The sequence below is a fragment of the Foetidibacter luteolus genome (assembly GCF_009650435.1).
Taxonomy (GTDB): domain Bacteria; phylum Bacteroidota; class Bacteroidia; order Chitinophagales; family Chitinophagaceae; genus Foetidibacter; species Foetidibacter luteolus.
Genome location: NZ_VVIP01000094.1, coordinates 1 through 115,343 on the forward strand (window position 1 = coordinate 1; position 115,343 = coordinate 115,343).

The 115,343-nt window shown below is 44.8% G+C and carries 105 protein-coding genes (1 of these 105 running past the window's edge); 56 read left to right on the forward strand and 49 right to left on the reverse strand.

Translation table 11 applies throughout. The features are described 5' to 3' along the window. Positions 1 to 151: 151 nt before the first annotated feature. Complete coding sequence (locus tag F0364_RS27675) at positions 152 to 496, forward strand: hypothetical protein (RefSeq protein WP_153801072.1); 345 nt, start codon at positions 152 to 154, stop codon at positions 494 to 496. A gap of 69 nt (positions 497 to 565) precedes the next feature. After that, positions 566 to 1,885, forward strand: coding sequence for a serine hydrolase domain-containing protein (locus F0364_RS27680; protein WP_153801073.1), 1,320 nt, complete (start codon positions 566 to 568; stop codon positions 1,883 to 1,885). 476 nt (positions 1,886 to 2,361) lie between these two features. Here F0364_RS27680 and F0364_RS27685 read toward each other — a convergent pair whose 3' ends face one another. Then, positions 2,362 to 4,173 (reverse strand): thiol-activated cytolysin C-terminal domain-containing protein, encoded by a 1,812-nt coding sequence (locus F0364_RS27685; RefSeq protein ID WP_153801074.1) that lies wholly within the window; start codon positions 4,171 to 4,173, stop codon positions 2,362 to 2,364. Positions 4,174 to 5,165: 992 nt separating this feature from the next. Between F0364_RS27685 and F0364_RS27690 the strand changes: the two genes are divergently transcribed. After that, positions 5,166 to 6,680 carry a DUF4394 domain-containing protein gene (locus tag F0364_RS27690; protein WP_153801075.1) on the forward strand — a complete coding sequence of 505 codons (1,515 nt, stop codon included), beginning with the start codon at positions 5,166 to 5,168 and terminating at the stop codon, positions 6,678 to 6,680. A 148-nt stretch (positions 6,681 to 6,828) separates the two neighbouring features. Here the strand turns inward: F0364_RS27690 and F0364_RS27695 are convergent, their stop codons facing one another. After that, the gene (locus tag F0364_RS27695; RefSeq protein WP_153801076.1) at positions 6,829 to 7,218 is read right to left on the reverse strand and encodes a DUF1398 domain-containing protein; all 390 of its coding nucleotides are present in this window, start codon (positions 7,216 to 7,218) and stop codon (positions 6,829 to 6,831) included. Positions 7,219 to 7,402: 184 nt separating this feature from the next. After that, the gene (locus F0364_RS27700) at positions 7,403 to 10,198 is read right to left on the reverse strand and encodes a S8 family peptidase (RefSeq protein WP_153801077.1); all 2,796 of its coding nucleotides are present in this window, start codon (positions 10,196 to 10,198) and stop codon (positions 7,403 to 7,405) included. A 316-nt stretch (positions 10,199 to 10,514) separates the two neighbouring features. Here F0364_RS27700 and F0364_RS27705 point away from each other — a divergent pair, with 316 nt between their 5' ends. Further along, a complete protein-coding gene (locus F0364_RS27705) occupies positions 10,515 to 11,315 on the forward strand; it encodes a M57 family metalloprotease (protein ID WP_153801078.1) in 801 nt (266 codons plus the stop codon). A gap of 371 nt (positions 11,316 to 11,686) precedes the next feature. On the opposite strand, the gene F0364_RS27710 is transcribed toward F0364_RS27705, so the two are convergent. Continuing rightward, positions 11,687 to 12,088, reverse strand: a complete 402-nt coding sequence (locus F0364_RS27710) for a hypothetical protein (protein ID WP_153801079.1) — start codon at positions 12,086 to 12,088, stop codon at positions 11,687 to 11,689. A 180-nt stretch (positions 12,089 to 12,268) separates the two neighbouring features. Between F0364_RS27710 and trhO the strand changes: the two genes are divergently transcribed. Then, positions 12,269 to 13,330: an oxygen-dependent tRNA uridine(34) hydroxylase TrhO gene (gene trhO, locus F0364_RS27715; protein ID WP_235921333.1), complete on the forward strand. Its 1,062-nt coding sequence runs from the start codon at positions 12,269 to 12,271 to the stop codon at positions 13,328 to 13,330. Between the two features lie 275 nt (positions 13,331 to 13,605). Here trhO and F0364_RS27720 read toward each other — a convergent pair whose 3' ends face one another. After that, complete coding sequence (locus F0364_RS27720) at positions 13,606 to 14,016, reverse strand: OsmC family protein (RefSeq protein WP_153801080.1); 411 nt, start codon at positions 14,014 to 14,016, stop codon at positions 13,606 to 13,608. 45 nt (positions 14,017 to 14,061) lie between these two features. On the opposite strand from F0364_RS27720, the gene F0364_RS27725 reads away from it, so the two are divergent. From F0364_RS27725 to F0364_RS27740, 4 genes are all read left to right on the forward strand, one after another. Beyond that, positions 14,062 to 14,871, forward strand: a complete 810-nt coding sequence (locus tag F0364_RS27725; RefSeq protein WP_153801081.1) for a hypothetical protein — start codon at positions 14,062 to 14,064, stop codon at positions 14,869 to 14,871. A gap of 110 nt (positions 14,872 to 14,981) precedes the next feature. Continuing rightward, positions 14,982 to 15,920 (forward strand): lipoyl synthase, encoded by a 939-nt coding sequence (lipA, locus tag F0364_RS27730; RefSeq protein WP_153801082.1) that lies wholly within the window; start codon positions 14,982 to 14,984, stop codon positions 15,918 to 15,920. A gap of 391 nt (positions 15,921 to 16,311) precedes the next feature. Beyond that, on the forward strand, positions 16,312 to 16,893 hold the full coding sequence (locus tag F0364_RS27735) for an RNA polymerase sigma factor (RefSeq protein ID WP_153801083.1): 582 nt from the start codon (positions 16,312 to 16,314) through the stop codon (positions 16,891 to 16,893). Continuing rightward, positions 16,877 to 18,253 carry an outer membrane beta-barrel protein gene (locus F0364_RS27740; RefSeq protein ID WP_153801084.1) on the forward strand — a complete coding sequence of 459 codons (1,377 nt, stop codon included), beginning with the start codon at positions 16,877 to 16,879 and terminating at the stop codon, positions 18,251 to 18,253. Before F0364_RS27735 ends, F0364_RS27740 begins: the two co-directional genes overlap by 17 nt. Before the next feature lie 20 nt (positions 18,254 to 18,273). On the opposite strand, the gene F0364_RS27745 is transcribed toward F0364_RS27740, so the two are convergent. After that, positions 18,274 to 19,221, reverse strand: a complete 948-nt coding sequence (locus F0364_RS27745) for a D-2-hydroxyacid dehydrogenase (protein WP_153801085.1) — start codon at positions 19,219 to 19,221, stop codon at positions 18,274 to 18,276. 627 nt (positions 19,222 to 19,848) lie between these two features. Between F0364_RS27745 and F0364_RS27750 the strand changes: the two genes are divergently transcribed. Then, complete coding sequence (locus F0364_RS27750) at positions 19,849 to 20,730, forward strand: AraC family transcriptional regulator (protein ID WP_153801086.1); 882 nt, start codon at positions 19,849 to 19,851, stop codon at positions 20,728 to 20,730. A 25-nt stretch (positions 20,731 to 20,755) separates the two neighbouring features. On the opposite strand, the gene F0364_RS27755 is transcribed toward F0364_RS27750, so the two are convergent. Continuing rightward, positions 20,756 to 21,535 (reverse strand): response regulator transcription factor, encoded by a 780-nt coding sequence (locus tag F0364_RS27755; RefSeq protein ID WP_153801087.1) that lies wholly within the window; start codon positions 21,533 to 21,535, stop codon positions 20,756 to 20,758. A 9-nt stretch (positions 21,536 to 21,544) separates the two neighbouring features. Beyond that, the gene (locus tag F0364_RS27760; RefSeq protein WP_207632919.1) at positions 21,545 to 24,703 is read right to left on the reverse strand and encodes a ligand-binding sensor domain-containing protein; all 3,159 of its coding nucleotides are present in this window, start codon (positions 24,701 to 24,703) and stop codon (positions 21,545 to 21,547) included. A gap of 502 nt (positions 24,704 to 25,205) precedes the next feature. Between F0364_RS27760 and F0364_RS27765 the strand changes: the two genes are divergently transcribed. Next, entirely contained in the window at positions 25,206 to 26,201 is a 996-nt protein-coding gene (locus F0364_RS27765; protein WP_153801089.1) for a beta-ketoacyl-ACP synthase III, read from the forward strand. Between the two features lie 123 nt (positions 26,202 to 26,324). Here F0364_RS27765 and F0364_RS27770 read toward each other — a convergent pair whose 3' ends face one another. Continuing rightward, positions 26,325 to 26,978, reverse strand: a complete 654-nt coding sequence (locus F0364_RS27770; protein ID WP_153801090.1) for an ABC transporter ATP-binding protein — start codon at positions 26,976 to 26,978, stop codon at positions 26,325 to 26,327. 126 nt (positions 26,979 to 27,104) lie between these two features. Here F0364_RS27770 and F0364_RS27775 point away from each other — a divergent pair, with 126 nt between their 5' ends. The 12 genes from F0364_RS27775 (at position 27,105) to F0364_RS27830 (ending at position 41,346) form a co-directional block, all read left to right on the forward strand. Continuing rightward, complete coding sequence (locus F0364_RS27775) at positions 27,105 to 27,326, forward strand: DUF2795 domain-containing protein (RefSeq protein ID WP_090660403.1); 222 nt, start codon at positions 27,105 to 27,107, stop codon at positions 27,324 to 27,326. A 427-nt stretch (positions 27,327 to 27,753) separates the two neighbouring features. Then, entirely contained in the window at positions 27,754 to 29,046 is a 1,293-nt protein-coding gene (gene fucP, locus F0364_RS27780; protein ID WP_153801091.1) for an L-fucose:H+ symporter permease, read from the forward strand. Positions 29,047 to 29,065: 19 nt separating this feature from the next. Next, positions 29,066 to 29,401, forward strand: a complete 336-nt coding sequence (locus F0364_RS27785; RefSeq protein WP_153801092.1) for an L-rhamnose mutarotase — start codon at positions 29,066 to 29,068, stop codon at positions 29,399 to 29,401. A gap of 28 nt (positions 29,402 to 29,429) precedes the next feature. Next, entirely contained in the window at positions 29,430 to 30,200 is a 771-nt protein-coding gene (locus F0364_RS27790) for an SDR family NAD(P)-dependent oxidoreductase (protein ID WP_235921334.1), read from the forward strand. Positions 30,201 to 30,311: 111 nt separating this feature from the next. Beyond that, positions 30,312 to 30,689 carry a GxxExxY protein gene (locus tag F0364_RS27795; protein WP_153801093.1) on the forward strand — a complete coding sequence of 126 codons (378 nt, stop codon included), beginning with the start codon at positions 30,312 to 30,314 and terminating at the stop codon, positions 30,687 to 30,689. A gap of 112 nt (positions 30,690 to 30,801) precedes the next feature. Next, positions 30,802 to 31,659 carry a fumarylacetoacetate hydrolase family protein gene (locus F0364_RS27800; RefSeq protein ID WP_153801094.1) on the forward strand — a complete coding sequence of 286 codons (858 nt, stop codon included), beginning with the start codon at positions 30,802 to 30,804 and terminating at the stop codon, positions 31,657 to 31,659. Between the two features lie 196 nt (positions 31,660 to 31,855). Further along, entirely contained in the window at positions 31,856 to 32,749 is an 894-nt protein-coding gene (locus tag F0364_RS27805; protein WP_235921335.1) for an amidohydrolase family protein, read from the forward strand. Positions 32,750 to 32,779: 30 nt separating this feature from the next. Continuing rightward, positions 32,780 to 33,568 carry an L-fucose dehydrogenase gene (locus F0364_RS27810; RefSeq protein ID WP_153801095.1) on the forward strand — a complete coding sequence of 263 codons (789 nt, stop codon included), beginning with the start codon at positions 32,780 to 32,782 and terminating at the stop codon, positions 33,566 to 33,568. A gap of 149 nt (positions 33,569 to 33,717) precedes the next feature. Then, positions 33,718 to 35,175: an alpha-L-fucosidase gene (locus tag F0364_RS27815; protein WP_153801096.1), complete on the forward strand. Its 1,458-nt coding sequence runs from the start codon at positions 33,718 to 33,720 to the stop codon at positions 35,173 to 35,175. Between the two features lie 140 nt (positions 35,176 to 35,315). Further along, on the forward strand, positions 35,316 to 36,326 hold the full coding sequence (locus F0364_RS27820; protein ID WP_153801097.1) for a zinc-binding alcohol dehydrogenase family protein: 1,011 nt from the start codon (positions 35,316 to 35,318) through the stop codon (positions 36,324 to 36,326). A 381-nt stretch (positions 36,327 to 36,707) separates the two neighbouring features. Continuing rightward, complete coding sequence (locus tag F0364_RS27825) at positions 36,708 to 39,182, forward strand: glycoside hydrolase family 95 protein (RefSeq protein WP_153801098.1); 2,475 nt, start codon at positions 36,708 to 36,710, stop codon at positions 39,180 to 39,182. Positions 39,183 to 39,702: 520 nt separating this feature from the next. Further along, positions 39,703 to 41,346: a UxaA family hydrolase gene (locus F0364_RS27830; RefSeq protein WP_153801099.1), complete on the forward strand. Its 1,644-nt coding sequence runs from the start codon at positions 39,703 to 39,705 to the stop codon at positions 41,344 to 41,346. Positions 41,347 to 41,571: 225 nt separating this feature from the next. Here the strand turns inward: F0364_RS27830 and F0364_RS27835 are convergent, their stop codons facing one another. Beyond that, positions 41,572 to 41,985 (reverse strand): STAS domain-containing protein, encoded by a 414-nt coding sequence (locus F0364_RS27835; RefSeq protein WP_153801100.1) that lies wholly within the window; start codon positions 41,983 to 41,985, stop codon positions 41,572 to 41,574. A 93-nt stretch (positions 41,986 to 42,078) separates the two neighbouring features. Between F0364_RS27835 and F0364_RS27840 the strand changes: the two genes are divergently transcribed. Continuing rightward, positions 42,079 to 44,610, forward strand: coding sequence for an ATP-dependent Clp protease ATP-binding subunit (locus F0364_RS27840; RefSeq protein WP_153801101.1), 2,532 nt, complete (start codon positions 42,079 to 42,081; stop codon positions 44,608 to 44,610). A gap of 309 nt (positions 44,611 to 44,919) precedes the next feature. Here F0364_RS27840 and trxB read toward each other — a convergent pair whose 3' ends face one another. From trxB to kdsA, 5 genes are all read right to left on the reverse strand, one after another. Further along, complete coding sequence (trxB, locus tag F0364_RS27845) at positions 44,920 to 45,873, reverse strand: thioredoxin-disulfide reductase (RefSeq protein ID WP_153801102.1); 954 nt, start codon at positions 45,871 to 45,873, stop codon at positions 44,920 to 44,922. Between the two features lie 391 nt (positions 45,874 to 46,264). Beyond that, positions 46,265 to 47,185: a DUF4249 domain-containing protein gene (locus F0364_RS27850; protein WP_153801103.1), complete on the reverse strand. Its 921-nt coding sequence runs from the start codon at positions 47,183 to 47,185 to the stop codon at positions 46,265 to 46,267. 108 nt (positions 47,186 to 47,293) lie between these two features. Then, positions 47,294 to 48,205: a cysteine synthase A gene (gene cysK, locus F0364_RS27855; protein ID WP_153801104.1), complete on the reverse strand. Its 912-nt coding sequence runs from the start codon at positions 48,203 to 48,205 to the stop codon at positions 47,294 to 47,296. 164 nt (positions 48,206 to 48,369) lie between these two features. Then, positions 48,370 to 49,179: a serine O-acetyltransferase EpsC gene (epsC, locus tag F0364_RS27860; protein ID WP_153801105.1), complete on the reverse strand. Its 810-nt coding sequence runs from the start codon at positions 49,177 to 49,179 to the stop codon at positions 48,370 to 48,372. A gap of 224 nt (positions 49,180 to 49,403) precedes the next feature. Beyond that, a complete protein-coding gene (gene kdsA, locus F0364_RS27865; RefSeq protein WP_153801106.1) occupies positions 49,404 to 50,228 on the reverse strand; it encodes a 3-deoxy-8-phosphooctulonate synthase in 825 nt (274 codons plus the stop codon). Between the two features lie 416 nt (positions 50,229 to 50,644). Between kdsA and F0364_RS27870 the strand changes: the two genes are divergently transcribed. After that, entirely contained in the window at positions 50,645 to 51,784 is a 1,140-nt protein-coding gene (locus F0364_RS27870) for a glycoside hydrolase family 5 protein (protein WP_153801107.1), read from the forward strand. On the opposite strand, the gene F0364_RS27875 is transcribed toward F0364_RS27870, so the two are convergent. Together F0364_RS27875 and F0364_RS27880 are read right to left on the reverse strand one after the other, a co-directional pair. Further along, the gene (locus F0364_RS27875) at positions 51,781 to 52,008 is read right to left on the reverse strand and encodes a hypothetical protein (protein WP_153801108.1); all 228 of its coding nucleotides are present in this window, start codon (positions 52,006 to 52,008) and stop codon (positions 51,781 to 51,783) included. The two genes, F0364_RS27870 and F0364_RS27875, sit on opposite strands and share 4 nt — an antisense overlap. A gap of 25 nt (positions 52,009 to 52,033) precedes the next feature. Further along, positions 52,034 to 52,927, reverse strand: coding sequence for an aldo/keto reductase (locus tag F0364_RS27880; protein WP_153801109.1), 894 nt, complete (start codon positions 52,925 to 52,927; stop codon positions 52,034 to 52,036). 334 nt (positions 52,928 to 53,261) lie between these two features. Between F0364_RS27880 and surE the strand changes: the two genes are divergently transcribed. Together surE and F0364_RS27890 are read left to right on the forward strand one after the other, a co-directional pair. Further along, complete coding sequence (gene surE / locus F0364_RS27885) at positions 53,262 to 54,044, forward strand: 5'/3'-nucleotidase SurE (protein ID WP_153801110.1); 783 nt, start codon at positions 53,262 to 53,264, stop codon at positions 54,042 to 54,044. Positions 54,045 to 54,047: 3 nt separating this feature from the next. Then, positions 54,048 to 54,341, forward strand: a complete 294-nt coding sequence (locus F0364_RS27890) for a hypothetical protein (protein WP_153801111.1) — start codon at positions 54,048 to 54,050, stop codon at positions 54,339 to 54,341. Positions 54,342 to 54,422: 81 nt separating this feature from the next. Here F0364_RS27890 and F0364_RS27895 read toward each other — a convergent pair whose 3' ends face one another. Further along, positions 54,423 to 54,647 (reverse strand): hypothetical protein, encoded by a 225-nt coding sequence (locus F0364_RS27895; RefSeq protein ID WP_153801112.1) that lies wholly within the window; start codon positions 54,645 to 54,647, stop codon positions 54,423 to 54,425. Positions 54,648 to 55,207: 560 nt separating this feature from the next. Between F0364_RS27895 and F0364_RS27900 the strand changes: the two genes are divergently transcribed. Next, positions 55,208 to 55,756, forward strand: a complete 549-nt coding sequence (locus tag F0364_RS27900; protein ID WP_153801113.1) for a hypothetical protein — start codon at positions 55,208 to 55,210, stop codon at positions 55,754 to 55,756. A gap of 150 nt (positions 55,757 to 55,906) precedes the next feature. Here the strand turns inward: F0364_RS27900 and F0364_RS27905 are convergent, their stop codons facing one another. The 4 genes from F0364_RS27905 to F0364_RS27920 all read right to left on the reverse strand — a co-directional run bounded on the left by F0364_RS27905 (position 55,907) and on the right by F0364_RS27920 (position 60,893). Beyond that, positions 55,907 to 56,689, reverse strand: a complete 783-nt coding sequence (locus tag F0364_RS27905; RefSeq protein WP_153801114.1) for a LytR/AlgR family response regulator transcription factor — start codon at positions 56,687 to 56,689, stop codon at positions 55,907 to 55,909. A gap of 11 nt (positions 56,690 to 56,700) precedes the next feature. Beyond that, positions 56,701 to 57,786, reverse strand: a complete 1,086-nt coding sequence (locus tag F0364_RS27910) for a sensor histidine kinase (protein ID WP_153801115.1) — start codon at positions 57,784 to 57,786, stop codon at positions 56,701 to 56,703. After that, a complete protein-coding gene (locus tag F0364_RS27915; protein ID WP_207632920.1) occupies positions 57,783 to 58,778 on the reverse strand; it encodes a sensor histidine kinase in 996 nt (331 codons plus the stop codon). Before F0364_RS27915 ends, F0364_RS27910 begins: the two co-directional genes overlap by 4 nt. Before the next feature lie 525 nt (positions 58,779 to 59,303). Then, positions 59,304 to 60,893, reverse strand: a complete 1,590-nt coding sequence (locus F0364_RS27920) for a S41 family peptidase (RefSeq protein ID WP_153801117.1) — start codon at positions 60,891 to 60,893, stop codon at positions 59,304 to 59,306. A 172-nt stretch (positions 60,894 to 61,065) separates the two neighbouring features. Between F0364_RS27920 and ispD the strand changes: the two genes are divergently transcribed. Further along, a complete protein-coding gene (gene ispD, locus F0364_RS27925; protein WP_153801118.1) occupies positions 61,066 to 61,746 on the forward strand; it encodes a 2-C-methyl-D-erythritol 4-phosphate cytidylyltransferase in 681 nt (226 codons plus the stop codon). A 67-nt stretch (positions 61,747 to 61,813) separates the two neighbouring features. Here the strand turns inward: ispD and F0364_RS27930 are convergent, their stop codons facing one another. The 4 genes from F0364_RS27930 to F0364_RS27945 form a co-directional block, all read right to left on the reverse strand. Then, positions 61,814 to 62,917 (reverse strand): DUF2911 domain-containing protein, encoded by a 1,104-nt coding sequence (locus F0364_RS27930; RefSeq protein ID WP_153801119.1) that lies wholly within the window; start codon positions 62,915 to 62,917, stop codon positions 61,814 to 61,816. A gap of 136 nt (positions 62,918 to 63,053) precedes the next feature. Beyond that, the gene (locus F0364_RS27935) at positions 63,054 to 63,584 is read right to left on the reverse strand and encodes a DUF2911 domain-containing protein (RefSeq protein WP_153801120.1); all 531 of its coding nucleotides are present in this window, start codon (positions 63,582 to 63,584) and stop codon (positions 63,054 to 63,056) included. 450 nt (positions 63,585 to 64,034) lie between these two features. After that, positions 64,035 to 66,440: an alpha-L-rhamnosidase-related protein gene (locus tag F0364_RS27940; RefSeq protein ID WP_153801121.1), complete on the reverse strand. Its 2,406-nt coding sequence runs from the start codon at positions 66,438 to 66,440 to the stop codon at positions 64,035 to 64,037. Between the two features lie 67 nt (positions 66,441 to 66,507). Beyond that, positions 66,508 to 67,503 (reverse strand): aldo/keto reductase, encoded by a 996-nt coding sequence (locus F0364_RS27945; RefSeq protein WP_153801122.1) that lies wholly within the window; start codon positions 67,501 to 67,503, stop codon positions 66,508 to 66,510. A gap of 57 nt (positions 67,504 to 67,560) precedes the next feature. On the opposite strand from F0364_RS27945, the gene F0364_RS27950 reads away from it, so the two are divergent. Then, positions 67,561 to 67,782: a hypothetical protein gene (locus F0364_RS27950; RefSeq protein WP_153801123.1), complete on the forward strand. Its 222-nt coding sequence runs from the start codon at positions 67,561 to 67,563 to the stop codon at positions 67,780 to 67,782. A 24-nt stretch (positions 67,783 to 67,806) separates the two neighbouring features. Here the strand turns inward: F0364_RS27950 and fmt are convergent, their stop codons facing one another. After that, positions 67,807 to 68,763 carry a methionyl-tRNA formyltransferase gene (fmt, locus tag F0364_RS27955; RefSeq protein ID WP_235921336.1) on the reverse strand — a complete coding sequence of 319 codons (957 nt, stop codon included), beginning with the start codon at positions 68,761 to 68,763 and terminating at the stop codon, positions 67,807 to 67,809. Positions 68,764 to 68,925: 162 nt separating this feature from the next. On the opposite strand from fmt, the gene recN reads away from it, so the two are divergent. Then, a complete protein-coding gene (gene recN / locus F0364_RS27960; protein WP_153801124.1) occupies positions 68,926 to 70,581 on the forward strand; it encodes a DNA repair protein RecN in 1,656 nt (551 codons plus the stop codon). A 151-nt stretch (positions 70,582 to 70,732) separates the two neighbouring features. On the opposite strand, the gene F0364_RS27965 is transcribed toward recN, so the two are convergent. The 3 genes from F0364_RS27965 to F0364_RS27975 form a co-directional block, all read right to left on the reverse strand. Beyond that, on the reverse strand, positions 70,733 to 71,911 hold the full coding sequence (locus F0364_RS27965; RefSeq protein WP_153801125.1) for a hypothetical protein: 1,179 nt from the start codon (positions 71,909 to 71,911) through the stop codon (positions 70,733 to 70,735). A 6-nt stretch (positions 71,912 to 71,917) separates the two neighbouring features. Further along, positions 71,918 to 72,904, reverse strand: a complete 987-nt coding sequence (locus F0364_RS27970; RefSeq protein WP_153801126.1) for a hypothetical protein — start codon at positions 72,902 to 72,904, stop codon at positions 71,918 to 71,920. A 99-nt stretch (positions 72,905 to 73,003) separates the two neighbouring features. After that, on the reverse strand, positions 73,004 to 73,996 hold the full coding sequence (locus F0364_RS27975; protein WP_153801127.1) for a hypothetical protein: 993 nt from the start codon (positions 73,994 to 73,996) through the stop codon (positions 73,004 to 73,006). 369 nt (positions 73,997 to 74,365) lie between these two features. On the opposite strand from F0364_RS27975, the gene ffh reads away from it, so the two are divergent. Further along, positions 74,366 to 75,700, forward strand: a complete 1,335-nt coding sequence (gene ffh, locus F0364_RS27980) for a signal recognition particle protein (protein WP_153801128.1) — start codon at positions 74,366 to 74,368, stop codon at positions 75,698 to 75,700. 146 nt (positions 75,701 to 75,846) lie between these two features. Here the strand turns inward: ffh and F0364_RS27985 are convergent, their stop codons facing one another. Together F0364_RS27985 and F0364_RS27990 are read right to left on the reverse strand one after the other, a co-directional pair. Further along, the gene (locus tag F0364_RS27985) at positions 75,847 to 76,965 is read right to left on the reverse strand and encodes a S1C family serine protease (protein ID WP_207632921.1); all 1,119 of its coding nucleotides are present in this window, start codon (positions 76,963 to 76,965) and stop codon (positions 75,847 to 75,849) included. A gap of 2 nt (positions 76,966 to 76,967) precedes the next feature. Beyond that, complete coding sequence (locus F0364_RS27990) at positions 76,968 to 77,534, reverse strand: RNA polymerase sigma factor (RefSeq protein WP_153801130.1); 567 nt, start codon at positions 77,532 to 77,534, stop codon at positions 76,968 to 76,970. Positions 77,535 to 77,680: 146 nt separating this feature from the next. On the opposite strand from F0364_RS27990, the gene F0364_RS27995 reads away from it, so the two are divergent. After that, on the forward strand, positions 77,681 to 77,857 hold the full coding sequence (locus tag F0364_RS27995) for a hypothetical protein (RefSeq protein WP_153801131.1): 177 nt from the start codon (positions 77,681 to 77,683) through the stop codon (positions 77,855 to 77,857). Between the two features lie 148 nt (positions 77,858 to 78,005). Here the strand turns inward: F0364_RS27995 and F0364_RS28000 are convergent, their stop codons facing one another. The 4 genes from F0364_RS28000 to F0364_RS28015 form a co-directional block, all read right to left on the reverse strand. Continuing rightward, positions 78,006 to 78,416: an EVE domain-containing protein gene (locus tag F0364_RS28000; protein ID WP_153801132.1), complete on the reverse strand. Its 411-nt coding sequence runs from the start codon at positions 78,414 to 78,416 to the stop codon at positions 78,006 to 78,008. A gap of 274 nt (positions 78,417 to 78,690) precedes the next feature. Continuing rightward, positions 78,691 to 80,343 (reverse strand): alpha-glucan family phosphorylase, encoded by a 1,653-nt coding sequence (gene glgP, locus F0364_RS28005; RefSeq protein WP_153801133.1) that lies wholly within the window; start codon positions 80,341 to 80,343, stop codon positions 78,691 to 78,693. A 323-nt stretch (positions 80,344 to 80,666) separates the two neighbouring features. Continuing rightward, entirely contained in the window at positions 80,667 to 81,389 is a 723-nt protein-coding gene (locus F0364_RS28010; protein ID WP_153801134.1) for a LytR/AlgR family response regulator transcription factor, read from the reverse strand. Further along, on the reverse strand, positions 81,389 to 82,426 hold the full coding sequence (locus tag F0364_RS28015) for a sensor histidine kinase (RefSeq protein ID WP_153801135.1): 1,038 nt from the start codon (positions 82,424 to 82,426) through the stop codon (positions 81,389 to 81,391). The genes F0364_RS28010 and F0364_RS28015 overlap by 1 nt, the downstream gene beginning before the upstream one ends. Before the next feature lie 583 nt (positions 82,427 to 83,009). Between F0364_RS28015 and F0364_RS29115 the strand changes: the two genes are divergently transcribed. The 20 genes from F0364_RS29115 to F0364_RS28110 all read left to right on the forward strand — a co-directional run bounded on the left by F0364_RS29115 (position 83,010) and on the right by F0364_RS28110 (position 101,696). Further along, positions 83,010 to 83,246, forward strand: a complete 237-nt coding sequence (locus F0364_RS29115) for a hypothetical protein (protein ID WP_207632922.1) — start codon at positions 83,010 to 83,012, stop codon at positions 83,244 to 83,246. 1 nt (position 83,247) lies between these two features. Then, positions 83,248 to 84,180 (forward strand): PstS family phosphate ABC transporter substrate-binding protein, encoded by a 933-nt coding sequence (locus F0364_RS28020; RefSeq protein ID WP_207632923.1) that lies wholly within the window; start codon positions 83,248 to 83,250, stop codon positions 84,178 to 84,180. 25 nt (positions 84,181 to 84,205) lie between these two features. Continuing rightward, positions 84,206 to 85,933 (forward strand): tetratricopeptide repeat protein, encoded by a 1,728-nt coding sequence (locus tag F0364_RS28025; RefSeq protein ID WP_153801137.1) that lies wholly within the window; start codon positions 84,206 to 84,208, stop codon positions 85,931 to 85,933. A 248-nt stretch (positions 85,934 to 86,181) separates the two neighbouring features. Then, on the forward strand, positions 86,182 to 86,583 hold the full coding sequence (locus F0364_RS28030; protein ID WP_153801138.1) for an NADH-quinone oxidoreductase subunit A: 402 nt from the start codon (positions 86,182 to 86,184) through the stop codon (positions 86,581 to 86,583). Between the two features lie 229 nt (positions 86,584 to 86,812). After that, a complete protein-coding gene (locus F0364_RS28035; RefSeq protein WP_153801139.1) occupies positions 86,813 to 87,403 on the forward strand; it encodes an NADH-quinone oxidoreductase subunit B in 591 nt (196 codons plus the stop codon). A gap of 47 nt (positions 87,404 to 87,450) precedes the next feature. Beyond that, on the forward strand, positions 87,451 to 87,969 hold the full coding sequence (locus F0364_RS28040; RefSeq protein WP_153801140.1) for an NADH-quinone oxidoreductase subunit C: 519 nt from the start codon (positions 87,451 to 87,453) through the stop codon (positions 87,967 to 87,969). A gap of 123 nt (positions 87,970 to 88,092) precedes the next feature. Beyond that, complete coding sequence (locus F0364_RS28045; protein WP_153801141.1) at positions 88,093 to 89,319, forward strand: NADH-quinone oxidoreductase subunit D; 1,227 nt, start codon at positions 88,093 to 88,095, stop codon at positions 89,317 to 89,319. Then, positions 89,319 to 89,534: a hypothetical protein gene (locus F0364_RS28050; protein WP_153801142.1), complete on the forward strand. Its 216-nt coding sequence runs from the start codon at positions 89,319 to 89,321 to the stop codon at positions 89,532 to 89,534. Before F0364_RS28045 ends, F0364_RS28050 begins: the two co-directional genes overlap by 1 nt. Then, the gene (locus F0364_RS28055) at positions 89,515 to 89,988 is read left to right on the forward strand and encodes a hypothetical protein (RefSeq protein WP_207632924.1); all 474 of its coding nucleotides are present in this window, start codon (positions 89,515 to 89,517) and stop codon (positions 89,986 to 89,988) included. Before F0364_RS28050 ends, F0364_RS28055 begins: the two co-directional genes overlap by 20 nt. 3 nt (positions 89,989 to 89,991) lie before the next feature. Next, a complete protein-coding gene (locus F0364_RS28060) occupies positions 89,992 to 90,495 on the forward strand; it encodes an NADH-quinone oxidoreductase subunit NuoE family protein (RefSeq protein WP_153801143.1) in 504 nt (167 codons plus the stop codon). A gap of 22 nt (positions 90,496 to 90,517) precedes the next feature. After that, on the forward strand, positions 90,518 to 90,940 hold the full coding sequence (locus F0364_RS28065; RefSeq protein ID WP_153801144.1) for a VOC family protein: 423 nt from the start codon (positions 90,518 to 90,520) through the stop codon (positions 90,938 to 90,940). A gap of 63 nt (positions 90,941 to 91,003) precedes the next feature. Continuing rightward, complete coding sequence (nuoF, locus tag F0364_RS28070; protein ID WP_153801145.1) at positions 91,004 to 92,356, forward strand: NADH-quinone oxidoreductase subunit NuoF; 1,353 nt, start codon at positions 91,004 to 91,006, stop codon at positions 92,354 to 92,356. 162 nt (positions 92,357 to 92,518) lie between these two features. After that, the gene (locus F0364_RS28075; RefSeq protein ID WP_153801146.1) at positions 92,519 to 93,634 is read left to right on the forward strand and encodes an NADH-quinone oxidoreductase subunit G; all 1,116 of its coding nucleotides are present in this window, start codon (positions 92,519 to 92,521) and stop codon (positions 93,632 to 93,634) included. A gap of 12 nt (positions 93,635 to 93,646) precedes the next feature. Further along, positions 93,647 to 94,696: an NADH-quinone oxidoreductase subunit NuoH gene (gene nuoH / locus F0364_RS28080; RefSeq protein ID WP_153801147.1), complete on the forward strand. Its 1,050-nt coding sequence runs from the start codon at positions 93,647 to 93,649 to the stop codon at positions 94,694 to 94,696. Between the two features lie 207 nt (positions 94,697 to 94,903). Then, positions 94,904 to 95,437 (forward strand): NADH-quinone oxidoreductase subunit NuoI, encoded by a 534-nt coding sequence (nuoI, locus tag F0364_RS28085; protein ID WP_153801148.1) that lies wholly within the window; start codon positions 94,904 to 94,906, stop codon positions 95,435 to 95,437. 96 nt (positions 95,438 to 95,533) lie between these two features. Continuing rightward, complete coding sequence (locus tag F0364_RS28090; RefSeq protein ID WP_153801149.1) at positions 95,534 to 96,037, forward strand: NADH-quinone oxidoreductase subunit J family protein; 504 nt, start codon at positions 95,534 to 95,536, stop codon at positions 96,035 to 96,037. Between the two features lie 53 nt (positions 96,038 to 96,090). Further along, the gene (nuoK, locus tag F0364_RS28095) at positions 96,091 to 96,426 is read left to right on the forward strand and encodes an NADH-quinone oxidoreductase subunit NuoK (protein ID WP_153801150.1); all 336 of its coding nucleotides are present in this window, start codon (positions 96,091 to 96,093) and stop codon (positions 96,424 to 96,426) included. A 53-nt stretch (positions 96,427 to 96,479) separates the two neighbouring features. Then, positions 96,480 to 98,390, forward strand: coding sequence for an NADH-quinone oxidoreductase subunit L (nuoL, locus tag F0364_RS28100; protein ID WP_153801151.1), 1,911 nt, complete (start codon positions 96,480 to 96,482; stop codon positions 98,388 to 98,390). A 415-nt stretch (positions 98,391 to 98,805) separates the two neighbouring features. Beyond that, positions 98,806 to 100,236 (forward strand): complex I subunit 4 family protein, encoded by a 1,431-nt coding sequence (locus F0364_RS28105; protein WP_153801152.1) that lies wholly within the window; start codon positions 98,806 to 98,808, stop codon positions 100,234 to 100,236. A 35-nt stretch (positions 100,237 to 100,271) separates the two neighbouring features. After that, positions 100,272 to 101,696, forward strand: coding sequence for an NADH-quinone oxidoreductase subunit N (locus F0364_RS28110; protein ID WP_153801153.1), 1,425 nt, complete (start codon positions 100,272 to 100,274; stop codon positions 101,694 to 101,696). Positions 101,697 to 101,698: 2 nt separating this feature from the next. On the opposite strand, the gene F0364_RS28115 is transcribed toward F0364_RS28110, so the two are convergent. From F0364_RS28115 to sufB, 7 genes are all read right to left on the reverse strand, one after another. Then, positions 101,699 to 102,178, reverse strand: coding sequence for an RrF2 family transcriptional regulator (locus F0364_RS28115; RefSeq protein WP_153801154.1), 480 nt, complete (start codon positions 102,176 to 102,178; stop codon positions 101,699 to 101,701). A gap of 12 nt (positions 102,179 to 102,190) precedes the next feature. Then, positions 102,191 to 102,529: a DUF59 domain-containing protein gene (locus tag F0364_RS28120; protein WP_235921337.1), complete on the reverse strand. Its 339-nt coding sequence runs from the start codon at positions 102,527 to 102,529 to the stop codon at positions 102,191 to 102,193. Between the two features lie 221 nt (positions 102,530 to 102,750). Then, positions 102,751 to 103,191, reverse strand: coding sequence for a SufE family protein (locus F0364_RS28125; protein WP_207632925.1), 441 nt, complete (start codon positions 103,189 to 103,191; stop codon positions 102,751 to 102,753). Positions 103,192 to 103,203: 12 nt separating this feature from the next. Next, a complete protein-coding gene (locus F0364_RS28130) occupies positions 103,204 to 104,448 on the reverse strand; it encodes a cysteine desulfurase (protein WP_153801155.1) in 1,245 nt (414 codons plus the stop codon). Then, entirely contained in the window at positions 104,445 to 105,740 is a 1,296-nt protein-coding gene (gene sufD / locus F0364_RS28135) for a Fe-S cluster assembly protein SufD (protein WP_153801156.1), read from the reverse strand. The genes F0364_RS28130 and sufD overlap by 4 nt, the downstream gene beginning before the upstream one ends. 238 nt (positions 105,741 to 105,978) lie before the next feature. Then, positions 105,979 to 106,746 (reverse strand): Fe-S cluster assembly ATPase SufC, encoded by a 768-nt coding sequence (gene sufC, locus F0364_RS28140; RefSeq protein ID WP_153801157.1) that lies wholly within the window; start codon positions 106,744 to 106,746, stop codon positions 105,979 to 105,981. Between the two features lie 31 nt (positions 106,747 to 106,777). Next, entirely contained in the window at positions 106,778 to 108,217 is a 1,440-nt protein-coding gene (sufB, locus tag F0364_RS28145) for a Fe-S cluster assembly protein SufB (protein ID WP_153801158.1), read from the reverse strand. A gap of 579 nt (positions 108,218 to 108,796) precedes the next feature. Between sufB and F0364_RS28150 the strand changes: the two genes are divergently transcribed. After that, positions 108,797 to 109,582, forward strand: a complete 786-nt coding sequence (locus tag F0364_RS28150) for a hypothetical protein (RefSeq protein ID WP_153801159.1) — start codon at positions 108,797 to 108,799, stop codon at positions 109,580 to 109,582. A 21-nt stretch (positions 109,583 to 109,603) separates the two neighbouring features. Here the strand turns inward: F0364_RS28150 and F0364_RS28155 are convergent, their stop codons facing one another. Both F0364_RS28155 and F0364_RS28160 read right to left on the reverse strand, forming a co-directional pair. Further along, positions 109,604 to 110,419: a T9SS type A sorting domain-containing protein gene (locus tag F0364_RS28155; RefSeq protein WP_153801160.1), complete on the reverse strand. Its 816-nt coding sequence runs from the start codon at positions 110,417 to 110,419 to the stop codon at positions 109,604 to 109,606. Continuing rightward, positions 110,404 to 110,955, reverse strand: a complete 552-nt coding sequence (locus F0364_RS28160) for an Hcp family type VI secretion system effector (protein ID WP_153801161.1) — start codon at positions 110,953 to 110,955, stop codon at positions 110,404 to 110,406. The genes F0364_RS28155 and F0364_RS28160 overlap by 16 nt, the downstream gene beginning before the upstream one ends. A gap of 374 nt (positions 110,956 to 111,329) precedes the next feature. Between F0364_RS28160 and F0364_RS28165 the strand changes: the two genes are divergently transcribed. Beyond that, complete coding sequence (locus F0364_RS28165; protein WP_153801162.1) at positions 111,330 to 111,869, forward strand: helix-turn-helix transcriptional regulator; 540 nt, start codon at positions 111,330 to 111,332, stop codon at positions 111,867 to 111,869. 159 nt (positions 111,870 to 112,028) lie between these two features. On the opposite strand, the gene F0364_RS28170 is transcribed toward F0364_RS28165, so the two are convergent. The 4 genes from F0364_RS28170 to F0364_RS28185 form a co-directional block, all read right to left on the reverse strand. Next, on the reverse strand, positions 112,029 to 112,664 hold the full coding sequence (locus F0364_RS28170) for an MjaI family restriction endonuclease (RefSeq protein WP_153801163.1): 636 nt from the start codon (positions 112,662 to 112,664) through the stop codon (positions 112,029 to 112,031). Further along, positions 112,665 to 112,991, reverse strand: a complete 327-nt coding sequence (locus F0364_RS28175; RefSeq protein WP_153801164.1) for a hypothetical protein — start codon at positions 112,989 to 112,991, stop codon at positions 112,665 to 112,667. Continuing rightward, positions 112,972 to 114,270, reverse strand: coding sequence for a DNA methyltransferase (locus F0364_RS28180; protein WP_207632926.1), 1,299 nt, complete (start codon positions 114,268 to 114,270; stop codon positions 112,972 to 112,974). The genes F0364_RS28175 and F0364_RS28180 overlap by 20 nt, the downstream gene beginning before the upstream one ends. Positions 114,271 to 114,449: 179 nt before the next feature. Beyond that, positions 114,450 to 115,130, reverse strand: coding sequence for a hypothetical protein (locus F0364_RS28185; protein ID WP_153801165.1), 681 nt, complete (start codon positions 115,128 to 115,130; stop codon positions 114,450 to 114,452). Between the two features lie 164 nt (positions 115,131 to 115,294). Here F0364_RS28185 and F0364_RS28190 point away from each other — a divergent pair, with 164 nt between their 5' ends. Continuing rightward, positions 115,295 to 115,343, forward strand: the beginning of a protein-coding gene (locus F0364_RS28190; protein WP_153801166.1) for a hypothetical protein. 443 nt of this gene lie beyond the right edge of the window; 49 of the gene's 492 nt are visible here — the first part of the coding sequence; its start codon is at positions 115,295 to 115,297; its stop codon lies beyond the right edge, outside the window.

Below are 115,343 nucleotides of genomic sequence, written 5' to 3' on the forward strand. Positions count from 1 at the left end.
CGGCGCCAAAGCACCTTCTTTTCCTAATAGTGGCTTTCCACTCTTGAGTTGTTCCAGGGCCTTGTTCTTCACGGCCTCGTAATCAAACCCGAACGGTGTTTCTGTTTTTGACTTCATCTTGATGTGTTAAAGGTTATCTTATTTTTTAACCTTGACACAGTTTATTTTACAGCCTCTCGGGAAGCTGACATTTTTGCCTCAAATGATCTTCCGCATGCCTCAAATGATCTTCCGCATGCCTCAAACGATCTTCCGCATGCCTCAAACGATCTTCCGCATGCCTCAAATCATCTTCCGTAGGCCTCAAACGATCTTCCGCAGGCCTCAAACGATCTTCCGCACGCCTCAAACGATCTTCCGCACGCCTCAAATCATCTTCCGCATGCCTCAAACGATCTTCCGCATGCCTCAACCGATCTTCCGCAGGCGGCAAATGGTCTTCCGTATCCCCCAAACGGTCTTCCGCCCACCGCCTGCACCGCTATCAGGCCATTGATACCTATTGCCGGTGAACACAGGGCGATGTTTTTCATCTTGTGACCCCAACAGTATTAAAAGGCAAATCATGTTAAACAACAAACTTCTCCCGTTGTTGCTAAGCCTGCTGTTGGTTAGCAACTCCTTCTCTCAAACAATTGATAAAGCAAAACTGGACAATTACCTCCGGCTATTAGAGAGCAGTAATAAACTCATGGGCAATGTACTGGTACGCCAGCACAACAAAAACCTGTATTCGCGGTCAGTAGGTTTTTCTAACATAAAAGCGGGTACAAGGGCTAACGGGCAAACAATGTACAGGATTGGGTCCATCACAAAAACCATTACCGCGGTTTTGATACTCAAAGCCATCGAAGAAGGGCGGCTTCAACTTTCAGACAATATAAAGGCTTATTTCCCCTCTATACAACATGCAGAGCAGGTTACGGTAAACCAACTGCTTAACCACCACAGCGGCATCCATAATTTTACAGGTGGCAATTACCTTGGCTGGAATACACAACCTAAAAACCGGCAAGACCTTATTGACACTATCGCTAAAGGCGGCAGTGATTTTCCACCAGGTACCAAAGCATCGTATAGTAATTCTAACTATGTACTGCTTTCTTTTATTCTTGAAGATATTTATCATTCCACCTACGGTGAAATACTGAAAGCCAAAATAACCGAACCCCTGCAGTTAACACGTTTTCAATTGGGAGATAAAATGATTGATCCCCAAAGCAAATCGCTGTCTTATAACTTTACGGCGGGGTGGGATGCCGCTGTGCAGACAGACCTTTCCATTCCCCTTGGGGCCGGCGCCATTGTTGCTTCGGCAGATGATTTGGCAAAAGTGCTGGAAGCTATCTTCCAGGGCCGGATAATATCCGCAGCGATGCTCGCAACAATGGAAGAACAAACCGATGGAATGGGGCTGGGTGTTTTCCAAAAAAACATACTGGGCCAAAACGCTTATATGCATGATGGCGCCATTGATGGCTTCAACTCTTACTATTACTATTTTCCGCAAGATCAAACACTGTACGTATTACTCTCCAACGCTAAAAACTATAAACTGGAGACCGTGAATGAAACCATCTTATCCATTGTTTTTGATAAGCCGGTTAAGTTGCCGGTATTTAACACCTATGCCGCTACTGCTGAAGACATGCAGCAATACAGCGGCACTTACACCAGTGAAAGCAGCCCTTTGATTATTGACATTTGGGTTAAGAATAATTTTTTACTTGCGCAGCCACATGGCCAAAGAATATATACCATGGAAGCCACAGCAAAAGATGAATTTTTGCATGAAGAAACAAACGTTACCCTCAATTTTGTTCCTGGTAAAAAACAGATGATATTAAAGCAGGGGCCGCAAACAATTGTGTTTACAAAGCAGTAAAAGCCTGGTGTGTGGATGGCGTATCCGGTAAAAACTCCACCTGCATTCACACACCAGTGCTCATCATAACATTACCAGCCCCTACGCTTCGGTAAAAGCTGCATAGCGAACAAGCCGTACAAGAGTGCGACGCAAGTAAAGCCCAATAGTAGTTCCTGCTGCACGGCCCAAAAAAATGCTTTCACCATGCAACAGCCAACCCCCTTCAGGGGATCAACCGTTAGGACACATCTTTTCAACGAAAGAAAGGGAACACGGATGACACGGATTCAATGGATTTTCAGGGTTTTTTTTCGCATGCGAAAACCTTCATTAGGAAATCAGACTTACACGCTAAGAAAAATATGGATTAGCACGGATAATGCTGCATTGCAGCATTAAAAATCCTGCTTATCCGTTCTATCCGTGTCATCCGTGTTCTATTTAATATTTGTGTACACACGATAGCCTTCAGGGCATGGGGGTGGCGCCCACCCTTACTCGCAGTTGTTGTTCCATTTCTGGTCGAGCGATGTACCGTAAGATTTAAAGCATTTGGCAGGTGGCGTATTAAAAGATTCGCTGAATGTAGTTCGCCATACTTCCCATGCTAACCCGGTTTTTCCCTCGCCCTTTACTTTAATGCCTGTGGCTGCGGCGGGTATCTCGTACCGTTGTTTGTTGCCCAGGTTCATATTGCCTGTGGTAAAAGTTTTTAATTCTCCGTTAAGTGTGTAAGTAAGTGTGTATTTGGCTACATAACCTGATTGGTTAAAAAAAGTAACCCAGCCATCCGCCTGCGGGGTTGCAACCGCAATGGGTTGGTCAAATACGGTAATTTCTGTTTTATTGCTGCGGGTAGCGGCCCCATCCAGGCTGGAAACATTTTCAACAATCAGCTTGTTGCCTTTAAAGTTGGCCAGCAAATATTTGCTTTGCGAGGCAGACCCGCAATAAAAAACCGGGGTGGTGCCATAAGTGGCGGTAGCACGCCTTGGCGAAGTTTGTTTGCCAAGCCACTTGTGGTAATGGCCAACAAAAACGGCAGATACTTTGTAAGTATCCAGTATGGCCTTAAAGTCGGCGGTTAAGGTGGTCAGCTCATCCGTTGTATAGTAGTCTCCCCAATGCTCGTCAGAATCGTGGTAATTCAAAATAATAATTTTACCGGCCTGGCGGGCAAGTGCCAAATCGGTTTTAAGCCAGCTAAGGGACGAAGTGATTTTTACTGTTTTTCTTTTGGCCGCGCCTATGCTTACGTAGTTACTCCATTCACGTTTGTACAGCGGGTAGTTTTGTAACTGCACAAAGTGTACGTTGCCAATATCCCAGGAGTAGGCAAGGCTGCCGGTAATGGTGGTTACTACATCAGGAAAAGTATAGGAGTCTGATTTCTTGTAATCTGACCTGGTGCTGCCGTTACTCTTAATATGGTCAACCATATATTCCACCATCCTGTTGGCCGAGTTGTTTTCGTAGGTGTCATCAATATTGTTGGCATAATCGTGGTTGCCCAGCCCTGCATAAATGGTAGCGTTTGCCCCTTTATAAATGGAAGTGTATTTGTCAAACTCGGGCGAATGCCCGTAGGCGGTAAGGTCTCCGTTTAAAATAATGCCTTTTACCAGGTTAAGTTCGCTGATAAGGGTATTCATGCTTTTAACATGGTTTTGGTTAAGGGTAGTGGCGTCAGATTCCTTTTCAGATTCGGTTTGTGTTATCTCATCATCTGTTTTATTGGTCCAGGGCCATTGCGGGTCAGATGCGAAGATCATATAAAACCCCGGGTCTTCAACCACGGCATGCATCCTGGTTAACTTCCAAAACTGGCCGCTGTAAAGACCGGTATTTGCTAATTGAAGCCTGTTGTTTTTGCCATCGTTAATAACATCCAGGCTTTTTCCATCGCCCTGCCACATAGTTGTAAAACGGTAGTAGCCGTTGCCCAGCGTGGTAACCTTCCAGTTTTGCCCGGAGTAGCTTCCCGTGTTGGCCAAAATGGGGCTATTATTCTTCCCGTCATTCAATATATCTAAAGATTTTAAGGCGCCTTGCCACTGGTTGGTTAGCCGGTAGTAGCCGTTGCCAATGGGGGTAAATTTCCAATACTGCCCGCTGTAATTGCCCGTGGTGGCTAACTGAAGCTGGTTATTGTTTTTGCCGTCGTTAATTACATCCAGGCTTTTTCCATCGCCCTGCCATTGGGTGGTAAGCCTGTAATAAAAACCGGTATCAACCTGGGCCGTAGCGGCTGTTGAAAAACAAAGAAGAAAAAGAAGCGGCAAGAACGAAGGGTGTTTGCTGTTCATTTTATTAGTGTCAGTGATTATGGTGCTGACTCCGCACTTTTTAAGTTGCTTGGTATGGTCAGTTTTAGGCTAACCCGTTTTTAATTGGCAGGGTTATTTTCCATATCATCACGGTATCAACAAGGGCAGTTGTGTTCTGCGGTAACGAAGGTTTTTTGGGGGTGTCCCCAAGCTGCGCAAGGGGCCGGGCTTTCCGCTATTACTCCGCCACAAGGCCCGGCTGCGAAGGCTTCAGCGGGGTAGCCGCTTCAATCCCTCACCCGAAGGCCGGTTGCCGGTTGCAAGTTGCTGGTTAACGGTCTGTTGTTGGGTAAGGGGCTGAGGATTTTTTAGCTGATAAATACACGGAAAACCTAATACAGCCGTTAACATTAAACTTTGAACAAGAGAACATTGAACAGTTGCCGGGTAGTCAGACAACATCATTCATTGTAACTGCATCATCAGGTTTGGTATGCCTTGTATAAGAACATTCTACTGCTGAAATCACAGTAGTGCAAAAGTTTAATCAGGGCGAATGGAAGAAACGTGCTGTATATCGTTTCTTCCTTGACCTTTTTTGTTACTTTTTTGTGTCAAGACAAAAAAGTAAATAAGTTTTATTTAATACAGGTATGTGCGACACCCAAAACTCACGTTATTTAAGCTACTCCAAGATAAAAACCTTTAAAGCCAAATGCAAGCCTGCTGAACCAGGTTTTTTATAATAGCCGGGCTATAAACAGGTTAGCGTAAAAAAATGTTACCAGGTAATAGTGAAAAATATAGGTTGGCCCCTACGCTTCGGTAAAAGCTGCGTAGCGAACATGGCGTACAAGTGAGTGACACAACGAAGTTTAATAGATGTTACCGCTGCCTGGCTCATAATTACTCCACTCAGGGTATGGGATTGCGTTGCTGTATTAGAATTCCATTAGAATCTGCAACACCGCAATCCGGCGGCCTGCGCCTGCCGTAAATACATTATTCCTTCACCAAAATCAAGCTAACATATGAAACCAATTCTATCCGCAATGCTATGGTGCTTAGCCATTATTGCCATTAATGGTTGTAAAAAACACGATTTTCCTTTTCCCGGCAACAAAACCTTCGACCTTGAATTTTACGGCCTTACCGAAGGCAATACGCTGGTAAAGCTGCACGGCAAAAAACCGGGTCAGTCTTACTCGCCGGTATCCGTTACCGGTTTGCAGCAGGGAGAAAAGCTGCTGGCTATTGACTTCAGGCCGGCAACAGGCCAGCTTTACGGGCTGGGTAACAGTAACAGGCTGTACATTATTAACCATGTTACCGGCGCAGCAACCGCCCTTGGCACTGAGGCTTTTACGCCGGCCCTTAACGGCACGGTAGCCGGCTTTGATTTTAACCCCACTGTTGACAGGATACGCGTTGTAACCGCTAACGGCCAAAACCTGCGGCTGCACCCGGAACTGGGCACGGTTGCGTTTGTTGACGGCAACTTAAACCCGGGTACACCTGCCGTTAATGCAGTGGCGTATCTTAACAACTTTGCCGGTGCAACGGCCACCACCTTATTTAATATTGATGTAGCATCAGGAAAACTATACCGGCAAGACCCACCCAACAACGGCACCCTTGTAGAAGTAGGCAGCCTTAACGAAAACATTAGCGGCGAGGGCGGGTTTGATATTTCGCCGGACAACAAATACGCTCTGGCGGCGTTGGGCAAGAGCGACAAAAACGGCGCAAAACAAATGCTTTATCATGTGGATTTAAACAGCGGCAAACTGTCTGGCATTTGCGAACTGGATAAAAAAATCATCGGCCTTGCCATACCCACTAACCCGGTAGCTTATGCCGCGGATGGCTCCAACAACCTGCACATTTTTAACCCTGCCATGCCAGGCACAACCATCAGCAAACCCATTAGCGGCATGCAAAGCGGCGAAACGGTTGCGGGGCTTGATATGAGGCCTGTAACAGGACAATTATATGCACTGGGCAGCACCAACAGGATATATACTATAAACACGGCCACAGGCGGGGCAACCGCTATCAGCGCTACGCCGTTTGCGGCTGTTGCTGCAGGTGTTAGCTATGGTTTTGATTTTAATCCTGTTGTTGACAGGATCAGGGTTGTAAACAGCAATGGCGCTAACATGCGGGTACACCCGGTAACCGGTGAACTGGCAGCTACTGATGCCAATCTTAACCCCGGCAGTCCTGCTGTATCTGCGGCTGCTTACACCAACAGCTTTCCCGGAACTACTTCAACAGTTTTATTCGATATAGACCATGCCGCGGGTAAATTGTATAAGCAAGACCCTCCTAATAACGGCACGTTGGTAGAAGTGGGCAGCCTCGGGGTGAGTATTAATGCATCCAACGGTTTTGACATAGGTGGCAGCAGTAACAACGCCTGGGCCCTGCTAACTTCGGGCGGCAATACCAAACTGTATTCCATCAACCTTTCAACAGGTAAGGCACAGGCTACGGGCAGCTTCCCGGTACAGGCCACCAGTTTTGCAGTGGGTGCAGGATTCTAACTATTCCATGTTAACCGGAAAATCTCATAAGAAACAGGGTTAAAGCGGCCGCTTTAACCCTGTTTCTTTATCATCTGTGTTGGCTGGCCTTAAAGTGGCAGTTATCATTTTAGCCATACGGTTATGCAAGGCGAAATTGCGTGTGCTGTTATTGTGGTATAGCCTCCGCAAATATTTCATGGCCTGCCAGGTTATAGTAAGTGCAGGTCATGGCTGCCATGCTAACAACCCATTTTGCAATGCCGGATATGGCACAGTCGTTACAAAAAGTTGGATAATCTGTTTGGCCTTGCTGGTGCGCTTTCAGGCGGGCTTTAAAATTTTCCGCATCGGTTTCGGTAGATATTACCTGGGGCGGGTACCCGGCAGGTGATGACGTGCTGTAATTATCATTTCCAAAATAGCTGGTGTGCCCGTCTTCCACAAAAGTTTCATATTGGGTTACACCCAGCGTTTTTAAGTCGCCTATGTAAGCCGGAAAATCTGCGCCGGATTTTACTTTCGAATGGGCGCTTTTAATCTGTTCAATGGTAAACATGGTACTTGTTTTAATTGCATTGATAAGGTTACAACACAAAGATGCGGCAGTTAAAAATTGTGAAGCTGTAAAAAATAGTTTTCTCAAAAAGTCTTACGTAAAGCGCCGGTTTCGATTAAACGCAGTGCTAAGGATTCCGGCACTTATCCTGGGATTTACCGTTTGTTCGGGCTTGTAATAAAGATTATTGCGCCACAAGTTTTCCTTTATATACAACCTGTCCGTCTAAACTAATGGCGTAGAAATAAACACCCCTGGCTAAGATGCCTGGGTAGATTTCGTTGGAAATATCCGGAAGGTTGGCCTGAATAAGTTTTTTGCCAAGTGAGGAATACAGGATAAACTGGTAGTTGTTTAATTGTGAGGTAAGTATTTTGATGGTTTGTCCGGCTCGCAAAGGATTGGGAAAAACAATAAAATTCTTATTGTTTAGATAGTTAACCGTTTGTATATCACTGCTGATAGAACGCCCATCGGTTAATACAACCCGCAAACGGTAAAGGTTTAAGCCCTGCGTAAGGGAGTCGTCTGTAAAGGTATAAGAAGTGCTTGTTACGGGTTGCCAGGTGGCCAGGTTCTTTATTTGGGTACCGTATTGCTTTTCCAGGGTAACATATCTCAAATTAATATTAGTACCTAATTCTATGCGCACCAAAGCTGTTGAAGGGGTTGCCAGGTCTGCAAGAAAACTGCGTATATAGCAATCCACACCCTGCGTGGTATAGTCAAAACCATAGGACTTTATGCCGTCGTAGTTTCCTATAACCGGCGAAACTGCATAGTATAATGGGTTACCGGCTTTTGGTATAAGCATAAAGGTATCGCTGGTAATTGCTTTTTGCTCTAGGAAAAATTGCCCAAGTCCGTAAACCCTGTATTGTTGTATGCCAGGCGCCTGTTGCCAGTACAGCAGGAATGAATCGGGGCAGTTAAACCCAACACCTGTGCCGAGCCTTTTGGAAACGGTAAAGCTATCCGAATAAAAATAATTGCCGTTGAACAATACCCGTAACTGCGCTATGCGAAAACTATCTTTTACGGTAAAGGAATGGAGGTTGTTGCTGATGTTTGTTTGCCCCACGTTTTGCCAACCAGCGTTTTTGTTATAGCTTATTTCCAGGCGGGCCTGTTCGTCAGCAAGGTTAGATTGCCACCTTACAGTATTTATATCCCCGGCAGCAAGGTTATCGTTTTTAGTAGGGTAAAGCCACGTAAAACTGTTAAGGGTATCCCACTGGTAGGCAATAGCAAAAGCCTGCCTGCCCTGTGGTACATCCCGGCCAGATACCTGTACCTGGTAAGTCGCGGCGCCAGGATGAAGAATGGTTACCTGCTCTACATTATTCAGGCTGTCCCTGCCGGGCCGGGCCTGTTGTTGCAAAGAGTCTTTTAATGGAAATGCGTTTAAAACAAGCGGCTGGTGTATTTCGTTGGTTAATGTATTTACAAGTTGCAGATCAAGATCGTTCACCAGTGCCTTATAACTGTTAGGAGTAGCTGGTGGGTCGGCCCAGCAAACCAGCACTTTAAGGTTAACTGCATTTGCAGGTAGTTGTAAGCTGTATTGTTTTGTCTCGCCGGTACTTAATGAGTCAAAAGTAAAGTGTTGTGCCTGGTTTTCCTCTAAAGCCCGTAAGGCATTTAAACTTCCAAAACCAGATTGGTAGTCAATACCCTTTGCGGCAACGTCATCCGCCGTATTCAGCAGCAGGGCTTTTACAATTGGGCCTGGTGGTAAATGGCCGTGCTTCTGTTTATATGCTTGCTGCAGCAGTAACGCTGTACCTGATACAATAGCCGCTGCTCCCGAACTGCCGTCGGTACCGTAGGCTACAAGTTCTGGCTTTACCCTTCCGTCAAATGCCGGCCCTCTTGAGCTAAGCGGCAAAACATGGTAAAAAGAATCTATGGAGCCAACCGTAATAATGTTTTTGGCCATTTTAAAGCTGCCTGTTATGTTGGCATAGTTTGCAATCCCTTTGTAAACGCCCGTATCACTGGTTTTGTCGCCGGAATTGCCCGCGGAAAAAACATGCACCAACGAGGGATGCCTGGTGGCTGTTTCGTCATAAGCCGCGGCATCTGCTCCGTAGTAGTTTTCTATGCCGGTGCCGTAAGAATGGTTTTGGACTGAGATACTGTAATTACTGTAAGTATCATCACTATCCGGCAGCAGGTTGGTAAAATCTGACGAGGTAAGATTGGCCCTGTATGCCACGCCTTTGCCGGTATAATAGCTATTGCCGGCGCCGCCAATAAGGGTGGCCATGATGCCTGCATGGCTTTCTGTAATACTTGACGCCAGGCCTGTGGAAATATAGCGGTTGGTTAAATCCACATCCGTTGTGTCAAATAGATTTTCTTTGATGGAAGCTGTAAGGCTGTCCCCTGCTATAGCCGGGTACAAGGAATGGGCCGCAGTTATTTTGTTGGTGGATAAATCCATTCCGTTCAGCACCGTTTCAACCACAGGGCTTTTGTGGTTGTCAATAAACAAAACATTATCATCAGCAAGTAACCCGGCGGGCAAAACAGATTGTTGTGCCGAAACGATATAACTGTTTTGGTAACTGTAAAGTACTGTAAGCTTGTGTTTGTTTAAAGTGTTAACCTTACGGTTCAGCAACCTGATTAAGTATTTCCCTTTGCCCGTTGGGCTTGTTGAAAACCGGGGAGATAGCTTCCATTTGTTATTGGCAGGAAAAAGAAACCTGAGATGATTTCTTATGCTGTCTGTTAAGCGTTCAACATGTATTATCGCTAAATTCTTGCCTAATCTTCTTACGATTGAAAATTCTTCAGGCCGGCAAAACACGTTATCGCTGTTAAGTCCGGCAATATAGTAATGTTGGCCTGCGGGTAAAGAGTCTTTTAAATCATGAAGAGCATAATCCTTCACATACTCCTGCTCTGTAACCTGGGCATGTAAAAGCAAACAGCAGAAAGAAAATAGTAAACAGAATATGGCCGGTTTATTCATAATTAGTGCTAAGCCTCAAAACACGACATGGCGACTTTGAGTCTGAATCTGTGGCTGTGAAAAATACATGCGGAAATATAATGACTTTAGGCACAAATACCGCCTGGTATAGCTTTTTTCGCCAATCTCCATTTTTTTTATACAAACCGGTTAAAAATTGCTGCAAAAGGTCTTTATCCTTAAATTTTTTTATCCTCTTCTTCTAAAATGTTTTACAGCAATTAATCATGCAACAATGTTGCTTTTTTGAAGATTTATAATAAAATGTTAAAGGGTTAATTTGAGTGTTCAATTTTTAATTCCAAATCAAGACACAATGAGAAAGATCTTATCCTCAGCCGTGCTGGTGTTATTAGCCGGTGGTATTTTAAGTTCATGTACCAAAAACAATTCTGAACCCGCGCCTGGCAACCGTATTAGCCAGGAGGCCCTGGATGGTATTTATAACCTGGGGTTCAGTAATAAAGATGTAACGCTGGATGAAGACGGCAGTTACATTGTGGAAGGCGATATAAGTATTTCGCCCAAAGACTTAAAAACAAACCCGGGTTACCAATTGCTGCGTATTGCCAATACAGAACAGTACCGCACTTTTAACCTTGTTACCGGTTTGCCCAGGGTAATAACCGTACGGGTAGATTCAAAGCTGCCCAGCTCTTATGTTGCCGCTACAGATGAAGCTTTAAGCCGGTACAATGCTTTGGGTTTGCGCATCACTTTTCAGCGTGTAAGCTCTAACGCGTCTATTACGCTGGTAAAAGGTAATGGCAGTTATCTTGCTTCAGCAGGCTTTCCCACCTCTTCCGGACAGCCATACAACCAGGTAAAGGTAAATTCCCGGGCTATAGGTAATCAGCCACAGGCTACTGTAGCCAGCATTATTGCACACGAGATAGGGCATTGCATAGGCTTTCGCCATACAGATTATATGGACAGGAGCTATAGCTGCGGTGGTTCTCCAACTAATGAAGGCGCTTCCACAGTAGGTGCGGTTTATATTCCGGGTACAGCCAGCGGGCCAGACCCCAATTCCTGGATGCTGGCATGTATCGGCAGCGGCGATAACAGGCCCTTTAACGCTAATGACAGAACGGCGCTTAATTATCTCTACAAATAGTAGTTTGCAATCATACACCATGCGGCCCCGTATAAAAGTGCGGGGCTGTTTTATTAACGCCTGCCGGTATAAAAGATAAGGGCGCCTGCTTAAGGCACCGGGCAAAACTACGTTCGCAACCTTCGTCAAAGCAACATTTGGTTGCTCTTTCCCGGTTGTGCTACTACTCTGCCACAAAGCCATGCTGCTAGCTTCGGCGGGGTAACCGCTTCAATCCCTGGCGCGGTGACAATACCATGCTACTGATAACATTGCCTTAAAAGGGGAAAAATTGGTGCATATTTTATCCTGCGGGCAGTAAAGCAGTAAGAGTTTCGTTTTATAAGTGCAGTATGCAAAACAGTTTTAGCAGCCTGCCCAACTGTTGCAAATCAACAAAGCTGCCTGTGTTCTTTTAGCAGGAAATCAAGCCGGTTAAGCAGTGTAATAAGGGAGTTGTCTTTTATCTTATTGATAAAGTATCCTTCGGTTACCTTGTCAGTCCAGATAAAGTAGGTGATACATTTAATGATGTAGGGCAGGCTTAGGTTATTAGTATGAATATAATCCGCTAAAGACTGGTAACCAACAGCGTCTTTTTGCACTTCTGTATAATCCGTATCAGCAAGCGCATGTTCGCAAAAAACAGAAATAAATCGTTCCGCGGTTTTTTTAATGCCTTTATCTATATGGCCATAAGCCTTGTTAAGCTCGGCCTCACAATTCAGCAGGCCTTCCTTAAAAGAAAGCAGCTTTATAAGCCCGGCAATTTTATCGGTAAAAGCTTCCTGCATAGAGGAACGAAATTAGCTGTCCGTGTGGGCTGGCAAAGCCCGCCGGTCATTTTTATGGTTATTTTAATCTGTTGTTTTCTGCGGAGGGAAAACGTTACTTTTGCGGCGCATTTTGCCCGCCCTGCAAGCGGGTCCATAATTATTGTTTAATGGAATATCGGTGGCGTAAAAACGCCGCTGATGTCTGAAATTGTCAAGTTTATGCCAGTGTTGCACAACCGTGTTTCCAACCAGGAGCTAAAGAAGCGCCTGTTGCAGGAAACAGAAATTCGTTCTACCGTAAGCTTCTATCATTACTTTCCTGTTCAGAACCCGCAATTTTTCAGGGATGATTTGTACAAAAAATTAGTGGAATTAAAAGTCTTTGGCCGCATTTACGTTGCTTCAGAAGGCATCAATGCGCAGGTAAGCGTTCCCCAAAACAACGTGGATGCTTTCAGGCAGGTGCTGTATGCCTATGAACCGCTTAATAATATTCGATTGAACATTGCGGTAGATGATAATGGCAAATCGTTCTGGGTACTTAAGATTAAAGTGCGTGACAAAATTGTTGCCGATGGCATAGAAGACCCTTCCTTTAACATGCAAAACAAAGGCCGTTACGTAAACGCGGTTGAAATGAACGAACTGATGGATAAGGATGATACTATTGTTATTGATATGCGCAACCATTACGAATACGAAGTGGGCCATTTTGATAATGCCGTAGAAGTACCATCAGATACTTTCAGGGAGCAGTTGCCCATGGCCGCGGATATGTTGCAGGGTAAGGAAGACCGTAACATCATCATGTACTGTACCGGCGGCATACGTTGCGAGAAAGCCAGCGCTTACATGCTGCACAAAGGGTTTAAGAATGTGTTTCACCTGGAGGGTGGTATTATTAATTATGCCAGGCAGGTGAAGGAGAACGGGTTACCCAGCCGGTTTACCGGTAAAAATTTTGTGTTTGATGACCGCCTGGGAGAAAGGATTACCGACGATGTAATCGCCAAATGCCACCAGTGCGGCAAACCCTGCGATACGCACACCAATTGCAAAAACAATGGCTGCCACCTGTTATTTATACAGTGTGAAGAATGTGCAAGGCAATACGAAGGTTGCTGCAGCACAGAATGCCACGATACCATACACATGCCGGTAGAGCGGCAAAAAGAAATACGCAGCGGTATTGATAAAGGCCGTAATATTTTCAATAAATCAAAAGCCCGGCTGCGGCCAAGGCTCAATGAGAAAGGGTAGCGTACTGCCCCCTGGTGTCATCCGTGTTCCTTTTGTTTCTTCAAAAAATGTGTACACACGGTAGCCCTGGTGCGTATCCCCACGTACCACCATCCTGCTCCGTGGTGCGTGTCCACACGCACCACCATCTCTACCCGGGCCTGCAAAGCCGCCCAATGTACCGAACGATGAACGTAGTGCGACGCAACGATGTCTCCATAAAGTACTATTGCCGGCCACCAAAAAAATACCCCGTGCAAAATGCTCCGGGGCAGCGAAAGTTATCATTAAAGGCTCTAACTCTTCCAGTTAAAAGTTACGTCCACCTCAATATCGGGATGTATGCTTTTAGCTACGGGGCAGGTTAAAGCGGCACGTTCAAGTATGGCTTTTTGCTTTTCGTCAACAACGGTATTGTCAGTAAAATCAAATACCAGCTTAACGCCGCTTATGCGCCTTGGGTCTGAAGCCATAATTTTGGTAATGCCAATTTGTGTGCCATCCAGGTTTACCTGCATGTCCCTGGCCTTAATACCCATAATGGTAAGCATGCAGCTACCCAGGGCGGTTGACACAATATCTGTCGGGGAAAAACGTTCTCCATTTCCCTGGTTGTCCACAGGCGCATCCGTTTCAATAACTGTGTTGCTTTGCAGGTGGGTAGCCTCGGTACGCAGGTTGCCTTTATAAATTATTTGTGAAGTCATTGCCTTATTTTTATCATAAATTTACAAGCATCAAATATACATATCGTGAAGAAGATATTCTTGGTTTTAACGATTAGCTCGGTAGTGTTGGCAGGTTATGGACAAGGTAAAAAAAGCAGGGAGCAAAAACGGCAGGAGAGAAAAGAGAAGATAAACCAATTGGCAAAACAGGAAGAAGAAGGGGCATTGATATACAACAAGCAAGGGGCATTTGGCATAAAACTAAGCACGGATGGATATGGCCTTTTTTACGAGCATGGCCGCTATAAAACCATTACAAAAACTTTTTTATGGTGGGCCGAATTAAGTGAGCGTAAACACTCCAAAGAAGAAAGAAAAACCCCTACCTCTGTTTCCGGCCCGTTTATTATTTTGGGCAACCCCGTTATTTACGGCAAAATCAACAATTTTTACCAGCTTAAACTAGGTATTGGCGAGCAGCGGCTTATTGGTGGCAAAGGCAACAAGAACGGTGTGGCGGTTTCCGCTATCTATGGCGGCGGTTTTAGCGGCGGCTTCTTAAAGCCTTACTACCTTACCATTACCGATGAAAATAACCAAACCCGCGATGTGCGCTACGACGACAGCACTGCCCGTTACTTTAAAGACCCAAGTTATATAGTAGGTTCCGCCGGCCTTTTTAAAGGCTGGGGCAATATTAAGTTTGTACCCGGCGTGCATGCAAGGCTGGCGTTGCGGTTTGATTATGGCCGGTTTAACGAGTTGCTGTCTGCCGTGGAAACAGGTGTAAACGCTGAGTATTACACACAGGACATGCCCATCCTCTTCAGCGTGCCATCCAAAAAGTTCTTCTTCAATGCCTATGTATCCGTTGTATTTGGAAAGAGAAAGTGAGTTAATTTTGAGGCTTAACTGTTCAATGTTTTACTGTTCAATGTTCAAAGTTTTGATATAAAGCTTTAACGTTGAACATTGAACAACTGAACAATCAAACATTCAGAGCAATGCAGGAATTACCAATAGCATCAAACACCGTTATACCAGAAGTGAAAGTAAAAAAGCCGGATTGGCTTCGTGTTAAATTGCCAGTAGGGGAAAGCTATAAGCATGTACGTGGATTGGTTGATACCCACAAGCTGCATACCATTTGCGAAAGCGGCAACTGCCCCAATATGGGCGAATGCTGGGGTGCTGGTACCGCCACTTTTATGATATTGGGTAATGTATGTACCCGCAGTTGCGGTTTTTGTGCCGTAACTACCGGCAGGCCCGACGCGGTTGACTGGGATGAGCCGCAGCGTGTGGCCGAAGCCATTCACCTGATGAAGGTAAAACACGCCGTTATTACCAGTGTGGACAGGGATGAGCTGAGAGATGGCGGCTCCATCATCTGGTACAACACCATAAAAGCCGTAAAAGCACTTAACCCCGGTACTACGCTGGAAACCCTGGTGCCCGATTTTAAAGGCCAGGCTGAGAATATTCAACGCATTATTGATGCCGCCCCGGAAGTGGTTAGCCATAACATGGAAACCGTTGAGCGCCTTACCCGCCAGGTGCGCATACAGGCCAAATACCGCCGCAGTATAGAAGTGCTGCGCATTTTAAAAGAGGGTGGCATGCGTACCAAAACAGGTATTATGCTGGGCCTTGGCGAAACAAAGGAAGAAGTGGTGCAAACCCTGGAAGACCTTGCGGCCGTTAACGTAGATGTAATTACGCTGGGCCAGTACCTGCAGCCTACCAAAAAACACCTGGCCGTACAGCGTTTTGTGCACCCGGATGAGTTTGCCGAGCTAAGGGAAATCGGTTACGAACTGGGCTTTGACTATGTGGAAAGCGGCCCCCTTGTCCGCTCTTCTTACCACAGCGAGCGCCATGTTTTTGAAGGCTACGGCCGTAAAAAATGGATGGAAGAAAAAGAAATGGCCGTGGCTTCATAGCTTCCCTTGCAATTTTTCAATCTCATTTTAGTATAGCCCAATGGGCTAAAATGTTACCGGCCCCGGATACAAATCCGGGGTTGGTATTTTACAATGAAGCATAATACTTAAAGGGTTGAAAAGTAGAATTCAGGGCGCCTGCCGAAGGCACCGGGCTTTCCGCTCATACTCCGGCACAAGGCCCGCCGCACAAAACCTTCACCGGGGTATCCGCTTCAATCCCTGGCGCGGTGGTGACACAGCGTAACCATATTTATAAGACTATATTTTTTAGCTTTTTGAGCTCATTCTTCCTTGTAAGACTGGTTATGTTTGTTTACTTTACAGATTAAGGCAACCGGTTGACCTTTATTTTCGTATTATTTGCCGGAAACCCAAACAAGCCAAACACTTGGAACATATCTTACACATAGTGCAAGGTTGTATTGCCTTTGACCAAAAGTGTCAAAGGCAGCTTTACGAGCGGTACTATGGGTATTCGCTAAAAGTAGTGTTCCGATATATCTACCGGTACGAAAAAGCGGTGGATGTGGTAAATGATGGCTTTGTAAAACTGTTCAGGAATTTCAACAAATTCGAATGTAAAGAGCCCGACGCCCTGGAAAAGATACTTATGGGGTGGATAAGGAGAATAATGATCAACACCGCTATTGATGAACTGAGAAGGCATAACATGATGCCCGAGATTGGCCCATTACCTGAACATGTATGGAACGACCCGGACAATTCAGGGAATGCAGATCAGAAAATTTTGTACAAAGAACTGGTAGCCCAGGTAAAAAAGCTGCCCCCGGCCTACAGAACGGTTTTCAACTTGTTTGTAATTGATGGATATACCCACCAGGAAATTGCCGCAATGCTGGGCATTTCCGTAGGTACGTCCAAATCTAACCTCGCAAAGGCACGGGCACATTTACAAAAATTTATCAATAACGATAAACAGGAAGCTGATTCTTATGCAGCAATTGAATGACGATATGGATGAGTTGTTCCGAAAGGCGGCAGATAATTATCCCCTAAACACGCAAGGTGCAGATTGGGATAAGGTGATGCATGCGATGAACGAACAGCCCGATGCCCCTGATGAAGCCATAACGGATAAAAAGGGTAATAACTACCGCAGGCTGCTGTGGCTGTTGTTGTTGCTGCCCGTTATATGGATTTGTAACAGGTTTACAGGAGGTACTGATAACGCCGTTGCCCCAAATGAAACAGTGGCCGCAAAAGCAAAAGATACCGGCGAAACCGCGGCGAACACAACAGTGCAGGAAAATGAAGCAGGTGTAAACAAAACTCAGCCACAACCGGATGAAAAGCCTGGTGCAACTGTTACCCCGCCGGAAGGTGTAGATGCCGGAACAGGAACAAATGCTTCCCAGCCAAGGGCAGACAAAACTTTTACTGCCAACAGTACTAAACAAACCACTGTAAAAGCTAACCGACAAAATACAATAGCGAAAGATAATGTCACAAAAAGTCCTGCCGGTATTGTTGCCGAAGAGGAAACAAGAGCAGGCGTTATTAATGCTGAAAAAAAGACTGGCCCTGCCGTAGAACAACCTACAAACACATTGAAACCACAGAATGATACGCCAGCCGCTGATGTTACCGCGACAACCCTTGCAAATCAAATAGCGGATACCGGCAAACTTTCTTCTGCCACCAGCGATTCAACAGCAACAAAAGACAGTACTGCACTAACTACACCGGTAATAGCAAAGAAAAAACCGGGAAAACCTGCTGCCGGTAATCACTTTTACGTGGGGCTTTTTACCGGGCCTGATGTAAGTACAGTTAAGGCGCAGCGCATGAGCCTCGGTTATGGTACTGGTGTAATGCTGGGTTATCGTTTTGCCGGGCGCTGGGCAGTAGAAACAGGGCTTTTTTGGGATTACAAAAAGTATCACACCGAAGGCAAGCATGTAAACACGGAAAAACTTGACCTGCCCTACCACAGCATGGTAATTAATGCCGATGGGGTATGTTACATGTTTGAAATACCGGTGAACGTAAATTACTACTTTGGCAAAAAAACCGGTTATAACTGGTTTGTAAGTGCCGGATCCTCCTCCTACATTATGAATAAGGAAGATTACAGCTATCTCTACGAGCGGTACAACAACCAATACAGCGGCAGCCGTAACTATTATACTTCTTCCAGTGACTGGTTTTCTATGCTTAACCTTTCCGCCGGTTTTGAAAAGCAAATTGGTAAATCAGGCAAACTCAGGTTACAGCCTTATCTCAGAATTCCCCTGCGTGGGGTAGGTATAGCCCAACTGCCCATCAGCAGTTCTGGTTTTTATATCGGTTATACCAAAAAGCTCTTCTAAAATGTGTGCTGAGGTCGCACTTAATTAACCCGGTTTTGCGGCTTGCCATCCAGGAAGGCTTTTATATTTTCTTCCGTAATCTGCATAATCCTTATTCTTGCTTCCTTGCTCATCCAAGCGTTGTGCGGGGTGATAATGATGTTCTTCGCGGAAAGAAGCGGGTTGGTTGCAACAGGCGGTTCTGCCGATAAAACATCCACTCCTGCGCCGGCAATAACGCCCTCGTTAAGGGCCTGGGCAAGGTGGGCCTCGTTAATTAGCTGTCCACGGGCAGTGTTAAGCAAAAAGGCTGTTGGCTTCATCAATTGCAGTAATTGTCGGTTGACAAACTGCTGGTTATCGCTTTTTAACGGGCAGTGCAGCGATACCACGTCGCTTTCTTTAAAAAGGCTTTCCAGGTCTCTATATTCAGCCAAATCAGTGTCTTTTTGCCTCGGGGTATAGTACAGCACTTTCATACCGAAAGCCCTGGCGATGATAGCCGTTTGTCGGCCTATGCTGCCAAAGCCAACAAGGCCCATGGTTTTGCCGGCCAGCTCCATTAAAGGCGTTTTGCTGTAGCCAAAATCTTCGCAGGCTACCCAGCCGCCCGCTGCTACAGATGCCGAATTTTTTCCAACGCCATTGCTTAACTCCAGCAGCAGTGCAAAAGTGTGTTGCGCAACGGAGTCGGTACCATAATCCGGTACATTGCAAACGGCTATGCCCTGCGCCGCCGCGGCAGCAGTATCTACAATATTGTAGCCTGTGGCGGTAACGGCAATTAGTTTTAAGTTGGGTAATGCGGCTAAGGTTTCTTTGCTAAAAGGCACTTTATTGGTTATGGCTATCTCCGCTTCTCGGCACCTTGCAGCAACATCCGCGGCGGGAGTACGGTCATAATTAATTACTTCGCCTAAGTTTTCTATGCCCTGCCAGCTAAGGTCGCCAGGGTTTAATGTATAGCCATCCGTTATAATTATTTTCATGCTCTTCTATTTTTGAAGTGTTGGCAAAAGCCGGTTGGGAAGGATAAAAGTAAACAAGCTTGCTGGTAAAATGCATGATGTTTAATGTTCTCTTGTTCAAAGTTTAATGTTAAAGGCTGTGTTAGATTTCCCTGTATTTATCAGCTAAAAAATCGTCAGCCTCTTACCCAACAACAGACCGGTAATAGTTCAATGTTCTCTTGTTCAAAGTTTAATGTTAAAGGCTGTATTAGATTTCCCTGTATTTATCAGCTAAAAAATCCTCAGCCTATTACCCAACAACAGACCGGCAACAGTTCAATGTTCTCTTGTTCAAAGTTTAATGTTAAAGGCTGTATTAGATTTCCCCGTATTTATCAGCTAAAAAATTCTCAGCCTCTTACCCAACAACAGACCAGAAACCTGCAACTTGTAACTGGTAACCGGTTTTCGGGTGAGGGATTGGAGCGGCTACCCCGCTGAAGCCTTCGCAGCATGGCCTTGTGGCGGAGTAATAGCGGAAAGCCCGGCCCGAGGCACGAGGGACACCCCCAAAAAAATCCTGAACTGCTGTAAGTATTTTGTAACCAGCTATTTAACAGCACACGTTATTTTCGCAATACAGAAATTGAAAAGCTGCAGCTATTTATGCGCCCCATTTTAAGAAAAGTAGATATTGGTTACGATGCATCATTTAGCATAAGGGAGGACATTTACCCCTACCTGTATAACCACTGGCATTACCACCCCGAAGTGGAGCTTACGCTGATACGTAAGGGCACGGGGGTACGCCTTGTTGGCGACAGTATGGAACAGTTTGACGATGGCGACCTTATTTTGCTGGGGGCCAACCTGCCACACATGTGGCGAAGCGATGCGGCTTATTTTAAGGGCCTGCCCGATTTACATATAGAAGCTATTGCCATACACTTTAGGGAAGATTTTTGGGGCAGCGATTTTTTAAACCTGCCGGAACTGCGTGGCATAAGGGAACTGCTGCAGAAAAGTAAGCGGGGGCTTAAAATAACAGGCAAAGCAAAGCAAACAGTGAGCGCCAAAATGGAGGCTGCATTGAATGCGACAGGCGTGCAGCGGATTGAATACCTGCTGGGTATGCTGAATGTAATAGCCGCCTGTACCGACTCTCTTTCTCTTTCCAGCGCCGGCTTTGGCAAAACATACGATTTGCAGAATACAGACAAGATTAACCTGATATATACTTACACATTCAACAATTTTCAGCAGAAAATATCCATACAGGAAGCTGCGGCTGCTGCCAACATAAGCCCGCATTCTTTTTGCCGTTACTTTAAAACCAGAACGCTGAAAACCTACTGGCAGTTTGTGCAGGAAGTGCGCATTGGTTATGCCTGCCGCCTGCTGATTGAAAACAAGCTGGGTGTATCGCAGATATGCTTTAACTGCGGTTATAATAATCTTTCTAATTTTAACAGGCAGTTTAAAGCGGTAACCGGTAAAACGCCACTACAGTATGTGAAAGAATACCTGCGCAGGCAGTCGGTGGTGTAGGGGTTATATGTAAAAGACGTGCCCTTTATTTCTCCGCTTTCTTTTCGCCCTGGTGGGTGTGGGCATATTCAGTGGGCGTCATTTTAAACTGTTTTAAAAAGTTGCGTGCAAAGTTGCTTTGAGAACTAAAACCGGCCATATCGGATACTTCATAGATTTTATAATCGCCGGAAGCCAGCAGTTCAGCCGCACGTTTAAGACGGGTAACATTTATTAGCTCAACCGGGCTAAGGTTGGATACGGCTTTTATTTTTCGGTACAGCGTAATGCGGCTCATATTCATAATGCCGGCCAGTTTCTCTACGTCAAGGCCGGTATCCTCCATGTTACTGAGTATGGTATTGTTAAGCGTTTCCAGGAAGCGCTCATCGGCCCGGGTATGCGCCATGCTTTTAATATGCACCAGCGGAGAGCTGGCGAAGTATTCCCGCACCATATTACGGTTGTTGAGCAGGCTGGCAATCTGCGCCAGTAAATGTTCTTTGCTAAAAGGCTTTTCAATGTAGGCGTCGGCGCCAAGCTCCAGGCCTTCTACCTTGGCCTGTATGGTATTGCGGGCCGTAAGCAAAATAACCGGTATGTGCGAATGCTCAAAGTTAGACTTTACGTTCTTGCAAAGTTCAAACCCGTCCATTTCCGGCATCATTACATCGCTAACAATCAATTGCACTGCCTCTGTTTCCAGTAATTGTAAAGCCTGGCGGCCATCTTCGGCCCTTAGTATGTTATAGCGGGTGTTTAGCGTACGTTCAAGAAAATCCAGTATATCTTCTTCATCGTCAACCAATAAAATCAATGGCAGCATATCAGCGTATTATTTTGTTTTAGCAAGCTGTTGGTTATCCATGGCGGCACTGGTTTTACCAGTAGCCGGTTGCAGCGGCAGGCAAAGTACGAAAGTATTAAATGCGGTTACCGGTTCTTTAAGGTATAAAGTACCGTTGTGCAATTCTGCCAGCGAACGGGCCAGCGTTAAGCCTATGCCTGTGCCTTTTTGTTTCAGGTTTTCTTTTAAACGGTAAAAGGGTTCAAAAATTTTTTCACGCATGTGGGCGGGTATAATAAACCCGTCGTTAGATATTTCTACCGTAAAATGAGTGTCTTCTTTTTGCAGCGGCAGCAGCTTTACCTGCACTTCTTTGGCGGCGTACTTAACCGCATTACTAAACAGGTTGCTGAATATTTTATTGAGTGCCTCCTCGTCTGCCATTGCCACTATGGGTGTGGCAGGTACATCAATGCTATAAACAAGGTTTCTTTTACGGGCAAGGGCGGTAAAATCCTGGTATTCTTCCTGCAACAATCGGGTTATGTTTACTTCTTCAAAAGCCAGGCTAAAGCCACGTGTTTCCGTTTGCCTGAAATCCAGTATCTGCGTTACCAGCGCTACAAGGCGGTTGGTATTGCGTTCCATGGTTTTTACATCTTCTTTAATACCCGGCGTTTCGTCAATCTTTTCCATCAGGTTTTCAACCGGGCCTTTTATCAGGGTTAAAGGCGTTCTTATTTCGTGGGCTACGTTGGTAAAAAAGTCAATTTTCGATTCATAGATTTCCTTTTCTTTCTTAATCTCAATCCTGCGGTGATAGCTGCGTACCAGGTACCACACCAGCACTGCGGCCAGCACAGTGTACAGCAGGTAAGCCCAGGTGGTTTTCCAAAAAGGGGGCAGTATTTCTATCATCAACTGTTTTTCATAATTGTTCCAATGCCTGTCAGCCGCAGCGGTTAAACGGAAAATGTACCGGCCCGGTGCAATATTGGTAAAATACACTTTGCGGTTGGCAGGCAGGTAAGTCCAGTCTTTGTCAAGGCCATCCATACGGTATTTATAAGCGGTCATACCCGGCGATGTGTAGCTTAGAGCCGCAAAGTCTATACTGAAAGACGACTTATCATAAGGAAGTACAATCTTATCAGTAAATACTATGGAATTGCTTTGGCGGGTGCTGTCACGTAAAATGGGCCACTCTTCGTTATGTACCTGCAGGCCCGTAATGTAAATAGGGGGTATAAACCTCTTTTGGGCAAAGCTGGCCGGCGTAAAGCTTATCATGCCTTTTACGCTTCCAAAATACAGGGTGCCGTCTGTATCCTTAAAACCGGAGTGATAGTTAAACTGGTCGTTAAGCAAGCCATTGGCGTTTGTGTACACAACAGCCGAAGAATTGGCAGGATTGAAATTAACCAGGCCCCTGGAAGTCGTTACCCAGAGGTTCTTTTCATCATCTTCCAGCACCTTGAAGATAAAATTGCTGGGTAACCCGTTTTTGGTGCTATAGCGGGTAAAGGTTTTTCTATCCGCATCCAGCTTGCAAAGGCCACCGCCTTCTGTGGCAATCCATATATGGTGGTTGCTGTCTTCAAATAACGCGTTTATGTTATTGTTGCTAAGGCTGTTTTTATTGTTGGGGTCGTTTACATGGTGCCCCTGCGCATGTGTAACAGGGTTAAACCAAAAAACACCCCAGCGGCTGCCTGCCCAAATGGTGCCGGTATGGTCTTCAATAATAGTGGCAAAAAACTGGCTAATGTTCAGCTCAGCGGGTTTTTCAAACCCATCGGCTTTTTTGTTGTAATGGTACAGGCCATTGCTGGTGCCTGTGTATATTTCGCCGGTTTTGGTTTGCACAAAGCAGAGCGGAAAATTACTTTTCATTTCCAGCGGGCCGGGGCCGGCCTTGTAGCGTTTAACAATTTTTCCCGTGGCAATATCCATAACGTCCAGCCCATGCTCAAATGTGCCTATCCATAACTGGTTGCCCACTACCAGCAGCCCGTGAATGTTATAATAAGCAATATCGCCGGGTTTGCCGGTAGGCTCAAAATGGGTAATGGCCCCGGTGGTTTTGTTAAGTTTGTTAAGGCCCTGGTCTTCGGTGCCAATCCATAGGTTGCCTTCATTATCGGCACAAATTTCCCTAACCGCGTTGCCGCTTATGGAAAGGCCGGTATTATCAGGAAAGTATTTTTGAAAAACGCCGTATTGCCTGGTGTAGTAGTTAATGCCGCCAAAAAAAGTACCCGCCCAAATGCCGCCCTCCGTATCGCGGGATAAGGAATAAACAGCATTGTCAGAAAGCGAGTAGGGGTCTAAGAATTTTTTTTTCAGGTTTACATACTTGCCGGTAGCGGTGTTTAATATAAACACGCCGGATTCTGTTGCAAACCAGTATTCGTTCTCCCGATTTTTCAAAATGTCCCTTACAAAAACATTTGTCTTGTCTGGGTTATAGGTAATAACATCTGTATAGTCAAGCGCTGCAACATCAAACTGTTTAAGCCCCTGGGTAGTGGTGCCTACAAACAAAGTGTTGCCGGGGCCGCCGGCAATTTTTTGTACCCATCGGGATGCGGGTATGGGTGAGTGGTTAAATAAGTCGTAACGGGCAAAGCTTTCATTGGCTGCGTTAAACTGCAGCAGGTAGCCATTGTTAGTGGTAAACCACATAATACCATTGTCAGCGCAAAGCAATGAGGTTACATTGTAATCCCCGGTGGGCGAAAACCTTTTGCATTGCCGTGTAACAAGGTTATAGCGATAAATATTGTTGTTGCTTAACAACCACAGGTTGCCCAGCTTATCCATTTGAAGGGCGCTTACATTGGGCAGCGAATCCAAATGGCGTACTAGTTGTTCAGTAGCCGGCAGATATTGGTAAAGTCCTTTTTCGCCACCAATCCATAAGGTGCCGTAGGTATCTGTAAAAAGGCAAAAAATAAGGTCCGGGGTAAGTGTACGGTCATTATCGCTGTCAAGGTCAAAAAGTTTAAAGCGGTAACCGTCAAAGCGGTTAAGCCCCTCTTTGGTGCCAAACCACATAAAGCCGTTCCTGTCTTGTATGCTGCAGAAAACTGTGCTGTTAGACAAGCCGTTTTCCACCTGGTAATGCCTGAAATAGTAAGGCTGGCCCAACGCCCACAGGCAGGCGGTTATATAAACGGCAGTTAGCAAACAGAATTTTCTTTTCACGTTGTAAATCTCTTTAAAAAACACATTCAACGGGCTTTTATACGAAGACAGCCCCTGTATTTTTTGGTGGCCGGCAGGTGGAACACAGATGGAGCATCGTTGCGTCGCACTACGTTCATCGGCTGGTTCATTGGGCGGCTTTTCAGACCCGGGTATATTGGTGCGTGAAGACACGCACCATGGTAGGAGGCAGATAAGGGACACGACGCAACATTAAACATTGAACTAACAAACATTGAACAATCAACACATCTACCAGGTGGGAAAAGCCGCGTAGCGAACAAGGCGCAGACGAGTGCGACGCAAGTAAAGCCCAATGGTAGTTCCTGCAGCCGGGCTCATAAAAATTTCTTTTCGCCAGATGGCGGTAGCTGTTTTGACAGGGTTAAAAATTCTTTTCTAAAAAAACAACAGCATTACAGATGATTGTTATATAATTGGCCTTGTTTACAGATTTGAATAATTGTTAATACTTTTGCGCCCTTCAACTTATCATTCACGTATGAGTAAGATTACAGCAGCTATTACTTCGATTGGTGGATACGTACCGGAATATCGTCTCACAAATTTTGAACTGGAAAAGATGGTGGATACCAACGATGAGTGGATACGTACCCGTACAGGCATTAGTGAACGCAGGATACTGAAGGGTGAGGGCCTTGCCACCAGTGATATGATAGTGCCGGCCATACAGGAGATACTGCAAAAGAAAAACCTTGACCCAAAAGAAATTGACTGCATTATTTGCGCAACGGTAACGCCAGACATGGTTTTTCCCGCTACGGCTAATATTGTGGCTGATAAAATTGGCGCAACCAATGCCTGGGGCTTTGACCTTAGCGCCGCCTGCAGCGGCTTTTTATACGGCCTTACCACAGGCGCCGGCTTTATTGAAAGCGGCCGCTATAAAAAAGTGATTGTTGCCGGCGGCGATAAAATGAGTGCTATTATTGACTATACAGACCGCAATACCTGTGTGATTTTTGGTGATGGCGCCGGCGCCGTACTGCTGGAAGCCAATGATGAAGGCCTGGGTGTGCTGGACAGCATTTTAAAAAGCGATGGCAGCGGCCGCAACTACCTTAATATGAAAGCCGGCGGCTCTTTAAAGCCGGCCAGCATAGAAACTGTTACCGCCCGTGAGCACTACGCTTACCAGGAAGGTAAAACGGTGTTTAAGTTTGCTGTAAAAGGGATGGCCGATGTTAGCGCCCAGATAATGGAACGTAACAACCTTACTGCCGATGATATTGCCTGGCTGGTACCTCACCAGGCTAACCTGAGAATTATAGATGCAACCGCCAGCCGTATGGGTTTGCCGTCGGAGAAAGTGATGGTAAATATTCAACGCTATGGTAATACTACCGCCGGCACCATACCACTATGCCTGTGGGATTGGGAAAAGCAATTAAACAAAGGTGATAATATTGTATTGGCTGCCTTTGGCGGCGGCTTTACCTGGGGCGCAACCTGGATAAAGTGGGCGTACAATAGTTAATACAGGTTGCAGGTAGCTGGTTTCTGGTATTAGATGCAAAGGGTATCTTGTATAGCTGTACGTACAGAAAAGTAATCAAAACAAAAAATAAACAGACCTGCAACCAGCTACCTGTAACCTGCCTCACTCTACAATTATCCCATCTTTCATGTGAAGCTCCCTGTCGCTCATGGCGGCCAGTTCTTCGTTATGGGTAACTATCAGGAATGTTTGCTGAAATTCGTTGCGCAGCCGCACGAAAAGTTCGTGCAGTTCTTTGGCGTTATTGCTGTCAAGATTGCCGGTAGGTTCATCCGCAAAAACAATGGAAGGCTTATTAATGAGGGCACGGGCAACAGCAACACGCTGTTGTTCGCCGCCGCTAAGCTGCTGGGGCTTATTGTCAAGCCTGTCCTGCAGGCCCAGCAGTTGAAGTAATTTGGCGGCTTCGGCTGCCACCTCGGTTCTGTTGCGCCCCGCAATCCACCCCGGTATGCTAACGTTTTCGATAGCCGAAAACTCAGGCAGCAAGTGGTGAAACTGGAACACAAAACCGATGTTGTGGTTGCGAAAACCGGCCAGTTTTTTGCCCTTAAAATTATGCAGGGGGCTGTTGTTTAAAAAAATATCGCCGGCATCGGGGGTATCAAGTGTGCCAAGGATATGCAGCAATGTGCTTTTACCGGCGCCCGAAGAGCCTACGATGGAAACTATTTCTCCCTTGTTAACCGATATATCCACACCCTTTAAAACCTGTAACTGGCCATACCTTTTGCGGATGCCCGAAGCCTTAAGCATAAGCTGTAATTAAAGGCTGCAAACCTACCTAATCTTTTTTTAATTAATTATTTACAGGTGTGAACAATCGCGGGTTTGGTTATTTCGTTACAAAACTTACATTTGCGCAAAAATTTAACGCTTACTATGTTCTGGACATTAGAATTGGCAAGTTACCTGGAAGACGCTCCCTGGCCCGCCACCAAGGACGAGCTGATTGATTACGCCATACGTTCCGGCGCCCCTATTGAGGTGGTGGAAAATCTCCAGGAACTGGAAGATGAAGGCGAAGTGTATGAGAGCATTGAAGATATATGGCCTGATTACCCCAGCCAGGAAGATTTTCTTTTTAACGAAGACGAATATTAGGTAAAACAACCTTTTAAAAGCCCTCTTTCATGCGGATGGAAGAGGGCTTTTTTATTTGTGGTATACCTGCCCCCATACCCAATAATCTGGCACCTTATTTTACTGTACAGCATAATCGCTTTACTGCAACCTGGCCCATATTTTACCAGTTTTTGCCTATATATTATCATTTGGCTTTCCTGCAGCGTTTTTAATATTTCCTGCCTGTTCTTTTTGCATCATGTTTCCTATATTCGGTACTAATCTGTGAAAAACCGGCATGAATGCTCTTGCTAAAAATCCTCTATACAAGGGTAAAAAACAGGAATAAAACGCATTTAAAATGCCATTTCTTTGATAGCGCATCAAAAGCCTGTAATACCGCCGGAAATGCCATATTCAAGATCAGCCAGGTTTCACAAACACTAACGATGTAAACCATATACGAATGCCAAAGAACAAATACCTTTTTCCGTTTATTCTTGTAACATCTTTGTTTTTTTTATGGGCCTTTTTGCACAATCTTAACCCGATACTTATTCCACACTTAAAAAAAGCTTGCCAGCTTACGGATTTTCAATCTTCCCTGATTGATTCTTCTGTGTATTTCGGATATTTTTTAATTGCTATGCCGGCTGGCCTGTTTATGCATAAGTATGGTTATAAAAAAGGCATACTGATTGGGTTGCTATTGTATGCCATTGGGGCTATGCTTTTTATACCGGCAGCTTCTGCACGTAATTACAGCATCTTCCTGGCCGGGCTGTTTATAATTGCCAGCGGCGCTACCTTTTTAGAAACAGTAGGCAATCCCTACATTACCATATTAGGCCCGAAAGAAACATCAGAGCAAAGGCTAAACCTGGCGCAATCTTTTAACGGAGTTGGGGCCTTTGTCGCCCCTATTGTGGGTGGGTTTGTCATTCTTTCGGGTATTGAGCATACCCCGGAGCAATTGAAAGCGATGGAGACAGCGGGAACTTTAAGTGCTTACCTGCAATCGGAAGCAGACACCATAAAGCTGCCATACATTATTATTGCGGTAGTGGTGGTTATTGTTGGCATTTTCTTTTTGTTTACCAAACTGCCCGAAGTAAAAGAACCAGACGGTGATGCACACGGCACTTCTTTTTCTCTTAGCGTATTAAAACATTCGCATGTAAGGTGGGCGGTTATTGCCCAGTTCTTTTATGTAGGGGCCCAGGTTGGCGTGGGCAGCTTTTTCGTTCGCTTTTCCAAATTTGCTGTAAACATGCCCGAGAAAACTGCTGCCACCATTTACTGGGGTTCTATAGCAATGGTTGGCTTTATGGTAGGACGATTTGTTGGAACCTTTTTAATGAAATACATAAAGCCGGCAAAGCTGCTAAGCATTTATGCCGCTATCAATATTGCATTGCTTGCCATAGCGCTTGCAACGGATGGTTACGCTGCTGTGTATGCAGTAATGGCTACGCCGTTCTTTATGTCAATTATGTTCCCTACCATATTTGCACTGGGCATAAAAGAGTTGGGTGAAGAAACAAAAATGGCGTCTTCGCTGTTGGTAATGTCTATTATAGGGGGCGCATTTGCACCCATGTTGATGGGCATTATTTCCGATAAAACGGGCAGCATGCAGGTAGCATATATAGTACCCTTGGTATGCTTCGTAGTGATATTGTATTTTGGGATAAAAGGTTACAAAATGAAACCTTTGCAGGAAAAAGGTAAAGCAATGCCGCTGGCCACTAATCCGTAAAAAATAAACAGGTATACTCATGAAAAGATATTGCCTTGCATTAGACTTAAAGGATGATGCAGCATTAATTGAAGAATATGAAACATTGCATAAAGCTGTAGCGCCGGAAATAATTAAAAGCATTACAGATGCCGGCATTACTGTGATGGATATTTACCGCGTAGGCAACCGTCTCTTCATGATAATGGAAACCGAGGATGATTTTTCTTTTGAAGAAAAAGACAAAATGGACAGGGATAACCCTAAAGTGCAGGAGTGGGAAAACCGGGTTTGGAAATACCAGCAGGCCTTGCCCGTGGCCAAGCCAGGTGAAAAATGGATACTGATGGAGCAGATATTCGCATTGCCTGGTTAAAGGGGCAATTACCAATAACAAAACGTAGATGAGCATTTTTTCTTTACAAGACAAACAAGCAATAATAACCGGCGCGGGTAGTGGTATTGGCAAAGCCGTGGCCTTGCTGTTTGCTAAGCAGGGTGCTGTTGTGCATATTGTTGATATAGGCGAAGAAGCTGCCGGCCAAACGGCGCAGGAGATTAACCAAAGTGGTGGCCAGGCAGTAGCGCATGTGGTAAACGTTGCCAACCAGCAACAGGTTGTTGAGGCGTTTGCAAAAATTGATAAGATAGACATACTGGTAAACAGTGCCGGTGTATCGCATATTGGCAAGGCCGATAATACCAGCGAAGCAGACTTTGACCGCATCTTTAATGTAAACGTAAAAGGTATTTATAATACGTTGTTCGCGGCCATACCGCTAATGAAAAAGCAAGGCGGCGGTGTTATACTTAACATGAGTTCCGTTGCCGCGGTAGTTGGCCTGCCAGACAGGTTTGCCTACTCCATGAGCAAAGGCGCGGTAGCATCCATGTCATTGTCTGTAGCTAAGGATTATATAGCGGATAATATACGCTGCAATTCCATTTCGCCGGGCCGTGTGCATACACCGTTTGTAGATGGCTTTTTGAAAAAGAATTATCCGGGCAAAGAAGCAGAGATGTACGAGAAGCTGTCTAAAACGCAGCCCATTGGCCGCATGGCAAAGCCAGAGGAAATTGCCAATCTTATCTTGTATTTGTGCAGTAATGAGGCATCTTTTATAACGGGCAGCGACTATGCCATAGATGGTGGGTTTATTAAGCTGAACAATTAAAACTCACGCAAAGACAGCAAAGGCGCAAAGAAAGCTGAGAATAGTCAAGGCTTAATCAGAGAATCTTAATGTGTTTGCGTGTGATAGTTATCATATTAATCCATGTATCTTATGAATGAAAACGAACTTTCGGCCATTATTGTGGATTGCTGTTTTCAAGTACACACAAAACTTGGGCCCGGCTTACTGGAATCTGTATATGAAGCAGTTCTTTGTTACGAGTTGCAGAAAAGAGGGTTAGAGATAAGAAGGCAGGCTGCAATACCAGTTATATATGAAGAAGTAAAGCTTGATTTGGGATTTAGGGCAGACATTATCGTGGAGGACCTGGTTATTGTTGAGTTGAAATCTGTAGAAACGTTGGCTCCAGTGCATCCCAAGCAATTGCTAACCCACTTAAGGTTGTGTGGTTTGAAATTAGGACTGCTTGTAAACTTTAATGTAGTATTGATAAAGGACGGAATCAGAAGGATTGTAAACAATTTGTAGACTAATGCCCAGGCTGAATAAGCCCAAGTGATTATTGCAAAACCTACTTACTTGAAAGTACACACAAAACTTGGCGGGCTTAGCGTCTTTGCGTGAAACAAAAACAAAACTTATGAAACTTATACGCTTCGGAGAGCTTAACAAAGAAAGCACAGGCATTGTAATAGGAGATATCACTTACGATACCTCCGCATTCGGCGAAGATTACAATGAACATTTTTTTGAGACGGATGGGTTGGGCAGGCTGCAAAAATTCCTGGATGACAACCAGGGTAATTTGCCTGAAGTACCGGCCGGTACCAGATTGGGCAGCCCTGTAGCGCGGCCCTCCAAAATTGTCTGCATTGGATTAAACTATGCTGACCATGCCCGGGAAACGGGTGCAACACCACCACCGGAGCCCGTAATATTTCTGAAGTCAACAACCGCACTGGTTGGCCCGTTTGATGATATCATGATCCCGAAGGGATCAGAAAAAACTGACTGGGAAGTAGAGTTTGCCATAGTAATTGGCAGGAAAGCCAGCTATGTGGAAGAAGCCACTGCCATGGACTATGTAGCCGGCTATGCACTGCACAATGATGTAAGTGAGCGGGCCTTTCAACTTGAAAGGAGCGGCACCTGGGATAAGGGCAAAGGTTGCGACACCTTTGCGCCGGTGGGTCCGTGGCTGGTTACAAAAGATGAAATAGACGACATCAATAACCTTCGTTTGTGGTTAACAGTAAATGGCCAGAAAATGCAGGATGGCAACACCAGCAATTTCATTTTTAATGTGCCGTTTGTTATCTCTTATGTTAGCCAGTTTATGACTTTGCTGCCGGGAGATATTATATCTACCGGTACGCCCGCCGGTGTGGGCATGGGCTTCAAGCCATCCATCTACCTTAAGCCGGGCGATGTGATTGAGTTGGGTATTGACGGATTGGGAACGTCTAAGCAGAATGTGGTGGGGTATAAGGCCCCCTAGGCCGGAAGGGGTTGCAGGTTGCCGGTTACTGGTTGCCAGTCTGTTGCAGGATAGATGGCTGATGAATAGTTTAAAAGATGATGCAGATGTTTATCTATCTGGGTCTGAAAAGCCGCCATGAAAAATCAACCGATGAAAGGATTGCGACGCAACGAAGTCGCCATAACAACTAAAGCTGGTATCTAAAAAAAAATCGTTGAATACAAGCGAAATTATATTTACGGAGCCTCTTAAGAGCCCCGCGTCAGGGGATGGGGGTATTATTGACGCCCACCAGCATTTCTGGAAGTATGATGCGCAGCGGCATGCATGGATTAATGAGGACATGAAGAACATACGCAGAGATTTTATGCCGGAGGATTTATACCCTGTGTTGCAGCAGAACGGTGTAGATGGATGTGTGTTGGTGCAGGTTGACCAAACGGAAGAGGAAAACGAATTTCAATTAAACAATGCGGCTTCATTTGATTTTATCAAGGGCGTTGTAGGCTGGGTGGATTTGCAGGCGGAAAATGTGGAGGAACGTTTGGCATGGTATGGTGATTTTAAAAAGATGCGTGGCTTCAGGCATATACTGCAGGGAGAAGCGGACAGGGCGCTTATGCTGAAACCCGCTTTTAAAAGAGGTATAAGCCTTCTGGATAAGTATGGCTTTACTTATGATATTTTGATTTATCCTGACCAGTTGAAACATGCACTTGAACTGGTGGCTGAATTTCCGCACCAGCGCTTTGTGATTGACCATATTGCAAAGCCATACATAAAGGATAAAAAGATAGAAGGTTGGCGGGAAGATATACTTGCCTTTAAGCCTTATGCCAATGTATCTGTAAAGGTATCAGGCATGGTAACAGAGGCTCATTTTAAAGGGTGGAAACCACAGGATTTTACCCCCTACCTGGATACCGTTGTGGAAGCATTCGGAACGCAGCGTATTATGTACGGCAGCGATTGGCCTGTGTGTTTGGCGGCGGCATCTTATGGGCAGATGATGGCCATTGTAAAGGATTACTTTGCTTCATTTTCAAAAAGTGAGCAGGCGGCAGTTTTTGGTGGCAATGCTACACAGTTTTATCAGTTGTTCTTATAATTTTTAATCGCTTACCATAAAGAAATTGATATGAATTTACATCTGCAGTACAAAATAATTATCGTAACGGGCGGCGCTAAAGGAATAGGGGAAGGCATTGTAAAAGTATTGGCTGCTGAAGGGGCTATACCTGTTATTGTAGGCAGAAATGAAGAAGATAATAAGAAAACGTTAGCTGAAATTGAAAATGCCGGAGGCAAAGGTTTCCAGGTGGTAGCAGAGCTTACCAAACCGGAAGCCTGCGAGGCAGCCGTAAAAGCTGTGTTAGACAAATTCGGCAGGATTGACGGCCTTGTGAACAATGCCGGTGTTAATGACAGTGTAGGCCTGGAGAATGGTAGCTACGAAGGATTTATTGCCTCTTTACATAAGAATGTGGTACACTATTATCTTATGGCCCAATACGCATTGCCTGAATTGAAAAAGAGCAAAGGCGCTATCGTTAACATTGGTTCCAAAACAGCGGAAACAGGCCAGGGTGGTACCTCAGCCTATGCCGCCGCTAATGGTGGCCGCAATGCCTTAACCAGGGAATGGGCGGTTGAATTATTGAAATATGGCATTCGTGTAAACGCGGTAATTGTAGCTGAATGCTGGACTCCTTTGTACGAGAGCTGGATACAAACATTGCCAAATCCGGAGGAAAAACTGAAAGAGATCGTATCCAAAATTCCATTAGAAAACAGGATGACTACCAACGAGGAAATTGCCAACGCGGTGGCGTTTTTGTTGAGTGTTAAATCAAGCCATACCACAGGCCAGTTGATACATGTGGATGGCGGCTATGTGCACCTGGACAGGGCGCTGGCAAAGGCGTAAGCAAAGTCAGAAAGTCAAGGAAGTCAGGAAGGGGGGAAGTTAGTCTTGTGACAAATGAGGAAGCAAAAAGAAAAATACATACAGGAAGCCAGCATGCAGAAACTGTATTTCTAACCTGCATCTTGCAGCCGTCAATTAATTTAACCTATATGCTAACTAAACATTTTGCTGCGTTCTTTTTTGCCGCGGTTTTTTTATGCGGCAATGCGGGTGCGCAAACCTTTGACAGGTACCAAAGTAACTGGGAGTCTTTAAAAAAGTACCAGGTGCCAGATTGGTTCAGAGATGCCAAGTTTGGCATCTTTATTCACTGGGGCGTTTACTCGGTTCCTGCTTTCAGGAACGAATGGTATCCACGTAATATGTACCAGCAGGGGTCAGACGAATATAAGCACCAGCTTGAAAAGTATGGCCCCCTGGATAAGTTTGGCTACAAAGATTTTATACCGCAGTTTAAAGCCGAAAAATTTAACGCGGATGAGTGGGCTGCACTCTTCGCAAAAGCCGGGGCTAAGTATGTAGTGCCCGTAGCGGAACACCACGACGGCTTTGCCATGTATAAAACAACCTTATCTAAATGGAATGCTGTTGAAATGGGCCCTAAGCGTGATGTGATTGAAGAACTGGCTGCCGCCTTTAAAAAACAAAACCTGGTGTTGGGCCTGTCTTCCCACCGTATTGAGCATTGGTTTTTTATGAATGGTGGCAGAAAGTTCATGAGCGATGTAATAGACCCCGCCTATGCCGATTTCTATGGCCCTGCCAGGGAGGAAAATGAAACGATGACACCCGAATATATGAACGACTGGCTGCTGCGTTGCACAGAACTGGTAGATAAATACCAGCCCCAGTTGGTGTGGTTTGACTGGTGGATTGAACAACCGGCTTTGGATGCCTATAAAAAGTCTTTTGCTTCTTACTACTACAACAAAGGGCTTGAGTGGAACAAAGGTGTGGTGATAAATTACAAGAACACCGGTTTTCCTGAAGGTACTGCCGTGCTTGATATAGAACGTGGCAAGCTTACCGGCATAAGGAACATGAGCTGGCAAACAGACGATGCGGTGGGCTTTAAATCGTGGGGCTATATACCTGATGACAATTTTAAGTCATCAAAATATCTAATCACTAATCTTGTTGATATAGTCAGCAAAAACGGCAACCTGTTGTTGAATATCGGCCCAAGGCCGGATGGAACTATTCCGCAGGAAGAGCAGGACATATTACTGGCAGTGGGTAAGTGGCTGCAGGTAAACGGAGAAGCCATCTATGGCACACGCCCCTGGAAGACTTTCGGCGAAGGCCCCACGGAAGTAATAGGTGGATCATTTGTAGATGATAAGGTAAAACCATTCACTGCGCAGGACATACGTTTTACAACAAAAGGCGATACGTTGTATGCCATCGCTTTGGACATACCATCCGCACCGGTTACGGTAAAAACACTTGCTTTAAAAGCCGGTAACGGAAATGTTGCGGGCATTGAATTGGTGGGCAGCACGGAAAAGGTTAGCTGGCAGCAAAAAGCTGATGGTTTGGTTATTCAGCCGCTAAAGCAATACCCGGCAGAGAGTGCTGTGGTATATAAAATAACTTTTAAAAAGTAAATCGGTACAACCCGGGTAAAACTTGGTTGGTCTGTTGAAACTTTTGCCAAATAGGTTTTGCCCCTCTCTTTTGGAGTGGGGTTGGGGTGAGGTGAAAGATTGCATCTTTTGCTTGCTGCAACCATCAAAAACATTTTGACATGACATCATTGGTGTGCACACAGCCGGGATTTTTTGAGTACAGCAACACAGCAAAGCCCGAATTAGAAAAAAACAAGGCACTGTTGCGCATCAGGCGCATCGGTATTTGCGGAACAGATTTACACGCTTTTGAAGGCACACAGCCTTTCTTCAGTTATCCGCGGGTGCTTGGTCATGAGATTGCCGCGGAACTGGTTGATGCGGACGGTGCCGATGATTTTAAACCAGGCGAACTTGTTACCATCATCCCCTATTTCAATTGCGGCAGGTGTATAGCTTGCCGCAACGGAAAACCCAACTGCTGCACGTCAATACAGGTGGCGGGGGTACATACGGATGGGGGCATGGCGGAGTATTACAGTGTGCCATCTTACTCACTGGTGCATGGTAATGGCTTAACTGCGGATGAACTTGCATTGGTAGAGCCGCTGGCCATAGGTGCGCATGGTGTTAAAAGGGCGGCAGTGCAGCCTGGTGAATATGTATTGGTAATCGGCGCCGGGCCTATTGGGTTGGGTACAATGGAGTTTGCCCGCATTGCCGGCGCCAATGTTATTGCGTTGGATATTAACGAGGCCCGTCTGCAGTTTTGCAGGCAGCACCTTGCCGTTACGCATACTGTGCTTGCCAATAGCGACGCAATGCAACAGCTAAGCGCTATTACAAACGGCGATATGCCAACCGTGGTAATTGACGCTACGGGTAACCTTAAGGCCATTAATAATGCGTTTCAATATATGGCGCATGGAGCAAGGTATGTGCTCATTGGGTTGCAAAAGGGCGATATCAGTTTCAGTCACCCCGAGTTTCACAAACGTGAAGGTACGTTAATGAGCAGCCGCAATGCAACACGGCAGGATTTTGAACACGTTATCGCAAGTATGAAAGCGGGGCTTGTAAACCCTGCCACATACATAACACACAGGGTTGCTTTTGGTAATGTAAAAACTGAATTCGAAAGTTTTTTAAACCCGGCCAACGGTGTTATTAAAGCAATGATTGAAGTATAACTACAGGCGTAAAGCTGCGGGCTACAGGTACTGCTCAAAGCTCGCAGCTCGCAGCTCAAAGCTCATAGCTCATAGCTCATAGCTCGTAGCTTTTTATGGCCTTAGCTGTATTGCTACTATTAAGCATCGTTGTGTCACTCACTTGTACGTTCGGTAATGCTACTCACCATAGTGTAACTTGTTCAGTGTTGGGTAAAATGAAGTATGCGGGAATAAACTTTGGCTTAAGCCTTTCAAGAACGTCTAATTAAACCCAGGGCTTATTGCCCCTCTCCGGGCGGCGAGGGGTTGGAGGTGAGGCGATGCAGGTAGTATAATATTTCAGCAATTCAGCCGGATCAAAGCTTATAAACCCTTAAAACAAAAAGACATTCTAAGATTATGAAGAACATAGCGATACTTTTTATCTTCTTTGCCCTCAGCATCACCAATGCACTTGCCCAGGATGACTTAACCCTTTGGTATAGGCAACCAGCCGCCGTTTGGACAGAGGCTTTGCCCGTTGGCAATGGCCGCCTGGGTGCAATGGTGTTTGGTAGGGTGGATGAAGAGTTGCTGCAGTTGAATGAAGCAACATTGTGGTCAGGCGGGCCTGTTAAACACAATGTTAACCCTCAGTCAAAAGATTACCTGCCGCAGGTAAGGGAAGCCTTGTTCCGTCATGATTATGACAGTGCCTACAAACTGGCCAGGCACATGCAGGGCGTATACTCTCAAAACTACCTTCCGCTCGGCGATTTGCTGATCCGGCAAAAGTTCGGCGGTAATAGTAATACCCCTGCTTCCTACAAACGTAACTTAAACATTGCCGATGCGGTTACCACTACCAGTTTTACTGTTAACGGAGTTGATTATAAGCGGGAAATATTTGCTTCAGCCCCGGCACAGGTTATCGTAATAAAGCTTTCGGCAAGTAAGCCGAAGCAGATAAGTGCACTTATTAAGGCAAACAGTTTAATAAGGCACCACAACGAAGCCGCGGGTAAAGATTTGCTGCTGTTGAAGGGCAAAGCACCGGCGCATTCAGATCCCAATTATCACAGCAGTAAAGAACCCATTATTTATGAAGACGCTTCCGGGTGTAACGGCATGCGGTTTGAAATGCTGGTGAAAGCGGTAACCCAGGATGGAATGGTAAGTACAGATACCAGCGGTATTACAATCAAAGATGCGTCAGAAGTGTTGCTCTTCGTATCTGCTGCCACAAGCTTCAATAGTTTTGACAAATGCCCCGATAGTGAAGGCAAGGATGAACACCAGCTTGCACTTCGTTACCTGCAACAAAGTCTTAACAAGAATTATTCATCCTTGCTTAAAGAGCACCTTGCCGACTATCAGCATTTCTTTAACCGTGTTTCTTTAGCGTTTAACAATAGCCAAAGCAGTAAGGCCAGCCTGCCAACAGATGAAAGGCTGGAGGCGTACACAAAAGGCGGAGATGATGATGGCCTGGAAGCATTGTATTTCCAGTATGGGCGTTACCTGCTGATAGCATCTTCCCGTACGCCAAATGCACCGGCCAACCTGCAGGGTATATGGAACAATATGATGCAGCCGCCATGGAGCTCTAACTACACCATCAATATCAATACACAGATGAACTACTGGCCTTCAGAGGTTGGAAATTTATCTGAGCTTCACCAGCCTGCGCTGGACCTGGTAAAGAATCTTTCTGTTACCGGTGCGGTTACTGCAAAAGAATTTTATGGTATTGATAAGGGCTGGGTGGCGCATCATAATTCAGATATATGGGCACTGTCCAACGCCGTAGGTAATGTGGGCAGTGGCGACCCCAAATGGGCCAACTGGTCAATGGGCGCCAACTGGATGAGCCGCGATTTGTGGGAACATTACCTGTTTACGGGGGACAAAAAATTCCTGGAAAAAACAGCCTATCCTATCATGAAAGGGGCTGCTGAATTTGCCCTGCGATGGTTGGTTACAGATGATAGCGGTTATCTTGTAACGGCTCCGTCCTTCTCACCGGAGAACGAGTATTTTTTCGACGGCAAAAAACAGTCTTCTATATCCATCGCAACTACCATGGATATCAGTATCATCAGGGATTTGTTCGGCAACCTGGTAACAGCCGGAAAAATACTGGGTACCGATAAAGCTTTTACCGATACACTTCAGAAAAAAATAGCCAGGTTATACCCCTTTCGCATCGGCCGCAAGGGCAACCTGCAGGAATGGTTCCAGGATTATGAGGACCCGGAACCCCACCACAGGCATGTTTCGCACCTGTATGCGCTGCATCCCGCAACGCAAATTTCACCGGTTACAACACCTGTGCTGGCAAATGCGGCAAAACGTACACTGGAACTTCGTGGCGATGATGGCACAGGCTGGAGCCTTGCATGGAAAGTAAATTTCTGGGCCCGCCTGCTGGATGGCGACCATGCCTACAAACTGTACCGCAATCTGCTGCGCCTTACTAAGGAAACGGCTACGGATTATGGTTCGCATGGTGGTGCTTATCCCAACCTTTTCGATGCGCATCCGCCGTTCCAGATTGATGGTAACTTTGCCGGTACGGCCGGCGTGGCGGAAATGTTGCTGCAAAGCCAGAATAATGAGTTGCATTTACTGCCGGCCATACCGGCAAAATGGGCCTCCGGCTCGGTAAAAGGCTTGCGTGCAAGGGGCGGTTTTGAAGTTAGTATAAACTGGAACAACCAACTTGTTCAAAACGCGGTTATCACTTCCTTAAATGGTGGTGTTTGCAATATCCGCACGGCTAATAAAGTAGGTGTAAAAGGCATAAGCGCAAAGGCAACCAACACAGCCAGTGGTTATGTGCTGTCTTTTAACACAGAGAAAGGTAAAAAATATGAAGTGGTGAGTAGTGAATAGTAAATCAATGTCTTTTAGTTAAGGATGTCAGCCTGAGCCTGTCGAAGGCGGATGCGTGAAAAGCAAGATACATAAAGCGGTTTCGACAAGTTCAACCTGACATTCGTTTCTTAACTAAATGACAATAAATAGTGAATGGTCAGCGGCGGGCAGTGAGCAATGGACAACTTAAAAGGGGTTTGATAAGCCCATTTAGGTAGTGTGGGTACCCGGCTTTGAGAATAAGCATGAAGCATCGTTGCGTCGCACTCTTCTGCGTTTTGCTCTCTATTCAGCATGGTGATACAGGCTTTGGCGAAGTAAGAACACGCAATGTAAAACCGGTAAAACTTTGGCTAAAGCCAGTGCGGCCAGGCTCCTGTTAACCCAAGGCTTAAGCCTTGGGTTAACGTAACATTATGTGGTTTGGCTTTAGCCAAAGTAAACAGGTGTGGTTGGCATAATCAACAGAAGTATAAAGGAAAGAAAACGGCAACAGGTAACTGTTAACCCGCAACAAATAAATTTAAACAAATACAACATGAAACACGCAATTACAAAAGTGCATCCGAAAGACAATGTGATAGTGGCATTGCGTAATTTGGACAAAGGAGAACATTTTACCTATAATGGCGAAGAGTTTGTAACTGCCGAACCTGTGGCAGCCAAGCATAAATTTACTACACAGGAGCTACAGCCCGGCGATGAGGTATATATGTATGGCGTGCTTGTGGGCAAAGCAAAAACGGCGATACCTAAAGCGGCCAGGATATCTGTTGAAAACCTGCAGCACGCATCAGATTCGTTTACGCTTGGTAAGCGTAAAACAGAGTGGCATGTGCCGGATGTATCCAGATGGAAAGAGGCAACATTCAACGGGTATCATCGTGGCGATGGCAGCGTGGGGGTAGCCAATTATTGGGTAATCGTGCCATTGGTTTTTTGCGAAAACCGCAATGTGGAAGTGTTGCGTGAAGCATTGGTGGAAAAGCTCGGCTATGGCAGAAAGAACAAGTATAACCAGTTTACGGATGAAATTATTTCGTCGTATAAGGCTGGCAAAAATATCAGCGAAATAACCGTAGAGTACACACCTTCCGCAAATAAGGAAGACAGGTTATTTAAGAACGTAGATGGCATTAAGTTCTTGTTGCATGATGGCGGTTGCGGCGGCACCAGGCAGGATGCAAGGGCTTTGTGCGGCTTGCTCGCAGGCTATATTACCCACAGCAATGTGGCCGGCGCTACAGTACTTAGCCTGGGTTGCCAGAATGCCCAGTTTTCCATCCTGCAGGAGGAAATAGCCAAACGCTCCGCCGGTTTTGATAAGCCTTTATACCTTGTTGAGCAACAAAAAATAGGGCTCGAAAAAGATGTAATGGCTGAGGCCATACGCAAAACCTTTGAAGGCCTTACCATTGCCGATAAACAAGAGCGCAAACCTGCGCCTTTAAGTAAGCTGGTAATAGGGCTGGAGTGTGGTGGTTCCGATGGCTTTAGCGGCATATCTGCCAACCCTGCCATCGGCTACACATCAGATTTGCTGGTGGCGTTAGGTGGCAGTGTAATACTGTCTGAGTTTCCGGAGCTTTGCGGTGTTGAACAGGAGCTAAGCGACCGGTGTGTTGACGAAACCACAGCCCTGCGTTTTAATGAACTGATGACTGTGTATAACAACCGGGCTAAAGCTGTAGGCAGCGGGTTTGATATGAATCCCTCGCCCGGCAACATTAAAGACGGATTGATAACAGATGCCATAAAAAGTGCCGGCGCGGCTAAAAAAGGTGGCAGTTCTCCGGTAACGGATGTGCTGGACTATCCTGAAAAAGTAACCAAGCCCGGCCTTAACCTGCTATGTACGCCTGGCAACGATGTAGAGAGTACCACCGCGGAAGTGGGCAGCGGCGCCAATGTTGTGCTGTTTACCACCGGCCTGGGCACACCTACCGGCAATCCTATTACCCCGGTAATCAAATTATCCAGCAATACAGCTTTGTACAATAAAATGCCCGACATAATTGATATTAACACAGGTACCATTATAGACGGTGAGGAAACCATTGAACAGGCGGGTGAACGTATTTTGGAGTATGTTGTTAAAGTAGCCAGCGGGGAACAGGTTGTAGCGGCGGTTAAACATGGCCAGGATGATTTTATTGTCTGGAAACGTGGGGTAAGCCTTTAAAGTAAAATGAAATATTGAACTCTTGTAGCCGGGCGAAAGCCCGGTTATTTTTTGCGGTTTTGTTTCTGCCACCGCAGGTGCCGGAAACTTTATTACCTATGGGGCTGAAAAGCTGCCCAATGAACCAACTGATGAAAGGATTGCGACGCAACAGGCGATGCCATGAAACTATATAGCTGGTATCAAAAGTATCGGCAAAAAGTGATTGTTTTGCCGGTTAAAATTCTACTTTTCTTCCTCTTCTTTATGGTTGTTGAACAATGGCTCATCATCGTCCATTAATTCCCGTTCAATTTCTTCCATCTGTACAATATCCCAGGCTTCGCTTTCGGTGGGGGTTATGTTCATTATATCCAAAGCTTCATATTCTTCCAACTGTTCTTCCAGTTTTTCGTTTACCTCGCAAATGACGAAAGAAGCGTTTTTTTCGTAAAAATGCTGTTGCAAATTCACTAACTTTATCACAGAGCTTTCATCAATTACAGATACATTCTTTAAATTGAGTACAACGTTTCCAATATCCGGTTGAGAATTTGTTTGTATAAGTTTTGCGAGTTCATCTGTTAAATTGTCAGACAAAGCATCAACATCAGGCGTAATTACTGTAAATTTCTCTCTGGTATCAATTTTGACTTGCATACGACTTATTAAGGTTTAACAGACAGGACAAAGCGGTGCAGAATTCGGCTCAAAAATATTCGTTATAATTGTATCAATTCTAATTTATTTAATATGGATAATAATTTTTCGGCCCAGGTAAAGGAGATTATTTCGTTTAGCAGGGAGGAGGCGCTAAGGTTGGGAAATGACTTTATAGGAACGGAGCATTTGCTGCTGGGCCTGATAAGGGAGGGAGAGAATACGGCCATCAAAATACTGAAGCAATTGAATGTTGATTTGTATGAGTTGCGTAAGGAAGTTGAGCTGGCTGTAAAAGATAAAACGGGTAAGAATATTGCTAATATTAACAGTTTGCCTTTGACCAAACAGGCAGAAAAAGTAATACGGGTAACCGTTTTGGAAGCGAAAGCTTTAAAAAGTCCTCTTGTTGAAACGGAACATTTGATGCTTTCTATTTTAAAGAACAAAGAAAATATTGCCACGCAAATTCTTGGTCAGTTTGATGTGGACTATGATATTTTCAGAAACGAATTAGGTATGGTAAAGAGCAATGATCCACGCAGTGAGTACACTGAAGAAAATGATGACGATTTTGAAGATGAAAGGAAAGGTTATTCATCTTCGCAACAAAGAAGCAAGCAGCAGGGTGCGGCCAAAAGCAAAACACCTGTGCTGGATAATTTTGGACGGGATATTACCAAATTGGCAGAAACCGGCGCCCTTGACCCCATAGTTGGCAGGGAGGAAGAAATTGAAAGGGTTTCGCAGATATTGTCCCGCCGTAAAAAGAACAATCCTATTCTTATCGGCGAACCGGGTGTGGGTAAAACAGCGATAGTAGAAGGGTTGGCGCTGCGTATAGTACAGCGCAAGGTAAGCAGGGTGCTGTTTGATAAAAGAGTAATTTCTCTTGACCTTGCGGCCCTGGTGGCAGGTACCAAATACCGCGGCCAGTTTGAAGAGCGTATGAAGGCCATCATGAATGAATTGGAAAAGAACAGGGATGTTATCTTGTTCATAGATGAAATTCACACAATTGTAGGTGCTGGTGGCGCCAGCGGTTCGCTTGATGCAAGCAACATATTTAAACCGGCACTTGCCCGTGGAGAACTCCAGTGCATAGGCGCTTCTACACTGGATGAATACAGGATGTACATAGAAAAAGACGGCGCTCTTGACCGCCGTTTCCAGAAAGTGATGGTTGATCCGCCAACTGTAGAAGAAACTATCCAGATACTTACCAACATCAAAAGCAAATACGAAGATTACCACAATGTGTCTTATAGTGAAGATGCTATTGATGCCTGCGTTAAGCTGAGCGACCGTTATATGACAGACAGGCTGTTGCCCGATAAAGCGATTGATGTACTGGATGAAGTAGGCGCAAGGGTGCACCTTAAAAACATTAACGTTCCGCAAAACATTCTTGACCTGGAAAAGCAGATTGAGGATATTAAGCAAGAAAAGAATAAAGTGGTTAAAAGCCAGCGTTTTGAAGAAGCTGCAGCGCTTCGTGATACAGAAAAACGCCTGGGCGAGGAACTGGAAAAAGCCAAAAACCAGTGGGAAGAAGAAAGCAAGCACAAACGCTACCCCATAGATGAAGAGGCCATTGCCGAAGTGGTGAGCATGATGACCGGCATTCCTGTTAAAAGGATGGTGCAGGCTGAAAGCGAAAAGCTCCGCAAAATGGGTGAGGATATGAAGGGTATGGTAGTTGGCCAGAATGAAGCTATCAGCAAAGTGGTGAAGGCCATACAGCGTAACCGCGTTGGTTTAAAAGACCCTAAAAAGCCGATTGGAACATTCATTTTCCTGGGGCCTACCGGCGTAGGTAAAACCGAGTTGGCAAGGGCATTGGCCAGGTATATGTTCGATTCTGAAGACTCCCTCATCAGGATTGACATGAGTGAGTATATGGAGAAATTTACGGTTAGCCGTTTGATAGGTGCTCCTCCCGGTTATGTGGGTTATGAAGAAGGTGGCCAGTTAACAGAAAAAGTGCGCCGCAAACCGTACAGCGTAATCCTGTTGGATGAAATTGAAAAAGCGCATCCAGATATTTACAACATTCTTTTACAGGTGTTGGATGACGGCCAGTTGACAGATGGGCTTGGAAGAAAGGTTGATTTTAAAAACACTACCATCATCATGACTTCCAACATTGGCGTACGCCAGTTGAAAGAATTTGGGGACGGGGTAGGTTTTGCAACCGCTGCCCGTTTGCAAAACCAGGATGAGAACAACAAAGCGGTAATTGAAAAAGCTTTAAAACGTACTTTCTCCCCTGAGTTCCTCAACCGTATAGATGATGTGGTGATATTTAACTCCCTTAACAAAGAAAATATCTTTGAAATCATTGATATCCTGATGAAGGGGGTAATGAAACGCCTGGTTACTTTGGGCTTCTCATTAGAGCTTACACCCGAGGCCAAAGATTTTATCGCGGAAAAGGGATATGATGTTCAGTTTGGTGCAAGGCCACTGCACAGGGCCATCCAAAAATACCTGGAAGACCCCTTGGCCGAAGAGATCCTGAATATGAACGTAAAGCAGGGCGATATTCTGCTGGCCGATCTTGATAAAGAAGCGGGTAAAATAATATTCGACTTTAAGCAGAAAGAAGAAAAAGCGAGTGTTTAAAAAACACTTATGCATAGTAAAAGGCCGGGGCTTGCCCCGGCCTTTTTTGTTACTTTTATCGGCGGTTATTCGCTGGTAGGTGCGGTTGTTTTATGAGCCCGGCTGCAAGACTGCTATCGGGCATCGTTGCGTCGCACACTTGTACGGTTGGTAACTCTACTCATCACTGTGCTATCATCTTTCATTGACTTTAGCATATTTGTTACAAAGAGAATAAATGACAAAGTATACTTAATACCAAAGCACGAACTGTTTAAAATAAAGCCCCGGCAAACGGGGCTTTATTTATGATGACCTTTTGCAAGGCAATTATACCACTCCTTTAGCACTTAAATACCTTTCTGCATCCAGCGCTGCCATACAGCCACTGCCTGCAGCCGTTACAGCCTGGCGGTATATTTTATCCTGTACATCGCCGGCAGCGAACACGCCTTCTACATTTGTTTTGGATGACCCCGGAATAGTTTGAATATAACCGGCTTCATCCATATCAAGCCAGCCTTTGAAAATATCACTGTTGGGTTGGTGGCCAATGGCAACAAAAAAAGCGCTTACAGGTATTTCCTGCTCCTGGCCTGTTTCATTGTTTTTAATTTTCACGGAGGTTACCTTGTTTTCTCCCACCACTTCCAGGGTTTCTGAATGCCAGTATATTTTTATGTTGGCCGTATTCTTTACCCTGTCCTGCATAATCTTGCTGGCTTTCATGCCATCTTGACCTTTACGTACAATCATGTGCACTGTACTGGCCAGTTTGGAAAGATACACAGCTTCTTCGCAGGCAGTATCTCCGGCCCCTACTATGGCCACTTCTTTACCACGAAAGAAAAAACCATCGCAAACGGCACAGGCGCTAACGCCGTAACCGTTCAGCCGTTGTTCGCTTTCCAGCCCCAGCCATTTGGCAGAAGCGCCGGTGGAAACAATAACCGTATCGGCTTCAATCCATTTGCCTTCGTCAATTTGTACTTTATGTACGGGGCCTGCAAAATCTACATTGGTAGCCAGGCCAAAACGTATATCCGCACCCATTCGGGCCGCCTGCTTTTCAAAATGTACCATCATTTCCGGGCCCTGCACACCGTCTGCATAGCCGGGATAATTTTCAACTTCTGTTGTAATTGTCAACTGGCCGCCCGGCTGAATGCCCTGGTATAAAACGGGCTTCATGTTGGCACGGGCAGCATATATGGCGGCAGTATATCCTGCCGGGCCCGAGCCTATAATTAAACAATGTACTTTTTCTGCTACTTCATTTGCCATGCTTATATTTTTTTAGTATCGTTAATGGTGAATTGTCAATGGTGAATTAATGTGGCTTTCATAATAAAACCAATACCGCTAAGCTGGTTAAAACCGTGTTAGCTACCCCGCCTTCGACAAGCTCAGGCTGACAGCCGACAGTGACTCAAGCTTACAGCCTGCCGGCAAACCAACGTTTACCCGGTGGGTGCGTGAGGGATTGCAGCACAACCGAGAAAAAGCAACTGAATGTTGCTTTGACGAAGGTTGCGAACGAAGTTCTGCCCGACCCCTTGCGATAGCTTGGGGGCACGCCCTAAAAACCTGCTACCTGCTCATTATTCTCCAAAGAACTGCCTGCAAAAATAGGCGTCACACCCATTCCGCAGTTACGATTTGCACAATTAGTGGGTTATTTGGGGATAATGATGGTGCGGTACTGCGCGGCATAGCCATAAAAGGCGCCCAGCGCATTGTTGGATACATTGCCCAAAACTTTTATGGGCGATGAAAACGGGTTGCCCGTTGCCTGCCATGAATACTCCCAGGTGCGCCAAAAATCAAAAGTAGTTTTATCCAGGTTGCACAACTTAAGGGTTACCGTATCGCCACGCTTGTAAAAGCCATAATCGTCGCCGGTAATGTCTGGCCTTTCTTCGTTGCGGCTATAGCTTTTGTCAACCCGAAAGTTATAAGTAGTGCCATCTGTAACAAGGTCGTCAAAAACAGAGGTGTAAGGCGTATAGAAAGGTTCGCTGTTCACACTTGTCATAGCCCTTACATAATCACCATATCCCTTAGGGTCTGTAAAACGGCCCATTACCACGGCCAGTGTCCGGTCTTTCACATTTTCCGGCGGTTCCATCCACCACAGTGAATCGCAGGTTTTCTTTACGCTGGTAATCCTTGTTTCTGCCTGGTATTTCTTTCCGTCCGGCGTAGTTATGTGCAACTGGTAGCTGCTGTTAAAACGGCCAACAAAGGCGGTGGACAAATCGGAGGAATCAACCGTGTAAAAGTAAACGATATAGCCACTGCTGTCATCCGTTTGCGAATACTCCCGCAGCTTGTGTGTTAAAGAGCCGTTGCTTACTGTAATATCCGCATCGTGTATAAAAGATGCGGCCAATTCTTCCGGGTTAATCTTGCTGAAATATTTAAGCGAATTGGAAAGCACCACTACAGGTGGCTGGTCGTTTTCTATCCGTGCATCTACCACTACTTTGGCCGGCTGGTCTTCTACAGCCAGCTTAATCTCCTTCTCGCAGGAAGAGATGAATGCACATGATAGCAAAACCAAAAACCAAAACCAATGCCTGCTTTTTACCAACATATTGCCTTATTTTAAGCAAAAACGGTGCTAAACTGGCCTGCCGGAAAAGCTGTCAGCCGCTACCGTTTTTACTGTAAGTGTATTGCTGGCATAATGCAACCGTTAAGGCTAAAATAAGCCTTCTATACTTAAGTATCTTTCACCGGTATCGTAGTTAAAAATAAGCACTTTGCTGCCCGCGGGTATGTCTTTTACTTTTTTAGCAAGGGCGGCCATGGTAGCCCCGCTGGATATGCCCTGAAAAATACCTTCTTCCAATGCGGCCCGGCGGGTAAATTCGTAAGCTTCATCTTTACCAACGGTAATTACGCCATCCAGTATATTGGTGTGCAGGTTGGCCGGAATAAAGCCGGCGCCAATGCCTTGTATGGGGTGGGGGGCAGGGCTTCCGCCGCTGATAACGGGCGAAAGCTCCGGCTCTACGGCAAAGACTTTAAGGTTGGGAAATGTTTTCTTAAGTAATGTGGCCACACCGGTAATATGGCCGCCGGTACCAACGCCGGTTATAAGATAATCAAGTCCCTCTGGAAAGTCTGACAGTACCTCGGCCGCCGTTGTTTTTACATGTATTTCTACATTGGCTGGGTTATCAAACTGCTGGGGCATCCATGCATGAGGGGTGGAGGCAACCAGCTCTTTGGCTTTTTCAATAGCGCCTTTCATGCCTTTTTCACGTGGGGTAAGTTCAAAAGTGGCGCCGTACACGCTCATTAATTTGCGGCGCTCTACACTCATGCTTTCTGGCATTACCAGTATCAGTTTGTAACCTTTAACCGCGGCTACCATGGCAAGGCCTATGCCGGTATTGCCAGAGGTTGGCTCTATAATTACACTTTCTTTATTCAGCAGGCCTTTCTTTTCCGCGTCTTCTACCATGGATAGCGCAATCCTGTCTTTAATACTGCCGCCGGGGTTGGCCCGTTCCAGTTTGCTCCAGACTTCAACGGTATCCGGGTACAACCTGTTGATACGCACATGAGGGGTATTTCCTATCGTTTCTAAAATGCTGTTCGCTTTCATTTTGTTGCTAAGATTATTGTTGTGGATATATGATAAAATTGAGCAGCCGGGGCCAGGAATTTGTAGATACCAGCGTCCGGCCTTTCATAGCAGCCCAGTTGCGTCGCAATCCTTTCATCGCCTGGTTCAATGGGCGGCTTTTCAGACCCTTACAGAAGCCCGGGTTATATTACAAAGTTGATGGGTTCTTCCAGGTCCCTTCTGTCATTTACCACCGTTTGATTTTTGTGGTACACAATACTAAACGGCGGCACACTCTTGGTTATCCAGGTATTACCCCCAATAATGCTTTCCCGGCCAATAACCGTGTTTCCGCCCAGTATGGTGCTGCCGGCGTAAATAATTACATCATCTTCAATAGTAGGATGGCGCTTGCTTTGGGCATCTTCTTTGCGTACGGCCAGTGCGCCAAGGGTTACGCCCTGGTAAATTTTTACGTTATTGCCAATAACGGTGGTTTCGCCTATTACTACACCTGTACCGTGGTCTATAAAAAACGGGCAGCCAATACTTGCCCCGGGGTTAATGTCTATACCTGTTTTGCTATGCGCCCATTCACTCATAATGCGTGGCACCAACGGCACTTTTACCTGGTAAAGCAAGTGGGCCAGCCGGTGTACCATAATGGCATAAAAACCGGGATATGAAAGGATAATTTCTTCCAGCGAAGTGGCTGCAGGGTCAAATTCCAGTATCAACCTGGCATCAGTGAGCAACATGTCTTTCACTTCTTCCAGCGAGTTGCAGAATTCATCGGCAATGATTTCCTTCTCCAGTAACTGCTTTTTGTCAACTGATTCAATTAAGTCAATAAGGTTTTTCTGCAGCTTATACAAGGTTACCTCGTGGTGTTGCAGAAAAAGTTCAGGCTCGTCAGTTACAGGAAACAAATAGCAAATAAGCGATTCAGTAAATTGGTGAATCTCTTTGCTGGAGGGGAGGTTATCACTTAAAATAAAGCCGGGATATTTCATACAAATGCTTTCATAAAACAAAAAAACCCTTCGCGTAACCGGAAGGGCAGATTATATACGTACACAACAACCCTTCTCAACTGTGTAAACAACAACAAGTATTGAAAAAGGCTGCCTGCATATTTTTTAGATTGGCTACAAAATTAATAGACTAAATAATACAATGGCAAAATGTTTTGTAAAGCAAGGTTAATATCGTTACTCAGCCTGGCTGGGCAAAATATTTACCCGTTAACGGCTTTTCTAAGCTTAACAAGTTTTGCCAGCAAACCTTCCAGCAAGTCAAGCTTCAGCATATTGGCGCCATCGCTTTTGGCAACCGCCGGGTTGGGGTGGGTTTCAATAAACAGGCCGTCAGCGCCGGTAGCAATAGCGGCGCTGGCTATGGTGCCTATCAATTGCGGATTGCCGCCGGTAACGCCCGATGTTTGATTGGGCTGTTGCAGGCTATGTGTACAATCCATCACAACTGGTGCGTTGTGTTCTTTCATCCAGGGTATGTTGCGGTAATCAACCACCAGGTCCTGGTAACCAAAAGTGTTACCCCGTTCTGTAAGTATTACTTTCTCATTACCGGCGCCCCTTATTTTTTCGGCGGCAAACTTCATGGAAGGGCCGCTTAAAAACTGGCCTTTTTTCACATTTACAATTTTGCCCGTTTCCGCGGCGGCAACCAGTAAGTCTGTTTGCCGGCAAAGAAAGGCCGGTATCTGCAATATGTCAATATACTTAGCGGCAACAGCGGCTTCATCATGCGCATGAATATCTGAAGTGGTGGGTAGCTGGTATTTATCACCCACTTTCTTTACAAGTTGCAAAGCTGCTTCGTCGCCTATGCCGGTAAATGAGTTGCTACTGGTCCGGTTAGCTTTTCTGTACGAAGATTTAAAAACATAGGGTATGCCCAGGTTGCGGCAAATAACAGAGACCTTATCGGCTACTTCCATTACCAGTTCTTCACTTTCCACTACACAGGGCCCTGCAATTAAAAAGAAGTTTTGCTCATCGTATTGCTGGTTGCTGAACAGGTGTTTCAAAAAATTTTCCATCGGGCAAAGATAGCGTATAGTAATATGCTGCTATACATGGTTAGAACCCAAAGAGCTGATTTTAAATAAAGATGCGGGTATCTAAATGCATTATTTCGGGCAACATATTGTTAGTGGCCCCTGTTGAAAATAATCTGTAACAATAGCAAAAATAGTATCACTAATAGCCGGCAAAGCTGGCTATTTTAGTCTTTGCTTGTGTGATATGCATTGCCGCATTTTAGCTATTGTATGATTTCTTTATCATGCTACAATGAAATTGGCGCCGAAGGCGGCAAGTACAAAAGTTACCTGGTGGGAAAAGCCGCGTAGCGAACAGAACGTACAAGAGTGCGACGCAAGTAAAGCCTTATAGCAGCAATGCCGTTGGGCTACAAAAAAATTTCTTTTAAACATGTTTACCAAACGATAGCACGATGAACAGACGAAAGTTTATAGCTGCCGGCAGCCTTGCTACAGCCGGTTTTGCGCTTGCACACGTAAAGGCTTCCGCATTTTTACCCCAGGGAGGCAATACCTTGCCCAAGTGGAAGGGCTTTAACCTGCTGGACTTTTTTTCGCCCAGCCCTACGCCGACCAAACAACCTACAACAGAAGAGCATTTTAAATGGATGCAGGATTGGGGCTTTGATTTTGTAAGGATACCCATTGCTTACCCATACTACCTGGATATAGACCGGGCAAAGGATATTGTGCCCAGCGACGTGTATAAGATAAACACAGCAGCAACAGACCGCATTGAGGCACTGGTGGCCAATGCACACAAATACAACCTGCATGTTAGCCTTAACCTGCACCGGGCGCCGGGTTATTGTATAAATTCCGGATTTCATGAGCCTTATAATTTGTGGAAGGATGAAGAAGCGCAGAAAGCATTTTATTATCACTGGGGTATGTGGGCGAAGAAGTATAAGAACACCAGCGCCGGTAAAATAAGTTTTGATCTGGTGAACGAGCCCAGCATGCGGGAAGATATGAACGACCAGCATTCCAAATCAGGACCGGTACCGGGTGATGTTTACCGCAAAGTAGCAAAGGGCGCCGCCGATGCCATAAGAAGCGAAAATGCCAGCCACCTGGTGATAGCCGACGGCAACAATGTGGGCAATACGCCCATACCTGAAATAACAGATTTAAAAATAGCGCAAAGCTGCCGTGGATATTACCCGGGCGCCATATCGCATTATAAAGCGCCCTGGGCCAATAAGGATGTTAATAACCTGCCCGACCCGAAATGGCCCGGCCAGGTAGGTGATAAGTACTTTAGCCGGCCGATGCTGGAAGAGTACTATAAACCCTGGGTTGAGCTAACCAAACAGGGGGTAGGTGTGCATTGCGGAGAATGCGGATGCTGGAACAAAACACCACACGATGTATTTATTGCCTGGTTTACTGATGTGCTGGATATTCTGTCTGCCAATAAAATAGGTTTTGCCACCTGGAACTTTATTGGCGATTTTGGCCTGCTGGATTCCGGGCGTACAGATGTGGCTTATGAGGACTGGCATGGCCATAAACTTGACCGCAAACTGCTTGACTTGATGCGCAGGTACTAAGCGTTGGGCGGCAACCATACTTTTTTTGCTTTTGCCGGCTTTACCTGCTTTAATAAATTGCTATAGGCTTTGGTAATAAGCGTACTGTAAGAGCTGCTCTCAAAGCTTTGCATGCTGCCATCGGTTTTGTCAACCAGGGTAAGCTGCATACAGCCGTCATCATCCATAGAAAGGTCTATGCTGTATTTGGAAAGTATATGCTTAAGCTTGGTTGTATTGCGCATGCTGCAATGTAATTAAGTATAATGGTTACCGGTGCGCTGTGTAATAATTAACGGGTATTGATGATTTTAGCAGGGCTGTTTCTTCAACGGTTAGCGCAGGGCTGATAGTTGTTTGCAAAGCGGCCTCCATTTGCTGCATGTTGCGCATACCAACCACCGCGGAAGTTACAGCCGGGTGCTGCAAAACAAATTGCAGGGTAGTTGGTGTGGCTGCCCGCTGGTTAGATGAAGCCGCTTTTATTGCCTGGGCAGCTTGTGTAACCTGTTCAGCAGAATAGTCAAGATAAGGTGCGGCAGGCTTATCAAGCAGCAGGCCCTGCGCAACACTGCCCCTTGCCAAAACGGAAATATGGTTGTCGTGCAAAAGCTGAAAGCAGGTTTCTTCAGGCCGGCGGTCCAGCAGGCTGTATTGCATCATAACGCTGGCAATATTGGAACGTTTTACATACTCTCTTATTACGTTGGGCCGTATGGATGAGATACCGTAGCTGCGTATCTTGCCCTGCTGCAGCAATAGTTCAAAAGCCTCGATGGTTTCGTCAATATTATCGTCCAAAGTGCCGCCGTGCAGTTGGTACAGGTCTATATAATCGGTTTGCAATCTTTGCAGGCTTTTTTCAACGGCGCTCAGAATATGCTCTTTGGTGGCGTTCCAGCTAAGCCCCCCATCCGGCCTGCGCACATTGCCGGCCTTGGTGGCAATGATTACATCCTTCCTGCGTTGTTTAAAAGCCCTGCCAATGATTACTTCATTTTCGCCATCCTGGTAAATGTCGGCTGTGTCAAAATAGTTAATGCCGTTGTCAAGCGCCGTAAGCAGCAATTGCTCATTGGTAGCCGCATCGTTTTTTAGAGCCATGCAGCCATAGCCTATTTCGCTTACCCGTATGTTTGTTTTGCCCAGGTTGTTGTATTTCATCCCGTAATGGTTATGTGATAAAAGTACAACCGAAACCTAAGAGAGGCTGAGGCTGCTGCCGGCTTTTGTTATGTTTAACAGCAGATAATGATTATACTGGCGATTAGTTCAGCCATGGATAAAGCATACCCCAATGCTGCGGGATGCTGAAGTTGTTGTTGCGTAAAGAGATAGCGTACAAGTGTGCGACGCAACCGGGCCTCATAGTAATTATTCTGCTGGGCCCCAAAAAATCTACGCATGTTTTACCCCCTGCTTACTTTACTATAAGTGCTTAATGCCTGGGTTACCTTGTTATTGCACGGTACCTGCAAATTGTTTTATCTTGCGGTTTATGGCAAAGGCAAAAAAGAAAGAAAAGCCGGTTATTCTTGTAACAAACGACGATGGCATTACAGCGCCCGGCATAAGAGCACTGGTAGATGCGGTTAAAGACCTTGGCAAGGTAGTGGTAGTTGCGCCGGATAAACCTCAAAGCGGTATGGGCCACGCTATAACCATTGGGCAGCCGCTGCGGTTGCATGCTTCAACAACTTTTGGCGACATAGAAGCCTATGAATGTACAGGCACACCTGTTGACTGTGTTAAACTGGCGGTAGATAAAATATTGCGCCGCAAACCCGATATATGCCTCAGCGGTATTAACCACGGCGCCAACCATTCCATTAACGTTATTTATTCAGGCACCATGTCTGCCGCGCTGGAAGCAGCCATAGAAAGTATACCCAGCATTGGTTTTAGCCTTTTGGATTACAGCATAGAGGCAGACTTTGCAGGCGCACAGCAATATGCCAAAATACTGGTGGAGCAAATTTTGAAAAAGCCGCTTGACAAACACTTGTGTTTAAATGTAAATATTCCTGCTGTATCTGCCAGCCTTATAAAAGGCCTTAAGGTTTGCCGCCAGGCTTATGCCAAGTACGAGGAAGATTTTAACGAACGTACAGACCCCCGTGGCCGCAATTATTACTGGCTTACCGGCGAGTTTGTAAACTTTGATAAAGGCCGCGATACAGATGTGTGGGCGCTTAACAATAACTATGTTAGCGTAGTACCGGTTCAGTTCGATCTTACCCATTACGGGCTTAAAACCAAGCTTGAAAAAATCTTTAAGTAAACAATGGTAAAAAAAAATAATCTTGTACTGGGTTTGATATTGGGTATTATTGCCCCTTTTTTAGGAATGGCTTTGTTCTATTACTGGAAGTTTAAACCCTTAACCTTTTCAGAATTCCTTCAGTTTGCAAACATGCAGCGCAGCATTATTACAGGCATGGTAAGTTTTTCATTAATGATGAATGCCATTTTGTTTACCATTTTCATCAACACAAAAAAAGATCAAACAGCTATCGGTATATTCATTGTTACCTGCATATACGCAATAGCTGTGTTGATCTACAGATGGGCTTTCTAAAGGGCACGTTTGTGGGAAACTTAAACAATAACCAAAAAAATAGTTCTGGCTGCGGCCTTATATATGTAACGCAGTAAGTTTTTATTTAATCCTTCTCAAAACCATGTATTGAACAGTGTCGCCACGGTTTACCGCCACGTTCTGCATAGGTTTTACCCCGCTTACCGGGCGTACTTTAACACGGTAAGTACCGCGGGAATTTTGCACCACGTCTGTAACAACCTGGTTTTGTATAACGGTTTCATATTCTGCACGGCAACTGGCAAGCCCGGCGGCAGCAATACAAATGAAAAATAAACGTTTCATGCTTTTTTGTTTTATGTAGTTCAGAATTGTAACGCTTTCAGGAGGTTTAACGCAGCAGGAAACTGATGCCGGATAAAGGATGAAACGAGATTTAAAAAGGAATTGGAAAGTGTTTTAAAGCTTGTATGGAAATCTGTGCTTACGGAAAAAGAGGAGATATCACGGATATTGGTTGGATAATCAAAAATATATTCTTTAAATGAATGTTCCAAATAGAATTTGCCGTAAACCCGGGCTTTTGGCCGATTTTAAGGGGCCGTGGTCTTAGGTAGTGATTCCTGGCTTTTGTTCCGGCTTTTCACTGCAACTCCGCCACAGCCCCGCCCACACGGCCGTCAGCGGGGTTTCCGTTTCAATCCGGCTGCCCATCACCTTATGGATTTTTCTTCAGCTTCCCCGCAGGATAGGAGTTTTGCTGCCGGTTGGCCGTAATAGTAAAAGGTATAATTTTACTGATATCAAAATCCTGTATTATGAGGACTGCCCTGAAACTCTTTATGTCATCACTCCTGGTATTACTGTTAGTAAAATGCCGTAATGCAAAAGATGAGCGAATCAATATGAATTTCAATTTTAAAGCTGCAGAATCCCCGTTTAATGTTGCCCGGCCCAACGTCTTATTCCCTTCTGTAACCAGGCCATTGTCCTTACAAGGCGTTTGGGAATTCAGCGTTCCATTTTATGGAAGGGAACTAACCGTAAAAGAAAATGGTAAGTTTACTTACTATGACCGCGGCTGCATGGCACAGAGTTACAGTGAAGGTAACTGGGAAAAGAGTGGGAATGATTTATTGCTCACCAGTTTGGAAAAATACCGCCCTGCGGATAGTAAGCCTGTTTTTTTAGAAATGGCTGATTATAGCACACCAGAAGAAACGGGTTACGATACCTGTGAATCAACCAGCCTGGATACGGCCAGCTATCATTTTAAAGAGCTGGTTACATATACGCCGGTAAAATTTTATGTAAAAAATTCTTCCATTAAAATGTGGCCGGATACCGCTTATGTTTTTTTCGATAAGTCATTATTCAGGCTTGTTGGGGATAGCCTTGTATGCATGGATGAAAAACTGCAGTTGAAGGGGAGTAGTTTTGCTAAACGCTTTTAAAAAATACGTGTATTCAAAAGAAGTTTGTTCTGCTTCATTATTTTAATACCCGCTTAAATGCCGCCATGAAAAACAGAAAGTACAAGTGAGTGACACAATCCCGAAGTTTCGGGACCATGAAACTCAATCGCCCGGGCCATAAGAGAAAAATTATTTGCCCATCCACTTTTTAAAATCTGAAACTTTTTCGCGGCTTACCACAGCCTCTTTATCTACCGGGGGCTTCACCTGCAGCATAAGGCGGTTGCCGAAGTAGTCGTGTATCTGTTCTACACTTTCCACAGATACAAAGAAGGAGCGGCTGATGCGGAAGTAGCGGTCGGGGTCAAGCATTTCTTCCAGTTCGTCCATGGTGTAGTCAACAATAAACTTGCGGTTGTCAGTAGTTTTAAAAAAGTTTAAACGGCCATCGCTGAAGAAGTAAGCAATCTCTTCTACATCAATGGAGATGAGTTTTTGGCCGTGCTTTACCAGGAAGCGTTTGCGGTATTCTTTGGGCTGCAGTTTTTTCTGCAGTTCTTTTACCAGTTCATCCATGGCAAGGGCGGGTGTTACCGGCGCTTCTTTGCGGTACAGGTTGCCCATTTTCCGGTACTTGTCCAGCGCATTGGCAAGGTCTTCTTTTTGCACCGGTTTAAGCAGGTAGTCTATGCTGTTAACCTTAAATGCTTTAAGCGCATACTCATCGTAAGATGTAATAAATATTACCGGGCTGGTTATTTTAGTGCGGTTGAATATTTCAAAACTCTGGCCATCGGCAAGCTCAATATCCATTAAAATAAGGTCTGGTGCAGGGTTGCTTTCCAGCCAATCCACAGTGGCGGCAATACTGTCTGCCACACCAGCCACTCTAGCGGACTCATCTACCGTTGCCAGTGTTTTCTCTAATTTTTTTACGGCCAGTTCTTCATCTTCTACAATAAGTACGTTCATAGCTGGGGTATTTACAGGTTAAATAAATGTGCCTGGGCTGTTTTTTGTTTTTGTATAATATTGTTTTGCCAGATAAGCGGCAATATAACGGTAAAATTCTTATCGTCTTCCAGTACGCGAAAGCCGTCTTTGTTCAGCAACTCATACTTGGAGCGTATGTTCTCCAGTCCAATTTTGGTGGAAGGCGCCGCCTGGCTTTTCTTTTGCAGGTTGTTATTTATAACAAGCTTGTTGCCGGTGGTGGTAAATATGTCTATCAGCAAAGGCGAGCCTTTAGATACCACGTTGTGCTTAACCGCGTTTTCAACAAGCAGTTGCAGGGTTAAAGAAGGTATCAGGTACTGTTCGTATTTGCGGTCAACATCAACCTGCATTTCAAGCCCACTGCCGTAGCGGGTTTTCAAAAGCTCGTGGTAAGACTTTATAAAGCTTAGTTCTTTTTGCAGCGTAGAAAGGCTGTCCTCATTATTGCTGAGCAGGTAACGGTACACTTTGCTAAGTTCATTCAAAAAAGCGTCGGCCCTTTTTGTATCTTCTGTAATAAGCGATGACAAAGTATTAAAGCAGTTGAATAAAAAGTGAGGGTTTACCTGGCTTTTTAGTAACTCAAATTCCTGTTGTATGCTTAGTTGTTCCAGGGTTTCTTTTTCCTGCAGGCTTTGCTTGTATTTACGCAGTATGTAATCACCTTCCCAGGATGTCATGAAAATAAGGTTTACAGAAAAGCCAAGTATAATGCCTTTGAATATATCGCCTTGCTTAATATCGTACCCCGCTATGTTAAGCCTGTCGTAGAGCATAAAAATGGTCACCATGCTTACAGACATAACCGGTATGGCCAGGCAAACCAGCAGCAATACACGTTTGGCATTGTGCTGTATGCCGGGATAGCGGGTTTGTATGGCATGCATTAAAGCCACTTCAGAATACCACACATTAATGCCTATGGCATACAGCAAAGGAATGGCCACCTGCCATACGGCATTGTAGGTGTAAAAGTCTTCGCCGTACATGATTAGCATCATGATATAAGTAATTACCGGCATGGGCAGCCAGAAAGAAAGCCATTGCAGTTTGGTTGGTTTTACCAGCTTCATACGGCGTTACTTAGATGGTTACTGAATAACGGCACCTGCATACGATGGTAATCTTCATCAGCGCTGAATTTTATATGCCTGTCGCTAAGGAGTTTGTATTTGTTAATGATGTTTTCGATGCCCGATTTGTCAAAGTCTTCATCGTTCATCACCCGTTTCTGACGGTTGTTTTGTATCAGCACATCGCATTCATCGCAGGAGGTTATGGATACCGTTAATGGCGAATGTTTGCTAACTGTGTTATAGTTAAACGTCGCTTCGGCCAGCATCTGCAGCGTTAGCGGCGGAATGTTCATTTCTTTTTGCGCATCACTTACGTCTATTTCAAGTGTAATGCCGTCTCCATGCCTGGCTTTGAGTATGTAGAAGTACGATTGCAAAAAACTAAGCTCATCTTTTACCTTCACCAGTTGTTCTTCGTTGTTCTTAAGCAGGTAACGGTACACCTTGCTCATCTCGTCTAAAAACTTCTCTGCCTCTTCGGGGTTCTCATTAATTAAAGACGAAAGGGAGTTTAAACTGTTAAACAAAAAGTGCGGCCGCATTTGGCTTTTCAAGCCAATTAACTGGCTTTGCAGGTATTCTTTTTTCAGTTGCTCCGTTTCAAGCAGTGTGGTTTTCCAGTTTTCAAAACGCGATACACCTTCGTGCAGCAGCGTAACAAAAATGTTGCTTACAAAACCAACTATGTATGCACCGGTAAATGTTTTCTCGTTTAGTGTATAACCCAGGAAACCTATATAGTCGTAGCCCCAAAAAACCATGGTAAGGGTAATACCCGTCATAAGGGTAAAAAGGCAAATGGCAATAATAAGCCGTTTATTGGTTTGGCTTTCATGTGGCAGCCTGTTGCGCAGCGTAATGGCCACCCATCCATGCGCCATCCACGACAGGGTAAGAATAATAAATGTTACAATGCCAGCCGCCGCAAACACCGGCAACTCTTTAAAATACCTCGCACCAAAAAGGGCATAGTTTAACAGAACCGACATTGGAATGAGTACGGCGAGCAATATATAATTGTCTTTGCTGGTATATTGGGGCAATCTCATGTTATCTGCGACTATAAATTCCTCTATAGCAATTTAATGTCTTAAGGGTAAAAAAGTGCCATAAACACCACAAACTGGTATATCGCCGCACTGAAATGAGTATAATGCTGTATGAATTGTAAAAAAAGCTGTATGAAAAGTGGTTTTTCAATTGTGTGTGGTGTACATAACAAGGGGCTGCTGTGATATTATAGCTGTGCAAGAATTTTTTTAGGGGGTGTCCCCAAGCTATCGCAAGGGGTCGGGCTTTCCGCTCATACTCCGGCGCAGAAGCCCCGCTGCCATGGCCTCACCGGGGTATCCGCTTCAATCCCTCACCCGAAAGACAGTTACCGGTTACAAGTTGCAGGTTACCGGTCTGTTGATCTTTAAACGGCTAATGATTTGGTTAGTTAATGAAGCACAGGGGAAATTTAATAATTGCTGCAAACATTAAACATTGAACAACCAAACACAGAACAATTCCTACTTCACGGCGTCAATCCCTTTTGCAACCATAGGGTCTTTCAGGTTATTCACTTCAAAATAACCTTCGGTTCTCCATATCTGCCTTGCTATTAAAGCTTCCAGCCGTTTTAGCAGGTCGCTTTTTGCCGCTGCAGGTACGCTGCTGATATCTACAGAGTCTTTTTTGGCAAAGTTGGTTAACTGCTGCCATTCTTTTTCACCGGGTGTAAACTGTTTTTCAAACTCTTCCGGCGATGTAAATTTTTGCAGGTAAGCTTTATTTTCTACAAAGTAGTTATACACAAAATTGTTTAAGGTGCCCCGCAGGTACAGTTGGTTAATTTCCCTGGGCAGGGTAGTGGTATCAAAAGCCACAAATACATCAGGGGTAATGCCGCCACCGCCATACACCAGTCTTCCGCGGGGTGTTTTATAAGCCGGGCCTTTGGGTTTGCTGGTATCGCCTACCACCACTTCCCCATCGTGAAAGCGGTGTATCAGTTCTTCTTCATATTCATCTTTGCCTTTGTTGTAAGGTTTCTGAATATTGCGGCCCAGCGGCGTATAATACCGGGCAATGGTAAGCCTTAAAGCCGAGCCATCCGTTAACTGGAATTGCTGCTGAACAAGGCCTTTGCCAAATGTTCTGCGGCCAATAATCGTGGCCCTGTCCCAATCCTGTAGGGCGCCTGCGAGTATCTCGCTGGCTGATGCGGATGTTTCATCTACCAATACCGCCAGTTTGCCTGTTTCAAACAGGCCGGTACGTTTGCACTTGTATTCAAAGGAGGGCACATTACTGCCCTTGGTGTAAACAATCATTTTTTGGTCATCCAAAAACTCATCGGCAATGTCCGCTGCTTCCTGCAATATGCCGCCGCCATTGCCCCGCAGGTCCAGCACCAGGCTGGTGAGCCCTTTTTTCTGTAAACCTTCCAGCGCATACATGAACTCTTCGTAGGTGGTTTCTGAAAATTTGTTGATGCGTATAAAGCCGGTTTTTGGGGTTATCATGTACGCCACATCTACTGACGGCAGGGGGATAGTACCGCGGGTTATTTCAATTTTCTTCTGGGCATTATCCCGCCAAACGGTAATGTTTACTTTAGAATCTTTAGGGCCCCGCAACAGTTTTCTTACATCATCCGGTTTGGCGTTAATGCCGGCTATTTTTACGGTATCGTTTACCTTAATGATCTTGTCGCCAATTTCAACGCCGGCTTTGGCGGATGGCCCGCCCGCCAACACGTTGAGTATGTTAACGGTATCATCAAATATCTGGAATTCAACGCCGATGCCCTGGAAATTGCCCTGCAGGTCTTCATTAACCATCATCAGGTCTTTGGCAGGTATGAAAACAGAATGTGGGTCCAGGTGAGAAAGCACATCTTCAATTACTACTTCATTAACGCTGTCTGCCGGCAGTTTGTCAACATATTTGCTGTTTACCAGGTCTAATATTTCCTGCAGGCTGCTCTTTTTACTGTTGCTTAAAAAAGTAATGTTGCCACCTGTTTTTTCCCTTAGCCTGAAACCAATCCACATGCCCACTGTTAACACAACCGCCAGCAAAAGAGGCAGGGCAACCTGTAATTTCTTATTGTTCATAAATTGCCTTTGTAGCTTAATACAACAGGTGCGAATATCTGCATTTAAGTTTTAAGTTATCCTGTTTTGTGTGCGAAGCCTTATTTTTAACAGCTTAGCGGTTATTGATGGCGCCAGTGCGGAGCGATAAAATAAATCCCAACGTTCTTTCTGTTTTATATTTCTTTGGCAAATGAAAAAATTCGCTGTTATAGTTGCGGGTGGGTCCGGTAAACGCATGGGTAATGCTGTGCCCAAACAATTTTTGTTGCTGAAAGACAAACCTGTTCTTTGGTACACCCTCGATTCTTTTCTGCGTGCCTATGCGGATTTGCAGGTGATACTTGTATTACCGCCGGAGCATGTTGACAAGGGTAAAACTATTGCAGCTACATTGCCCGGCGGCGACCGTATTACCATTACCACCGGCGGCGAAACACGCTACCATTCCGTTCAAAACGGGCTTAAACTGGTAACAGCATCTTCCGTGGTGTTTGTGCACGATGGTGTGCGTTGCCTTATTTCTGTACCGCTGATACAGCGTTGTTATAACCAGGCTTTGGTTAAGGGAAGCGCCGTGCCTGCCGTTGCCGCAACAGACAGCATACGCATTCTTAACGGCGCCGGCCATGCTGTGGCAGACAGGCAACTGGTGCGTATTATTCAAACGCCGCAAACGTTTTTGAGCAATATTATTGTTCCTGCCTTTCAGCAGCAATACAGCGATAGCTTTACCGATGAAGCCACCGTTGTTGAAGCCGCGGGTAACGAGGTTTTTCTTACTGAAGGTGAGTATGACAATATCAAAATAACCCGGCCTGTTGATTTAATCATCGCGGAAAGAATAGTTTCAGAACGCACCAGGATGATGTAGGTTGTTATAGTATATAACACAATTACCCACACTTCGGTGCAATCAGTGGGTCTAACATAAAACGCAATCAATTAACGTTATCCTTGCCTTCTTTCAGCATTTCAACCACCTTTTCAACACTTACTTTGTTGCCTGGGTCCGGCGCCTGCAGCAAAGCTTTTTGAGCATACTTCAACGCTTCTTTGTAGTTGCCGGTAGCAGAGTATGCCCTTGTCATCCCCATATTGGTGGTAAAGTTGTCCGGGTGCTTATCATAGTTCATCTTAAAAGCTTCAAACGCTTCTTTGGTTTTTTTCTGTTTTAAAAGCTGCCTGGCATAGTTATGTATCTGCACTTCATTACCCATGGGTAATGCCTGTTTCATCAATGCGTCTGCTTCTGTTGTTTTGCCTAATCTTTCCAGCACCTGTGCCTTTGTTGTAAGCGTGGCAAAATTGGTTTCGCCAACAAATACGCCATTAATGGCGTAGTCACTCCATTGCAGCGCTTCCTGCAGGTTGGTATTGTTTTGCAGGCAAAACTGCGCGGCCTGTACCCAGGCGTCGGAATTAAAACCTTTATCAGTACGTAACTCGCGGCGGTAAGAAGCCAGTTGCTGGCTTACATAATCTACCGAAACAGTAAAAGGAATTTTCCACTTTTCCCAGTAAAGGGCAATGGTGGCACTGTTGGGCTTTTCATCTTCAAATTCATATTTCAACCATTCGGTTGATTTATCCTGGGCCAGTTGTTTTACAGGTACACGCAACACATCTTCAGTGGAGTCGTAAAAGAAACTGCCCCAGCTTGTGTAGTTTCTGGAAAAAATTAAAGTACACTGGTCCGGGTAAAAAGCAATATGAAAACCATATTTGCCGGCAGGCAGGTCCTTTCCTTCCACTTTTACATCTTCAGAAAAACTGATGACGGTATTTTCGTTAGCGCCTGCACGCCAGGGTGCTCTTTTGCTGGTGCCAAATCCCAGGTCGCTAAATCCGTAAGGCACCAGGGCTCCCCACACTTTGCCTTCGCGGCCTTTTACCGCGGGCCTGTCGTACTGAATACTAACATCAGTAATGCCTATTCTTTCACCTATCCAGGCCTTTTTGTTACCGCCGTCCGGCGCTTGTGTTAACTGGCCAAAAGAATGCTGGGTACATAGTATGGCAAGAAGAAAATATAGCTTTCTCATACATCATTAGTTTTTACCAAGCTACAAAGCTTTATACTAATTGTTCCGGCATTTTGATTAATGCAGCAGGCCGATGATGAGCGGGCATAAAAAAGCCCGGTGACGTACCGGGCTCAGTAAAAGATTAGTGAGTTATTTATTCTACGGTAAACTCAACCTGGTAATCGCCCCAGTGAAGTGAAACCAAACCACTGTTAATTGTATAATTCAGTTTTTCGGCAAAAGAAGCTGCTTTCTTGGGCGTAACGGTAACTTTCAACGCATCTGCGCCTTTGTTTTTTTCATAGTCATAGGCGCCCCATGTTTTCCATGTTTTGTTGAAGATGATTGTCCAGGTATCATCGGGGTTAATCAATGTAAACAAAGCGTATTTGCCGGCAGGCAATGGCTGGCCCTGTATTTTTACGTCTTTGCTTGTTTCAAAAACCGTAGCCTCGTTAGCGCCTGCACGCCATATTTCCCCTTTTTTAGGTTCCAGGTCTTTACCGATAGTGCGGCCTTTTACAGATGGCTGGCTGTAATCAATACTAACCGAAGCGCCCCCTGCTGTAGTGCCTGTGGCTTTGGCGGGCGGGCTTGGCCGTTTTGATTTATCGTCCTGGGCGCATGCCTGAAAAGAAGTAATGGCTATTGAAGCGATTGCCATTATTGCGAATAACTTTTTCATAGATTTTTCATTTTTGGTTTACAATCGTTGAAAATAGTGGAAGCAATTTTTATACCGTTGTTAAATTTTGATGAATGGAGATTTTTAATGTACATCGTACACCTGGTATTTCATATCGCAGATTTTTAAGATACCAGCGATATAATTTCATAGCGACCCAGTTGCGTCGCAATCACTTCATCGTTCTGTTCATTGGGCGGCTTTTCAGACCCGTGTATGTTGGTGCGTGGAGACACGCACCAAGGGGGCGGAAAATATCGAACAAGGAGCAGGGAATAAAGAACGAAATCAACAACAACATTAAACTTTGAACAAAAGAACATTAAACAGTAAAAACCTGTTGCACATTGCCGCATAGAGAACAAAGCGTACAAGTGAGTGACACAACCGAAGCCTCATAGCAGTAATGCAGCTAAGTGCAAAATAGTAAAAATGCCGAAGGCATTTATGCTATAAACTCAGGTTGGTTTCCACGCCTGTTTTCAAAGGATATGTTTTACCCTTCCACACAAAATTACCACTAACCGCGGTTGGCAATAAAACAGAAGCCTTTAGTTTGCCATCATTGCCATACTGGTATTTTACCTTTATTTTCCCGTTGGGGTGGGGCATTTCTCCTTCCGCATTTTTTAGCTGGCCCAGGTGCGGCTCAATCTTCACTTTGCCAAAGCCCGGCGCATCGCTGTCTATACCCAGCACAATGCGGAAGAACTCAATATTGGGGCTGGAACCCCAGGCATGGCAATCTGAGCGGGAGCGGTTAATGTCTGACATTTCGGCCCAGGTGCTCATGCCCATGTCAAAATTTTGACGCCATATATCCAGCCATTGCAGGTAGTTGTTGCCATAACCGGCTTTGGTTAATGCCAGGTGCACATAATATTTGAAATAGATGGTAGCTTCCGTGAGTAGTTTGTCTGTCATTATTTTGTCCGCCAGTTTCCTGGCGTCGTCCCCGGTAATCAGGCCGGTTAGTATGGCCAGCGTATTGGCATGCTGGGAGTAAACATCTTTCTCCTGCGTATCTGCCAATAGCTGTTTGCCGGCATCCCAATAATTTGCTTTTATGGATTGCTTTAGTTTACCGGCTGCTGCATTATAAATGGCGGCATATTCTTTCATGCCTGTTTCACTTTCCAGTTGTGCTGCCAGTTGATAAGCCCACAGCAATTGCAGGTCAAGCACGGAAGACGTGCCGTTCTTACCGATGGGTGCTGTGCCGCCACTCCAGCCTTTGGTGCTGCACCAGTCAGTAAAGTTCCAGTAAGGCGGGTTTTTTAAAGCGCCATCGGCCTGCTGGTATTTGCTGAAAAAATTAAGCACCGTACGCATGCCCTGCAGGTGCTGCTGCACAAAAGCTTTATCGTTTCGGTACATCCAGCAATCATGCAGCATACCAATCCACCAAAGCGAAAAGGTAGGTATCTCCTGCGCATTCGCGGTGGGGTAGCGGCTAAGTGTTATGCCTTCTGCCATGCGGGAGTTATCCAGCAGTGTTATAGCATTGCGCATCATCCTGTCATCGCCGCTGTTGTACAGGCTAACCAATGCCTGTATGCGGGTATCGCCTACATATTGCAGTTGCTCGTAGTACGGGCAATCCATATAGGTTTCCATAGCACATAGCCGGGCAGTATGCCAGCCGGTTTGCATTATCCTGTCCAGTACATTATCCCCGGCGTTAAAGGTGGCCTTCATTTCAAAAGGGTAACCGCTAAAAGTGCCGTAAACGTCATCAATAACAAGCGGCTCGCTTTTGGTTTCAACTTTCAGTTGCAGGTAACGGTAAGTGCGGTACCACAGGGCCGTAAACTCCTGTTTAATGTTTCCGTTAGAGATAATGCTGTCCTGTTTGCCCACAAAGCGCTTGCCTTCTACTTCATCCCGGTTGCCTTTTTGGGATTCTCTTCTCCAGTCGCTGCTGCCTTCATCTACATATAGCGCTTCGGCATAGCGCAGGGATAGCGCAGCACTGTCTCCTTTGCTGAAGATAATCGTGGGGTAGGCGTTGGTAAGTTTTGCCTGGTCCAGCAACAGGGTAATGGTTGAGTTGGGGGGCACCGTAATAGCTGTTTTTTTAGCCGGGAAACTTTCCGGTAAACTAATGCCCTCTGCCTTGCGTACTTTGGCCAGGCGCTGCGTGGTAAACTCCATTTGTGGAATGGTACGCGGTACCAGCATCCAGCCTGTCGTCCAGTCAAATACGCCTTTGGGCAGGCCATGAAAAAGCTCGGCGGCGCCGCTCCAGTTGCTGTCGTTAAAGCCGGCATTCATCCAGCCGGGTTGGTAATCGTTCATGTCCACCAGTTCTCCCGGGCCGGCAACGTAATAAGAGTAGATTAGTTTAACCGCCAGCGGCCGGTGGCTTTTATCGCGTATGCACTTCCAGCTTTTATCCGTATTAACAGCGGATTCAGCATCCGTATTGCCCTGCAAAATAAAAGCCGTGCGGGATGAGATCTGCGCCTCTGGTTTATCTTCCCCGTCATTCCATACAATAGCTGCAATGCTGTTTTTGCCGGGCCTTAGGTATTGCGCTATATCAACCGTTTCAAAGTTCCAGTGGTAAAGGTCGCTGCGGGCAGGCCCCAGCGAAACCATGTACCCGTTTACATACAGCTTGTAGCGGTTATCCGCAGACACATGTACAACAAAGGAAGCAGGCGCCGTGCTTAGCTCTAAGCTTTTCCTGAAGTGGTAAACGCCATATTCCCGGGCAGGTTCGCCGGGTACAGCAATCCAGCTTGCCTTCCATATTTTGTTGAGTATATCTTCATGAATCTTTTGCGCAGGCAGATTATTGCCAAAGAGTAAAATGGTAAGCATGCTAACAACCGCTGCCGAAAAATTTTTCATAAGTGCTAATTGAAGCACACAATATAAACCATCTAAGGCAAAGCTGTCAATCCCAGCAGCATGGGGACTATTTTATCAACTGCAAGGCGTTTAGTTCTGTGGTAATCAAGCTTATCTCGTCTGCCGTAAGTTTGGCTTCTATGGCTTTGGCGTTCAGTATGGCCTGTTGTGCATTACGGGCGCCCACCAGCGCAATGGTAATGCCGGGTTGTTCAATGGTCCAGCGCAGCACCAGTTGCGAAAGCGATACGTTTTTTTCATCGGCCAGCGGCTTTATCTTTTGCAAAAAGGCATCCGTACGGGCAAGGTTTTCGTCTTTAAAAAAATAAAGTGCTGCACGGTGGTCGCCTTCACTAAACTTATAGCCCGGTTTCATCTTGCCGGTCAGCAGGCCACGTTCCAGCGGACTGTAAGCCAGTATGGCTTTGTTGTGCTGTATGCACCAGGGTACAAGTTCGGTTTCTATGTCCCGTTTAACCATGCTGTAAGGCACCTGGTTAGATACAAGGCTAATTGTTTTCTCCGCTTCCTCCATCTGTGCGGCATTGTAGTTGCACACCCCTGCATAACGCACTTTACCTTGTTGTATAAGCCGGGCAACAGCTTCCATCGTTTCATGTATGGGGGTTGTCACGTCTGGCCAGTGTATTTGGTACAGGTCTATATAATCGGTGCCCAGCCTCTTCAGGCTTTGCTCACATTCGTATATAATGCTTTCCTTGCCGGCATATTTGTAAATGTCAATATCCTGGCCCTGGTTGTTCTTTGTTTTAAAACCGAAATCTCCTTTGTTATCATCCCATCGCATGCCGTACTTGGTAATAATCTGCAGCTTCTCCCGCGGTATATTTTTAATGGCCTCGCCAACAATTTCTTCACTTTCGCCCTGGCCATATACCGGTGCAGTGTCAATGGATGTTACGCCCAGTTCGTAAGATGCCTGTATGGCTTCAATAGCTTCTTTGCGGTCGTTGCCGCCCCACATCCAGCCGCCTGCGGCCCATGCGCCAAACGTAATTACTGATAGCTGTAAATCTGAGTTGCCAAGCGTTCTGTTTTCCATGGTTCTTTGTTTGTGAGCGTTTGCAGAAGGGCCGAATATAATAAAACCGCTGTCAATATGCCGACAGCATTGCAGGTAAGAATTTTCTTAGTGGTTATTTTGGGGCTTTGGGCTTTTGTTTTTCAACGCGGCACCTGTCCCGGCTTTTCGCTGCAAGTCCTCGCCACTCGTACCTCGTGGCTGCGGGCTTTCCGCTTCAATCCGGCAGCCATTCAGCTACAGGAATGCTACCGTGCCGCCCACATGATAGGTTGTGGCTACCAGGCTTACAATTGGTAATCAGCCTCAATACACAGGTAATAACTATTGTTGATTTTCCGCAAACCGGTAGCCCCTTAAAAAATCTGTAACCAGCATCCTTTTCTTGCCTTCCAGTTGAAGGTCTGTAACGTGTATGAACCCATCGGAACAGGCAAATTTTAGAAAAGTTTTTTTGTCTGTTTCCCAAGCACCCGGCTGTAAATTATGTTGGCCGGCTTCTTTTGTGCAGGCAAATACTTTCAGCATTTTTTCGTCAAGAAAGGTAAAAGCGGCAGGGTAGGGGGAGAGGCCCCTTACCAGGTTATGTATCTCGAATGCTGTTTTGCCCCAGTCTATTTTGCAGGTATCTGTAAAGAGCTTAGGCGCATGAGGAAGTGCTGAAACATCTGTGCCGGACAGTGCTTCCTGTTTCATTTCTTCCAGCTTGCCTTCTGCCAGTAACTGTAATGTTTTCACCAGCAAAGCGGCGCCGGTTTCTTTCATTTTGTCGTGCAGTTCCCCGGCTGTTTCATTTTCCCCAATGGGTATAACTTCCTGCAGCAGCACATTACCGGTATCAATTTCGTGTTGCAGCCTGAAGGTGGTTACACCGGTTTCCTTTTCACCGTTTATAATGGCCCAGTTGATGGGGGCGGCACCCCTGTACTTGGGCAAAAGAGAACCGTGAACATTGATGGTTCCCAACGGGGGCATGTTCCAAACAACAACCGGTAACATGCGAAAGGCTACCACCACCTGTACATCAGCCTGCAATGCTTGTAAAGCGGCGATGAATTCCAGGTTTTTCAGTTTTTCAGGCTGTAGTATATACAGGTCATGCTCAACTGCGTACTTTTTTACCGCGCTTTCGTTCATCTTCATGCCGCGGCCTGAAGGTTTATCCGGCGCTGTGATAACGCCAACAACGTTGGCGCCGGCCTTAACCAGCGCATCCAGCGATGCCACCGCAAATTCTGGCGTGCCCATAAAAACAATCCGTAATTCACCAAAACTTTTCATGCCGCAAATGTAAGTGAGACTTGATTAGCTGTTGAAGTTTGTAAAGCAAAAGGCATAATCCATGAAATATCCAGCCATTCGTTGGTAAAGCTGTGGAGAATGTTTTTCACTGAGTTAATATTACGCGAATAATTATTTCAATTAAAATTGCAAAATTTGCGCATGCTTCAGCAACTCCATATACAGAACTATGCTATTATAGACGAGATAGAGATACACTTTTCAGCCAACCTCAACATTATTACCGGCGAAACGGGAGCGGGGAAAAGCATACTGATGGGGGCGCTTGGCCTTATACTGGGCGAAAGGGCCGACACCGCTGTACTGATGAACCAGGAAAAAAAGTGTTTTATCGAAGGCTTTTTTGCTGTACAGGGCAAGCACGCTGTAAAGGATTTTCTTTTGGCCAATGAGTTGGATGCCGGTGATGAGCTGGTGATACGCAGGGAAATAAACGCCAGCGGTAAATCCCGGGCCTTTATTAATGATACCCCTGCAACCTTGCAGCAGTTAAAGGCACTGGCTTCGTTGCTGGTTGACCTGCACCAGCAGTTTGATACACTTGAACTTGGCGACAGCGATTTTCAACGGGAAGTATTGGATGCGCTGGCTGCCAACCACGATGCTTTAAAAGCGTATGCTGCTGTTTTCAGCAACTGGCAATCTGCAAAGAAGGAGCTTGGGCATTTGCAGCAACAAAAAAGCAACTTTACCAAAGAACTTGATTATTTCCAGTTTTTATACGACGAACTGAATGATGCTGGCCTTAAAGAAAATGAACTGGAAGACCTGGATGCCGAGCTAAAAATGCTGAGCAACGCGGAGGGTATTAAAACCGCTTTCTCGAAAGTGTATTTTGAATTAAAGGAAAGCGAGCAGCCCCTGGCACAAACCGTAAAACAACTGGCCAACCAGTTGAACAGCTATGCAGGCTATCACCAGGATATACCCTTGTTGGTGCAGCGCCTGCAAAGCAGTTATATAGAACTGCAGGACATTGCCGATGAGGTTGACCGTATTAACGAGTCTGTTAACTACGATGAGCAACGCATTGAGCAGATTAATGAAAAACTGGCAACCGGGTATAAACTGCTAAAAAAGCATGGAGTACAAACCACGGCAGAATTGTTGGCCATACAGGCTGACCTTGAGCAAAAGCTGCAGGCCGTGCTGAATATTGATGATGCCATTGCCGGTAAAGAAAAAGAGGTTGCCGGCCTGCTGAAGCAGGCTGACGGATTAGCAGAAAATATATCATTGTCAAGAAAAGCACAGTGCCCGCCGTTGGAAGAGCAGGTGAACGATTTGCTTAAACAGGTAGGCATGCCCAATGCAAGGTTAAAAATTCAGCTAAAGGATAAGCCGCTGGCAGGTGACGGTAAGGATGAGATTGAGTTTTTGTTCGACGCCAACAAGAGCAACCGTTTTGAACCTATACGAAAAGTGGCCAGCGGTGGTGAGCTTAGCCGGTTAATGCTTTGCATAAAGTCGCTGGTGGCACAATCTATTGATTTGCCTACACTGATATTTGATGAAATTGATACCGGTATTTCCGGTGAAGCTGCCAAACAGGTGGGCATAATTATGAAGAGCCTTGCGGTAAACCGGCAAGTGATAAGCATCACCCACCAGCCGCAGATTGCCGGCAAAGCGGATGCCCACTTTTTTGTGTACAAGGAGATAAAAGGTGATGCCGTTAAGACCAATATACGCCTGCTGAATGAAGATGAACGCATTACCGCCATTGCAAGAATGCTGAGCGGGGAAAGGCCTACGGCAGCAGCGTTGGAAAATGCAAGAGAAATGCTGATGAATTAACCTGCTTCTGCCTCTGTCTGCCGCCGAAGGCGGCAGCAAAGCTAAACTGTGGAAAAAGCCGCGTAAAGAACCCTCAGCACAAGAGTGCGACGCAAGTAAAGCCTCATAGTAGTTCCTGCGGCCGGGCCCATAATAATTCTCTTATTAGTACTCATCTTGTTCTGTTCCTCTCCACCACATATTCCAGCAACAATGCTTTATTGTAAGCCGTGCAATAGAAGTAATAATTAAGCCGGTTACAATTAAGAAATACTTGTTTGAACGGATTGGCCATTTGCGAACCTGCCCTTGCCTGGTAAAAAATAAAACGGTCATCCTGCCGCGTAAATGTTTCTATGGAGTTTATTACGAGCGGCGCCGGTTTTTGTCCAAGCCTTAGCAACGAAGTGTGCAGAATTACCTTATCCATAGGTATTTTGCATAACGCTAATTCATTGTACAGTTGGGCTACCAACTGGGGCTTGTAATTGTTGAGCGCCGGTATATCAAACCTGCCCATCAACCTGGCAAGGTGATACAGAATAACCGGTCTTCTTACATAGTACGGGGCAATGTAAGCACCCTGCCGCAGGTGTTCCTGGTTACTGAGCATGGAGGATGCCAGGTGTATTGTGGCGGAATCGTACCTGTTGAGCGGTATGTTGTTGGCAAGCGCAAAATACAGCACATTGGTATGAACGCAGAGGTCAAAATCGCTGTGCATTTTTTTGCCCAGGTAAGTATTATAAGCAGGTACCCCGCTGTATTTTTTAAACGTGCTTTTGTTATTTCTAAACCTGGTATTGGCAAAGCTGTCAATAAGGTTTTTCGCAAGCCGGTTAATACTGTCGTTTTGGTTGAGCAGGCCCATAAGTATCAGTACCGTGTCGTCAGCATCTTCGGCGGTGGAAATATGGCTGGTCAAATGCTGCGCCAGCAGCGTATGTGGCATGATAGGTTTACCACGCGGCCAGAAGAAATACAGAGGCTTGCCATCTTTATTCTGAAAGTATGTGTAAGCTTGTTCAGCATTTTGCAAAACCTGTAGGGCAAGTTGTAACTGCGGGGCTGAAAAACTGTTGGTTACTGATTGCAGCGTAAAACTGATTAAGCCGGTAAAGAAAATGCTGTTGTCGGGCCGGTTATTGGGCGGAAAGCCTGCAAAATGCCTGCGGGTAGGGAAACTGCCGGCGTAAAACTCACCGCCACCTGCTGTTACCTGTTCTTCTTTAATATCCCGCAGCAGCCTGGTGATAATGGTTGAATCCGGCTGCAGCGTTTGCGCAAAACTGCCCTGGCAGCAAACAAAAATTAGTAAGGCGGAGAAAAGGCGCATGGCAGTTTCATTCATGTTGGCTTAAATATACATCAGTTGTTTAAGCCATTTTACCTGCACCCGCCACCTGTCTGCATCGCATACCAATTCATTACGTTGTGCAAGCCGCCAATCGTTTTGTAGCTGTTCTTTATTTTGTTGGTAAATAAGCTTGTTTAGGGCAACAAACGTCATGGCAAACAACATCTGCGGCCGCCGCATGTATCGTTTTACCTGTTGCCGGGGTAAGCATAACGAGCAATGTTGGGCTTGTTGCAGCAATGCATCGTACTGTTGTTTGTAGTAGGTCTTTAAATCCCGCAGGTCGCTGTAATTGTGTACCAGCGTGTAAATGTTCTTTTCCTTGTCTTTGTGGGCGTCAAATATATCGTTGCTCAACTGCAGCAGGGCGCCCGTGTTGTAAACCAGTTCCTGTATTTGCCTGTTAATCGGCGCTTTAATAGCGGAGTAATAAAACAGGAGGGATGAGCCACCTTTTTGCCTGGCCAGCACCTGGTTGGTGTGCAGGCTAATACCGGGGCTTTCCTGCAGTTGCGAGCCCGCCTGTGCAGCAAACACCTGGGTGGAGATTTCCTGGAAAAAAGCTACATCCGGCACGGTACTTATTATTTCGCGGCCAAAATGCAAAAATGCATGCTGCATCAAAGTATCTGGAACGGCATTAAAAGGGTCACTCATCAGTTGCTTTATCCTTTCTTCACTTAGCTGCTCCACGTCAAAAAAATCGTCAAAGAAAGGCGTTATCACACCCAGCAGGGTAAGCAATCTTTTTTCGTGGGCAGATAGCTGCCGCCCATGCAGCCGGGCAAAACTGTTGCCGATAACAACAGGAACATAAAGGGCGTAGTAGTTAAAAACTTTGTGTTTCAGGTAATGGTCAAGACTGGTGCCCCAGCTTTTTTCAAGCTGCTCAATTTCAGGAAGGATATTTTGATGAAAATAGTGTTGCTGTTCTTGCCGCTCTTTTTTAAACGACCGTATTTCCGGATACAACATTAAAATATTCATACTTGGCAATCGTGGCTTTAAGCAAAAAAGGATAAATGAAAGTAAGTTATTTGATTGAAAATTATGCTGTTGCGGCTACTACAATTTTAGTGATGCCTGTCAACGGTATTTGCTTAGCTTTTTAATGCATTTCAACAGTTGCAGGCGGGTGGGCCAGCGCTCCATGTCAATAACAAGTTCTTTCCTGGTGGCTTCTTTCCATGGTACCGGTTTGCCTCTTTTTTGCTCAATAAGCCTAAACTGGTTAAACGCAACCAGCGCATACCCATGAAAGCAGGCAAAGCGGTTAATTAACCGGTCTTTATTTTTTGTGCTGGCATTTGTTTGCATAATAAGGGCAACCAGCTTTCTCCATTCAGCCAAAAAAAATGTTTCTGCCTCATCAATACTCTTCGTACGTTGTATATAGGTTTGCACCCCTGCCGGAACATCTTTGTACACATCGTACGAGTCGTTTACCAATTGCCCCAGGTAGCCGGAGTAATGGATAACCGCTTTTTCGGCCTCTGTCCAATCTTCATCCATCAGGCTGGCGAACATTAAAGAGGTGTTGCCGTTTTTCTCGCGGGAAATTTCAATAATTCTTCCTGTAGATATTCCCGGGCTCAGTTGCTGTAAAGAAGCAGCCTGCCATTCTATGGCTGTTCTTAATTGTTGTTCATATGCCGCGGATGGTGGGTTTTGCCGGTGCAGTTCTTCATTCAGCCGTAGTATCATATTGGTTTTGGGCGAAATGGGCAGGTTGTCAAGCTTTAAATCCAGCAATTGCAAAAGCTGGTCAGCGTTCCAGTTTTCTTCGTCAATCAGGTCGTCGCACAGGCTCGACATAGCGCTCACCACCGTAAGCCGCCAGTTTTCCTGTGGTGTAATACTGCGGTTTTTAAGCAAAGCAAAGTTGTCAGCGCCGCCAAGCACCGTAAAGCAAGGGTAATAAATCAGTACTTTTTTTCTGTCTGCCTTGTTTAGCCGGTAACCCAGCTCTGTTTCATAGCTGTTGATGAATGGTTCCAGGTGCTGCGCTATAAATTTCTTCTGCCGCTGCAGGGCGGTATAATATTCAAAAAAGTAGCCAGCAAGCTGCAGGTAGTTCATAAGGGTCAAATATCAAATTTGCGTCGGCAAATTCCAAATCAGTTACTTATAGTGTGTTCTCTGGCACATGCCTTAACTCCTTATATTTGCAGCCCTGTTTGTCGGTTAGGTTAAAGAGGTTCAAAAATGGGCGTGAATTAAGGTTTTTTAAGCTGGAAGAATTTAGGGGGTGCCCCCAAGCTATCGCAAGGGGTCGGGCTTTCCGCTCATACTCCGGCACAAGGCCAAAGCACAGAGGCTTCACCGGGGTATCCGCTTCAATCCCTCACCCTAAGGTGACACCTGCTCATTCTTTACAGCCAGGTTGTAGTGGGTAATAATCAGGTGAATGGCCAGGCAGGAAATTATACATCATTAACAACACAGTACATGTTTAATAATCTTACTGAGCGCCTGGAATCGGCGTTTAAAAACTTAAAAGGCGAGGCCCGGATTACCGATCTCAATATCGCCAACACCCTTAAAGATATCCGTCGTGCACTAATTGATGCCGACGTAAACTATAAAATTGCCAAAGAGTTTACTGACAAGGTGAAGGACAAGGCATTGGGCGAAAAAGTGATTAATGCCATTAGCCCCGGACAGTTGATGGTAAAAATTGTACAGGATGAATTGGCCGAACTGATGGGTGGCGAGGAAGCCGATTTTAATATAACAGGCAACCCGGCTGTAATTCTTATTGCTGGTTTGCAGGGTAGTGGTAAAACCACTTTTAGTGGTAAGCTGGCTAATTTCCTTAAAACTAAGAAAGGAAAATCACCCCTGTTGGTGGCAGCCGATATCTACCGTCCGGCGGCTATTGACCAGTTAACCGTTTTGGCCGGGCAGATTGGCGTGGATATTTACAGCGACCGGGAAAATAAAGATGCCGTTTCTATTGCACAGGCTGCAATAAAGGAGGCTAAAAGCAAAAACAAGAATGTTGTAATTATAGATACGGCCGGCCGCCTTGCCATTGACGAAGTGATGATGACGGAGGTAGCCAATATTAAAGCAGCGGTTAACCCAACTGAGATATTGTTCGTGGTGGATTCCATGACAGGCCAGGATGCGGTTAATACGGCCAAGGCATTTAACGACCGTCTTGATTTTACCGGCGTTGTGCTTACCAAGCTGGATGGCGATACAAGGGGCGGCGCCGCTCTATCCATTAAATACACTGTGGATAAGCCCATTAAGTTTGCCAGCAGTGGCGAAAAAATGGAAACGCTGGATGTGTTTTATCCGGATCGTATGGCGCAGCGTATCCTGGGCATGGGCGATATAGCATCTTTGGTGGAGAAAGCCCAGGAGCAGTTTGATGAAGAGCAGGCTAAAAAGCTGGAGAAAAAAATCCGCCGCAACCAGTTTGACTTCCAGGACTTTTTAGACCAGTTGCAGCAAATAAAAAGAATGGGCAACCTGAAAGACCTGATGGGCATGATACCGGGTGTGGGCAAAGCTATAAAGGATGTTGACATTAGCGACGATGCCTTTAAAGGGGTTGAAGCCATTATACATTCCATGACGCCCCAGGAAAGGGCCAATCCAGACTTAATTGACCAGAAACGAAAACTGCGCATAGCCAAAGGCAGCGGCAAAGACATTTCCGACGTTAATGCTTTCATGAAGCAGTTTGAGCAAATGCGCCAGATGATGAAGATGATGAATAAGATGCCGATGGGTATGCCGGGCATGGGTAAAATGCCGGGTATGAGAAGGTAAGGCAGGCAGACGCGGAAAGCAGGAATAGCAGTTTACTGTTCAATGTTATACAGGGGTCGCTTTAGGGGAGGGAATTTGTTTAGCCTAAAAATAAATGGCCTGCATTTTTCAACGCAGGCCATTTATTTTATTTGTATAACTGATTACTATTGCTGGTTGTAGGCTTTTACTAAAAACACACAATCAGCTACTTCTTTAATTTGTTTAGAACGCTCAACACCTTTAAGTGAAGCCCCGCCGGAAGGCATTTTTATTTTGGCCAGCGAACTGTCAGACTTTTTCAGTTCTTCAATCATTTTGTAAATGCCTTTGGCCTTTACCGCAAAAACAACGCCTTCTGCACTGGTTTGGCGTGTGCTGAGCACACCTACAATTTCCCCGTTTTTGTTAAAGATAGGGCCACCGGAGTTGCCGGGGTTAGCTGTAAGAGAAAGCTGGTAGCTGGATGTGTCGCCATTAAAACCGCTCTCTGCACTCAGATAACCCATGTTATAAACTATCTCATCACGTGGATAACCTAACGTGTAAAGCTCTTCGCCCAAATCAACATCACTCTTTTTAATAGCGTAAGGTAAACTGTTGAAAGATTTATAGGTATTATCGTCTATTTTAAGGATAGCGAGATCCCTCGTTTGATCTATATTAATGATCTTGGCGAAAAATTCCTGGCCTTTATTGTTAACCACAATAGCCCCAGATCCTTTTAATACGTGTGCATTGGTAACCAGGTAGCCTTTGCCATCTATAAGAAATGCTGTACCACTGCTGATAACTGTTACATCTTTTGGCAGGACTGCACCTGAATTTAATTCATTTATTTTGGAACCTTGCGCCTGTTGCACTTTACGTAACTGGTTGATGGCGCCATTTAACTGCTGTATCTGCGTTTTATTTACAGTAGGAGAGAGTGCTGCAACCAAAACACTAATGGTAAGGGCAGTAAAACCTGCTATGGAAGCTGCAATAGCGGTAACCTTTTTATAACGGTGGAACAACTGTATTACTTTACCTTTTGCGCTAACCTCGCCACCTTCATTTATATCACCTCTTTCCAGCAGCCTTGCATGGCTTTCGTGCAGGGCGTGTTTCAGGTTACGGTGTTCAGAATAGGTGCCCATCTGTTGCAGGAACAATTTGTGTTCTACCACCATCTGGTCTATTTCCGGTGTGTTTTTGCGAAGCTGTTCGAAGTATGCTTTCTCTTCAGGAAGCATTGCGCCGCTCAGGTAACGTTCTACGGCATCTAAAAGTAAAATATCTTCCATCACTACTCTCCAATATTATATTGAGCAAAAAATAACTTTTTCAAACGCATAAGGCACTTGTACTTCTGGTTTTTGGCGTTATCCGCGTTGGTATAGCCAAAATCCGTGGCAATATCCCCCATTCCTTTTTTGCGGATGTAATAGGCTTCCAAAAGACTTTTACAGGGTTCCCCCAGGCTGTTAAGTGCCCTGTCCATAATAGCGAATTCGGCATTTCGTTTCTCGTGTATTTCCATATCTTCCTCTACAGCCACTGTTTCCTCAATATCCTCACCATGTATGGTAAACCGCCCCATTTGTTGCAGGCGTTTCAGCCATAACCTTCTGCAAACTGAATACAGGTAGGTTTTAATCTGGCAGGTAAGCACAAACGATTCGCTTTTAGCCTTTTCATAGAGCGTTATCATAGCTTCCTGGAATATATCCCTTGCATCGTCATAGGTACCATTATTATTCAGGATTAAAGCCTGTATAACAGAAAAGTTTTCTTTGTAAATAGTATCTATGGCTTTTCCGTCGTTATTGGCCAATCCTTTCAGTAGTAATTGTTCGTTGCTGTCTGCTTTCACCTGGAAACTACTTTTTAATACAGTTGGGGGATAAAAGTAACCCAAATTAGAGGCAAAAAACTTTTTAAAAAAAATTTCGGTTACCCAGGTTACCTTTCTTTAAATGCGGTATTAACTACAAAATTCACTTACAAAAAATCTAAACAATGAAAAAATTATTGCTCGTTTTAGCTGTTGCAGCTTTTGCATCTTGCGGTGGTGGCGAATCTACAGAAACTGCTACTGATTCTACAGTTACACCCGTTGACACAACTCCAGCTCCTGTTACAGTTGATACAACTGCTGTAAAAGACAGCACAGTTGCTGACACAACTAAGAAATAATTAATGAAAACTACAGTGCGTTAGTTTTTTGACGTGGCAGCTTGCGCCAGAAATGTAGTTTAACTCTTTTCATATGGCAAGCAATCGTTAGAGGCCGTCCTTAGTCTTAAGGAGGGCTTTCTTTTTTAGAGCAAGACTTGCCTGTGTATTACTTCATGCCGCCCAGTTCCATAATTATTTGATATTCTTCGTCTGTTACTGGTTGTACAGATAACCTTCCCAACCGTACCAGCGCCATGTTGGCCAGGCGTTTATCGGCTTTTACCTGTTCCAGGCTTACCGGCTTTTTTATTTTTTTGTATGGCTTCAGGTCAACCACTACCCAGGCATCTTCTTCTGTGGTGGGGTCCTGGTAATGTTCTTTGGCTACTTTGGCTATGCCCACAATTTCCAGGCCTTCGTTGCTGTGATAAAACAAAACTTCATCCCCTTTTTTCATTGCTTTCAGGTTGTTACGGGCAGCGTAATTGCGAACGCCATCCCAAAAAGTTTGTTTGTCTTTTTCAAACTGCTGCCAACTGTATTTAAAAGGTTCTGATTTTACCAGCCAGTATGCCATAAAGTGTATTTGTTGTTTGTGTAATAATTGGGGTATGTAAAAATAAGGGAAATGAAAAAACAGTGTGGATGTGGTTTGCCAGGGTTTTCAATGATAACCGCCGGAGGCGGTTAAAACTAATACCCGCGTAAAAGATGCCATGAAAAACAGAACGTACAAGTGAGTGACACAACGAAGATGCCACAGGGGGTCAAAAAGCCCGTCCCCATAAATTATTTATAAAAAACCAGGCGGCTATATAGCCGCCTGGTTTACAGAAATTAATATCAGTTTATTATTTATACAGCAGTTCATAATACTCGTGGGCCATGCGGTTGCTTTCAAACTGAAAGCGTACATCTCTCATGCCGTTTTTGGTAACCTGGCGCCAGGTATCGTAGTTGTCGTAGTACAAAGGCAAAATTTGATCTTCCAGTATTTCGTAAAGCTTGTTTAAATCGTATTCATCCTGTTCCTGTGTGTTCATGCGGGCATAATCAGCTTTGGGAACAACAAAGCCATTGTAACCGTGGTTAATGAACTCTGGTATCCAGCCATCATCGGTAGAAAAGTTGACCGCACCGTTCATGGCCGCAGTCATGCCGCTGGTGCCGCTGGCTTCACGGGGAACTCGGGGGTTATTAAGCCAGATGTCGGCAGATTGTTTAAGGCGCTTGCTCAACGCCAGTTCGTAGCCTATAAGTACCGCTACATTTTTATAATTCTTGCTGATGTGTACCAGGTGGTTAAATTGAGAAATTGCCGGGTAATCCACCGGGTAAGGCTTGCCGGCCCAAATAATTTGTACCGGGTATTTGGCATTGCTGGTAAGCTTGTTAAAGCGTTGCAGGGTTTGGGTAAGAAAATCTGCCCGTTTGTAACCCGCAAAGCGGCGTGCCCAAACTATGGTAAGCACATTAGGGTCAAAAACTTTACCGGTTTGATCGGCAACAATTTCGAAAGCCCTTTTCTTCAAATATTTTTTGCGGTCGTCAAAAGCCCAGTCATTGCCTTCTTCTATTGATTTGTACAGTTGCTTATCGGCCCAGTAACGCCAGTTTTGCGCATTGGTTATGGCAATGATTGGGCATACTCCTTCATACTTGCCCCACATTTCCCGTGATACATGCCCATGCAACTGAGATACGCCATTCGCCAGCCTTGCAAAGCGCAAAGCCACCAGTGAGTGGTTAAACTGGTCATCGTGCAACCCGGTTAGCTTTCTAACCTCATCAATGCTAAGACCGCAGAAATAGCTCATTTTATGGCACAGGTAGATATCATGTTTTTCATTGCCCGCTTCTTCCGGCGTATGTGTAGTAAACACCAGGTGGCTGCGTAATGTATCTACACTTTTGAACTTGTTAAGCAGGTAAAACGCAGCGGATATGCCATGAGCCTCGTTAAGGTGATAAAGGTCTGGGTTATAATTCAGTTCATCTATCAATTTAGCGCCACCCACACCCAGCAGTATAAACTGGGCAACTTTGGTAGCCACATTGGCATCGTACAACCTGTGGGTAATGGTTTGAGAAACATAATCATTCTCAGGCAAATCTGTGCTCAACAAAAACAGCGGGGCGCTTTTGAAGGTTTCCGGGTTAAGGTAGTATGCTTTAACCCATACAGGGTGATCGTGAATAAGAATCTGAAACTTTATGCCGGTATCTTCCAAAAAGCTGCAGTGCTTTTCCATCCAGGTTACCTGCAGGGTTTGGTCCTGGTTACGGGCCTGGTCGTAATAACCGTATTTCCATAAGATGCCTATGCCGATTAAATTCTGTTGCAATTCGTAAGCGCTGCGCATGTGAGAGCCTGATAAAAAGCCTAAACCGCCACTGTAAATTTTTAGGGGCTGGTGTACCGCAAACTCCATAGAGAAGTAAGCAACTTTTTTTGAATAGCGTTCATTAATCGGGTAGGGTACCTGGAAATTTCTAAAGTTCATAATCATTGGTTTGTTTAACGGAAAAAAGCAAGCAACGTTGCGGACGGGGCATGGCAATACAGGCAAAGGTTACGGCAATATTTACAGAAATATATTGTGTGTACTTTTTGTTGCTTGCCAAAACCCTTTCGATTCGCAATCGAAGCAGGTAAATTATTGAGGAACAATGATACAATTTATTATGTAAACCAACGGCCTTCAAATAATTCTGGCGCAAGATACTTTTTAATTGCTGAAATGAATTTTTAACATATTAAAATTCATATAAAGAAGCAGCTATGTATAAGTGTGTTTAACGAATGGGAAGATATTACAGTCAAATGTTATTCAGCCGCTTTACCAGCCAACGCGGCTACAGCATCCCTGTAGCCATCGCCAACAGGCAATTCAAGCGTATTGATGAATACACTGTTTTTTCTGATAGCAGTAATGTATTCTTTGGAGACGATATAAGACTTTTGGATGCGTATAAACATGCTGCCGGGCAACTGCTCTTCCATAGCTTTCATGCTCATGCGGGCCACAATAGGTTTGGTGGTGCTGTTTAAGTGAATCTTGATATAATCTTTCAACCCTTCAATCCATATAATGTCTGCGAAAACCACTTTCAGCATGCTGTAATCTACGTTAATAAAAAAGTAAGCCGGCGGCGCAGATGCCAGCATTGTTGCAGAATTGCTTTTTTCTTTTAACTGGTACAGTTCCAGGGCTTTGTTGGCTGCTTTAAAAAAACGTTCCAGCGCTACAGGTTTTACCAGGTAATCAACCACATCCAGGTTATATCCTTCCAACGCGTATTTTTCATAAGCTGTAATAAGAATAAACATAGGCTTAACGCTTAAGCTCTGTATAAACTGCAAACCGGTAAGCCCGGGCATTTGTATATCCAGGAATACCAGGTCAACAGGTTGTTCCTGCATTACTTTAATTGCCTCCAGCGGGTTGCCGCAAGCGGCCACAAGCTGCAAAAAGGGTAGCTTGCTTATGTTATCCACCAGTAATTCAAGCGCCAGTTCTTCATCGTCTATGGCAATACAACGTAGCATTAATGAAGATTTATATTAAGTGAAATGGTAAACCAGCCATCCTGTTTAGTAATTTGAATGTTATGGTTTTTACCATACAATAAATTTAAACGTCTTTTTACGTTGGCAAGGCCAATGCCCGATGTTTTGTCTTTTGGCTCATCAACAAATTCACTGTATTTATTCTTTACAAAAAAATGCAGCAATCCCTCTTTCGCTGTAAGCTCTATGTGTATACTGGCATTTTCTATTAGCCCGGTTCCATGTTTAAAGGCATTTTCTACAAAAGGAATCAGCAACATGGGCTCTATTTCATAATTCCTGTCAATATCGTTCATACAGGTATGTATGGCTACTTTTTTGCCAAACCGTTGCTGCTGAAGGTCAATATAGCTTTGCAGGTATTCGGTTTCCTTTTCCAGCAGTACTTTTTGTTCATCTGTTTCGTACAGCATATACCGCATTAGCGATGACAGCTTAATAAGCGATGGTTCCAGCTTTTCGGGATACTTCCTGGATAGCGCTACCATGTTATTGAGTACATTGAACATAAAATGCGGGCTAACCTGGGAGCGTAAAAATGAAAGCTCTGTTTTAAGGTTTTCGTTTTCCCTTTCGTTGGCCAGCTTATCAGCAATAATGCGTTCCCTTATCATTTGGTAAGCAGTGCTGCAGGCAAGGATAAAAATAAACGGAAAAAAGTTAAACAGCACCGCGTTTCTAAACCGGTAAGTTTCACTGGTTAAGAGCAGTTTAAAGCAAATGGCATCTATAACAATAATTACAGGTATAAGTGCTATTAACACAAAAACGTAGCGCCAGTATTTTTTGCTGTTAATGAATTTGGGGATAAGCACAAAGGCGTTAAAGTAAAACAGGCATACCCAGGTAACAATGTGCGTAAAATAAAGGTATGTGTGCTGGTCTTCATTTGCCCTTGGCGGTTTACTGTTTTCGTACGAAGGCCTAAGCAGGTACGGCAGCGAAAACAACAGTGCCCAGCACAGTATGTGCAGCATAAGCTGCGCCCATTTTGTATTATACCACTGCTGTTTCATGCTGCCAAAGTAATAACTAAACTTAATACACAGTATATAAACAAAAACACTGCGACATAACAATAAATAGTTGCTACAAAAGCATTGGCAGTTGATTTTTGGGGGTGCCCCTCGTGCCTCGGGTCGGGCTTTCCGCTTATACTCCGGCACAGAGCCCAACACACAAAACCTTCACCGGGGTATCCGCTGCAATCCCTCACCCAGGGTGAAACCTGCTGCTTCTTTTGCAGGCATACAAAAGGTATGGGTACTTTGTTAAACTGAAGTGCGTATTAGAAACTGAGGAGAAGAATTACGCTGTTGCACCGCGTGAGGGATAGAAGCGTAAACCCCGCTGAAGCCTTTGCAGCCCGGCCCGTGGCGGAGTTGTAGCGGATAGCCCGACCCCCTTGCGATAGCTTGGGGGGCACGCCCAAACAAAAATTGCCAACGTTAAACTATAACATTGGCTGTGTATGGAAAATGGGGCAGGCCGCATCCCAAAGTACAAATAATCTTAAATGGCGGTTGCGGCAGGAATTTTTTGTAAAACGTTAATGGCAAAATTCCCTAACTTGCTCAGCCCGCACGTAATATTTTGCAAATGGACAGTAATTATAACCAGCAACGGCGACAGAAGAGTTTAACGAATATGCGCATGCTGTATGATTTGACAATGGGCATACTTATTTTAGGCGTGGGAATTTTGGTATTTTTTGGTGGCAAATGGAATATTGTTGCTATCCAGGAAATGGACCCCCTCATGAAAAACCTGTTTTCGGGTCTTTGTGTGCTGTATGGAGGATTCAGATTGTATAGAAGTTTTAAGCGGGATAACTAATATGGCAGGCAGGAAAGTACATTTTGCTGTTACGGCAATCTTATGGCTGTTGATTGCAGCATGCAGCAGCAATAGGCAAAAGAAACCGGTTTACGATACACCCCAGCAGGGAACCATACATATTAGCGTGGATGAAAGCTTTAAACCTGTTATAAGCGAGCAGATTAAAGTATACGAGTCTTCCAACCCGCAAACGAAGATTGTGGCAGAATATAAATCTGAAGCTGATTGTTTGCGGGATTTGCAACAGGATAGCACCAGGATGGTTATTATAGCCAGGGGGTTAAAAAAGACGGAAGAAGATTTTTATGTTTCCAAACTATCTTATCACCCCAGGTTTGATGTGCTGGCATTCGACGCGGTAACAGTTATAGTGAATTCCAACGGACAGGACAGCGTGTTCACCCTGCAGCAGCTTAAAAATTATCTTAACGGCAAAGATTCTTCTAAAACCATAGTGCTGGATGGCAAAAATGCCACCAGTACCGTAAGGTTTTTACAGGATTCTATACTTAGGGGTGAAAGTTTTGGTAAAACTGTAATGGCAGCCCAGGGCAGCCGGCAAGTGGTTGATTTTGTCGCGAATAACACTAACGCGATAGGTTTTGTGGGGTCGAGCTGGGTGGGCAATGAGCAGGATCCGGAACAGGAAATGTATAAAAATAAAATTCGGATGGCTTTGTTGGAATGTAAATCATGTGAAAAAGATATATTCGCAAAACCTTCACAGGCTACTATAACGTATTCTCAATATCCTTTGGTACGGCCTTTGTATTATGTGCTGAAAGAAAACGCCCTTGGGCTTGGTACCGGATTTATGAATTTTATGAGCCTGGAAAGAGGGCAATTAATTTTTAGAAGAGCCTATCTTGTACCTGCGAAAATGTATTTTGGCGTACGTACAAGCGACATAAAAGAAGAAAACACCGATTAAAAATTCAAGCATTAAAAATCAGAACATGAAGAAAACAGCTTTATCACTTCTGGCCTTTGCATCTGCCGCTGTTACCGCTTCTTCCCAATCCGTAGAAGATGGCGTAAAGCTTCTTTATTATCAAAAGAACACAAGTGCAATAGCCGCCCTTAAAAAGGCAGTTGCTGACAAACCAAAAGATCCGCTTGCTATTTACTGGCTTGGCCAGGCGTACATTGCTAATGATGTAGCAGGTAAAGTTTACCTGGACAGTGCCAAAAGCCTTTACCAGGCTAAGTTAACAGAAGGCGTTAACGATCCCTGGTTATGGATTGGTATGGGCCACGTTGAATTGCTTACGGGTGGAGATTTGAATGCTGCCAAGCAAAAGTTTGAGCAGGCCATTACAACTACCACGCCTACAAAAGGCAAGCATAAAAATGAAGAAAATATTGATGTGCTCAACGCAATAGGCCGCGCCAATGCTGATGGAAGCAGCAAAGAAGGCGATGCACAGTACGGTATTGACAAGCTAAAACGGGCTGTTGAGTTAATGAAGGCCGACGAAAAAACTAAACCAAACCCGGATGTTTACATCAACCTTGGCACATGCTACCTGAAACAGGGCAGCGATAAAGGTGGCGAAGCGGTTGAAGCTTTTCGCGAAGCATTTACTGCAGATCCGGCTAACGCACAGGCAGCCTTTAGAATTGGGCGCATTTACCAGAGCCAGAACAACCTGGAATCTATGAACGAGTGGTACGGCAAAGCCATTGCAGCCGATGCTGCTTTTGCCCCGGTTTACATTGCTTACTTTAACTATTATAAAGAAAGGGATGTAAATGCCGCTAAGGAATACCTTGACAAATATGTTGCCAATGCAGACCAGGATTGCGAAACAGATTTCTTTGTGGCAGATTATCTCTTCCGTGCCGGTAAGTACCAGGAATCCCTGCAACGCGGCCAGGCAATGGAAGCAGGTCCTTGTAAAGATTTTCCTAAGGTGCAGGCATTATACGCTTTCAACTATCTTAGGTTGAACGACTCTGTTAAGGCAAAAGCAGCTATCGAAAAATATTTTACTGTCGCAGATCCCGCCTTGATTGAGCCAGAACAATATGTATTAGGTGGATCCGTTTTGAAAAAATTCCCGGGTTCTGAAGATGCAGCGGCAAGCTACTTCAAAAAGGCGCAAGAGCTTGATACCGCCTTAGTTAACAGGATAAAATACCAGGATTCTATTGTATCTGTTTATAGAAAGACCAAAGATTCTATTAAGATACTTGATGCTGTATATACTGGTTTTAAAATGACCCCTTCTCCTACAAATAGGGACATATTTGATTTGGGCGATGCCGCGTTAAAAGCAAAAAAATTAGACTTGTCAGATAGTGCTTACACTCTGTATATTGAAAAGTATCCTGACCAACCTTATGGTTATATTGGCCGTGTTAAGGTGGCACAGGCCAGGGATACTACTGGCGCTGCTGCAATTGGTCCAATGAATAATTATATAAGTTTTTTGATGAAGGACACTGTTAAAAATGGTTCTACCATTGGATACTACTACGCATTAATGGGCGGATACTATGCTAACTATGCAAGCAATCTGGATAGCTCAATACTTATGTTTGAGAAAGCTGTTCAATATGATCCGGCAAACTCTCAATATCCGGCTTTCCTAAAGCAATTGACTGATGCCAGGGATAAGGCTAACAGACCCAGGACACAGCCTGCTGCCAAGCCTAAAAAGGCCGCTTCAGGTAAAAAATAAATATGCCTAATGCAACAAAAAGCTCCGCCTTATGGCGGAGTTTTTTTGTTTGAAGGCGGTCTGAATTATTACTATTATGCTTTTGTTGTGTCACTCACTTGTACGCCTTGTTCGCTACGCAGCAATGTGCAGCATGCTTATTTTTTCTGTAGCTTGGTTAGGGGAGAGCGGAGCAAGAGGTAAATTTTAAAAGCATTCTTTTCTTTTTAATTGCGCCCCCTTACTTTTGTTGCCATAAATACAACAACATGCAATTGCTAAACATACTGCTCGATATAGCAAAAACAGATTCTGCGGAGGGCTATTTTCCTATAGGCTTGCAGTTATTGTTTGCGGCCGGTTTTGTAGCAACTATGATGGTAGCTACACACCTGTTAGGCCCCAAAAGAAAAACCGCGGATAAGCTGGAAAACTTTGCCAGTGGCATACCCACACATGGAGACGCCAGGACACCCATGGCTATTAAGTATTTTTTGGTTGCTATCCTATTTGTATTGTTTGATGTAGAAGTTATTTTCTTTTACCCCTACGCAGTAAACTTTAGGGAGTTGGGCTGGACGGGTTTTTGGGAAGTGTTGCTTTTTGTAGGGTTTTTCCTGGTTGGTTTTATCTACATAATAAAGAAAGGCGCCCTTAAATGGGAAGATTAAATAATATGATGGAAAAGCAGGATGAGCGTCCTGCTTTTTTGTTACAGGTGAACATAGAATGATACATATTTTTCCGTAAAATATTTTCCTAACTTATGTTTATTGAATGAAATGTTTTCGGTTTAATTGAGTGTGGTGACTTATTTTTGTCACATAATTGTAAATGTTATAATTGCCCCGGCATAAAACATACTGTTATTACAGGTGTTTTATTATAAAACAATTGATTATGTCACGTCCTGTAAGATTCAATATACATCCAAAGCAACCTGATATACACGACAACATAGCCCTGGCAGAAATGCCGGAGGGTGTGCAGGGAGAAGGATATTTTGCCACCGGTCTTGAAAGGGCTCTTACGCTGGCACGGAAAAATTCCTTATGGCCCCTGCCTTTTGCTACGTCCTGTTGCGGTATTGAATTTATGGCTACGATGGGCTCGCATTATGATTTATCAAGGTTTGGTTCTGAGCGTTTAGGTTTTACACCCAGGCAGTGCGATTTGCTGATGGTAATGGGTACAATAGCTAAAAAAATGGCGCCCGTGTTAAGGCAGGTTTACCTGCAGATGGCAGAACCAAGGTGGGTAATGGCAGTTGGCGCCTGCGCTTCTTCAGGCGGTATTTTTGATACTTATTCAGTTTTACAGGGTATTGACCAGGTGATACCGGTGGATGTTTATGTACCAGGTTGCCCTCCACGCCCCGAAGCCATACTGGATGGTTTTATGCGGATACAGGAACTGGTGCACAATGAAAGCCTGCGCCGTAGGAACAGTGAGCATTATAAGGCGCTTCTTGGAAGTTACGGCATACAGTAGCAGGTGCAATCCTGTTATCTTTTCAAACTCACATTTTACATAGCACAATGGCATTAACCAACGAATTCATAAAAGGAAAGCTTACTGAAAAATTTGGTGAAGGCGTCTACAGTTTTGAAGAGCCCTATGAAATGCTCACTTTTGAATCTCACAAAGACGATAACCTTAAAGTGCTGCAGTTCCTGTTTGATGATGAGGATCTGAAATTTCAATTTCTAACCGATATATGTGCAGTTCATTACCCGGATAAAAAAGGGAGCGAACTTGCTGTTGTGTATCATTTGCATAACCTGGTTGATAATGTACGCATAAGATTTAAAGTATTTACCGGTATAGAGCAACCGGACGTTTTTTCAGCAACTGCCCTGTATCAATCTGCCAACTGGATGGAGAGGGAAACCTATGATTTTTATGGGATAAACTTTGTTGGCCACCCCAACCTGAAAAGGATACTGAATGTGGATGAAATGGATTATTTCCCGATGCGCAAAGAATTTCCTTTGGAAGACCAGACCAGGATTGATAAAGACGATGAGATGTTTGGAAGAGGTGGCAGTATTTGGTAATAAGTGAATGATGATAAAATTTGTGGTATTGCCTGTTGAGTAAAGTACAGAACGTACAAGTGAGTGACACAACAGGAGCCGATTAAAGAAAAGAACGCTGGCTACATAAAATAGATGTTCCAAATGTCTGATGTAAAACATATAAAACTGCCGGATGGCTCGATAGAGAAGCAAACTACCACGCTTAACCTTGGGCCAACGCATCCTGCTACACATGGAGTGTTTCAGAATATTGTAGAGATGGATGGGGAACGTATTGTTTCGTCCGAGCAAACTGTCGGTTATATTCACCGCGCTTTTGAAAAGATTGCAGAACGCAGGCCCTTATACCAGATTACACCGCTTACAGACAGGTTGAATTATTGCTCAAGCCCCATCAACAACATGGGTTGGCACCTTACCTGCGAAAAATTGCTGAAAGTAAAAACGCCCAAGCGTGTGGATTATATGCGTGTGATTATTATGGAGCTTGCACGCATTGCCGACCACCTTATTTGTAATTCGGTGGTAGGTGTGGACTCCGGCGCTTTGAGTGTATTCTTGTATGTGATGCAGTATCGTGAGCTGATCTATGAAATTTATGAAGAGATATGCGGCTCACGTTTAACAACCAATATTGGCCGCATCGGCGGTTTTGAGAGAAATTTCACCAATACAGCGTGGACTAAGCTGGATAAGTTTCTTGCTGAATATCCCGGCGTTCTTAAGGAATTTGAAAACCTGTTAACACGCAACAGGATATTTATGGAGCGCACCATCGGCGCAGGCCCAATAAGTGCAGAAAGGGCTTTAAATTATGGCTTTACTGGCCCCAACCTGCGTGCAGCCGGTGTGGATTATGATGTTCGTGTACATTCTCCCTATAGCAGTTACGAAGATTTTGATTTTACAGTTCCGGTGGGAACTACAGGAGATTGCTACGACAGGTTCCTGGTGCGCAACCAGGAAATGTGGCAGTCACTAAGTATTATTGAACAGGCCAAGCAAAAGTTGGAGCAGTTTAAAGGCGCCGAGGCTGAAGTATACCATGCGGATATACCTGAGTACTATCTTCCTGAAAAGAAAGATGTATATACCAAGATGGAAGCCTTGATATGGCACTTTAAAATTATAATGGGCGAAACAGCTATGCCTGCCGGTGAAGTATATCAATCTGTGGAAGGGGGCAACGGGGAGCTTGGGTTTTATTTAATAAGCGATGGTGGGCGTTCACCTTATCGCCTGCATTTCCGCAGACCTTGTTTTATCTATTACCAGGCTTATGCTGAGATTACCAAAGGCGCCATGCTAAGCGATGCGATTATTACATTAAGTAGTTTGAATTTGATAGCCGGAGAGATGGATGCATAATGGAAAGGCAAAGAAAAATACAAGCTGTTGTCACAAGAACTTCTTTTAAGGAAGCAGAAGAAGCGGATGATATTTTTTGGGCAAATGCTACAGAAGAAGAAAGATTAAGAGAACTAATAAGTTTGCGCATGATGGTATTCGGGAGCAAGAATGTAAAGCAACGCATTCAAAAAGTTGTTACGAAACGCAGCTTGTATGAAGAAGAAACTGATTAATCTGGAAGAGGATTTTTTGGATTTTATTAAGCTATGCAATAAGTATGATGTCCGATATCTTTTGATTGGTGGTTATGCAGTTAGTATACATGGTTATCCTCGTACGACGAAAGATATGGATGTTTGTATTGAAATGAGTGATGAGAACGCTGTTAAAATGGTTAAAGTAATTGATGATTTTGGTTTTGCATCACTCAAACTAACAAAAGCTGATTTTTTAAAAGAGCATGGCATAACTCAGTTAGGCTATACTCCCTTAAGAATCGACATAATCAATGATTTGGATGGAGTTAGCTTTGATAAAGCCTGGGAAAATAAAAAGGTGGTGAATATGCTAAATATCGCTGTCAATTTTATCGGTTACCATGAGCTTTTGGTGGTAAAAGAAAAAGCAGGCAGACAGCAGGATATTGCTGATGTAAAAAAATTGAAAAACAGGAATAAGCCCAAATAAAAAATGAGTGTTCAGTTTAACGAAAAACAATTAACAGAGTTCAACAGGCTGGTAGCCCGCTACCCGGAAGGAAAGCAGAAAAGCGCTTTGTTGCCGGTATTGCACCTGGCACAGGAAAGCTTTGGCGGCTGGCTAAGTGCTGAAAGTATGGACTATGTAGCTGAGTTATTAAGGATAGAACCGATTGAAGTTTATGAAGTGGCTACTTTTTACAGTATGTACAACCTGCAGCCTGTAGGCAAATACTTGTTCGAGGTTTGTCAAACTGGCCCCTGCATGTTGCGTGGCAGCGATGACATCATCGCCTACATTGGTGAGAAACTGAATATCAAGCCAGGTCAAACAACAGAAGATGGCATGTTTACTTTAAAAACGGTAGAATGCCTGGGCGCATGTGGCTATGCACCTATGATGCAACTGGGCAAGCATTACCGTGAGCACTTAACCAAAGAAAAAGTGGATGCGATTATTGAAGAGTGCAGGAACAATGCGGCTGTGAATAACTAAGCAAACTGATAAACCTTGCTATATGAAACTGAATCCCTACTTGATTTTTAATGGAAACGCTGAAGAAGTGCTGAATTTTTACAAAACAGCATTGGGTGGAGAAATAGTAATGTTGAGCAGGTACGGTGACAGCCCCATGCCAACGGATGAAGATTATAAAAACAAGATAATGCATTCGAGGCTGGTTTTTGATGGAAACCTGGTAATGATATCAGACGGCATGAAAGGGCAACCGATGCCGATAGGTGGAAATGTGCAGTTAAGTGTAGAGGTGGAAAGTATTGAAAGAATAAATGAAGTTTTTGAAAAAATGAGTGAGGGAGGGACCGTGAGTATGGAATTGCAGGATACTTTCTGGGGTGCAAGGTTCGGCATGCTGATAGACAAATTTGGCGTTAGCTGGATGTTTAATCATGAGTTGAAACCGGCAACTTCCCAGGCATAATAATGAAGAAGCTAAATAAAAGAATCAAACATAAAAATCCCCCTTTAGGGGACAGGGGTTAATATGGCAGTAAAACTATTATTAGAAAACGCACATGTAGAAGGCATTCGTTACTACGAAGCGTACCGCAGAACCGGCGGCTACCGTAGTGTGGAGAAGGCATTGAAGATGACACCCGAAGCCATTGTGGAAGAAGTGAAGAAGAGCGGCCTGCGTGGCCGTGGTGGCGCGGGCTTTCCGGCTGGTATGAAGTGGAGTTTTATCGCCAAGCCGGAAGGTGTTCCCCGTCACCTGGTTTGTAATGCAGATGAAAGCGAGCCCGGTACTTTTAAAGACAGGTACCTTATGGAGTTTTTGCCGCACCTGCTTATCGAGGGTTTAATTGTTTCTTCTTTTGCCTTAGGCAGCAACGCCACTTACATATACATCCGTGGCGAATACGCCTGGATACCGGATATACTTGAACATGCTATTGATGAAGCCAAAGCCAATGGATGGCTGGGCAAAAATATCCTGGGCACCGGCTTTGATTGTGAGATTTATGTACAGCGTGGCGCCGGCGCTTATATCTGTGGTGAAGAAACCGCTTTGATAGAATCCCTGGAAGGCAAGCGCGGTAACCCCCGCATCAAGCCCCCTTTCCCGGCGGTTAAAGGCGTGTGGGACAGGCCTACCGTGGTTAATAACGTAGAAACACTCGCTGCTGTAGTGCCCATTATCAATATGGGCGGCGATGAGTACGCCAAAATTGGCGTTGGCCGCTCAACAGGTACCAAGCTCATTTCGGCCTGTGGTAATATCAACAAGCCCGGTGTTTACGAGATAGACATGACCATTTCTGTGGAAGAATTTATCTACAGCGATGAATATTGTGGCGGTATTCCCAACGGAAAAAAACTAAAAGCATGTATTCCCGGCGGTTCTTCCGTGCCTATTCTTCCCGCTAACCTGTTACTGAAAACGGCCAAAGGCGAAACCCGTTACATGAACTATGAAAGTCTTAGCGATGGTGGTTTTGCAACAGGCAGCATGATGGGTAGCGGTGGCTTTATTGTGCTGGATGAAGACCAGTGTGTGGTGCGCAATACCCTAACGCTGGCAAGGTTTTACCGCCACGAAAGCTGCGGCCAATGTTCACCGTGCCGCGAAGGAACCGGCTGGATGGAAAAAATCCTCAAGAACATCGAATACGGCAAAGGCAAAATGAGCGATATAGATTTGTTGTGGGATATACAGCGCAAGATAGAAGGCAATACCATTTGTCCGTTGGGCGATGCGGCTGCCTGGCCGGTGGCCGCGGCCATCAGGCATTTCAGGGATGAGTTTGAGTGGCATGTGCTAAACCCTGAAGAAAGCCAGAGACGGAATTATGGCCTGGCGCATTACGCAGACGCAAGGGAGATAGTAGCGGCGTAAATAGCTTCGCTATTTATGACGATTTTTTTCCCGGCGATATTGCTACTATAAGGCTTTACTTGCGTCGCACTCTTGTACGGTTATAACATTACTCAGCAAGGTGCAGCAGGTTTATAAAATAATAACAGGTTAAGTTCAACATCATTAAACATACGCGGAGCAATGGCAGAAGGAGCACCATTATTCAAAGTAACCATAGACAACATTACGGTAGAGGTTCCTGCCGGAACCACTATCTTAAATGCTGCCCGTAAAATCGGCGGCGATGTGGCGCCTCCTGCTATGTGCTATTATAGCAAGTTGCAGGGCAGTGGCGGTAAATGCCGTACCTGTTTGGTAGAAGTAAGCAAGGGTTCTGAAAAAGACCCCCGCCCAATGCCCAAGCTGGTGGCAAGCTGCAGAACTACGGTAATGGATGGCATGGAAGTAAAAAACATCACCAGCCCTAAAGTTTTGGACGCAAGGGCCGGTGTGGTGGAATTTTTGTTGCTCAATCATCCCCTGGATTGCCCCATCTGCGACCAGGCCGGCGAATGCCACCTGCAGGATTTAAGCTATGAACACGGCAAAGCCGGTACCCGCTACGAATTCCAGCGCCGCACCTTCCACAAACACGACCTGGGTGAGTACATCCAACTGCACATGACACGGTGTATCCTTTGCTATCGTTGCGTGTTTACGGCAGACCAACTTACTGCTAAAAGAGAACATGGCGTATTAGACCGTGGCGACCATGCGCAGATTGCTACATTTATAGAAAAGAATTTACAGAACGACTTTATTGGCAACGTAATTGACGTTTGTCCGGTTGGCGCTCTAACCGATAAAACCTTCCGCTTTAAAAACCGTGTGTGGTTTACCAAACCGGTAGATGCGCACCGCGATTGCCCAAAATGCAGCGGCGAAGTACAACTGTGGATGCGTGGAGATGAGGTATTTCGCATAACAGCAAGAAAAGATGAATGGGGCGAGATAAAAGATACCACACAAGGTAAGCCCGGCTGGATTTGTAACGAATGCCGCTTTGAAAAAAAACAGGTAAGCGACTGGGTAATTGAAGGGCCAAGTAAAGTAAACAGGCAATCTGTTATTTCTGCCAATCATTATGTAGGTGTTCAAAAACCTGGAGAGACTTTTGAAAATGTAATGGACGGCCGGCAGCCGAGGTTGTTTATGGACATACATAGTGTAAGCGAAGTAAATAAGCCGGAGATACAATTAAGTTTAATTGAAGGCCCGGCGCATTCGGATGATTTTGAAGTAAACAATAAAGATTAATACTTTCTTATAATGACTCTACTTGCTTTTGACTGGCTTTACCTTGTTGAGAAACTGGTTTTGATTGCGGTAATCATATCGGCTTCTTTGCTTATAGCTATGTATGCCACCTATTTTGAACGTAAAGTAGCGGCCTGGATGCAGGACAGGATAGGTCCTGACCGTGCAGGCCCGTTTGGAATACTTCAGCCATTGGCTGATGGTGGAAAATTGTTTTTCAAGGAGGAGATTATTCCTAATGCCGCTAATAAATGGTTGTTTATCCTTGGCCCTTGTATGGCAATGCTTACAGCCATGATGACCAGCGCGGTGATACCCTGGGGCAGCAAAATAGACTTAGGTGGAAGAGAAATTGCGCTGCAGATTGCAGACGTTAACATAGGAATGCTGTACATTTTCGGTGTAGTTAGCTTTGGTGTATACGGGATTATGATTGGTGGCTGGTCATCCAATAACAAATTTTCACTGATGGCCGCGTTGCGTGGCGCATCCCAGGTAATCAGTTATGAACTGGCGATGGGGCTTTCCCTGATTGCATTATTGATGTTAACAGGTTCTTTGAGCCTTAAAACTATTGTAGAGCAGCAAATGTCACACGGTAATTTATGGAATATAGCTTACCAGCCATTGGGCTTTTTTATATTTTTTGTGTGCGCTTTGGCCGAGTGTAACCGTGCTCCTTTCGACTTACCGGAAGCCGAAAGTGAGCTAAACATGGGTTACCACCAGGAATATTCTTCCATGAAGCTGGGCTTTTACCTGTTCGCAGAGTACATCAACATGTTTATCAGCAGCGCTATTATGGCTACGCTGTTCTTTGGCGGTTACGATGTGCCTTTCCTGGATGAAAGCACATTAAACCCCAACATTGCAGCTCTGATAGGTATTGCAGCTCTGCTGGCAAAAACGTTCTTTTTCATATTTGTGTTTATGTGGATACGCTGGACTTTGCCACGTTTTCGCTATGACCAATTGATGGATATAGGCTGGAAGAAACTGATACCGCTGGCGTTGGTGAATATGGTTATAACTGCTGTGGTAGTATTGTTGCGTCAAGGGTAGGAGAGTGAAACACTACGCTTAAACGTCGCCCAAAGAACCGAACGATGAACGGATTGCGACGCAACGAAGATGCCATGGAAAACAATAGCCGGTATCAAAGTTTTTGGGCGATTTTAAAATTGGACGGTATAACCAATAAAAATACTTTTGCGGGATAAGTGAAGAGGGATTTTATTACTGAACTTATAAATATTGCGGGATAACAGTATGCAGTCATTAACAAACAGAGCAAAACCGGTTGACAGAAGGCCCATGAACTTCATGGAGCGTATGTACCTGCCTGCAGTGCTCAAGGGCATGTCTATTACTTTCAGCCACATGTTTAAGAAAGCGCCTACCGTAAGATATCCTGACGAAACAAGGCCCTTTAGCCCGGTATTCCGTGGCCTGCATGTACTTAACAGGGATGAAGAAGGCCGTGAACGCTGCACCGCCTGCGGGCTTTGTGCTGTTGCCTGCCCTGCAGAAGCCATTACCATGGAAGCGGCAGAACGCAAACAAGGCGAAGAGAACCTGTACCGTGAGGAGAAATATGCTGCGAAATACGAGATAAATATGCTGCGCTGTATTTTTTGCGGATTGTGCGAAGAGGCTTGCCCCAAAGATGCCATTTACCTTAGTGAAACATTTGCGCCTTCTAATTTTGCGAGAAAAGGTTTCATCTATGGCAAGAAAGATTTATTAATACCGGATCCAAAAACTGAAGCGGCAGATTTAGCAAAAGCAAAAGGGACTAACTAAGTAATCATTGAGATAATGGGCTGACAAGCCAATGTGCCTGTAAAACTGCGGCACTAATTGGCAACATTGGCAAATCAGCAAACTGGCTAATTAATTATGGGTACTACTCAAATACTATTCTGGTTTCTAACTGCCCTGGCGCTGCTTGGCGCTATCATGGTGCTGGTAAGTAAAAATCCTGTCCACAGCGTACTCTGGCTAATCGTGGTGTTCTTTGCCATTTCCGGACATTATATTTTGCTCAATGCGCAATTTCTCGCCATTGTTAACCTGATTGTTTATGCAGGGGCAATTATGGTACTCTTCCTGTTTGTGATAATGCTCATGAACCTAAATGCCGAAACCGAGCCGCAAAAGAGCATCTGGATGAAGTTTTTTGGAGTGGCTACCGGTGGCCTGCTGCTTTCTTTCTTCATTTCGTTTATCGTTTCATCTATTGATTTAAAAAATAAAACCGCACAACTTAAAGAAGGTGATGTTGGCCTTATTAAAAACCTGGGTAAAGTGCTGTTTAGCGATTATGTGATACCGTTTGAAATTGCCAGCATCTTGTTCTTAAGTGCTATGGTGGGCGCTGTTGTTATCGGTAAAAAAGATTAGGCTCTTTCTTTCATCAGAAGAGCATTGTAATACATTTAAAATATTTTCAGGCTATGCCTATTCAATATTATATAGCACTGGCTTCGGCTTTATTTTGTATTGGCGTGGTGGGGGTGCTCACCCGCAGAAACGCCATCATCGTGTTTATGTGTATAGAGTTAATGCTTAACGCCGTAAACCTGTTGCTGGTTGCTTTTTCAAAAATGCATTATGCAAAAGCCGCTGCAGCCGGTGCTGTTACCACTGCCGGTACGGAAGGGCAGTTGTTTGTATTCTTTATAATGGTGGTGGCAGCGGCGGAAGTAAGTGTGGGCTTGGCAATCATTGTAATGATGTACCGCAATGTTCACTCTGTGGATGTAAACTTTTTAAACAGGCTTAAAAATTAGGATTGCCGCTTAAGCATGTTAACCCATGCTTCCGGCGCTATACCAACTGATATATGAATAAACTGGTTTACCTGGTACCATTGTTTCCGTTAGCTGGTTTTTTGATTAACGGGCTTTTACGAAAATCATTGTCAAAAGGCATTATCGGCTTTATTGGCAGCGCGGCCATCTTAGCATCTTTCGTGGTAAGCCTGGTATTATTTTTCCAGGTAAAAGGCAGCGGCGCGGCCATACCTGTAGAGCCACTTTTCACTTTCATTAATGCGGATACTTTTAAAATAGATTTCGCTTTCCAGGTTGACCAACTTTCTTCCCTCTTTCTGTTGATTATAACCGGTGTAGGTTTCCTGATACATGTTTATTCAGCAGCTTACATGCACGAAGAACCCGAACAACATGTCGGCCGCTATTTCGCTTACCTCAACCTTTTCGTGTTTTCCATGCTGTTGCTTGTTATGGGGGCCAACTATGTAATTATGTTCATCGGTTGGGAGGGCGTGGGCCTCTGTTCTTACCTGCTCATCGGTTACTGGTTTAAAAACAACGATTACAACTACGCTGCCAAGAAGGCCTTCATCATGAACCGCATTGGCGACCTTGGCTTCCTGCTGGCAGTTTTCTGGTTGTTATCAAAACTGGGAACGGTTTCTTTTAACGAAGTTTTTCCGCAAGTATCACGGTTAACGCCCACTGATATTACAGGTATAACAGTTTTACTTTTTGTAGGCGCTATGGGTAAAAGTGCCCAGATACCTTTGTACACCTGGTTGCCCGACGCTATGGCCGGCCCCACGCCGGTATCTGCCTTGATACATGCCGCCACCATGGTTACCGCCGGTATCTATATGGTTGCCCGAAGCAATGCGTTGTACTCGCTCAGCGAAGTGGCGCAGCACCTGGTTGCCATTGTGGGTATCGCCACGGCTTTATTATCTGCTACCATTGCCATCAAGCAAAACGATATTAAAAAAGTGCTGGCCTACTCTACCGTAAGCCAGTTGGGTTACATGTTCCTGGGCCTGGGTGTGGGCGCTTATACCGGCGCTGTGTTTCATGTAATGACGCATGCCTTCTTCAAAGCGCTCTTGTTCCTCGGCGCTGGTTCCGTTATTCATGCCATGCACCACGAGCAGGATATCCGCAACATGGGCGGGCTCAAAAAACACCTGCCTGCTACGCACTGGACTTTCCTCCTGGCCTGTATAGCTATCTCCGGTATCCCTCCGTTCAGCGGTTTCTTTTCCAAAGACGAAATTCTTGCCGCGGCGTATGCACACAGCCCTGTTTACTGGGTGCTGGGTGTAATCGGCGCTGCTATGACGGCTTTCTACATGTTCCGGTTGTATGCTACCACCTTCCTGGGGCAGTTTCGCGGCACGCATGAGCAGGAACACCACCTGCACGAAAGTCCCAAAGCCATGACTATCCCTTTGATAATACTTGCGGTATTAAGTGTTATCGGCGGTATGGTGGGCGTACCTGAAGTGCTGGGTGGCCATCATGAACTGCATGCTTTCCTGGCGCCGGTACTTACTACTGAAACTCATCACGAAATCAGTCATTCTACCGAGTACGCTCTCATGGGTATATCAGTAGCTGTTGCCGCTGTTGCCATATTTATTGCAGTTAGCAAATACAGCAAAAAGCCCGAGCTGGGCGAGCCTGCCGGTTTTGGCAAAGTGCTGGCTGATAAATGGTATATAGATGAATTGTATAACAATATTATAGTTAAGCCGTTGGGCGCACTGGCCGGTGTGTTAAAGAACGTGGTGGAAAAATCAGGCATAGATGGTGCGGTAAATGGCGTTGGCCGTTTTGTAAAGTATTCTGCACGCCAGTTAAGGTTATTGCAGAGTGGCCAGGTGGGCGGTTACATTTTGTTTATGGTGTTGTCTATCGTGGTACTGTTTCTTTTGTTTTGGAATCAGGCCATGATTACCCAGTTCCTGAATAAAATATTTTAGGGCGCCTGCCGAAGGCACCGGGCTTTCCGCTGCTACTCCGGCACAGTAGCTAACGCACAGGACCCTCACCGGGGTATCCGCTGCAATCCCTGGCGCGGGGGTGACGCAACGTAACAGGCACATACAGGGGCTTTGCTGAATAGAGAACAAAACCCTTCGTTTGCTCAGGGCAGGCTACTACAGCAATTGATGAATCGAATTGCCGCAGTACAAGAGTGCGACGCAACGATGCCACATAGTAATTGTGCTGCCGGGCTCATAAAAAAGTTCATTGTAAAAGGAAAATAATCAATCAGTTAACAAAGACCCTTTGTATGGGCGCTGGTTACACTATTGAATAAATATTTTTTCACAGGTTCTTAAACTCCTTGACAGTTTAAGAGCACAACAACACTCCTTAAGGGGACGGGGGCTTATGATACCTCTTTTATTAATAGTTGTTCCATTTGTAGCGGGAATAATCGCTTTTTTTATCAAAGCTGGCAACGCTGTTAAAGGCTGGAGCCTTGTGGCGGCTATTGCTTCGCTGGCTGTTGCACTGGCCGGTGTGTACAGCAAAGGCGCTGTTAATTACAACGCCACCTGGTTACCAACGCTCGGCAGCAGTTTCAGCCTAACCCTGGATGGCATGAGCAAGATGCTGGCTTTGTTAACCGCTATTGCTTTTCCCCTGGTGTTTGCCGCAACCTGGAAGAACGAATATGCTAAACCCAACAGTTTTTACGGTTTAATGCTGCTGATGCAGGCTGGCCTTACCGGCGTATTCCTGGCATCAGATTTATTGTTGTTCTATTTCTTTTGGGAATTGGCCCTGATACCCGCTTATTTTCTTTGCAGCAAGTGGGGAGGTGAGAAACGTATACAGGTTACTTTTAAATTCTTTATCTACACATTCATTGGCTCGTTGCTAATGCTGGTTGGCATACTGTACCTGTATTTTCATACGGCGGGCAGTTCTTTTGCCTTGCAGGATATTTATAACGTAAAACTTGCAGCGGGGCCTCAAAATTTTGTTTTCTGGTTGTTCTTTATAGCGTTCGCCATAAAAATGCCCATTTTTCCTTTTCATACCTGGCAACCGGATACTTACGAGCAGTCACCTACAGCCGTAACGATGATATTGAGCGGTGTAATGGTAAAGATGGGCATATTCGCGGTTATCCGCTGGCTGGTGCCGGTATTTCCGGAAGCGGTGGGCAAGTTTGATAACCTTATTATTATATTGTCCGTTATCGGCATGCTGTACGCATCGCTTATTGCCATCAGGCAGGATGATGTAAAACGCCTGGTTGCTTATTCCTCCATTGCGCATATCGGCCTGATGTGTGCCGCCATTTTCGCTGACCAAAAAGTTGGCCTGCAGGGTGTAATGGTGCAGATGTTCAATCACGGTGTTAATGTAATAGGCTTATGGATTGTGGCGGATGCCATTGAACAGCAATTGGGCACACGAAAATTCAGCGAATTGGGCGGGCTTGCACAAAAGGCCCCAGGGTTAGCTATTCTGCTGGTAATAATGGCGCTGGCCAATGTAGCCCTGCCGCTTACCAACGCGTTTGTGGGAGAGTTCCTGATGTTTAATGGACTGTTCAGGTACAATGCATGGATGGCGGCTATCGCAGGTATCAGCATTATACTGGCGGCGGTTTACACTTTAAACATGGTTCAGCGGATATTTTATGGTAACACCACGCCGCTTACAGAAAATGCCAGGGATGCAGATGGTAATGTAAAACTGGTACTCGCCATTTTAACAGTTGTAATACTTGTTTTTGGTGTGTACCCCGAGCCAATTTTGAAACTGACCAATGATACTGTTGAGATAGTGCTTGCGAAACTGAAGTAAGCGTTTGGTAATTTAAAGAATAGCTTTAGCGAAATATGAATGCGATTATTATTGCCGCCATAAGCGGTGTTATTATGATGTTCAGCAGCGTATTTATTAACAATAAAGGCGCTTACCGGCATATTGCAGCGGTTTTGCTGCTGGTATTGCTGGGTGCTAACATTGCGGATACGTACGGGCATCACTTTTTTCATATTGACGTTAAGGGCATGCTGCGCTTTGACAGGTTTGGCTTTCTGTTTAACAGCATCGCCATTGCTGCCACATTCATTTATGTGGTACTTACCGGCCGCAGTATGGAAAAAATTGGAAAATATACGGCTGAATACTTTGTGCTGATATTTTTTGTGCTGTGTGGTATATGTGTTTTGGGATGCTATAATAACCTGCTAATGCTGTTTTTGGGTATAGAAATCATGTCTATACCATTGTACATACTTACCGGTGCGGATAAACGCAATTTAAAAGGTAACGAAGCTGCATTGAAGTACTTTTTGATGGGCTCTTTTTCTACCGGCCTTATGCTGATGGGTATTACGCTTATTTATGGCGCAACGGGTAGTTTTGCTTTAAACGGCATACAATTGTCCAAAGCAATGGGTGGAACGTCGCCTGCTGCAGGTGGCCCCTTCCTCCTGGAATCTGTCGGCTTGATTTTGATGCTTGTTTCCATAGGGTTTAAGGTTTCCGCGGCGCCTTTTCATTTCTGGACGCCGGACGTTTACGATGGCGCCCCCAGTGTGTTTACATCTTTTATGGCAACCATTGTAAAGGCGGCTGGCTTTATAGCTTTCATTAAACTGTTCGATGCCCGGGCAGGTGGCAGCAGTGTAGATGTGAATGCTTACACTGGTGTTGACTGGAAGATGCTGTTCGCTTTTATCATTGTAGCTACTTTGCTGGTGGGTAATATAACTGCTGTCTTTCAGCAAAGCGTAAAGCGTATGTTGGCTTATTCCAGTATTGCCCAGGCTGGTTTTATGCTGTTTGCCTTGTTTAGTCTAAACGATCTGGCGAAAGAAGGCCTCATTCTTTATGCAGCCGCGTATAGCCTGGCTACCATTGGCATATTTGCCATATTGGTAAAAATGAAAGATTACACGTTTGAAGGCTACAATGGTTTGGGCAAAACCCAGCCTGTTCTGGCTGCTGCCAATACTATATTTCTATTGTCGCTGGCGGGCATACCTTTAACAGCCGGCTTTTTTGCCAAGTATTACATGCTGGCTTCCGTTGTTAAAACCGGCTCTTATTTGTGGCTGGTAATTGTGGGGGTACTATTTGCTGCGGTTAGCGTGTACTATTACTTCCGGGTTATACAGGCCATGTATTTTAAAGATGGTGAATCCGAAACGGAGGAAGTTTCCACCGGATTTAAAACCGGGTTGGTGATACTTGCTGCGATTATTGTATTGTTTGGCGTATTGCCCCAGTCGCTGCTTAACTGGTTTTATTTTTAATATTAAGCCGGTACTTCCTGCTGCTGCCTGCTCAACAGTATTTGTTCAAGTAATCTTGCAGATTCTTTTTCAGGGTTTACCAGGTGAAACAGGGTTACCTGGTTAAGTAACTGGTCAACAGTAAACTGTATCATTTTCCAAAGAGAACGGGTGGAGCAGTCAACTGAATGGTTACAAAGCCTAAGGCTGCCTGCGTGAATTTCACAAAATGCTTTATCATATAAAGCGCCACCCAATGCTTTCAATACTTCGTTAATAACAATTTCGTCTGCCGGGCGGGCCAGTACATAACCACCTTTATTTCCCGGTGTACTCCTGATAAAACCTGCCAGCCGCAGTTGCCGGGTAATTTTGGCCGCATAATGGCTGGTAATGCCTTCTGCCTCGCTAAGCTGTGCAATGGTAAGCCCCTCTGCAGACTTACAGCCTGCAATACGTATCAGCACCCTTAAACCGTATTCTTCCTGTGCGGTAATTTTCATTGCTTCCAGCGTTTAGAGCATTCCTAATTCAAGTTGTGCGGCTTCAGACATCATGCTTTTGTTCCAGGCGGGTGTCCATGTAACGGACACATGCACATCATTTATCCCTTCTATTTCCCGAACCTTCTGATCAACCTCTATAGGTAGGGATTGTGCGGCGGGGCAGCTTGGAGCTGTAAGCGTCATTACAATCTGTACATTATTAATGGGTAATATATCCACTTCGTATATCAATCCCATTTCATAAATGTTTACCGGTATTTCGGGATCGTATATTGTTTGTAAACATTCAATTACTTTCTGTTTCAGTTCTTCAGTTCCTTCCATGATGTTGTTGTTTTGTTGTTCCATGTTTAATGTTCAATGTTTTCTGTGAAAAAGGTCTAAACGAAACATTGAACATTCAACAAGCGAACATTGAACAATGGATGACATTCTCCGCTTTGCTGCATAGTGTACCGGAAGTACAAGAGTGCGACGCAACGGAAGCCTCATAATAGTTCCTGTCGCCGGGCCCATAATAGCTCCCCTTCAGGGGATGGGGGCGTTCCTGCCGCCACGCCCATAAAAAACTACCCATTCTGTTCTTTTACCTTAAATACCATTGCGTAGTTTTTCATTTGCTTAACCATAGACAGTAAACCGTTGCTGCGTGTTTGTGCAAGGTGCGTTGTCATTCCTATTTCCTGTATAAAGCCCAGCTTCGCATTCAGTATTTCATCGGGCGTGTGGCCTGATAAAACGCGTATCAGCATACTGATTAAACCTTTTACGATAACCGCGTCACTGTCAGCCTTGAAAATAACCCGGCCATCTTCATAAAAAGCGGCAAGCCATACGGTTGACTGGCAGCCCCTTACTTTATTGTCATCGGTTTTATATTGCGCATCCAGTGGTTCCAGCTTTTTACCCAGGTCAATAATGTATTCATATTTATCGTCCCAGGAATCAAAAAGCGCAAACTCTTCCACTATTTCCCGCTCTGTTTCTTCAATGCTTATGGTATTGTTCATGTAAGCTTCCGTTTAAGATAGCAGCCTGATGGCTTTATGTAAACCACTAACCAGCGCATCAATTTCCTGACGGGTATTGTACACCGCGAAAGACGCCCTGGTGGTTCCGGAAATTCCAAAGCGATCCATCAATGGCTGCGTACAATGATGGCCAGTTCTAACCGCTATGCCCTGGTTATCTAAAATGATGGCTATATCCTGCGTGTGCAGCTTTTCTATGATGAATGATGCAACGCCAGCCTTTTCTTTTGCACGGCCTATAATGGTAAGGCCCGGAATACTTTGCAACTGTGCCGTAGCGTACCGGAGCAGCTCGTGTTCGTGCTGTGCAATGGCTTCCTTGCCGGTTTCGCTGATGAAATCTAATGCCGCTTTAAAAGCAACAACATCTGCAATATTGGGTGTACCTGCTTCATATTTATAAGGCAGGTCGTTAAAAGTTGTTTTTGCGAATGTTACCTCTTTAATCATTTCACCACCACCCTGGAAGACGGGCATAGTTTCCAGCAGATGTTTTTTGCCAAACAATACACCTGCGCCGGTGGGGCCGTAGAGCTTGTGTGCGGAAAAGGCAAAAAAATCGCAGTCCAGTTGCTGCACATCAATATCCAGGTGAACAGTGGATTGTGCCCCATCAATCATTACAACAGCGCCGGCATTATGTGCGGCATCAGTAATTTGCTTTACCGGGTTAACAGTGCCTAATGCGTTGGACACATGTACAACCGAGACAAGTTTTGTTTTCGGGCTGAGCAATTTGTAAAACTCATCCATCAGTAATTCCCCTTCATCATTAATGGGAATAACTTTTAAAACGGCGTTCTTTTCCTCGCACAATACCTGCCAGGGAACAATATTGGAGTGATGCTCCATAGCAGAGATAATGATTTCATCACCGGCCTTTATGTTTTGACGCCCCCATGTATACGCTACCAGGTTGATGCCTTCTGTAGTGCCACGTGTAAATATGATTTCTTCTCTTGAAGAAGCATGTATAAAATTCTTAACAGCATCCCGCGTAGCTTCAAAAGCAGCGGTTGCCTCTTCGGCCAAACTGTGTATGCCACGGTGAATATTGGCGTTAAACCCGCTGTAATAATCAACCAGCGCATCTATAACCACCTGGGGTTTTTGTGAAGTGGCAGCACTGTCAAGGTACACCAGCGGTTTCCCTTTTACGGTGCGGTTAAGCACCGGGAACTGCCTGCGGATGTTTTCCACGTCAAAAGCGTGCATTATTTCTTCGGTTGCAATCATAATACTTCCTCTGCAAGGCGCTGTGAAATCTGTTCTTCTACATAAGAACGGATAGGCGCCAGTTTTATTTTTTCTAAGATATCTACCGCAAAACCCTGCAGTAAAAGCGCCATCGCCGGCTTATGGGGTATGCCGCGGGATTGCAGGTAAAACAGTGCCTCATCGTCCAGGCTGCCAACTGTACAACCATGAGAGCACTTAACATCATCCGCGAATATCTCCAACTGCGGTTTGGTGTTTATGCCCGCACTGTCTGACAGGAGCACATTTTTATTAGATTGAAAGGCATTGGTTTTCTGGGCATCCTTGCGCACAAATATCTTCCCGTTGAAAACACCGCTGGATTGCCCGTCTAAAATGCCCTTATACAATTCATTGCTTTGGCAGTTAGGTACTGCATTGTCAACAATGGTATGGTTATCTATGTGGCTTTGGCCATGCTGAAAATATAAGCCCCACAAATGGGCTTCAGCATGTTCCGCTTCCATTACGGCATGCAGGTTATTGCGTACGATGCCCCCGTTTAGCGAAACGGTTACTGTATTTACAACGCTTTTGCCGGTTTGCCGGATATGGGTTGTACTAACCTGGCTGGCTTGTGCGGCATCATTCTGAATTTTGTAATAAGCAAGGTTGGCATCTTCCTCCACAGCTATTTCCATTACCTGGTTGGTCATGCTGTCGCTGCTGCCCAGTGTAATATAGGTTTCCACAATGCTTACTTCCGCCTGCCTGCCAACATGTATAAGGCTGCGCGGCTGGGATAATACGGCATCTTTTCTCGCATCCGTAATATTGTAGATATATACAGGATGCTCAACAACTTTCTTTGCAGCAACCTGCACAAAAATGCCGCCTTGTATAAAAGCTGTATTTAATGCATTAATTCCGTCTTTCAGGTAATCGCGGCTGTGGTTAAAATAAGTGGCTACAATTTCTTTATGCTCACCTTTTGCAGCTTCTTCCAGTCCGGCTACCTCCAGCCATTTGGAGCGTACGGTAGAAAGTTCCGCAGAATAAATGCCATTTACGAAAATCAGTTCATTCGCCGTTTCAGAGCCTGGAAGTCTTACCGATTGTACATCATCCGCTGTCACCGAAGTTTCTCCCGCCAACTGGAATGATTTATTAAGCACACTGCCAATACGTGTATATTTCCACTCTTCGTGCTTGGCTGTAGGAATGCCCAGCAGGTTAAAGGTTTTAAAAGCTTCCTGCCTGGCTGCTGCCAGCGGACTTTCCTGCAATTGCAGTTTGTCAAATTCTTCTTTATAATAAGCTATGTTGTTCATTCTTTTATGCTGGATTATCGTATAACCCATTTATTTTTTATGGGACGAGCAGCAATGCTACTATCACCGTCTGTTGTGTCACTCACTTGTACTGCTACAATTCTATTCAACAATTGCAACAGAGTCCTATCCTGACCAATACGAAGGGATTCGAATGCTCCACACCAAGCGTGCCTTCGCACAAACCTCTGTCAGGTTGAGATGGCTGTCAGCTGAGCTTGTCGAAGCCCCTTTTTTGTTACGAAACCGCTTCTTCCTGCGGTACTTCATTCTTAATGAAATCGTAGCCTCTTTCTTCCAGTTCAAAAGCCAGCTCTTTGGTGCCAGACTTAACAATACGACCATTGTACAGCACGTGCACAAAATCCGGTACCAGGTAATCCAGTAAACGTTGGTAGTGCGTAATTACCAGCACTGCATTGTCTTTATTGCGCAGTTTGTTAACGCCGTTAGCCACTACACGAATGGCATCTATATCAAGCCCGGAATCTGTTTCATCCAGTATCGCCAGTTTTGGCTGTAACATCGCCATCTGGAAAATTTCATTACGTTTTTTCTCACCACCGGAAAAACCCTCATTTAAAGAACGGCTCAGCATTGCCTGGTTCATTTCCATCAGTGCCATTTTTTCCTTCATCATTTTCAGGAAAGCAACAGCATCCAGCGGCTCCTGGCCACGGTACTTACGCACTTCATTCAGCGCGGTCTTCATGAAATTGGTAGTGCTTAAACCTGGTATCTCAACCGGGTACTGAAAGCTGAGGAACAAGCCTTCCCCTGCTCTTTCTTCTGGTGATAAATCAAGCAGGTCTTTACCCAGGAACTCTACAGAACCCCCGGTTACGGTGTAATCAGGCCGGCCTGTTAAAACAGAAGCGAGGGTGCTTTTACCGGAGCCGTTGGGCCCCATAATGGCATGCACTTCTCCCGGGTTTATTTCCAGGTTAATGCCTTTCAAAATTTCCTTTTCTTCTATACCTGCCTGCAAATTGTTGATACGCAACATGTTCTATATGTGTTTGTTGTTGTTAGTTAAATTATCCTACGCTGCCTTCAAGACTGATGGCGAGTAATTTTTGTGCTTCTACGGCAAATTCCATGGGTAACTGGTTCATTACTTCTTTGGCAAAGCCGTTTATAATAAGTGCCACCGCTGTTTCTGTATCAATACCACGCTGGTTACAGTAAAATATCTGGTCTTCTCCCACTTTAGAAGTGGTAGCCTCATGTTCAACCACGGAAGATTTATTCTTCACTTCTATGTATGGAAATGTATGGGCGCCACATTTATCCCCCAACAACAATGAGTCGCACTGGGAGTAATTGCGGGAATTGGTAGCCTTTTTACCAACATGTACCAGCCCGCGGTAACTGTTGTTGCTGTAACCGGCAGAAATACCTTTGGAAACAATGCGGCTGCGGGTATTCCTACCCAGGTGCTGCATTTTGGTGCCGGTATCGGCTTGCTGGTGGTTATTGGTAACTGCAACAGAGTAAAATTCTCCTACAGAATTATCGCCTTTTAATATTACGCTGGGGTATTTCCAGGTTATGGCCGAGCCGGTTTCTACCTGTGTCCAGGATATTTTGGCGCTATCGTAGCAGATGCCCCTTTTCGTAACAAAATTGTAAATGCCGCCGTTGCCTTCTTTATCGCCGGGGTACCAGTTTTGCACGGTGGAGTATTTTATTTCAGCGTGGTCAAGCGCTATCAGCTCCACTACCGCCGCATGTAATTGATTTTCATCACGCATAGGGGCGGTACAACCTTCCAGGTAGCTTACATAGCTGCCGGGCTCGGCAACAATAAGTGTACGTTCAAACTGGCCGGTATTTTCGGCATTGATGCGGAAGTAGGTGGAAAGCTCCATCGGGCAATGAACGCCGGATGGTATATAGCAGAAAGAGCCATCACTGAAAACCGCCGCATTAAGGGCGGAGAAATAATTATCCGTAGCCGGAACAACCGAACCCAGGTATTTCTTAACCAGTTCCGGGTGATGCTGCACTGCTTCACTCATGGAGCAGAAGATGATACCCTGTTCGGCAAGCTGCTCTTTAAACGTTGTACCAATGGAAACGCTGTCAATTACCGCATCAACGGCTACGCCGGTAAGGCGTTTTTGTTCGCTGAGAGAGATACCCAGCTTTTCAAAAGTGCGCCGCAGCTCGGGGTCAATTTCGTCCAGGCTTTTGGGCGTAACCTTTTGTTTGGGGGCGGAATAATAAATAATGTCTTGAAAATCAATGGGTGGGTAGCTGATGTTGGCCCATTCAGGCAGTTCCATGTTCTGCCATAGCCTGAAAGCTTTCAGCCGCCATTGCAGCAGCCATTCCGGTTCATTTTTTTTGGAGGAGATAAAACGTACGGTGTCTTCATCCAGTCCTTTAGGTGCTACATCTGATTCAATATCGGTTACGAAGCCATATTTATAATCACTGAGTACCGTTTGTTCCAATTGGTCGCGTTCATTCATATCAAATTCGTTTCGTGCTAATCAACTGCAAAGGTAACAATCAATCTGTACAAAAAAGTATAAACAGGAAAGCTATGTAGATTTTGAGTTTCTATGGGCGCATAAAAAGTATTGATAAGGCTGAATGGGATAGGAATAACAGGCTTTAACCGGGTTACCCCGTTTTGTTTTTGTGCTCTGCGCAACTTGCAGTTCCGCAGTTCTGCTATTTCGTTTGCAGCAACATGTAATGCACAGCAGCCTGCCTGCGGAATACTAAAGCTGTTGCACCACCGGGTGAGGGATTGAAGCGGATACCCCGGTGAGGCCATCGCAGCCTTGCCTTGTGCCGGAGTATGAGCGGAAAGCCCGACCCCTTGCGATAGCTTGGGGGCACCCCCCTGAAAAGTTATCATGTTCTGGGTGCGGCCCTTTTGGGGAGACCACATTTCAGCTTTCTTTCCGCTTTGATAACTGACATGCCGGTTTATATCGTCCGTCATGCAATTTCGTAACCTTCTTCTCTATTTTCAACATCAGCTACCTGGGCCTCCTGGTTACAGGTATGTCTCCGAAACATTAACATTAAAATTATTTGCCATGAAACGATTTTGCCATTTTTCGATGCTGTACGCACTGCTTTTACTGTTATTGAATAGCTCTTGTAAAAAAGCAATTGATTACATAAAAGACCATCCAGAACTAACATCCTGCTGCCGCATAGAACAGCTTGACTACAGGTTTCTTGGGGGTGAAGATGAACCCTACCGGGCAGTTTTTACTTATAACAAGCAGGGTAACCCCGTTAGTATTGAACACCCCGACATAGAAATTGCATTTGACATGAACCATTATTTTAAATACGACAAATATGGCCGGCTGACTGCCTATGCCCAGACTTACCTGAAAGGCAGCAGCGGTTTTATAATCTGCGACAAATACAGTTACCCTGACAGGCATACAATTATTGATTCAACGCTTTTGTATGGCGATGGGTGGCCGGATAACCCTGTAGGCGACCCGGAGACCCCGGTTGAAGTTACTGTTCTTAAACTTGACAACTTTGGCAGGGTAATTACCGGGAATAAGTACGATAAACGGGGAAACCTTATATACCCCGGCGTAGCGGTGGAGTACGATAGTGCTGTTAACTTAAGGCAAACGCACCCGCTGTGGATGTTTCTTGACAAAAACTATAGCAAAAACAATATACGCAGCCAGGTATATGGGGGATACAACAGTTTTGGTTTTCCTTTAGGTTTTAGAGCCATTGAAATAGAGGGGCGTTTTTCCAGTTTCCTAAACCTGCTGATGTTTAACGGAGCTATTGTTACCTACTCCTGTAAAGATGATGGCTATAAAACAAAATACCAGGTGGATAATTAACCCAGGTAGCATTGCCAAAAATTATTGTTTTACAAGGTTATTTCTTAAAGGGGCGGCATTAGTTCTGACTAACTGGATATTGTAAACACCTGCTTTAAGGCCGGTAACAGCAAGTGTACTGTTGTTATTGCCGGCAAACAGGCTTATGGCTTTGCGGATAATGGTTTTGCCTGTTGCATCGGTAACCAACAGGGTTGCGCCGGATGCTTTTAACACATTTATGCGCAACGTTACCATGCTTTTTGCCGGGCTGGGGTAGGCCTGCAGGCTTTCCTGCATGCCAAAACCTTTTACGGCCACTATGCCCGAGTAGGTAAATTGACCGTCGTTATCAATTTGCCTTAAACGGTAGTATGATGTACCTGCGTAATTGTTGGCATCTTTAAAATTGTATTTTTCCTGGTATGTGGCGCCTTGCTGCGATGCTACAAAACCCCGGAACATGAATTTTTGTATATCGCCCAACGATCTTTCCACATCAAACCCCTTGCTGTTTATTTCGTTGGTGGTTTTCCAGTTAAGAAGCGCCTGTTCGCTGTTTTGCCGCCTGCCATCAAACTCCAGCAGGTACACGGGCAGTATGCCGCAATCTCCCGGTTGATCTTTACAATGGGTGGCTGCAAGGCCGGTAAATAGGTCAACCACTTCTATTGTGGTGCCGGCAAATAAAAATGGCTGCGTTATGTAACTGCCCAGGTTAATGAGCGAATCATTTACAGGGGGCAATGTTATGGCCGTGGGCACAACAATTTGTGCGGCCAATGGCAGCCTGCAGCAAATGGTGAGCAGTAACCCGGTTATTGCCGCAAACCGGCGGCGTTTTAGAAGCCGCTCCATTCTGCCATCTTTTTAACGTCCCAGCCAAATTTTACAGGGTCCCCGGTGGTGCCATCGGGCTTTTGCGGAAAATAAGCCCAGCCAATGCGGTTGGCATTAAAGCTAACCTGCTGCTGTGGCAGCGTGGTTAGGTCTGGCTGGCCATCTGTTATCTGGCTAACAAAAACTTCTTCCATGGTAATCTTGTAAAAATCAACGGGTTTGTCGCCGGCTTTTACCGCGGTAATAAAAACAGATTTCATGTGGGTGCCCTTCATCAATATGCCCCTTAAAATGTTGGATGCCTTGCCCAGTTGAATATTTACGATGAATTTGCCGATGGTTAGCTTGCTGGCTACATCCCCACAGCAATTGCTGATATCCTGCCCAAAGGAGTGGGCTTCAATTTCTTTTTCGTGCCCTTTTACTACAGATTCGCCTTCAATTTGCGAGCCATCGGAGGCAATGGCTTTAATGTAGAGGTGGTATTGTGCGGTGCAGGCAATAGTAGCCAGCAGCAGCGCCACGGATAAGGTTAACCGTGTTATGTTTTTCATGAAAGATTATTTTGTAATAAGATACTGCGGTGATTTGGGTAAGTCAAGCACAGATAAAAGTTTCATCGTCTTAAATTATTAAACGGGAGTTTTTTTTAATGCTCTGCGCATTCTTTTTTATTAGTAAAAGAATTTTGTACTTAGCTGCAGTGCTGCTATTTGGCTTTACTTGTGTCACTCACGTGTACGGTTGGATTCGCTATGCAGCTTTTCCCACCGGGTAGGGTGAAATTCTTATTGTTGCAGGATGCCCAGTTTTGTGAAATGTTGTTTTGTGAAATTTTAAATTTTCACAAAATGAAAATTCACAGGCTGGTGAATTTTTAAGAAATTTAGCTTTGTAATTTCACAACTGGTAATAAAATCCAAACCCCATGACCCTGTTAAAAGAAATCCGTTTGAAAACCGGCCTTACCCAGCAGCAGATGGCTGACTTGCTGCAACTTTCCACCAGCACAATATGCATGATAGAAAAAGGGCAGCGCACCCTGGCAACAGGTAAAACGCTAAAGCTGTATCAACTTGAAGAAAAACTGAAAGCCTCCGCGGAAATAGCAGCGGATACCAACATCTCCGCCAGTGACCGCAAACAAAAACGCAACCGCCAGCTTCTGCGCTATGTAAAGAAACTTTCTTACCAGCAGGCAATACTCACTAAAAAGTACAAACAACTGCAGGAAAAGCACCAAAAGCATGCGCAACAGCTACAGTCATCCCGGCAACTGGCAGCGCAACCAACGGGCGGCGATGAGTTGGAAACTTTATTGTTCAGCCTACTGCAATTGCAAAATAAAGCCGCCGTAAAACAGGCGGACGAAATAGACCTTGCTTTACTGCAACTGAAAATAGATGTATGGGCATTTAAAGAAAAACGGCTGAAGGAGATTGTGGAGAAGTTTGGGGTGGGGAGGTGATTTTTTGTATTTAGCGGCATAGCTACTATTCAGTACTCGTTGTGTCACTTGTCGATGTGATCAGAATCCAAATGATACAAAACGGATTGGAAGGCTATTGGGTACGAACGGTATAAGGCTAAATACTGCCCAAAATTTAAGCAGCAATAATATAAATCATTACAATGCTTCAAGTCGCTCAATTTCTGTTTTAATGTCTTGGATAACTTCTTTATTTTGAATTTCTTTTTTGTCACCAATTTTTGCAGAAAATAAATAAAAAACCTTACCTCCAAAAACTTCAGTGAATTTTTGATGTGTCTTTTCTTGTAAAGCATATTCCTTGAAAATCTCTGGCAGCTGTATCCCGCTGTTTATGGGCTTAATTTGAAGCCCTATATATTTTTCTCCAACCTGAATAAAGAAGTCAACATTAAATAATCTATCCCATTCATCTGGCGCAGCTTGGATTTTAACATGCAATATTCCCTGTAGTTGCCCATAAATGGTCTGTATTTCAGTTATGTAGCCATCAAACGTACGGTTAATAACCAATTGCATCATGTAATCAATACAATCCTCTTCACTTACATCTTCAACTTCTGATTGAATCACTTCAGTAATTTTCACGTACAGCTTTTTCCCCAGCCCTTCAATATGCTCTTTGGACTTGACATTTTCGAAGTAGTAGTCACGCCATTCATTGAGCGTTTTAGGGGAACATTTTCTTATTGATTCGGAAGTAGGCCCAACATTTTTTTTGAAATTCAGTTGGAAGCGATTCATTGCACTGTTTAATATCCATTCTTTTGCCATTCAAATTTGGTTGTCAGGGTAACTTGTATTCCAAACGTCTCTTAATGTATCAGCTCTTTGTTGTAAATCTGGTATTCTTGATAAAAGGTAATTTATGGCTTCTTGTGCTTTCTGAGGATTATTTATTTTAAAGTAACCTTTATTTGTGCTGCCAATAAGATTGTTTTGTTCATTCACTAGTTCCCTTATATATAATCTTATAGTCTCCTGTGTTCGGCCGGGGTCAACGGCTTGTAACAGTTGACTGTAAATATCATCAGATGTAATATATCCAACGGAATTATTGATAATTTCAAGCACACGGGCTTTAATTTGTATCTTGTTCATGGCGAATTTTCATGAATTTTTCTTTGTATTTAAAATCAATATCATTGTCCACTTGTACCAGGCCGTTTTTTACCAGATGGGCATTCAGAAAAGTCTTATTCTCCAAATATAGGTAGCAGAGAAGATTATCTTGCTCATCGTATTTTACGCTGTCATATTTTAAAAAAACCCTTTTCCCTTTTGTTTTTTCAATCAAAAAAGACGTTGCTTTACCATTTATCATTGGATCTTCCTTTACACCGATAAGTTTCACCACTAAGTTATTGTTCAATCTTATCTTTTCAGGGCTAATAACTTCCTTTACAGTATAAAAGTCTTCTCTTTGGGCCGAACTCTCTTTGTCAATCTTAGAGCCAAATTGTAATTTTTTTACATCAATTTTTTTGTCCAATATGTGTGGGTCTTTAAAAATGTATGGTAACTTTTTGATCTCGCTGTCAAAATTAATATCTACAGTCTTTTGCTTGAAAAATCCGTATGTTGTGCCAATAAGATCTCGTTGATTCACCGCAAGTTTCTCTTTAATGATTGGAATGAAATCAGGATTGATTTCAAAGCTGATAGAATTTCTGTCAAGATTTTTAGACGCTAATGCCGTTGTACCACTGCCTGCAAATGGATCAAGAATAGTTTCTCCTACAAAGGAGAACATTTTAATTAACCTCCTTGGCAATTCTTCGGGAAACATGGCTATATGTCCGGTTTGCCTTGCACCCGCAAAATTCCAATGACCTGCGAAGAATGTGTTCCACTCTTCAGCAGACATTTTGGAAAGCTCTTTTTGCTCTTTGCTTGGTTTGGGGCTATCCCCCAGTTTTTTAAAAACTAAAATAAATTCATAATCAAGCTTAAGGATACCATTTCTTGGGTACGGATAAGACCCCATTTGTACACCACCCCCGGTAGTATTTGACGTAGTGACTTTTTGCCATATTATGGCACCCATATAGTCAAAGCCTATATTCTCACAGAACTTAATGATTTCTTCCCTGATTGGAATGACTTTATAACGGCCATAATAAACTGCCCTGGCAAATTGGTCGCCAATGTTTATGCACAGCCTGCAACCATCGTGCAATGTTCGGTAACATTCTTTCCATACCAGGTTAAGGTTGTTTATGTAACTTTCATAGCTGTGATGAAAGCCTATCTGGTTATCGGTTCCATAGTCTTTAAGTTGCCAATAGGGGGGAGAGGTGATAGCTAAATGCACTGAATTATCGGGTAATTCAACCATGTGACGGCTATCTCCATTTATTATTTTATGATGTGTTGCCAATGCTAATTTCTTTAGGGTCAAATGTAGTTAAATCCAAAATTGCATTAATGGAAAGTTATTAAGCCCCTTCTGTGAATTTTAGAAGTCAGCAACCAAATATCTGTCGCCATCAAATGAGGCTTCTCCTGCTGTTCAAGTTTTTCCAATACAAGGCCTGCAAAATGCACACGCTTCCATACTCAGAAATCCTCCTTTTTTAGTATTATCCGCCTTATGCTCGTTCTAACTACCAGGTATTTCCCCTTAAATGCAAGTGTTTTATACGTATGGTCATCTAAAATCAGCAACCCTTCTTTTGTAATGGCTGTAATAGTTGGCCCGCAATATCCCCCGGGTACTTTGGTTACCAGGTACTTGCCATCAATAATTTTGTATTTCTTGCTGACGTTAGGAATTTCCTCGATGTTTTTAAAACTGGTAGTGATGGACTTGTCCGTGAATATGATTGTCCCTTCTGCATCTTGCTGCTCTTTTAAAATGGTTTCCTTCCTGTAAAACAACGGGCCACTAAAATCGGAGCTGTCAGCTATTTCAAAAATGCCGTAATTAATAACCCGCCAGGTACCTGTTAATTTTTCGGGAGAAACATGGTGAAGCGTGGTATCTAATTGAACATGCCCCTTTGAAGTGTTAAAGCATAATCTCCCCCTTGTGGAGTCTGTTTGTTGAAATGTGCAGGTCTGGCACCTGTTAGCTGCCGGTGGGGGATTAGCATCAAGTGCCTCAACATCCTTTTCCCACAAAGCAGTGTCTAACTTGGGTGAAATCAGGTAGCTGGTAAGGCGGGCGGGTTGGGCCGTCAATGCGGTTACATACAAAAGGCTAAAGAAAAGGGAAACTGATAATTTAAATGTGTTCATACCTGGCGGATAGATCATTTGCAATATACTTCAGTTATTGTTGCTACATTTTACTATATTGTAAGGTTAACCTGTTGCACCGGAATTATTTTAAGCAAGTGGAATATTATAATACACGCTGCTTATATGGCAACTACTTTTGTGGTGCCTAAACAATTTTTATCATGAACCTGGTGAAATTTCTAATTATTTTCTTTCTTGTTGCGGTACATC

Coding starts and splice junctions, on each gene's coding strand:
- F0364_RS27680 (WP_153801073.1), top strand. CDS start 566: ATGTTAAACAACAAACTTCTCCCGTTGTTGCTAAGCCTGCTGTTGGTT.
- F0364_RS27685 (WP_153801074.1), bottom strand. CDS start 4,173: ATGAACAGCAAACACCCTTCGTTCTTGCCGCTTCTTTTTCTTCTTTGT.
- F0364_RS27690 (WP_153801075.1), top strand. CDS start 5,166: ATGAAACCAATTCTATCCGCAATGCTATGGTGCTTAGCCATTATTGCC.
- F0364_RS27695 (WP_153801076.1), bottom strand. CDS start 7,218: ATGTTTACCATTGAACAGATTAAAAGCGCCCATTCGAAAGTAAAATCC.
- F0364_RS27700 (WP_153801077.1), bottom strand. CDS start 10,198: ATGAATAAACCGGCCATATTCTGTTTACTATTTTCTTTCTGCTGTTTG.
- F0364_RS27705 (WP_153801078.1), top strand. CDS start 10,515: ATGAGAAAGATCTTATCCTCAGCCGTGCTGGTGTTATTAGCCGGTGGT.
- F0364_RS27710 (WP_153801079.1), bottom strand. CDS start 12,088: ATGCAGGAAGCTTTTACCGATAAAATTGCCGGGCTTATAAAGCTGCTT.
- trhO (WP_235921333.1), top strand. CDS start 12,269: ATGTCTGAAATTGTCAAGTTTATGCCAGTGTTGCACAACCGTGTTTCC.
- F0364_RS27720 (WP_153801080.1), bottom strand. CDS start 14,016: ATGACTTCACAAATAATTTATAAAGGCAACCTGCGTACCGAGGCTACC.
- lipA (WP_153801082.1), top strand. CDS start 14,982: ATGCAGGAATTACCAATAGCATCAAACACCGTTATACCAGAAGTGAAA.
- F0364_RS27740 (WP_153801084.1), top strand. CDS start 16,877: ATGCAGCAATTGAATGACGATATGGATGAGTTGTTCCGAAAGGCGGCA.
- F0364_RS27745 (WP_153801085.1), bottom strand. CDS start 19,221: ATGAAAATAATTATAACGGATGGCTATACATTAAACCCTGGCGACCTT.
- F0364_RS27750 (WP_153801086.1), top strand. CDS start 19,849: ATGCGCCCCATTTTAAGAAAAGTAGATATTGGTTACGATGCATCATTT.
- F0364_RS27755 (WP_153801087.1), bottom strand. CDS start 21,535: ATGCTGCCATTGATTTTATTGGTTGACGATGAAGAAGATATACTGGAT.
- F0364_RS27765 (WP_153801089.1), top strand. CDS start 25,206: ATGAGTAAGATTACAGCAGCTATTACTTCGATTGGTGGATACGTACCG.
- F0364_RS27770 (WP_153801090.1), bottom strand. CDS start 26,978: ATGCTTAAGGCTTCGGGCATCCGCAAAAGGTATGGCCAGTTACAGGTT.
- F0364_RS27775 (WP_090660403.1), top strand. CDS start 27,105: ATGTTCTGGACATTAGAATTGGCAAGTTACCTGGAAGACGCTCCCTGG.
- fucP (WP_153801091.1), top strand. CDS start 27,754: ATGCCAAAGAACAAATACCTTTTTCCGTTTATTCTTGTAACATCTTTG.
- F0364_RS27785 (WP_153801092.1), top strand. CDS start 29,066: ATGAAAAGATATTGCCTTGCATTAGACTTAAAGGATGATGCAGCATTA.
- F0364_RS27790 (WP_235921334.1), top strand. CDS start 29,430: ATGAGCATTTTTTCTTTACAAGACAAACAAGCAATAATAACCGGCGCG.
- F0364_RS27795 (WP_153801093.1), top strand. CDS start 30,312: ATGAATGAAAACGAACTTTCGGCCATTATTGTGGATTGCTGTTTTCAA.
- F0364_RS27800 (WP_153801094.1), top strand. CDS start 30,802: ATGAAACTTATACGCTTCGGAGAGCTTAACAAAGAAAGCACAGGCATT.
- F0364_RS27810 (WP_153801095.1), top strand. CDS start 32,780: ATGAATTTACATCTGCAGTACAAAATAATTATCGTAACGGGCGGCGCT.
- F0364_RS27815 (WP_153801096.1), top strand. CDS start 33,718: ATGCTAACTAAACATTTTGCTGCGTTCTTTTTTGCCGCGGTTTTTTTA.
- F0364_RS27820 (WP_153801097.1), top strand. CDS start 35,316: ATGACATCATTGGTGTGCACACAGCCGGGATTTTTTGAGTACAGCAAC.
- F0364_RS27825 (WP_153801098.1), top strand. CDS start 36,708: ATGAAGAACATAGCGATACTTTTTATCTTCTTTGCCCTCAGCATCACC.
- F0364_RS27830 (WP_153801099.1), top strand. CDS start 39,703: ATGAAACACGCAATTACAAAAGTGCATCCGAAAGACAATGTGATAGTG.
- F0364_RS27835 (WP_153801100.1), bottom strand. CDS start 41,985: ATGCAAGTCAAAATTGATACCAGAGAGAAATTTACAGTAATTACGCCT.
- F0364_RS27840 (WP_153801101.1), top strand. CDS start 42,079: ATGGATAATAATTTTTCGGCCCAGGTAAAGGAGATTATTTCGTTTAGC.
- trxB (WP_153801102.1), bottom strand. CDS start 45,873: ATGGCAAATGAAGTAGCAGAAAAAGTACATTGTTTAATTATAGGCTCG.
- F0364_RS27850 (WP_153801103.1), bottom strand. CDS start 47,185: ATGTTGGTAAAAAGCAGGCATTGGTTTTGGTTTTTGGTTTTGCTATCA.
- cysK (WP_153801104.1), bottom strand. CDS start 48,205: ATGAAAGCGAACAGCATTTTAGAAACGATAGGAAATACCCCTCATGTG.
- epsC (WP_153801105.1), bottom strand. CDS start 49,179: ATGAAATATCCCGGCTTTATTTTAAGTGATAACCTCCCCTCCAGCAAA.
- kdsA (WP_153801106.1), bottom strand. CDS start 50,228: ATGGAAAATTTTTTGAAACACCTGTTCAGCAACCAGCAATACGATGAG.
- F0364_RS27870 (WP_153801107.1), top strand. CDS start 50,645: ATGAACAGACGAAAGTTTATAGCTGCCGGCAGCCTTGCTACAGCCGGT.
- F0364_RS27875 (WP_153801108.1), bottom strand. CDS start 52,008: ATGCGCAATACAACCAAGCTTAAGCATATACTTTCCAAATACAGCATA.
- F0364_RS27880 (WP_153801109.1), bottom strand. CDS start 52,927: ATGAAATACAACAACCTGGGCAAAACAAACATACGGGTAAGCGAAATA.
- surE (WP_153801110.1), top strand. CDS start 53,262: ATGGCAAAGGCAAAAAAGAAAGAAAAGCCGGTTATTCTTGTAACAAAC.
- F0364_RS27890 (WP_153801111.1), top strand. CDS start 54,048: ATGGTAAAAAAAAATAATCTTGTACTGGGTTTGATATTGGGTATTATT.
- F0364_RS27895 (WP_153801112.1), bottom strand. CDS start 54,647: ATGAAACGTTTATTTTTCATTTGTATTGCTGCCGCCGGGCTTGCCAGT.
- F0364_RS27900 (WP_153801113.1), top strand. CDS start 55,208: ATGAATTTCAATTTTAAAGCTGCAGAATCCCCGTTTAATGTTGCCCGG.
- F0364_RS27905 (WP_153801114.1), bottom strand. CDS start 56,689: ATGAACGTACTTATTGTAGAAGATGAAGAACTGGCCGTAAAAAAATTA.
- F0364_RS27910 (WP_153801115.1), bottom strand. CDS start 57,786: ATGAAGCTGGTAAAACCAACCAAACTGCAATGGCTTTCTTTCTGGCTG.
- F0364_RS27915 (WP_207632920.1), bottom strand. CDS start 58,778: ATGTCGGTTCTGTTAAACTATGCCCTTTTTGGTGCGAGGTATTTTAAA.
- F0364_RS27920 (WP_153801117.1), bottom strand. CDS start 60,893: ATGAACAATAAGAAATTACAGGTTGCCCTGCCTCTTTTGCTGGCGGTT.
- ispD (WP_153801118.1), top strand. CDS start 61,066: ATGAAAAAATTCGCTGTTATAGTTGCGGGTGGGTCCGGTAAACGCATG.
- F0364_RS27930 (WP_153801119.1), bottom strand. CDS start 62,917: ATGAGAAAGCTATATTTTCTTCTTGCCATACTATGTACCCAGCATTCT.
- F0364_RS27935 (WP_153801120.1), bottom strand. CDS start 63,584: ATGAAAAAGTTATTCGCAATAATGGCAATCGCTTCAATAGCCATTACT.
- F0364_RS27940 (WP_153801121.1), bottom strand. CDS start 66,440: ATGAAAAATTTTTCGGCAGCGGTTGTTAGCATGCTTACCATTTTACTC.
- F0364_RS27945 (WP_153801122.1), bottom strand. CDS start 67,503: ATGGAAAACAGAACGCTTGGCAACTCAGATTTACAGCTATCAGTAATT.
- F0364_RS27950 (WP_153801123.1), top strand. CDS start 67,561: ATGCCGACAGCATTGCAGGTAAGAATTTTCTTAGTGGTTATTTTGGGG.
- fmt (WP_235921336.1), bottom strand. CDS start 68,763: ATGAAAAGTTTTGGTGAATTACGGATTGTTTTTATGGGCACGCCAGAA.
- recN (WP_153801124.1), top strand. CDS start 68,926: ATGCTTCAGCAACTCCATATACAGAACTATGCTATTATAGACGAGATA.
- F0364_RS27965 (WP_153801125.1), bottom strand. CDS start 71,911: ATGAATGAAACTGCCATGCGCCTTTTCTCCGCCTTACTAATTTTTGTT.
- F0364_RS27970 (WP_153801126.1), bottom strand. CDS start 72,904: ATGAATATTTTAATGTTGTATCCGGAAATACGGTCGTTTAAAAAAGAG.
- F0364_RS27975 (WP_153801127.1), bottom strand. CDS start 73,996: ATGAACTACCTGCAGCTTGCTGGCTACTTTTTTGAATATTATACCGCC.
- ffh (WP_153801128.1), top strand. CDS start 74,366: ATGTTTAATAATCTTACTGAGCGCCTGGAATCGGCGTTTAAAAACTTA.
- F0364_RS27985 (WP_207632921.1), bottom strand. CDS start 76,965: ATGGAAGATATTTTACTTTTAGATGCCGTAGAACGTTACCTGAGCGGC.
- F0364_RS27995 (WP_153801131.1), top strand. CDS start 77,681: ATGAAAAAATTATTGCTCGTTTTAGCTGTTGCAGCTTTTGCATCTTGC.
- F0364_RS28000 (WP_153801132.1), bottom strand. CDS start 78,416: ATGGCATACTGGCTGGTAAAATCAGAACCTTTTAAATACAGTTGGCAG.
- glgP (WP_153801133.1), bottom strand. CDS start 80,343: ATGAACTTTAGAAATTTCCAGGTACCCTACCCGATTAATGAACGCTAT.
- F0364_RS28010 (WP_153801134.1), bottom strand. CDS start 81,389: ATGCTACGTTGTATTGCCATAGACGATGAAGAACTGGCGCTTGAATTA.
- F0364_RS28015 (WP_153801135.1), bottom strand. CDS start 82,426: ATGAAACAGCAGTGGTATAATACAAAATGGGCGCAGCTTATGCTGCAC.
- F0364_RS29115 (WP_207632922.1), top strand. CDS start 83,010: ATGGACAGTAATTATAACCAGCAACGGCGACAGAAGAGTTTAACGAAT.
- F0364_RS28020 (WP_207632923.1), top strand. CDS start 83,248: ATGGCAGGCAGGAAAGTACATTTTGCTGTTACGGCAATCTTATGGCTG.
- F0364_RS28025 (WP_153801137.1), top strand. CDS start 84,206: ATGAAGAAAACAGCTTTATCACTTCTGGCCTTTGCATCTGCCGCTGTT.
- F0364_RS28030 (WP_153801138.1), top strand. CDS start 86,182: ATGCAATTGCTAAACATACTGCTCGATATAGCAAAAACAGATTCTGCG.
- F0364_RS28035 (WP_153801139.1), top strand. CDS start 86,813: ATGTCACGTCCTGTAAGATTCAATATACATCCAAAGCAACCTGATATA.
- F0364_RS28040 (WP_153801140.1), top strand. CDS start 87,451: ATGGCATTAACCAACGAATTCATAAAAGGAAAGCTTACTGAAAAATTT.
- F0364_RS28045 (WP_153801141.1), top strand. CDS start 88,093: ATGTCTGATGTAAAACATATAAAACTGCCGGATGGCTCGATAGAGAAG.
- F0364_RS28050 (WP_153801142.1), top strand. CDS start 89,319: ATGGAAAGGCAAAGAAAAATACAAGCTGTTGTCACAAGAACTTCTTTT.
- F0364_RS28055 (WP_207632924.1), top strand. CDS start 89,515: ATGAAGAAGAAACTGATTAATCTGGAAGAGGATTTTTTGGATTTTATT.
- F0364_RS28060 (WP_153801143.1), top strand. CDS start 89,992: ATGAGTGTTCAGTTTAACGAAAAACAATTAACAGAGTTCAACAGGCTG.
- F0364_RS28065 (WP_153801144.1), top strand. CDS start 90,518: ATGAAACTGAATCCCTACTTGATTTTTAATGGAAACGCTGAAGAAGTG.
- nuoF (WP_153801145.1), top strand. CDS start 91,004: ATGGCAGTAAAACTATTATTAGAAAACGCACATGTAGAAGGCATTCGT.
- F0364_RS28075 (WP_153801146.1), top strand. CDS start 92,519: ATGGCAGAAGGAGCACCATTATTCAAAGTAACCATAGACAACATTACG.
- nuoH (WP_153801147.1), top strand. CDS start 93,647: ATGACTCTACTTGCTTTTGACTGGCTTTACCTTGTTGAGAAACTGGTT.
- nuoI (WP_153801148.1), top strand. CDS start 94,904: ATGCAGTCATTAACAAACAGAGCAAAACCGGTTGACAGAAGGCCCATG.
- F0364_RS28090 (WP_153801149.1), top strand. CDS start 95,534: ATGGGTACTACTCAAATACTATTCTGGTTTCTAACTGCCCTGGCGCTG.
- nuoK (WP_153801150.1), top strand. CDS start 96,091: ATGCCTATTCAATATTATATAGCACTGGCTTCGGCTTTATTTTGTATT.
- nuoL (WP_153801151.1), top strand. CDS start 96,480: ATGAATAAACTGGTTTACCTGGTACCATTGTTTCCGTTAGCTGGTTTT.
- F0364_RS28105 (WP_153801152.1), top strand. CDS start 98,806: ATGATACCTCTTTTATTAATAGTTGTTCCATTTGTAGCGGGAATAATC.
- F0364_RS28110 (WP_153801153.1), top strand. CDS start 100,272: ATGAATGCGATTATTATTGCCGCCATAAGCGGTGTTATTATGATGTTC.
- F0364_RS28115 (WP_153801154.1), bottom strand. CDS start 102,178: ATGAAAATTACCGCACAGGAAGAATACGGTTTAAGGGTGCTGATACGT.
- F0364_RS28120 (WP_235921337.1), bottom strand. CDS start 102,529: ATGGAACAACAAAACAACAACATCATGGAAGGAACTGAAGAACTGAAA.
- F0364_RS28125 (WP_207632925.1), bottom strand. CDS start 103,191: ATGAACAATACCATAAGCATTGAAGAAACAGAGCGGGAAATAGTGGAA.
- F0364_RS28130 (WP_153801155.1), bottom strand. CDS start 104,448: ATGATTGCAACCGAAGAAATAATGCACGCTTTTGACGTGGAAAACATC.
- sufD (WP_153801156.1), bottom strand. CDS start 105,740: ATGAACAACATAGCTTATTATAAAGAAGAATTTGACAAACTGCAATTG.
- sufC (WP_153801157.1), bottom strand. CDS start 106,746: ATGTTGCGTATCAACAATTTGCAGGCAGGTATAGAAGAAAAGGAAATT.
- sufB (WP_153801158.1), bottom strand. CDS start 108,217: ATGAATGAACGCGACCAATTGGAACAAACGGTACTCAGTGATTATAAA.
- F0364_RS28150 (WP_153801159.1), top strand. CDS start 108,797: ATGAAACGATTTTGCCATTTTTCGATGCTGTACGCACTGCTTTTACTG.
- F0364_RS28155 (WP_153801160.1), bottom strand. CDS start 110,419: ATGGAGCGGCTTCTAAAACGCCGCCGGTTTGCGGCAATAACCGGGTTA.
- F0364_RS28160 (WP_153801161.1), bottom strand. CDS start 110,955: ATGAAAAACATAACACGGTTAACCTTATCCGTGGCGCTGCTGCTGGCT.
- F0364_RS28165 (WP_153801162.1), top strand. CDS start 111,330: ATGACCCTGTTAAAAGAAATCCGTTTGAAAACCGGCCTTACCCAGCAG.
- F0364_RS28170 (WP_153801163.1), bottom strand. CDS start 112,664: ATGGCAAAAGAATGGATATTAAACAGTGCAATGAATCGCTTCCAACTG.
- F0364_RS28175 (WP_153801164.1), bottom strand. CDS start 112,991: ATGAACAAGATACAAATTAAAGCCCGTGTGCTTGAAATTATCAATAAT.
- F0364_RS28185 (WP_153801165.1), bottom strand. CDS start 115,130: ATGAACACATTTAAATTATCAGTTTCCCTTTTCTTTAGCCTTTTGTAT.